Source organism: Flavobacterium erciyesense (assembly GCF_018069925.1).
Classification (GTDB): Bacteria; Bacteroidota; Bacteroidia; order Flavobacteriales; family Flavobacteriaceae; genus Flavobacterium; species Flavobacterium erciyesense.
Map to the genome: position 1 here is coordinate 1 of NZ_JAGPXB010000010.1, position 115,343 is coordinate 115,343.

The 115,343-nt window shown below is 36.6% G+C and carries 97 protein-coding genes and 1 tRNA gene; 58 read left to right on the forward strand and 40 right to left on the reverse strand.

Translation table 11 applies throughout. The features are described 5' to 3' along the window. Positions 1–376 precede the first annotated feature (376 nt). From KBJ98_RS10745 to KBJ98_RS10760, 4 genes are all read right to left on the reverse strand, one after another. On the reverse strand, positions 377–2,605 hold the full coding sequence (locus KBJ98_RS10745) for a TonB-dependent receptor family protein (RefSeq protein WP_210790581.1): 2,229 nt from the start codon (positions 2,603–2,605) through the stop codon (positions 377–379). 117 nt (positions 2,606–2,722) lie between these two features. After that, positions 2,723–4,825 (reverse strand): ferrous iron transport protein B, encoded by a 2,103-nt coding sequence (gene feoB, locus KBJ98_RS10750; RefSeq protein WP_210790583.1) that lies wholly within the window; start codon positions 4,823–4,825, stop codon positions 2,723–2,725. After that, the gene (locus KBJ98_RS10755) at positions 4,819–5,061 is read right to left on the reverse strand and encodes a FeoA family protein (protein WP_166132545.1); all 243 of its coding nucleotides are present in this window, start codon (positions 5,059–5,061) and stop codon (positions 4,819–4,821) included. Before KBJ98_RS10755 ends, feoB begins: the two co-directional genes overlap by 7 nt. Positions 5,062–5,202: 141 nt before the next feature. Beyond that, complete coding sequence (locus KBJ98_RS10760) at positions 5,203–5,880, reverse strand: SCO family protein (RefSeq protein WP_210790585.1); 678 nt, start codon at positions 5,878–5,880, stop codon at positions 5,203–5,205. 228 nt (positions 5,881–6,108) lie between these two features. Between KBJ98_RS10760 and KBJ98_RS10765 the strand changes: the two genes are divergently transcribed. Next, complete coding sequence (locus KBJ98_RS10765; protein WP_210790587.1) at positions 6,109–8,172, forward strand: M13 family metallopeptidase; 2,064 nt, start codon at positions 6,109–6,111, stop codon at positions 8,170–8,172. 741 nt (positions 8,173–8,913) lie between these two features. After that, entirely contained in the window at positions 8,914–9,834 is a 921-nt protein-coding gene (locus tag KBJ98_RS10770) for a M23 family metallopeptidase (RefSeq protein ID WP_210790589.1), read from the forward strand. Between the two features lie 75 nt (positions 9,835–9,909). Here the strand turns inward: KBJ98_RS10770 and KBJ98_RS10775 are convergent, their stop codons facing one another. Genes KBJ98_RS10775 through KBJ98_RS10800 form a run of 6 tightly spaced genes read right to left on the reverse strand, consistent with a single transcriptional unit; the run spans position 9,910 to position 16,345 of the window. Then, positions 9,910–10,275 carry a hypothetical protein gene (locus KBJ98_RS10775; RefSeq protein ID WP_210790591.1) on the reverse strand — a complete coding sequence of 122 codons (366 nt, stop codon included), beginning with the start codon at positions 10,273–10,275 and terminating at the stop codon, positions 9,910–9,912. A gap of 27 nt (positions 10,276–10,302) precedes the next feature. Then, the gene (locus KBJ98_RS10780) at positions 10,303–11,232 is read right to left on the reverse strand and encodes a DMT family transporter (RefSeq protein WP_317192494.1); all 930 of its coding nucleotides are present in this window, start codon (positions 11,230–11,232) and stop codon (positions 10,303–10,305) included. Position 11,233: 1 nt separating this feature from the next. Further along, entirely contained in the window at positions 11,234–12,037 is an 804-nt protein-coding gene (locus KBJ98_RS10785; protein ID WP_210790592.1) for an SDR family oxidoreductase, read from the reverse strand. After that, positions 12,024–14,438: a M28 family peptidase gene (locus tag KBJ98_RS10790; protein ID WP_210790594.1), complete on the reverse strand. Its 2,415-nt coding sequence runs from the start codon at positions 14,436–14,438 to the stop codon at positions 12,024–12,026. The genes KBJ98_RS10785 and KBJ98_RS10790 overlap by 14 nt, the downstream gene beginning before the upstream one ends. Before the next feature lie 30 nt (positions 14,439–14,468). Next, entirely contained in the window at positions 14,469–14,819 is a 351-nt protein-coding gene (locus KBJ98_RS10795) for a hypothetical protein (protein WP_210790595.1), read from the reverse strand. Continuing rightward, positions 14,816–16,345 carry a bifunctional GNAT family N-acetyltransferase/carbon-nitrogen hydrolase family protein gene (locus KBJ98_RS10800; RefSeq protein ID WP_166132527.1) on the reverse strand — a complete coding sequence of 510 codons (1,530 nt, stop codon included), beginning with the start codon at positions 16,343–16,345 and terminating at the stop codon, positions 14,816–14,818. Before KBJ98_RS10800 ends, KBJ98_RS10795 begins: the two co-directional genes overlap by 4 nt. Before the next feature lie 186 nt (positions 16,346–16,531). Here KBJ98_RS10800 and KBJ98_RS10805 point away from each other — a divergent pair, with 186 nt between their 5' ends. After that, positions 16,532–16,855: a single-stranded DNA-binding protein gene (locus KBJ98_RS10805; RefSeq protein WP_210790597.1), complete on the forward strand. Its 324-nt coding sequence runs from the start codon at positions 16,532–16,534 to the stop codon at positions 16,853–16,855. Positions 16,856–16,913: 58 nt separating this feature from the next. On the opposite strand, the gene KBJ98_RS10810 is transcribed toward KBJ98_RS10805, so the two are convergent. The 4 genes from KBJ98_RS10810 to metG form a co-directional block, all read right to left on the reverse strand. Beyond that, entirely contained in the window at positions 16,914–17,813 is a 900-nt protein-coding gene (locus KBJ98_RS10810; RefSeq protein WP_210790599.1) for a histone deacetylase family protein, read from the reverse strand. Positions 17,814–17,838: 25 nt separating this feature from the next. Continuing rightward, entirely contained in the window at positions 17,839–18,468 is a 630-nt protein-coding gene (locus KBJ98_RS10815; RefSeq protein ID WP_210790601.1) for a chloramphenicol acetyltransferase, read from the reverse strand. A 17-nt stretch (positions 18,469–18,485) separates the two neighbouring features. Continuing rightward, positions 18,486–19,175 carry an HAD family hydrolase gene (locus tag KBJ98_RS10820; protein WP_210790603.1) on the reverse strand — a complete coding sequence of 230 codons (690 nt, stop codon included), beginning with the start codon at positions 19,173–19,175 and terminating at the stop codon, positions 18,486–18,488. 68 nt (positions 19,176–19,243) lie between these two features. Next, positions 19,244–21,304, reverse strand: coding sequence for a methionine--tRNA ligase (metG, locus tag KBJ98_RS10825; RefSeq protein ID WP_210790605.1), 2,061 nt, complete (start codon positions 21,302–21,304; stop codon positions 19,244–19,246). A gap of 423 nt (positions 21,305–21,727) precedes the next feature. Here metG and KBJ98_RS10830 point away from each other — a divergent pair, with 423 nt between their 5' ends. The 9 genes from KBJ98_RS10830 (at position 21,728) to KBJ98_RS10870 (ending at position 30,729) form a co-directional block, all read left to right on the forward strand. Then, positions 21,728–21,898, forward strand: coding sequence for a hypothetical protein (locus KBJ98_RS10830; RefSeq protein ID WP_210790608.1), 171 nt, complete (start codon positions 21,728–21,730; stop codon positions 21,896–21,898). A 328-nt stretch (positions 21,899–22,226) separates the two neighbouring features. After that, a complete protein-coding gene (locus KBJ98_RS10835) occupies positions 22,227–22,766 on the forward strand; it encodes a DMP19 family protein (protein WP_210790611.1) in 540 nt (179 codons plus the stop codon). A 452-nt stretch (positions 22,767–23,218) separates the two neighbouring features. After that, complete coding sequence (gene serS / locus KBJ98_RS10840; RefSeq protein WP_210790614.1) at positions 23,219–24,490, forward strand: serine--tRNA ligase; 1,272 nt, start codon at positions 23,219–23,221, stop codon at positions 24,488–24,490. 78 nt (positions 24,491–24,568) lie between these two features. Further along, positions 24,569–26,347, forward strand: coding sequence for a tetratricopeptide repeat protein (locus KBJ98_RS10845; RefSeq protein WP_210790618.1), 1,779 nt, complete (start codon positions 24,569–24,571; stop codon positions 26,345–26,347). Positions 26,348–26,466: 119 nt separating this feature from the next. After that, positions 26,467–26,778 carry a DUF4286 family protein gene (locus KBJ98_RS10850; protein ID WP_210790621.1) on the forward strand — a complete coding sequence of 104 codons (312 nt, stop codon included), beginning with the start codon at positions 26,467–26,469 and terminating at the stop codon, positions 26,776–26,778. 139 nt (positions 26,779–26,917) lie between these two features. Beyond that, on the forward strand, positions 26,918–27,697 hold the full coding sequence (rsmA, locus tag KBJ98_RS10855; protein ID WP_166132517.1) for a 16S rRNA (adenine(1518)-N(6)/adenine(1519)-N(6))-dimethyltransferase RsmA: 780 nt from the start codon (positions 26,918–26,920) through the stop codon (positions 27,695–27,697). After that, a complete protein-coding gene (gene mgtE / locus KBJ98_RS10860; protein WP_210790623.1) occupies positions 27,687–29,039 on the forward strand; it encodes a magnesium transporter in 1,353 nt (450 codons plus the stop codon). Before rsmA ends, mgtE begins: the two co-directional genes overlap by 11 nt. Before the next feature lie 221 nt (positions 29,040–29,260). Next, positions 29,261–30,037 carry a pyrroline-5-carboxylate reductase gene (gene proC / locus KBJ98_RS10865; RefSeq protein WP_210790626.1) on the forward strand — a complete coding sequence of 259 codons (777 nt, stop codon included), beginning with the start codon at positions 29,261–29,263 and terminating at the stop codon, positions 30,035–30,037. A gap of 95 nt (positions 30,038–30,132) precedes the next feature. Beyond that, positions 30,133–30,729 (forward strand): hypothetical protein, encoded by a 597-nt coding sequence (locus tag KBJ98_RS10870; protein ID WP_210790628.1) that lies wholly within the window; start codon positions 30,133–30,135, stop codon positions 30,727–30,729. Between the two features lie 367 nt (positions 30,730–31,096). Here the strand turns inward: KBJ98_RS10870 and nhaA are convergent, their stop codons facing one another. After that, positions 31,097–32,260 (reverse strand): Na+/H+ antiporter NhaA, encoded by a 1,164-nt coding sequence (gene nhaA, locus KBJ98_RS10875; protein WP_210790631.1) that lies wholly within the window; start codon positions 32,258–32,260, stop codon positions 31,097–31,099. Between the two features lie 142 nt (positions 32,261–32,402). On the opposite strand from nhaA, the gene KBJ98_RS10880 reads away from it, so the two are divergent. The 3 genes from KBJ98_RS10880 to KBJ98_RS10890 are packed head-to-tail and all read left to right on the forward strand — an operon-like array spanning position 32,403 to position 34,606. After that, complete coding sequence (locus KBJ98_RS10880) at positions 32,403–33,761, forward strand: NAD(P)-dependent oxidoreductase (protein ID WP_210790634.1); 1,359 nt, start codon at positions 32,403–32,405, stop codon at positions 33,759–33,761. A gap of 22 nt (positions 33,762–33,783) precedes the next feature. Beyond that, complete coding sequence (locus KBJ98_RS10885; protein WP_166132512.1) at positions 33,784–34,167, forward strand: DUF4234 domain-containing protein; 384 nt, start codon at positions 33,784–33,786, stop codon at positions 34,165–34,167. Next, positions 34,142–34,606 (forward strand): DUF2752 domain-containing protein, encoded by a 465-nt coding sequence (locus KBJ98_RS10890; protein ID WP_210790636.1) that lies wholly within the window; start codon positions 34,142–34,144, stop codon positions 34,604–34,606. The genes KBJ98_RS10885 and KBJ98_RS10890 overlap by 26 nt, the downstream gene beginning before the upstream one ends. 56 nt (positions 34,607–34,662) lie before the next feature. Here KBJ98_RS10890 and KBJ98_RS10895 read toward each other — a convergent pair whose 3' ends face one another. Further along, positions 34,663–36,465, reverse strand: a complete 1,803-nt coding sequence (locus KBJ98_RS10895; RefSeq protein ID WP_210790638.1) for a GNAT family N-acyltransferase — start codon at positions 36,463–36,465, stop codon at positions 34,663–34,665. A 112-nt stretch (positions 36,466–36,577) separates the two neighbouring features. On the opposite strand from KBJ98_RS10895, the gene KBJ98_RS10900 reads away from it, so the two are divergent. The 4 genes from KBJ98_RS10900 to KBJ98_RS10915 all read left to right on the forward strand — a co-directional run bounded on the left by KBJ98_RS10900 (position 36,578) and on the right by KBJ98_RS10915 (position 40,731). Continuing rightward, positions 36,578–37,339, forward strand: a complete 762-nt coding sequence (locus KBJ98_RS10900; RefSeq protein ID WP_210790640.1) for an exodeoxyribonuclease III — start codon at positions 36,578–36,580, stop codon at positions 37,337–37,339. Positions 37,340–37,495: 156 nt separating this feature from the next. Continuing rightward, positions 37,496–38,437, forward strand: coding sequence for an OmpA/MotB family protein (locus KBJ98_RS10905; protein WP_210790641.1), 942 nt, complete (start codon positions 37,496–37,498; stop codon positions 38,435–38,437). Between the two features lie 149 nt (positions 38,438–38,586). Beyond that, complete coding sequence (locus KBJ98_RS10910) at positions 38,587–39,624, forward strand: aldo/keto reductase (RefSeq protein ID WP_210790642.1); 1,038 nt, start codon at positions 38,587–38,589, stop codon at positions 39,622–39,624. A gap of 210 nt (positions 39,625–39,834) precedes the next feature. After that, on the forward strand, positions 39,835–40,731 hold the full coding sequence (locus KBJ98_RS10915) for a leucine-rich repeat domain-containing protein (protein ID WP_210790644.1): 897 nt from the start codon (positions 39,835–39,837) through the stop codon (positions 40,729–40,731). 97 nt (positions 40,732–40,828) lie between these two features. Here KBJ98_RS10915 and KBJ98_RS10920 read toward each other — a convergent pair whose 3' ends face one another. The 10 genes from KBJ98_RS10920 to panC form a co-directional block, all read right to left on the reverse strand. Next, the gene (locus KBJ98_RS10920) at positions 40,829–42,796 is read right to left on the reverse strand and encodes a transglycosylase domain-containing protein (RefSeq protein ID WP_210790646.1); all 1,968 of its coding nucleotides are present in this window, start codon (positions 42,794–42,796) and stop codon (positions 40,829–40,831) included. A gap of 140 nt (positions 42,797–42,936) precedes the next feature. Further along, positions 42,937–43,449 (reverse strand): hypothetical protein, encoded by a 513-nt coding sequence (locus KBJ98_RS10925; RefSeq protein ID WP_210790648.1) that lies wholly within the window; start codon positions 43,447–43,449, stop codon positions 42,937–42,939. Between the two features lie 173 nt (positions 43,450–43,622). After that, positions 43,623–44,024, reverse strand: a complete 402-nt coding sequence (locus KBJ98_RS10930) for a GlcG/HbpS family heme-binding protein (protein WP_166132503.1) — start codon at positions 44,022–44,024, stop codon at positions 43,623–43,625. Between the two features lie 10 nt (positions 44,025–44,034). Then, positions 44,035–44,481, reverse strand: a complete 447-nt coding sequence (locus KBJ98_RS10935) for an OsmC family protein (RefSeq protein ID WP_210790650.1) — start codon at positions 44,479–44,481, stop codon at positions 44,035–44,037. Between the two features lie 4 nt (positions 44,482–44,485). Further along, complete coding sequence (locus tag KBJ98_RS10940) at positions 44,486–45,034, reverse strand: YbhB/YbcL family Raf kinase inhibitor-like protein (RefSeq protein WP_210790652.1); 549 nt, start codon at positions 45,032–45,034, stop codon at positions 44,486–44,488. A gap of 88 nt (positions 45,035–45,122) precedes the next feature. Then, positions 45,123–45,962: a helix-turn-helix domain-containing protein gene (locus KBJ98_RS10945; protein ID WP_210790655.1), complete on the reverse strand. Its 840-nt coding sequence runs from the start codon at positions 45,960–45,962 to the stop codon at positions 45,123–45,125. 33 nt (positions 45,963–45,995) lie between these two features. Beyond that, positions 45,996–47,357 carry a DNA repair protein RadA gene (radA, locus tag KBJ98_RS10950; protein WP_210790658.1) on the reverse strand — a complete coding sequence of 454 codons (1,362 nt, stop codon included), beginning with the start codon at positions 47,355–47,357 and terminating at the stop codon, positions 45,996–45,998. Then, positions 47,357–48,505, reverse strand: a complete 1,149-nt coding sequence (locus KBJ98_RS10955; protein WP_210790660.1) for an alpha/beta hydrolase — start codon at positions 48,503–48,505, stop codon at positions 47,357–47,359. The genes radA and KBJ98_RS10955 overlap by 1 nt, the downstream gene beginning before the upstream one ends. 233 nt (positions 48,506–48,738) lie before the next feature. Beyond that, positions 48,739–49,089, reverse strand: a complete 351-nt coding sequence (gene panD, locus KBJ98_RS10960) for an aspartate 1-decarboxylase (protein ID WP_210790661.1) — start codon at positions 49,087–49,089, stop codon at positions 48,739–48,741. Between the two features lie 14 nt (positions 49,090–49,103). Then, entirely contained in the window at positions 49,104–49,952 is an 849-nt protein-coding gene (gene panC / locus KBJ98_RS10965; RefSeq protein ID WP_210790663.1) for a pantoate--beta-alanine ligase, read from the reverse strand. A 108-nt stretch (positions 49,953–50,060) separates the two neighbouring features. Between panC and KBJ98_RS10970 the strand changes: the two genes are divergently transcribed. The 7 genes from KBJ98_RS10970 to KBJ98_RS11000 all read left to right on the forward strand — a co-directional run bounded on the left by KBJ98_RS10970 (position 50,061) and on the right by KBJ98_RS11000 (position 61,184). Next, entirely contained in the window at positions 50,061–50,867 is an 807-nt protein-coding gene (locus tag KBJ98_RS10970) for a glycogen/starch synthase (protein ID WP_210790665.1), read from the forward strand. Between the two features lie 20 nt (positions 50,868–50,887). Then, complete coding sequence (locus tag KBJ98_RS10975) at positions 50,888–52,552, forward strand: DUF4270 domain-containing protein (RefSeq protein WP_210790667.1); 1,665 nt, start codon at positions 50,888–50,890, stop codon at positions 52,550–52,552. A gap of 7 nt (positions 52,553–52,559) precedes the next feature. Beyond that, positions 52,560–54,407 (forward strand): glutamine--fructose-6-phosphate transaminase (isomerizing), encoded by a 1,848-nt coding sequence (gene glmS, locus KBJ98_RS10980; RefSeq protein ID WP_210790668.1) that lies wholly within the window; start codon positions 52,560–52,562, stop codon positions 54,405–54,407. A 338-nt stretch (positions 54,408–54,745) separates the two neighbouring features. Next, positions 54,746–57,556 (forward strand): TonB-dependent receptor domain-containing protein, encoded by a 2,811-nt coding sequence (locus tag KBJ98_RS10985; RefSeq protein WP_210790670.1) that lies wholly within the window; start codon positions 54,746–54,748, stop codon positions 57,554–57,556. 28 nt (positions 57,557–57,584) lie between these two features. After that, positions 57,585–59,063 (forward strand): SGNH/GDSL hydrolase family protein, encoded by a 1,479-nt coding sequence (locus KBJ98_RS10990; protein WP_166132491.1) that lies wholly within the window; start codon positions 57,585–57,587, stop codon positions 59,061–59,063. A 256-nt stretch (positions 59,064–59,319) separates the two neighbouring features. Next, positions 59,320–60,831, forward strand: a complete 1,512-nt coding sequence (atpD, locus tag KBJ98_RS10995; protein WP_166132490.1) for a F0F1 ATP synthase subunit beta — start codon at positions 59,320–59,322, stop codon at positions 60,829–60,831. A gap of 71 nt (positions 60,832–60,902) precedes the next feature. Further along, positions 60,903–61,184 (forward strand): FoF1 ATP synthase subunit delta/epsilon, encoded by a 282-nt coding sequence (locus KBJ98_RS11000; RefSeq protein WP_166132489.1) that lies wholly within the window; start codon positions 60,903–60,905, stop codon positions 61,182–61,184. A 49-nt stretch (positions 61,185–61,233) separates the two neighbouring features. On the opposite strand, the gene KBJ98_RS11005 is transcribed toward KBJ98_RS11000, so the two are convergent. The 4 genes from KBJ98_RS11005 to KBJ98_RS11020 all read right to left on the reverse strand — a co-directional run bounded on the left by KBJ98_RS11005 (position 61,234) and on the right by KBJ98_RS11020 (position 65,363). Then, entirely contained in the window at positions 61,234–61,776 is a 543-nt protein-coding gene (locus KBJ98_RS11005) for a GNAT family N-acetyltransferase (RefSeq protein WP_210790672.1), read from the reverse strand. A 42-nt stretch (positions 61,777–61,818) separates the two neighbouring features. Beyond that, the gene (locus KBJ98_RS11010; protein WP_210790674.1) at positions 61,819–63,375 is read right to left on the reverse strand and encodes a phosphatase PAP2 family protein; all 1,557 of its coding nucleotides are present in this window, start codon (positions 63,373–63,375) and stop codon (positions 61,819–61,821) included. Further along, the gene (locus KBJ98_RS11015; RefSeq protein WP_210790676.1) at positions 63,372–64,283 is read right to left on the reverse strand and encodes a hypothetical protein; all 912 of its coding nucleotides are present in this window, start codon (positions 64,281–64,283) and stop codon (positions 63,372–63,374) included. The genes KBJ98_RS11010 and KBJ98_RS11015 overlap by 4 nt, the downstream gene beginning before the upstream one ends. A gap of 540 nt (positions 64,284–64,823) precedes the next feature. Continuing rightward, the gene (locus KBJ98_RS11020; protein WP_210790679.1) at positions 64,824–65,363 is read right to left on the reverse strand and encodes a hypothetical protein; all 540 of its coding nucleotides are present in this window, start codon (positions 65,361–65,363) and stop codon (positions 64,824–64,826) included. A 290-nt stretch (positions 65,364–65,653) separates the two neighbouring features. Between KBJ98_RS11020 and KBJ98_RS11025 the strand changes: the two genes are divergently transcribed. The 4 genes from KBJ98_RS11025 (at position 65,654) to KBJ98_RS11040 (ending at position 70,066) form a co-directional block, all read left to right on the forward strand. Continuing rightward, the gene (locus tag KBJ98_RS11025; protein WP_210790682.1) at positions 65,654–66,823 is read left to right on the forward strand and encodes an aminotransferase class I/II-fold pyridoxal phosphate-dependent enzyme; all 1,170 of its coding nucleotides are present in this window, start codon (positions 65,654–65,656) and stop codon (positions 66,821–66,823) included. Positions 66,824–66,870: 47 nt separating this feature from the next. Further along, positions 66,871–67,488: a dethiobiotin synthase gene (bioD, locus tag KBJ98_RS11030; protein ID WP_210790684.1), complete on the forward strand. Its 618-nt coding sequence runs from the start codon at positions 66,871–66,873 to the stop codon at positions 67,486–67,488. Positions 67,489–67,491: 3 nt separating this feature from the next. Then, positions 67,492–68,796: an adenosylmethionine--8-amino-7-oxononanoate transaminase gene (gene bioA / locus KBJ98_RS11035; RefSeq protein WP_210790687.1), complete on the forward strand. Its 1,305-nt coding sequence runs from the start codon at positions 67,492–67,494 to the stop codon at positions 68,794–68,796. Between the two features lie 106 nt (positions 68,797–68,902). Beyond that, a complete protein-coding gene (locus tag KBJ98_RS11040; RefSeq protein WP_210790688.1) occupies positions 68,903–70,066 on the forward strand; it encodes a beta-ketoacyl synthase N-terminal-like domain-containing protein in 1,164 nt (387 codons plus the stop codon). Here the strand turns inward: KBJ98_RS11040 and KBJ98_RS11045 are convergent. Beyond that, the gene (locus tag KBJ98_RS11045) at positions 70,052–70,522 is read right to left on the reverse strand and encodes a regulatory protein RecX (protein WP_225899117.1); all 471 of its coding nucleotides are present in this window, start codon (positions 70,520–70,522) and stop codon (positions 70,052–70,054) included. The genes KBJ98_RS11040 and KBJ98_RS11045 overlap by 15 nt on opposite strands. A 295-nt stretch (positions 70,523–70,817) precedes the next feature. Between KBJ98_RS11045 and KBJ98_RS11050 the strand changes: the two genes are divergently transcribed. After that, complete coding sequence (locus KBJ98_RS11050; RefSeq protein WP_210790690.1) at positions 70,818–74,237, forward strand: GEVED domain-containing protein; 3,420 nt, start codon at positions 70,818–70,820, stop codon at positions 74,235–74,237. Between the two features lie 196 nt (positions 74,238–74,433). Further along, on the forward strand, positions 74,434–78,291 hold the full coding sequence (locus KBJ98_RS11055) for a delta-60 repeat domain-containing protein (RefSeq protein ID WP_210790693.1): 3,858 nt from the start codon (positions 74,434–74,436) through the stop codon (positions 78,289–78,291). 54 nt (positions 78,292–78,345) lie between these two features. Here the strand turns inward: KBJ98_RS11055 and bioB are convergent, their stop codons facing one another. The 7 genes from bioB to KBJ98_RS11090 form a co-directional block, all read right to left on the reverse strand. Next, complete coding sequence (bioB, locus tag KBJ98_RS11060) at positions 78,346–79,431, reverse strand: biotin synthase BioB (protein ID WP_210790695.1); 1,086 nt, start codon at positions 79,429–79,431, stop codon at positions 78,346–78,348. A gap of 223 nt (positions 79,432–79,654) precedes the next feature. Continuing rightward, positions 79,655–80,110, reverse strand: coding sequence for a hypothetical protein (locus KBJ98_RS11065; protein WP_210790696.1), 456 nt, complete (start codon positions 80,108–80,110; stop codon positions 79,655–79,657). 95 nt (positions 80,111–80,205) lie between these two features. Continuing rightward, entirely contained in the window at positions 80,206–81,135 is a 930-nt protein-coding gene (locus KBJ98_RS11070) for a bifunctional riboflavin kinase/FAD synthetase (RefSeq protein ID WP_210790698.1), read from the reverse strand. 101 nt (positions 81,136–81,236) lie between these two features. Further along, positions 81,237–83,282 (reverse strand): M43 family zinc metalloprotease, encoded by a 2,046-nt coding sequence (locus KBJ98_RS11075; protein ID WP_210790700.1) that lies wholly within the window; start codon positions 83,280–83,282, stop codon positions 81,237–81,239. A 155-nt stretch (positions 83,283–83,437) separates the two neighbouring features. Then, a complete protein-coding gene (pth, locus tag KBJ98_RS11080) occupies positions 83,438–84,064 on the reverse strand; it encodes an aminoacyl-tRNA hydrolase (protein ID WP_210790702.1) in 627 nt (208 codons plus the stop codon). Between the two features lie 284 nt (positions 84,065–84,348). After that, positions 84,349–84,960, reverse strand: coding sequence for a 50S ribosomal protein L25/general stress protein Ctc (locus KBJ98_RS11085; protein WP_166132472.1), 612 nt, complete (start codon positions 84,958–84,960; stop codon positions 84,349–84,351). A 126-nt stretch (positions 84,961–85,086) separates the two neighbouring features. Further along, positions 85,087–86,028 (reverse strand): ribose-phosphate pyrophosphokinase, encoded by a 942-nt coding sequence (locus tag KBJ98_RS11090; RefSeq protein WP_086453166.1) that lies wholly within the window; start codon positions 86,026–86,028, stop codon positions 85,087–85,089. A gap of 285 nt (positions 86,029–86,313) precedes the next feature. Between KBJ98_RS11090 and KBJ98_RS11095 the strand changes: the two genes are divergently transcribed. Further along, positions 86,314–86,393: transfer RNA gene (locus tag KBJ98_RS11095), tRNA-Leu, on the forward strand. Positions 86,394–86,426: 33 nt separating this feature from the next. Here the strand turns inward: KBJ98_RS11095 and KBJ98_RS11100 are convergent. Beyond that, entirely contained in the window at positions 86,427–87,425 is a 999-nt protein-coding gene (locus KBJ98_RS11100; protein WP_210790704.1) for a GntR family transcriptional regulator, read from the reverse strand. A 102-nt stretch (positions 87,426–87,527) separates the two neighbouring features. Between KBJ98_RS11100 and KBJ98_RS11105 the strand changes: the two genes are divergently transcribed. The 7 genes from KBJ98_RS11105 (at position 87,528) to KBJ98_RS11135 (ending at position 97,348) form a co-directional block, all read left to right on the forward strand. Beyond that, positions 87,528–88,580: an aldose epimerase family protein gene (locus KBJ98_RS11105; protein ID WP_210790706.1), complete on the forward strand. Its 1,053-nt coding sequence runs from the start codon at positions 87,528–87,530 to the stop codon at positions 88,578–88,580. Between the two features lie 2 nt (positions 88,581–88,582). After that, positions 88,583–89,677 carry a glycoside hydrolase family 53 protein gene (locus KBJ98_RS11110; RefSeq protein ID WP_210790708.1) on the forward strand — a complete coding sequence of 365 codons (1,095 nt, stop codon included), beginning with the start codon at positions 88,583–88,585 and terminating at the stop codon, positions 89,675–89,677. 8 nt (positions 89,678–89,685) lie between these two features. Beyond that, complete coding sequence (locus tag KBJ98_RS11115; protein WP_225899118.1) at positions 89,686–90,732, forward strand: glycoside hydrolase family 53 protein; 1,047 nt, start codon at positions 89,686–89,688, stop codon at positions 90,730–90,732. 123 nt (positions 90,733–90,855) lie between these two features. Beyond that, positions 90,856–93,279, forward strand: coding sequence for a DUF4982 domain-containing protein (locus KBJ98_RS11120; RefSeq protein WP_210790710.1), 2,424 nt, complete (start codon positions 90,856–90,858; stop codon positions 93,277–93,279). A 53-nt stretch (positions 93,280–93,332) separates the two neighbouring features. Continuing rightward, positions 93,333–94,508 carry a galactokinase gene (galK, locus tag KBJ98_RS11125; RefSeq protein WP_210790712.1) on the forward strand — a complete coding sequence of 392 codons (1,176 nt, stop codon included), beginning with the start codon at positions 93,333–93,335 and terminating at the stop codon, positions 94,506–94,508. Positions 94,509–94,606: 98 nt separating this feature from the next. Then, on the forward strand, positions 94,607–95,674 hold the full coding sequence (locus KBJ98_RS11130) for a UDP-glucose--hexose-1-phosphate uridylyltransferase (protein ID WP_210790714.1): 1,068 nt from the start codon (positions 94,607–94,609) through the stop codon (positions 95,672–95,674). 3 nt (positions 95,675–95,677) lie between these two features. Continuing rightward, positions 95,678–97,348: a sodium/sugar symporter gene (locus KBJ98_RS11135; protein ID WP_210790716.1), complete on the forward strand. Its 1,671-nt coding sequence runs from the start codon at positions 95,678–95,680 to the stop codon at positions 97,346–97,348. 147 nt (positions 97,349–97,495) lie between these two features. Here the strand turns inward: KBJ98_RS11135 and KBJ98_RS11140 are convergent, their stop codons facing one another. Beyond that, positions 97,496–97,840 carry a toxin-antitoxin system YwqK family antitoxin gene (locus KBJ98_RS11140; RefSeq protein WP_210790718.1) on the reverse strand — a complete coding sequence of 115 codons (345 nt, stop codon included), beginning with the start codon at positions 97,838–97,840 and terminating at the stop codon, positions 97,496–97,498. Between the two features lie 225 nt (positions 97,841–98,065). On the opposite strand from KBJ98_RS11140, the gene aspS reads away from it, so the two are divergent. The 18 genes from aspS (at position 98,066) to KBJ98_RS11230 (ending at position 115,117) form a co-directional block, all read left to right on the forward strand. Next, positions 98,066–99,811: an aspartate--tRNA ligase gene (gene aspS, locus KBJ98_RS11145; RefSeq protein WP_210790720.1), complete on the forward strand. Its 1,746-nt coding sequence runs from the start codon at positions 98,066–98,068 to the stop codon at positions 99,809–99,811. A 132-nt stretch (positions 99,812–99,943) separates the two neighbouring features. Further along, on the forward strand, positions 99,944–100,138 hold the full coding sequence (locus KBJ98_RS11150) for a cold-shock protein (protein WP_007137066.1): 195 nt from the start codon (positions 99,944–99,946) through the stop codon (positions 100,136–100,138). 290 nt (positions 100,139–100,428) lie between these two features. Next, on the forward strand, positions 100,429–100,794 hold the full coding sequence (locus KBJ98_RS11155; RefSeq protein ID WP_166138995.1) for an NADH-quinone oxidoreductase subunit A: 366 nt from the start codon (positions 100,429–100,431) through the stop codon (positions 100,792–100,794). A 118-nt stretch (positions 100,795–100,912) separates the two neighbouring features. After that, positions 100,913–101,461: an NADH-quinone oxidoreductase subunit B gene (locus KBJ98_RS11160; protein WP_166138998.1), complete on the forward strand. Its 549-nt coding sequence runs from the start codon at positions 100,913–100,915 to the stop codon at positions 101,459–101,461. Positions 101,462–101,464: 3 nt separating this feature from the next. Next, positions 101,465–101,986: an NADH-quinone oxidoreductase subunit C gene (locus KBJ98_RS11165; protein ID WP_210790723.1), complete on the forward strand. Its 522-nt coding sequence runs from the start codon at positions 101,465–101,467 to the stop codon at positions 101,984–101,986. 31 nt (positions 101,987–102,017) lie between these two features. Then, positions 102,018–103,256: an NADH-quinone oxidoreductase subunit D gene (locus KBJ98_RS11170; protein ID WP_166139003.1), complete on the forward strand. Its 1,239-nt coding sequence runs from the start codon at positions 102,018–102,020 to the stop codon at positions 103,254–103,256. An 81-nt stretch (positions 103,257–103,337) separates the two neighbouring features. Next, the gene (locus KBJ98_RS11175) at positions 103,338–103,868 is read left to right on the forward strand and encodes a complex I 24 kDa subunit family protein (protein ID WP_210790725.1); all 531 of its coding nucleotides are present in this window, start codon (positions 103,338–103,340) and stop codon (positions 103,866–103,868) included. Between the two features lies 1 nt (position 103,869). Next, on the forward strand, positions 103,870–105,237 hold the full coding sequence (nuoF, locus tag KBJ98_RS11180; protein WP_210790727.1) for an NADH-quinone oxidoreductase subunit NuoF: 1,368 nt from the start codon (positions 103,870–103,872) through the stop codon (positions 105,235–105,237). Between the two features lies 1 nt (position 105,238). Next, positions 105,239–105,790 (forward strand): hypothetical protein, encoded by a 552-nt coding sequence (locus KBJ98_RS11185; RefSeq protein WP_210790729.1) that lies wholly within the window; start codon positions 105,239–105,241, stop codon positions 105,788–105,790. A 94-nt stretch (positions 105,791–105,884) separates the two neighbouring features. Next, positions 105,885–106,934 carry a 2Fe-2S iron-sulfur cluster-binding protein gene (locus tag KBJ98_RS11190; protein ID WP_210790731.1) on the forward strand — a complete coding sequence of 350 codons (1,050 nt, stop codon included), beginning with the start codon at positions 105,885–105,887 and terminating at the stop codon, positions 106,932–106,934. Then, positions 106,927–107,979: an NADH-quinone oxidoreductase subunit NuoH gene (nuoH, locus tag KBJ98_RS11195; protein ID WP_210790733.1), complete on the forward strand. Its 1,053-nt coding sequence runs from the start codon at positions 106,927–106,929 to the stop codon at positions 107,977–107,979. Before KBJ98_RS11190 ends, nuoH begins: the two co-directional genes overlap by 8 nt. Before the next feature lie 151 nt (positions 107,980–108,130). Further along, positions 108,131–108,676, forward strand: coding sequence for a NuoI/complex I 23 kDa subunit family protein (locus KBJ98_RS11200; protein WP_210790735.1), 546 nt, complete (start codon positions 108,131–108,133; stop codon positions 108,674–108,676). Beyond that, positions 108,676–109,188: an NADH-quinone oxidoreductase subunit J family protein gene (locus tag KBJ98_RS11205; protein WP_166139020.1), complete on the forward strand. Its 513-nt coding sequence runs from the start codon at positions 108,676–108,678 to the stop codon at positions 109,186–109,188. Before KBJ98_RS11200 ends, KBJ98_RS11205 begins: the two co-directional genes overlap by 1 nt. Before the next feature lies 1 nt (position 109,189). Next, on the forward strand, positions 109,190–109,510 hold the full coding sequence (nuoK, locus tag KBJ98_RS11210; RefSeq protein WP_166139024.1) for an NADH-quinone oxidoreductase subunit NuoK: 321 nt from the start codon (positions 109,190–109,192) through the stop codon (positions 109,508–109,510). Positions 109,511–109,516: 6 nt separating this feature from the next. Continuing rightward, positions 109,517–111,400 carry an NADH-quinone oxidoreductase subunit L gene (nuoL, locus tag KBJ98_RS11215; protein WP_210790737.1) on the forward strand — a complete coding sequence of 628 codons (1,884 nt, stop codon included), beginning with the start codon at positions 109,517–109,519 and terminating at the stop codon, positions 111,398–111,400. 9 nt (positions 111,401–111,409) lie between these two features. Further along, the gene (locus KBJ98_RS11220) at positions 111,410–112,852 is read left to right on the forward strand and encodes a complex I subunit 4 family protein (protein WP_210790739.1); all 1,443 of its coding nucleotides are present in this window, start codon (positions 111,410–111,412) and stop codon (positions 112,850–112,852) included. 12 nt (positions 112,853–112,864) lie between these two features. After that, complete coding sequence (locus KBJ98_RS11225; protein WP_210790741.1) at positions 112,865–114,235, forward strand: NADH-quinone oxidoreductase subunit N; 1,371 nt, start codon at positions 112,865–112,867, stop codon at positions 114,233–114,235. A gap of 168 nt (positions 114,236–114,403) precedes the next feature. Then, positions 114,404–115,117 carry a DsbA family oxidoreductase gene (locus KBJ98_RS11230; protein WP_210790742.1) on the forward strand — a complete coding sequence of 238 codons (714 nt, stop codon included), beginning with the start codon at positions 114,404–114,406 and terminating at the stop codon, positions 115,115–115,117. Positions 115,118–115,343 lie beyond the last annotated feature (226 nt).

Here is a 115,343-nt window from a genome sequence, read left to right on the forward strand (position 1 = left end):
ACGAAAAAAATAAGGAAGCTAATAAAAAATGGTTCGCTAAATATTTACCTGTTGAAAAACAAAAAATAGAAAGCTTACGAGTTACGCCATATCCCGTTGAAGGTTCGTCAATAAAACCTTTGGATTATGCCATACAAATTAGCTATATTAAATAGTTTAATTGCAGCCACAGTCAGAATTTCCACAATTTTTATCATTTGATTTCTTTTTGAAAAAGAATTTTTTGATTAAAAAAGCAACTGCAACGATTAAGGTAGTAAAGGCTAGTATTTCTTGAATGTCCATATTGTAAAGATAAGGAAAAGCAACCCGTTGAGGTTGCTTTCTTGTTTGTAATCACTTTCTAATTAAAGAGTGTGTTTATTGTTGTTTGTTGTTAAAAACGAGCTCCTAAAGATACAAAGAATGTTCTTCCTTCACCTGGTAAAATACCTGGTCCAGGATATCCACCTGCTCTACGGGTAGCGTAATCTTTGTTCAATAAGTTGTTAATTCCAGAACGAACATTGTAGCGTTTTAAGAACTTGTATTCAGCTGATAAATCCAATACTTCATAACCGTTTAGTAATCCTGTTACACCGTTTGCTGAAGGCGCTACTGTGTTGTTAGCATCTGTAAATACTTTACCTGAAGTTTTGTATTGTAAAGTAGAAGAAAAGTGGTCAGTACTATAGCTTAAACCTACATTGTGAATGTAACGTGGCGCGTTTTCAACACGATTACCTTTCAAGTTAGTGGTTGTAATCACTGATCCTGATGCAGTAAATATTTCAAAATCAGTATAACGGGAATCGATAAAACTAGTCGTTACAAATAAATCAACGTTTCCGAATTCTTTTTCAACCCCAAAATATTTAGTGATGTTTACGTTTACAAAGCCTTCAATTCCTTTGTTTACGGTTTCTCCTAAGTTGGTTCTGAATAAGAACGTACCTTGAGTTGGGTTATCATTATTTATAAATTGTCTTACGCCGCCAATACGGTTGTTGTAGCTCAAGTAGAACACACTAAAATCGAAGTTCAAAAATCCTTTCACAACACCGCGGTATCCCAAATCAGCATTGTATCCTGAGGCATCTTTTAAGTTTGGGTCAATCACATCAGTTACAGCAGGAGGAGTAATATCTGAGAATAAAACAGGTCTAAAAGCTTGTGTGATGTTTCCGTAGAAATTTGTTGCTCCCAATTTATACTCCATTCCTAATCCAAACAAAGGTTTGTTTCTAACCATTTGTTTGCTTTCAAACGGAACATCATTTCCAGAATTGATTCCAAAACGACCTTCTCCATCAGCGGTGATGTGCTCAAAACGAACTCCAGGAACAACACTCCATTTATCGGTCACCTTAAATTGATTTTCGGCAAAAAAAGCAATGTTTTGGGTTTTGAATTGCAAGTCTCTTGGATATTTTGCTGAAGTACTTAAGTCGAAATCAGATCCTGCGGTACCTGCTCCTTCTTGTTGTCTTTGTGTTTGTGCCTGGTAAGCACGAACTCCAAATGCCAAAGTGTTTTTATTTTGCCCTAGGGTGTACGTATAAGTGTTTCTGTTTTCGATTCCGAAATTCTTATAAAAATCGCGGTCAACTCTTCTATTGCCGTTAGTGTCAGAAATGTTTGGTGTTGCTGTATTTCCAACACTATTTCTTTCTCCAATTAATCCAAAAAGTTTAGTATTCGATTTAATAGAAGGAGACAATTGCGTGTCTAGTGTCAAAGCAAACAAATTCCAAGGAGTTCCAAACCAGTTTCTCTCTCTAAAAGATTGTCTTGAGTTTTCAGCAAATTGCGCATCTGTCAAACCACCTGCTTGTTGCATTTGGTAATCCATATTAGTGTATTCTGCTGCTAATTTTGTTTTTTCTGTAAAAGCATATTCTAAAAATACGTGTGAGTTACGTACTTTATATTGGCTGTTTTCTCTCCATCCATCTGCACTACGAGAGTGGTTGTAGGCGTAATAAGAAAACTTATTTATTTTACCACCAATCGCGTTGTAACTGCTCATTAAGTTATAGCTTCCGGCTGTGTTTTGCGTTTCAAAGCTGAATTTTTTGTTTTGCTCGCGTTTTAAAACGTAGTTCACCATTCCGCCAAACTGAGGGCCAAATTGCAACGAAGCACCACCACGAACTAGTTCAATGTTTTCTACTGCTTCTAAAGGTGGGTTGTAATACGCTTCTGGGTAACCAAAAACATCTGATGAGATATCGTAACCATTTTGTCTAGTGTTTAATTCCCAGCTGCGGTTAGGACTTAAACCACGAACTCCGATGTTAATTTGAATTCCAGATCCTTCATTTTCCCAAACCGTAACACCTGGAACACGTGAAAACACTTCGCGCGCATTGTTGGTAGTCAGGTTAGAGGTAAAGGCAGATAATTTTAAAACTTCGTTCTTTTTTCCTGAAAAAAGTACCGTTCCTTTTACTTCTGGTTGTCTTTCTGGGCTTTGTTTAAAAGGGGTAACGGTTACTTCTTGCAAATCAACTATCAAAGAGTTAGCTCTTACAATACTGTCTTTTTGGGCTTGCGTTAGTTCTTTTTCTTGAGCAAAAGCAAATACCGAGGTAAGTATTGCAGCTGTTACTAAACTGTTTCTCATTTTTATTTAGATTAATTCTATGCAGCAAAGATAAAACGAGAAACTTATTTAGACAAATTAAAAATAATGATTTTTTAATTTTTAACTGTTGTTGAGGTAGAATATGGTCTTTGGCTCTTATTGTAGGATTTGAAAAGCAATCAAGGCAACGGCATAAGCAAAGGCCGACATGAATAAAAGCTGACCAGCAGGCCATTTCCAAGAGTTGGTTTCCTTTTTTGTTACAGCCAAAGTACTAGCACATTGCATGGCAAAAGCATAAAACAAAAGCAACGAAATTCCAGAGGCAAAATTAAATACTTTTTCGCCTGTAGCAGGATTGATTTCGGCTGCCATTTTGTTTTTGATAGTGACTTCGTTTTCGCTACCGCCTACGCTGTAAATGGTTGCCAGCGTTCCTACAAACACTTCGCGTGCAGCAAACGAACTGATGATAGCAATACCAATTTTCCAGTCGTAACCCAATGGAGAGATAACAGGTTCAATGGTTTTACCCATAATACCAATATAGGAGTTCTCTAGTTTTTGTGAGGCAACTGCATTTTCAAAATCAGCAGGCGATAATGGCTTGTTGATGGTGTTTTGAGTAACAATTTCTTCCGCTTTATTGAATTTTTCTCCAGGTCCATAAGAGGCCAAAAACCAAAGCACTATGGAAATGGCAAGTATAATTTTACCCGCGCCAAATATGAATGCTTTTGTTTTTTCGATTACGTTGATGCCTACATTTTTAAACAAAGGCAATTTGTAATTCGGCATTTCAACCACAAAATACGTTTTACTTTGAATTTTCAGGATTTTATTCAAGATATAAGCCGAGAAAATGGCCATCCCAAATCCCAACAAATACAGCAACATCAAGGTCATCCCTTGCATGTTTAAAAATCCGAACAAGCGTTCGTCAGGAATGACAAGTGCAATAATAATCGCGTAAACAGGTAGTCTAGCTGAACAAGTGGTGAACGGTGTTACCAAAATAGTAATTAATCGTTCTTTCCAGTTTTCGATATTACGCGTAGCCATAATTGCAGGAATAGCGCAGGCAGTTCCTGAAATAAGCGGTACCACACTTTTACCTGAAAGTCCAAATTTGCGCATGATTTTATCCATCAAAAACACTACACGACTCATGTAGCCGCTTTCTTCAAGGATGGAAATAAACATAAACAAGAAGGCAATTTGAGGTATAAAAATTAAAATTCCTCCAATACCAGGAATAATTCCTTGCGAAATTAAGTCAGTTAAAACACCGGCTGGCAACTGCTCTGCGGCTAGCGAACTCAAAGATGCAAAAGAGGCGTCAATGAAATCCATCGGAATTTTTGACCATTCAAAAATCGATTGAAAGATTACGAACAAAATCAAAAAGAAAATCGCATAACCCCAAACTTTGTGCGTAAGTACGCGATCAAGCTGGCTGCGGTAATCTTTGGCTACGCTGCTATCTACTTTTAAACCTACCTTCAAAACATCGTTTATAAATTGGTAACGTTTGATGGTTTCCTTTTGCTGCAAGCGCTTTAAATCAGAGTGTGATTTGGTAAATGAGCTGCGAATTTCATTTCTATCCAAGTTCAAAAAGTTCACATCTTGCGTAATTACCAACCATAATTTGTACAATAGTTGGTTTGGGAATGCTTTGCGTAAACTATTGAAATAATCCGGATCAATAACTGAAGCATTCAAGCAAGGTTCGCTCGAAATGGTTTTGAAACTTACAATTAACTGCTTCAATTCTTCAATTCCGTAGCCTTTGCGTGAACTGATCAAGGCGATTTTGGTGTTTAAATGTTCCTCTAGATAAGGAATGTCAAGTGAAATTCCTTTGAACTTCATTCTATCAGCCATGTTGATGACAAGAATCGTCGGAATTTCAAGATCTTTTATCTGAGTAAAAAGTAATAAGTTTCGTTTTAAATTCTCCACATCGGTAACTACAAGCGCCACGTCAGGGTATAACTTATCGTTTTTATTGAGGAGTAATTCAATAACCACATTTTCATCAATAGAACTGGCGTTCAAGCTATACGTTCCTGGTAAATCCAGAATGTTGGCTTTGATGTTGTTGGATAATTTGCAGAAACCAATCTTTTTTTCAACGGTAATTCCGGGATAATTACCCACTTGTTGATTCAATCCAGTAAGCTGATTAAAAACCGAAGTTTTACCCACATTTGGGTTGCCAATTAAGGCTACATTGATGTTTTGTTTGCTTACCATAGGTTGGTTTTTAATAGGTCAACTGCAATCTCTTTGGCGGTTTCGACTCTAATTGCTACATGCGAACCATTGATGTTTAAAAACAAAGGATCACCAAATGGGGCAACCTGTAACAGCTCGACCATATTGCCAGGCAAGCACCCCATTTCCAGTAATTTTAACGGAACGGTATCAATATCAAAGTCTTTGATTATGGCTTTTTCGCCTTTTTTGAGAGAATGTATCGTTGTTTGCAAACCTTATTTAGATTGAATTAAGATTGCAAAAATACACATTTTAAAGGAAAGACAAATGTTAATTATTTCAATAATTAGTTGGCAGATTTAGAGGTATGTTGGTGTTTTATCTGCGGCCTAGTAAATCGTTGAAAATTGGGCTTAGTTTGCGGACTCTTGTTCACATAAAAAGTTAATGTCTTCAATCAATTTTTTGATGTCTTCTTTGTTGGTGCCGTCATAAAAACCGCGAACTCTTCTTTTAGTATCTACCAGAACAAAGTTTTCGGTGTGAACCATATCATACAATTCACTTGGTTTGCCCAGTTTTACAGCCAAGTACGATTTTCTAGCCATGGCATAAATTTCTTTTTTGTCGCCGGTAACTAAATTCCATTTGGCATCGATTACATTGTGTTTTTTGGCGTAAGCCTTAAGCACAGGAACGCTATCCGTTTCAGGAAATACGGTATGTGAGAGTAATTTAACTTTAGGATTATTGGCGAAAGCTTTTTGAACTTCTTCTAGATTCACCGACATTTTTGGACAAATAGAACCACAAGTAGTAAAAAAGAAATCGGCTACATAAATTTTACCTTCGTAATCTTTTTGAGTAATCGTGACGCCGTTTTGGTTCACAAACGAAAAATCAGCAATGGTGTGGTACTTACTTTTGTATTGTACCGTACTGTCTACCAATTCTGGATTTACATCGGCTGGATTAAAAATTGGTAACGATTTTTTTGGCTTCAATGCGTTGTAAAATAACGTAAGTATAACGGCCGAAAGCACGAAGAACACTCCTAAAAAAAGACGGTATTTTTTAAATAGCTGTAACATAATCCAATTTTGCCACAAAAGTACAAAATTGAAGCCTGTTTTTTGGTCTTATTAACACAATCTTAGTGCTAGTGGAATGCGCTTAAAAAACAAAATTGTTATCCGATTCGATTAAACCTTTTTGATTTTTTAATGTCCAATCACAATGTTTTGTGATTGTTTATAGAATCGTAAGCAATCACAAAATTTATTAATAGCTTTGTTTACTTAACTAAAAAACTAATTAAAATGAAAAAAACCAACAATAAGCAATTGCTTTTTGTGATTCCTGCAATGATGGCTTTTGCAGTGGGTCAAGCCCAAAGTAATCCTGCGGTTAAGGAGCCAGGGATTAATGTAAATTACATGGACAAAAAAGTGAAGCCAAGTAACGATTTCTTTCGTTATGTAAACGGAACTTGGTTAGACAACACTGCCATTCCAGCGGATAGAACGCGTTGGGGAAGTTTTGATGAGTTGCGTCAAAGAACAGATGCTGATGCACTAGCTATTTTAAAAGAAGCAGCAACCAACCCAAAGTACAAATCAAATACCGATCAAGGTAAAGCGATTAATTTGTACAAGTCTATTTTGGACACAGTTGGTCGTAACAAAATGGGAATTGCGCCATTGAAACCTTTCCTTAAAAAAATTGATGCGGTTAAAAATGCTAAAGATCTTGAAGCATTACTAATCGAAATGGAGCCAATCGGTGGTATTGGATTCGTGGGTGCGGGCGTTGGTACTGATGCTAAAAACAGTAGCCGAAATGTAATCAATGTAGGTCCAGGTGGAGTAGGTTTGCCAGACAGAGATTATTACGTTTCTGAAGATGCCGATTCTAAAGAAAAACGTGCGAAATACGTGCTTCACGTTGCTAAAATGTTGCAATTTCTTGGCGATAAGCCAGCCGTAGCTCAGGCAAATGCAGAGAAAATTTTAGCGCTTGAAATCGCTATGTCTAAACCAAGATTAGACAGAGTAGAGCGCAGAGACCGTCGTAAGTCATACAACCCAATGACTTTGGCCGAGTTGAGTAAATTAACACCATCAATCAACTGGAATAATTATTTTACTAAAATTGGTTTGGCAAAAGTGGATACCGTAATTGTATCCCAACCTAAATACATGGTGGCACTTGAAACGATGTTGAAAGAAAACAAAGTTGACCAGTGGAAAGCCTACATGCGTTGGAGTTTATTAAACAGAGCTTCAAGCCAATTGTCTACCGATATTGAAAACGCCAACTTTGAGTTTTACGGGAAAACCTTGACGGGTGCGGTAAGCCAAAGACCACGTGACGAAAGAGCGTTGCAAACCATCAATGGTGCTGTTGGTGAGGCTTTAGGAAAATTATACGTTGAGAAAAAATTCCCAGCTGAGGCTAAAGCCAAAGCAGAAAAAATGATCAAAAACATTTTCCGTGCTTTCGAAAACAGAATTAATAATTTGTCTTGGATGTCGGCTGAAACTAAAGTTAGCGCCTTGGCTAAATTGAACAAATCCAGAATCAAAATTGGATATCCTGACAAGTGGAAAGATTATTCTGCTTTGACTATCAAGAGTCCAGAAGAAGGCGGAAGTTACTTTGAAAATGCGTTGAGCATGGCCAAATGGCGTTTTCAAGAAAACATCGCTGAGTTGAACAAACCAGTTGATAAAGAGCGTTGGGGTATGTCACCACAAACGGTAAATGCCTATTACAACCCATCAAATAATGAGATTGTTTTCCCAGCAGCTATCTTACAACCACCGTTTTACAACTACCAAGCTGATGAAGCTGTGAATTATGGCGGAATTGGTGGCGTTATTGGTCACGAAATTTCACATGGTTTTGACGATTCAGGATCGCGTTACAACGCTGACGGAAACTTAGTTGACTGGTGGACTGCTGACGATTTAAAACAATTCACAGCTTTAACAGGAGCTTTAGCTGCACAGTATAGCGCATTGGAGCCATTACCAGGAACTTTTGTAGATGGTAAATTTACTTTGGGTGAAAACATTGGTGATTTAGGTGGTGTAAATGCAGCTTATGACGGTTTACAATTGTACTTGAAAGAAAACGGAAATCCAGGCTTGATTGATGGTTACACACCGGAGCAGCGTTTCTTCATTTCTTGGTCAACTATCTGGCGTTCAAAAATGCGTGATGAGGCTTTGAAAAACCAAGTAAAAACTGATCCGCACTCTCCAGGAATGTACCGTGCGTATGTACCTTTGCAAAACATCGATACTTTTTATCAAGCTTTTGATATCAAAGAAAATGACGGGATGTACATTGCACCTGAAAAACGTGTGAGAATCTGGTAAGACCGTATCTTATAAATGCAAAACCCATTCGTTAAGTCGAATGGGTTTTTTTATGGCCTCAATTCAAATTTTAAAGAGAGGAAAGCTGTTGTTTTTTAGGAGCAGCACTTTTTTGCTCCGTATACTACTCGTCCCGCTGTACGCTGTATTTTGCTGTGCAATCCCGAAGTTTCGGGACTTCCCCAGCAAGGATGCCGCTTCCATCGGGGCTACGAGAGTTCGTTTTATTTTCATTACAAAATCAGCAAATAGTACGTTGACATTTCGAGCGCAGTCGAGAACCTACATTTTATCTCGATTGTATTTGTTTTAAAAAAATCATCTCGATTGCACTCGATGTGACAAAATGTAAACTAGAAATATGCTGTCAGTTCGAGCGCAGTCGAGAACCTAAATTGTCTATTGATTGCATTTGTTTTAAAAAAAGCATCTCGACTGCGCTCGATGTAACAAAAAATAATAATTTACTCATTTGAGCTTCTAGGTCCGATTTAAAAAGATAGAAAATGAAAGCACGAGCAGGCTGCGAATACTTTGAAAATGTTTTGACAATTTTTCTACATTAGTTGGTTACTTTCCAAAGGCTTCGATTTTTTTTAAAGTATTTGGCTAGTCATTGCTAATAAGTGGCAATTGAAATAAATAACAGAAAAATTATACTCATGAATCCATTTTTATAGGAATTATACATAACTTTGGTTAGAAAGATAAAACCTAATAAAGTTAAAAAATTATTCATCTATGTTTTCTAAAAAAATCCTGCCTTTGTTTTTATTGTTTTGGATTTCCTTTACTGTTGCACAAACACAAGAAAGACCAATTACTGTTAATGCAGTAAAAAATCAAAACAATTCAGTTGACATTTCTTATGAAAAATCAAAACCGGGTACTTATACTGTTCAGTTAAAATTTAAAAATTTAGATAATACGTCGATTAATGATTTTGTAAAAATTATAAAAGACAAATCGGGCATATTATGTACTTTACGACCAAAGGATCCAAATCAAGGGATTGGATACACATATTCGGTCACTTATGCTCCGGGGAACTTCAAAGCTAAAGTTGACAGTACTTACCGCTATCTCCTGCCATTTAAAAATGGTAAAAACTACCTGGTTTATGAGAGCAAGAATGTCAATGAAGTGTATTTTAACAAAAAAAGAGAAATTGTATTCAAGTCGTATGCTATTCGAGCCAAAAATCCGGATAGCATTTATGCCATGCGAAAAGGAATTGTTATTGAGGTTGCCAATAAACAATCTAATAAAATTCAAGAAGATGATTTAGTTTTTACTACTCAAAGAAATTGCATACGAGTGGAACACGAAGATGGTACCTATGCAACCTACAATGGTTTTAAATCTGGTTCTATCAGTGTTAAAGAGGGCGATACTGTTTATCCATCAAGTTTTTTAGGAGTCATTGATGAATTTAAAAAAGAAAACTTTCTTTTTAATTTTGATATTTATTACCCTGTTAAAGAAATAAACAACAATGATTTCAAATCAATGCTGTCGCACCATTATTTAACTCCTTATTTTCATACCACCGTTGGTGATGTACAATTAGTTGATGGTAAAGAATATACGGCAGTTGTAAAAGACGAATTCATTTCAACCGAGATGTCCAAAAAAGAAATCAAAGCTTTTTTAAAGAGATAAATACAACTCGACAGCGCGAAATTACTACGTCAGTTCGGCTAAAGCCTCGGGTGCATTCCGGGTGTACAATCAAACTCAAAACAAATCTAACAAAACAACATACAGTTCGTTTGCTAAATCTCGACTGCGCTGGATGTGACGGCTGTTCTTATTCTTGATTAATTGCAAATACCTAACAGGTTTCAAACACCTAACAGGTTTCAAAAACCTGTTAGGTGTCTCCGTTTTAGAACCAATTAATTTCCTTCCTTTGGTTTTGTATCGTCTGATGGCAAGATGCTCGGGTTTGGTTACCAACTGAATACTAACACGATTTTTATAGCCCTGATGGCAGCGAAAATCCTGCTGTGCTAGTCCCGAAACTTCGGGATGGCACAGGAGATTGTAGCGTACAGCAGGACAAAACGACTTGGTAAGATAGATGCCTGCTCCTAAAATCAAGAATTAGTGTTTTGAATTATTGGTATTTTATTCTTTTGCGCGTGCTTTTCGCAAGGAGTAATTTATTAAATACAAGCCGAATAAAGTAACACTGCCGCCTATAGCGATAGCTGCATTTAGGGTTTCGCCAAAAATTAAAGCGCCCAACAACACAGCGATAATTGGGTTAATGTACGAGTAAACACTACTGATGGCTGCCGGTAAGTTTTGTAACGCATAAATAAAGGCGATAAAAGTAAGTACGGAACCAAAAACAACCAAGTATGCAATAGACCACCAAGATATTGCCGGTATTTCGGCTAGGTTTACAGCGGTTCCGGTGGCTCCGTTGTAGGCAAAAAGTAGAATGCTTGACAAAAACATTTGAATTCCCAAGCTAAAATAAGGGTTAAAACTTGCGGCTTTTTGTTTGGTGTACAAAGTGCCAAAGGCCCAAGTGATGGTTGAAATAACCGAAATTATGATTCCAAAGCGGAAATCAGGAATTAAAAAATCAGCTAAATGATCGTAAAAAATAACACATACGCCACTAAAACTGATCAACAAACCCAGAATAGAGAACTTAGATAAACGTTCTCCTTGAAAAAAGGAAATAATGACAATCCACAACGGGACACACGCACCAATAATAGCGCCCAAACCACTGCTGATGTATTTGACACCCCAAGTGCTTAGTGCGTTGCTCAACACGAAGTTTAAAATACTGAGTATGGCAATAGTTTTCCATTGTTTTCCTTTTGGCCAAGGCGTTTTTTTGAACAAGAAAAAGGAAATGTAAATGATTCCGCCCAAAAATTGCCTGATAGCTACTAATTGTAAAGCAGGCATGTGTTTTACGCCTTCTTTGGAAGCAATCCAGGTGGTTCCCCAAAAAAAACTTATCCAGCACAAAGCCAGAATTGGCAAGCCAATTTTACTTAATTTTGACGAAACGGCATTCTTAATTTTGGTTTTCACTTCACAAATTTGGTTGTGCAAAAGTATACTTTAATATGTTTTGTAGCTCCTCGGTTCCTATTATTTTTTGGTCGGAGCCGCCTTCGTTTACAAATTGTGGTGGAGCCAAATCAAATTCTAATGCTTTTTGCGTGTAATAGTCTTTTCGGCTAGGATGCGCAGGTGCGGCGGCATTCCATGTTTGACCCCACAAGTCGTTTTTTAGGATGGTTTTAATGATTCCGATACAATCTTCTAAATGAATTAAATTAACCGGCGCATCTGGATTGGGCACTTGTTGGCGACCGGATAAAAAATGAATCGGATGTCGGTTGCCACCAATCAATCCGCCAAAACGAAGTACGGTGGTTTTGAAACGCGTGTTGCTTTGCAAAAGTTGTTCGGTTTCCCAAAGTTGTTTGCCACTTTCGGTATCAGGATCAGGAATAGTATCTGGAGTAACGAGGCCTTGAAGGTCGTTAAATACTGATGTTGAGCTAATGAAAAGGATATTTTCTATTGTTGATTGCTCGATAAAAGGAATCAATTGGTTGATTTTGGCAACAAAGTTCTCGCTTTCTGTGCTGCGTAATTTCGGTGGGATATCAATGAGTAAAGTAGTTGACCCGTCGAGAAAATTGGAGATAGGTCCCGTTATTCCGCTCTCAGAAAGTTGTATCGAGTAGGGTTTGATCTGCGCTTCGGCTAAAATGACTTCTTTTTCGGTAGTTGTGGTAGAGCCTTTTACAGCGTGACCGTCTGCAATCAGGGCTTTCGCCAAAGGCAGTCCGAGCCATCCACAACCTAATATGCTAATTTGTTTCATTGATGTTTTTTTCAATAATTTCAGTAATTAGTGTTGCTTGCGGTTTAGGCATGATTATATTTGGGCGTTTGGGAGGCATCACAATTGGCGATGCAGCTACAGGAGTAACTTTAATTTTTTGTTTAATCACCACTGCATCTGTCAATACAAACGGAGTAGGCATCATCCAATTTTCTCTTTTCGGAATTTCAAATAGCGGATTGCTCATCAAATCAAAGGAACTTTCAAGCAACTCCATGTCGAAAGGGATATTGGCATTAAAATTAAATTTCAGCACCAAAGGCGCATTGTTTACCACATAATAGCGTAACAAATTAGATCCTTTTCTGCGGTATTCACCTGTTGAATTATTACTTTCAGTGGTACGATTGGCTTTGAAATTATAGATTTTCATCTTTTCATTAGCAAAAATATCGTAGCGGTTCACTTTTCTATTTGGTGTAATCTGTAGTGCTACGTATCTTTTCGAGCCAACTATTCGGTCTTCTAAAAATACGATCGATGGTTCTTTCAACGCTACTTTGGGTGCTGGAGCAGTATAACTAAAACCAGAATTGTATTTGCTTGTGAGTGAATTAATCGTGTTGGTACTAGCAGCTGTGGGTTGGTTGCCAAGAATGCTTTTTGTCCAACTGTCTAAATTGGTGTCGTATGTGGTCCAATTGGTTTGTTTGGTGTCAGCATCATAAATGTAAACCAAACTGTTTGATTTGGCTTTGCCTAATTCGTAGCTAGAGTTGAAATCTGCTTTCGCAAAAAAGCCTATTGCAACGGCATAAAACAAAATTGCCCACCAACCTTTTTTGGTATACGAACCAAAAACAGGTAGTAGCAAAACAAAAGTTAGAACGGTGAGGATGGCACTACCAAAAAGTAATTTTAAACCAAGGCCAACTGGAAACATTTGTATGAACGGAACCAAAAGCAAAAGCGCAGGAATACTTAGTAAAACGTTTAAAGTTATTCTTGATTTTTGTGTGACCACAAAAGCTGTTAATGCAAGTAAAGCAAAGTATACGGGAATGATTAAAAATCCGGCTCCGGGAAGGAAAAAAACAACAGCAAAATTAATGATGAGCCATAAAAAAAGTGGCGCAACCAAATGATTCATGGTTATTTTTCGCTCGGAGAAAAAATGGTAAAAAGTAAAACTTATGGCAAGAGTAAGTGCCATAAAAGCGGCTATGTAATCATGACCGTTGTAGGTAAAGCCATTGAGGAGATCATTGTACTGCGGATATAATAACAGTAGGCTTTTCCACCCTAAAAAAGTTAGTAAACCAGCCGTAAGTAAGCTTCCGAATAACGGAATACAACCTTTTGCAATTTCTCGAAACGAAAACAATCTTTTTGCTTTTCCTATAAAAAGTAAAAAAGCAAGCCATATTGCTGCAAATACAACCAAAGGTATATTCCAGCTAAAAGGGTAGTGGATGAAAGTGTACGGAATGCTAAAATAAACTTGGTCGTTTGTACTTTTGGTGGCTTCAAGATTTGCGTTTGAAAAATAATTGAGTAACGGCATCAAATACGTTCCTTGGTGCGCTAGTGTATTTTGGTTCAAATGCGCCACATCGTCTTGAGCGGTGTGGTAGTTAAAATGATCGTCAATAAAAGCAAAGTTGAAGCCTTGAATTTTGCCTTGCTCTCTAAATACTGTGAGATCGGTATCGTTTGGCAACATTTTGTAAATGCTGTACATTAACGAGTTGGATACTGGAGATTTAGTTTTTGCTTCCGCAAAAGCCTTGACCATGCCTTCATTGCCTGCGGTAGTTTCCATCAACATATAGCTTGGTCCTGAGGAGCCGCGCGCTTCAAAATTTAAAACAAGGCCTACTTCCTTAGCCCATTGATGTTGGGTTACAAAAAGAGCTGCGCCATTTAAGCCGAGTTCTTCGGCATCGGTAAACAAGATAATAATGTCGTTTTTATGTGGTGTTTTGGCATATAGAAACGCGCGTACACTTTCTAAAATGGTAGCTACGCCTGAACCTGCATCACTCGCACCGGGAGAGTAGGAGTGTGGCGCACTATCGTAATGGGATAACAAAACCAATGCTTTATCAGAGTTGCTGCCTTTGATTCGTGCTAAAATGTTTTTGGATTGAACTAAGAGTCCATTATCGTTCAAGGTGTAGCCTTGTTGCGTGCTTGTGGTGAGTCCGAGGTTGCGTAATTCTTGTACAAGAAAATTGGCTACGTTATCGTGATTGTTCGAGCCAACATAATGTGGTTTTTGAGCAATAGCTTTGATGTGTTGTAGAGCTCTTTTGGTAGAGAATTCGGCAAATGGTTCTTCTTCTTCAGCGGTCCACCGGGGCATTAGGCTAAAAAATAGAAAGCCGATAATGCCTGTAATAAATAAGGCACTAAAAAAGGATGCGTAATTTTTTTTCATGGTTGGTTATAGCATTTGGGGTAGTGGTATTTATAGGTCTTTTTTAACTAGCATGTAATAATCATTGTCTAAAACCATGTATCCCTGATCGTACAAAAAGTAGTAGGTGTTTCCGGTTTTGGTATTAAGAATCGAGGTAAAAAAATCGAAATCAAATCCTTTGCTAAGAAGTTTGGCTCGAGTGGTTTTTGATTTACCATCGGTATTGAGTTCAGATAGAATGCGGTAATTTTTGCGCAACTTGTTGTTGATGTTGCGCATGTAATTGGTACTGTCCTTGTTGATTTTGTTATTATAGGCATTTCTGCAGCCGTCGCTACAAAACTTTTTGTCTTCGCGACCCACAATTTTTTCGCCACATTCTAAACAGGTTTTTGTCATGGATTTATTTTTTTGATGTCGTATAAATCAGTTCTTCTGTCTTTCAGGATGCGTACGCTTCCGTGTTCGTGTAATTCTTTTAGTAGGTCTAAATCGACGTCCACAATCAAGGTCATTTCAGTATTTGGAGTAGCCTCTGCTTTGATTCCGTTACTCGGAAAGGCAAAGTCAGATGGTGTAAACACAGCTGATTGCGCGTACTGAATGTCCATGTTGTTTACTTTTGGTAAATTACCCACGCAACCAGCAATGGCCACATAACACTCGTTTTCAATAGCACGTGCTTGCGCACAATGTTTTACGCGCGTGTAGGCGTTTTGAGTGTCAGTTAGAAAAGGTACAAACAAAATATTCATTCCCTCATCGGCAAGTAATCGCGACAATTCTGGAAACTCGACATCATAACAAATTACAATTCCTATTTTTCCGCAATCAGTATCAAAAGTTTTAATTTGTGATCCGCCCGTCATGCCCCAATGTTGCACTTCGTTTGGTGTTACGTGAATTTTGGCATACATCTCTGAGGTTCCGTCTCGTTTGCAAAGGAAACCTACGTTGTAAAGTGTGCCATTTTCAAGGTAAGGCATGCTTCCCGTAATAATGTTGATATTGTACGAAATAGCCAATTCTTTGAATCGCTTGTGAATGGGCTCGGTGTGTTTGGCCAATTCGCGAATTGCTTCCGCCTCTGATAAGTGGTTGTAATCAGCCATCAACGGCGCTGTAAACAGTTCTGGAAAAAGTGCAAAATCACTCCCGTAACCAGAAACTACGTCTACAAAAAACTCGCATTGTTCAAATAAAGCTTCTAAGTTATTTAATTGACGCATCTGCCATTGTACCAGTCCAAGTCGAATAACCGTTTTTTCTAAGTTGATCAGTTTTGGACTTTTGTCAAAATAAATGTTGTTCCACTCCAGTAAAACAGCAAATTCTTTCGAGTCGGTATCGCCCTCTAAATAATTTTTCATGACTTTCAGCACGTGAAAATCGTTGCTCAATTGAAATGAAAGTACGGAGTCATGCAATTCTTTTCGTTTTACTTTTTCGATATAATCTTTAGGCGATAAGGTTTGGGCATGTTGCCCGTAATTAGGGATGCGTCCGGCAAAAACAATAGCTTTTAGGTTCAGCTGTTCGCACAATTCCTTACGCGCATCGTATAGGCGACGACCCAAACGTAAGCCTCTATAATTGGGGTGAATAAAAACATCAATACCATACAAAACTTCTCCTTTTGGATTGTGCGTGGAAAAAGTATACTTGCCAGTGATGTCAGAGTAATTATGATTTTTATCGACTAAGTTTTCATCAACAATCAACGAAAGTGCAGAGCCAACGACCTTGCCATCTACCAAAATAACCAACTGTCCTTCGGGAAAAAGATTCAATAATTTTTCGATGTGATGCTCTCTCCAGTAGGATCCGGTCATTTCTGGATACGATTCGACCATTGAATTTTTGAGTTCTTTATAGTCCTCAAATTTCAAATTTCGGAGTTCTACTTTGTTGATTGCTGCTTGCATAATAAATTGATTTTCAACAAATATAATTAAAAAATTTGCCATTTACAAACGCTTACAAATAGTTACAACCGCTAGTAAGTAGTTAGCAACCGAATAATTTTTGATAGTCGTCACATCTTTGCACTGTCGATTTGAAACAAGATCGAGATACAAACAAATAAACACTAATATTTAAATTTACACGCCATGAAAAACAGAGTACAATTAATCGGAAGAGTAGGTCAAGATCCAGAAGTTAAAACTTTAGAAGGAGGAAAAAAACTAGCCAACGTTAGTATCGCCACGAATGATGTTTATTACAAAGAAAACGGGGATAAGGTAGAGCAAACAGAGTGGCACCGCGTAACAGCTTGGGGCAAAACTGCTGATTTAATAGAGAAATACGTAACCAAAGGAAAAGAAATTGGTATCGAAGGGAAGCTGGTACACAGAAGCTACGAAGATAAAAACGGCGAAAAACGATACATCACTGAAATTGTAGCTAATGAATTGCTTTTGCTAAGTAAATAGTTCTAGCAAGAAGTTAAAAAGAACGGGATATCTCATGGAGATGCCCCGTTTTTTGTTTTTAAAAAATAGATTTCGCTACTCGGTACGTATTAGCGTGCGCCTCAATAATGGTTTTAATTTCTGGCGAGTATCCGCCGCCCATTGATACTTGAACAGGAATTTGATGTTTGGCACAGAGTTCTAAAACAATTTCGTCTCGCGTTTTGCAACCCTCGAGCGTGCAACCTAATTTTCCTAATTTGTCTGTGGCCAAAATATCAACGCCTGCCAGATAAAAAATAAAATCGGGTTTATGTTCCTTTATTAATTGCGGTATTACTTCAGCAATTGTTTTCAGGAAAACAGCATCGCTAGTATGATCCTCAAAAGCGATATCCAGATCTGAGGTTTCTTTTTTAAATGGATAATTGGTTTTGCCATGCGTAGAAAAAGTAAAAACCTGCGTATTATTCTGGAAGATAGCTGCAGTTCCGTTGCCTTGATGCACATCTAAATCAATGATTAGGATTTTTTTTGCAAGCTTTTTATTCAGTAAATAGTGTGCGGCAATAGCTTGGTCGTTGAGTAAACAAAAAGCTTCGCCGTGCCCGGGAAAAGCGTGATGTGTTCCGCCAGCAATATTAAATGCAATTTTGTGCTCAAATGCTTTAACAGCGCCTATGACCGTCCCTTGTGCAATAATGAGTTCACGTTTGACTAATTCTTTTGAAAGTGGAAAACCAATTTTGCGAGCAGCTCGAGGGTCAATTTGTAGCGCTATTAAATTTTGAACATATTCTTGTTCATGTGCCGCAAGAACAAGTTCGATGTCGCAAGCAGTTGGTTCAAAAAAATCAGCAGCTACAGCGGTGCCTTCATGCAATAATTGTTGCGGTAGTAATTCGTATTTCAGCATCGGAAAACGGTGTCCGTCGGGCAAAGGATGCTGGTATATTGGGTGAAAAGCTATAGGAAGCATTGTGATTTTGTTTAAAGTTCAATGCTTACTTATTCATTAAATCCTGAAAATAATCTACAAATTGGCCAAGGTGCAAACCGTCAATCAAACCGTGATGTACGTGTATGCTCATAGGCATGGTTCGTTTACCATCAGGGTGGACAGTCATTTTTCCGAATGAAATTTTAGGACAACTATCAGGAAATTGAAAGCTACGGGCATGAGATAAAGAGGTGAAATCCAACCATGGAATGGCTGAAAAATGAATCACATTATTATCAGAAAAAGTACGTGTAAACAAACCAGTAGTGTGCTGAATGCGTTCCACTTCAGCTAACGCATCTCGATTAAAAACTGTATAGTCTTCATTATACGGCATTAATGAAAATCCAAAAGTACCATCTTCACGTCCTACGGTTGCTGAGGCATCAATGCGGTCCCAAATGTAAATTTTATTATCAGCAATTCGGTATCTAAAACAATCAAAATGATTGACCGCTGCTAATGTTTTGTGTAAATAATAAGTAAAAAAAGACGTCTTTTTTTCTTTTGCCACGGCATAAGCTTTACTGCAGTCTATCGTAACTGTTGCCCCGTAAAAGGGTTCGTCAAACTCTTTAAAAAATAAAAAATGTTCTTTTCTGTTCCAGTTTTCTATATCTAAAAGCTGTTTCATTGGTATTTATGCGTCTCTCAATTTGTAATTAGGGCAACAACTTCTGTAATATTTGTAAAACTGTGAAAGTTCTCGTGCTTCATTTCATGATCAATCTTTTCATGAGCCCAAGTGGTGTGAAACGGAATATGAACCGCATAACCACCCAATTCTAAAACAGGCAATACGTCTGATTTCAAGGAGTTACCAACCATCAAAAATTCATTTGGTTGCACATCCAAACGTTTCAATAAATCGTCATAATCTTGTTCTTTTTTATCCGACATGACTTCAATGTGATGAAAATACTTTCCTAAACCAGAATTATGCAACTTGCGTCTTTGGTCTAAAAGATCGCCTTTGGTTGCTACTACAAGTTTGTATTTACCGTGTAAGGCTTGTAAAGTTTCTTCAACGCCTTCTAAAAGTTCGATAGGTTTTTCTAAAAGCTCTTTTCCGTATTGTATTATCTTTTCAATAACCTCGATCGGAATGGTGTTGTTCGAAATTGTCATAGCCGCTTCAATCATGGATAAAATGTACCCTTTGATTCCGTAACCGTATAATTTTAAATTAGCGATTTCTACCTTAAACAATTCTTGTGACAGTCCTTGATGCGACAAATAATCACTCATTAGGGCACAAAATTTCTCTTCGGTTTCTAAAAAATAGGTTTCGTTGATAAACAAAGTGTCATCAGCATCGAAAGCAATTACTTTTAGGTTCATATTTCTTTATTTTACCGCTGATTCACAGATTGATAAAAGATATATCTGCGAATCTGCGGTTAATTTTTTTAATTGATTGTCTCCCCATTCGCAACACCATCCGTGTCCGGATTTACAAAAACCAATTTTCCTTCGGTGTTGGTAGTCATCAAAATCATACCTTGACTTTCTACGCCGCGTAAGTTTCTTGGTGCCAAGTTCACTAAAACAGTTACGCGTTTCCCAATGATATCTTCGGGTTTAAAACTTTCGGCAATACCAGAAACGATGGTGCGAACATCAATTCCTGTGTCCACTTTCAATATCAAAAGTTTATTCGCTTTTGGCATTTTTTCGGCTTCTAAAATAGTTCCGGTACGAATGTCCATTTTTGCAAAATCTTCAAATTGAATCAGCTCTTTTTGTGGCTCGGCTACTTTATTTTCAGCTTCGTTTGCCGTTTTGGTAGCTTGCAATTTTTCAATTTGCTGTTGGATGGCCTCGTCTTCAATTTTTGAAAACAGTAATTCTGCCTCTCCAATTTGGTGTCCTGAAGCTAACAACTCCGATGTTTCAGAGATGGTATTCCAAGCCAATGGTTGTTCTATTTTTAAAATATGAGATAATTTTTGTGCTGTAAATGGTAAAAATGGTTCACAAAGTGTACTCAATGCTGCGGCAATTTGCAATGCCACATACATTTGTGTTTTGGTGCGTTCTTCGTCTGTTTTAATCATTTTCCATGGCTCTTCGTCGGCTAAGTATTTATTACCAAGTCGCGCAGCATTCATCATTTCGCCAAGTGCTTCGCGGAATCTGAAACGCTCTAACGAACTAGAAATCACCGCTGGATACGCTTTCAATTCAGCCAAAGTTTGTTCGTCTACCTCAGAAAGTTCATTCGGTGCAGGAACTACTCCGTTGTAATACTTATTAGTTAAAACCACCACACGGTTAATGAAATTACCAAAAATAGCAACCAACTCATTGTTGTTTCTTGCTTGAAAATCTTTCCAAGTAAAATCGTTGTCTTTCGTTTCTGGCGCATTCGAGGTCAAAGCATATCGCAAAACATCTTGCTGATTTGGGAAATCCTCCAAATATTCGTGTAGCCAAACTGCCCAGTTTTTAGAGGTTGATAATTTATTGCCTTCTAAATTTAAAAATTCATTAGCAGGAACGTTATCTGGTAAAATATAACTTCCTTCCGCTTTTAACATCGCCGGGAATATCACACAATGAAAAACAATATTGTCTTTTCCTATAAAGTGAACCAATTTGGTGTCTTGATCTTTCCAGTAAGGCTCCCAGTCTTTTCCTTCGCGAGCAGCCCATTCTTTGGTAGCTGATATGTAGCCAATAGGTGCATCAAACCAAACGTATAATTTTTTCCCTTCGGCGCCAGCCACTGGAACGTCAATTCCCCAATCAAGATCACGCGTTACGGCACGAGGCTCTAAACCGCCGTCAATCCATGATTTTACTTGGCCGTAAACATTCGGTTTCCAGTCGCTTTTATGTCCTACCAAAATCCATTCTTTCAAGAAATCTTCGTAACGATCCAAAGGTAAAAACCAATGTTTAGTCGATTTTAAAATAGGAGTTTCTCCTGTGATAGTTGATTTTGGATTAATTAAATCCGTAGCGTTCAATGTAGAACCACATTTTTCGCATTGATCACCATACGCCTCTTCGTTGCCACACTTTGGGCAAGTTCCAGTAACAAAACGGTCAGCCAAAAACTGATCGGCTTTTGCATCGTACAATTGCTCCGTTGTTTCTTCAATAAAATCGCCTTGCTCGTATAATTTTTTAAAAAATTCCGATGCCGTATCGTGATGAATTTTAGCCGAAGTCCTGGAATAATTATCAAATGAAATTCCGAAATCTGAGAATGATTTGCGAATAATACCATCATATTTATCAATTACTTGCTGCGGCGTAATACCTTCTTTTTTAGCTTTCATCGAAATAGCTACACCGTGTTCGTCGCTTCCGCAAACAAATAAAACGTCGCGATTTTGCAAACGCAAATAGCGAGAGTAAATATCCGATGGCACATAAACACCAGCCAAATGGCCAATATGAATGGGTCCGTTAGTGTAAGGCAATGCCGCGGTAATGGTATATCTTTTTGGATTCTGTATCATCTGTAACTCGTGTTTTTTTAGTTTTCGCATGTAATTCGCTTAAAAAAGTGACACAATGCCCTTTTTTCGTTGACTCTTTGCATGATTTTAAATAATTGCTCGCAAAAATAAGCAATAGAATTTTATTTGAAGCTATTTAGCTTTGCTGAATCTGCGATGTCTCACCATCCGTTGCAATCTTTCCATTTTTAAAGAAAAAATAGAAAGGATATTCACTACTATTGAAACTAGGTAATGAGGATTTCGTAAGCTATTTGTCATTTAGAGTGAAAAGAAATCTTTAATTTGGGAGTAACTCAAAGTACGATTCCTACTTTATAAGAGGAACAGAATCAGGAAAAATAGTTTCCTTTGCAAAGTTTTAAATCTTGTTCGTGTCATTTTGCATTAAAATGGTGCATCCACTATAAACATTTTCTCATTATGCCTAAAGGTCCCGAAAAAAACACCAAAAACAAAGCCTTGCACACCAAATTACTAAATCGTAAAAAGGCCAAATTACAAGAGGAAAAAAGAGAAAAAGCCTCGCGTCTGAAAGCTTTGGTTGCCAAAATCAATCAGCAAAAGAATAAGGGTACATCTGATGATATTTAACTTCTTGCAGAAATAAATCTGTGCAATCTGTGGCGAAAAAACGCTTGCTTCGTTATTCGTGTTGAAATTATGCTCAAAAATAATTTGCGCTAATTTGCGCAATCTGCGGTAAATTATAGCGGAAATAGTTCTGTGTTAATCTGTGCAATCTGTGGCAAAAAAACACTTGCTTCGTTCCTCGGAATGACATTATGCTCAAAATAATTTGCGCAATCTGCGGTCAAAAAATATTCTTGATAAATCACCATTTAAAATAAATCTATGTTAATCTGTGCAATCTGTGGCAAAAAAACGAAATTTGTATCCTAAAATATAAAACGCAACCCAAATGGAATTCGGAAAAATCATCATCTCAGAAAACGCCGCTCAAAGTGACAAGCCACAAGACATTATTAACTCTAATATTTCGGTAATTAACTTAATGCGCGAAGAAAAAATTGATGACGATTTAATTCACGAAGATGCATTGATGAGTTATTATTTAGATTTTTACGTAGCCCAACATGTTGAGGGTAACTTTGCACAATTCGTACACCGCTCCGGATGGAACAAAGAGTTAAATGAACTTATCGAAGAGGGATTAGCCTTAATTGGTGCTCCAAAACACCTAGAGCTTTTTCAGCAACAGTCTAAAAAAGTGCGTTTAATGAGCAGCGTAAAACTCAATAAATTTTTACAAGGAAAATTAGACAGTGTAAACCCAACTCGTGATGCACTAAACAACGATACTTTTTTTGAAATCGAAGAAAATTTAGTCACGCTTAATGCCGCTTTTTTGATGGAACATCCTGACTTAGAAGTACTGTCGATTGACGCTATGTTTGCTACTTTAGAAGAGTTTGTGGGTCACGAGATTAAAAGAGAATAGCGTTATTTCGCAAAGGCACACCAAGAAAAACAGTGAGCAGCGCAAAGATTTCTATAAAAAACTTAGTGAATCTTTGCGTTTGTTTTGCGAATCTTCGTGAAATACATTTTTTTTATCAATAAATAATAGCGTTATCTCGCAAAGTCACACCAAGAAAAACGCCGAGCCACGCAAAGATTTTTATCAAAAACTTCGTGAATCTTTGTGGCTCTTTTGTGAGTCTTCGTGAAATAACCTTTCCTGTCAATAATTAATAGCGTTATATCGCAAAGACACACCAAGAAAAACCTCGAGCAATACAAGTATTTTTATAAAAAACTTCGTGAATCTTTGTGGTTGTTTTGTGAATCTTCGTGAAATACATTTTCCCAAAAAACTTTGTCCCAATCTTACCAAACATTTCCTTAAATTTGCTACCATTATTATACCATTTAGCGCAAAAAAATTAAGCTATGTTACAAATCGCATTTATTAGAGAGAATCAAGAAAAGGTAATCCAAGCTTTGGCAAAAAGAAATATGGATGCCAAAAGTGTAGTAGAAGAGGTGATACAATTGGACGAAAACCGTCGTGCAACTCAGGTAGAACTGGATACCATTTTGTCCGAATCTAATAAATTAGCTAAAGATATTGGTGAACTCATGAAAGCTGGTGATAAGGCCAAAGCTTCGATCTTGAAAGAAAAAACAGTAGCCAACAAAGAAAAAAGTAAAAAATTAGCCGAAACTGCCGATGCTTTAGCAGCCGAATTACTTGAAAAACTATATACCCTACCAAACCTTCCTGCAGCGATTGTTCCAGAAGGTAAAACACCAGAAGAAAACTTAAATGTATTTGAAGAAGGTACTGTGCCCGTATTACACGAAGGCGCGCTACCTCACTGGGAATTGGTGAAAAAATATGACATCATCGATTTTGAATTGGGTGTTAAAATCACAGGTGCGGGTTTCCCAGTTTACAAAGGTAAAGGAGCTCGTTTGCAACGCGCCTTGATTAATTATTTTCTAGATAAAAATACAGCAGCAGGTTACAATGAAGTGCAGGTGCCACACATGGTAAATGAAGCTTCGGCCTACGGAACAGGACAGTTGCCAGACAAAGAAGGGCAAATGTACCACGACAAAGCAGATGATTTGTACTTGATTCCAACAGCTGAGGTTCCGGTAACCAATTTGTTTCGCGATGTAATCCTGAACGAAAATGAATTACCTGTTTTAACAACAGCTTACACACCTTGTTTCCGTCGTGAAGCAGGTTCATACGGTGCACACGTGCGCGGGTTGAACCGTTTGCATCAATTTGATAAAGTAGAAATTGTACGCGTTGAGCATCCTGATAAGTCATACGAAGCGCTTGACGGAATGGTAGAACATGTAAAGGATATTTTGAGAGACTTAAAATTACCATACCGCGTGTTGCGTCTTTGCGGAGGCGACATGGGCTTTACATCGGCATTAACGTATGATTTTGAAGTTTTCTCTACCGCACAAGACCGTTGGTTAGAAATTAGTTCAGTTTCTAATTTTGAAACCTTTCAAGCCAATCGTTTGAAATTGCGTTTCAAAGACAAAGACGGAAAAAACCAATTGGCTCATACTTTGAACGGAAGTGCATTGGCTTTGCCACGAGTACTAGCCGGGATTTTAGAAAATTACCAAACTCCAGAAGGAATTGTAATTCCAGAAGTATTGCGTCCGTATTGTGGGTTTGATATTATAGATTAAGCAATTTGCAGTTTTCAGTCATAGTAATTTTACGCTGTGGCTGAAAACAGTAACTGCAACTAATACCGAATATTGAAAATGAAGAAGCTTTTTCTATATCTTTTTTTGTCATGCTCGCTAGTGGCGTTTTCTCAAAACGACCAACTGGCTCAGTATTATTTTGACAAAGGCGATTTTGAAAAGGCAAAAATAAGTTTCGAGGAACTCCTTAAAGAAGCACCCCAAAACAGTCAATATTTTTTGCGTTCGGTAGAATGTATGCAGCAGTTACAGCAATATGATGCAGCAGAGAAGGCCATTCAACAACGATTGAGTAAATATCCACAAGGTTATTTGGTGGTAGAATTAGGGTATAATTTTCAGCTTCAAAAAAATGACGCTAAAGCAAAAGAATACTACAATCAAGCGGTAGAAAAAGTCAAAAAAAACCCGAATGAAGTATACGGTATTGCCAATGCTTTTGAGAAAAAAGTACTGCTCGATTATGCCTTGCAATGCTATCAATCGGCTACAAAATCAGATCAAAATTTCAATTTTAGCTATCAAATTGGGTTACTGTACGGGCAAATGGCAAATTTAGAGATGATGGTAACCACGCTTTTAGATGAAGCTTTTGCTAATCCACAAAATTCCATTCGAATTCAAAATCAATTTGTACGTTTTATGGCTGATGAAGGGGATGATTCTTTTAATCAGCTTTTGCGAAAAGCACTAATCTTAAGAACTCAAAAGAATCAAGATTTGTTTTGGAACCATTATTTGAGTTGGTTTTACGTGCAACAAAAGGAATTTGACAAAGCTTTCATTCAAGAAAAAGCCATTTATAAACGAAATCCGGAGTCTTTGAATGCTATTGTCAATTTAGGACAGTTGGCCATTCAAGAAGAGCGCGACGAAACAGCACAAGAAATTTTGACCTTTGTGCTCGAGAATACACAAGACAAGGATTTAGTGTTACAAGTTGAAACCTATTTGATTCAGTTAAAAATAGAAAAGGCCACTGCAGCAGACTTGCCCGCAATAAAACTGAAATTGGAAACACTTGTGCAGCAATTTGGTATTGTACCACAAACTTTAGAATTGCAACTCGCTCAGGCACATTTTACAGCATTTAATTTAAAAAATCCCGAAGAAGGGAAAACAATAGTTAAGCGAGCTTTAGAAATGCCATTGAATGAATTTGATAAGGCTAAAGCCAAAATGGAGCTGGCCGATATCTTTTTGTACGAAGAGAAATTCAATCAAGCCTTAATTTATTATTCGCAAATTGAATTGGATATAAAAAATGATGTTTTGGCACACGAAGCTAGCTTAAAAGCTGCTAAAACTAGTTATTTTAAAACTGATTTTTCATGGGCATTAAAGCAGTTCAAAGAGTTAAAAGCTGCCAATACGCAATTAATAGCAAATGATGCGCTAGAGTATTTTTTGTTAATTAATGACAATACGGTGGCTGATTCTACCCAAACCGCTTTGAAAGATTTTGCCAAAGGCGATTATTTGCTGTATCAAAATAGAGATGAGGAAGCCATAACTCATTTTTTAGAAATATTAAAAAAGCACAAAGGGGCTGAAATAGAAGCGGTAACCTTGCTACGATTGGGCAAATTGTATGAAAAGAAAGCCAATTACGAACAAGCTTTAAACCAATATCAAACCATAATTACACAGCATAAGGATGGAATTTACGTTGATGAAGCACTGTTTTTTTCGGCAGAGATTTACAACAAGCAAACGGTTCCTGAAAAGGCAAAACCACTTTATGAAAAAATACTATTTGAACACGAAGACAGTATTTATTTTGTAGAGGCGCGAAACAAATTTAGGCAGTTGCGAGGCGATACTTTGAATCCTTAAATCACAATGACCTCCTTTCAGAATGCGTAAATCAAAGCGCATTTATAACAGATTTATTAAACACTTTTAACCCTACTTACCCCTAGTAGGATTCCCCCTTCGGGGGTTAGGGGGCTGATATGATACTATACAACGTTACCACAAACATACACGAAAGCGTACACGACCAATGGATGATCTGGATGCAGCACAAACACATACCTGAAATGCTAGCTACGGGCAAATTCACCGCAGCACGCATGGTACGTGTATTGGTCGAAGAAGAAATGGGCGGTGTAACCTATTCTGTGCAATATACCACAGATAGTAAAGCTACACTCGAAAGTTATTATCAAGAAGATGCTCCTACAATGAGAGCCGAAGGAGTTAAGCTTTTTGGAGACAAAATGCTCGCTTTTAGAACCGAATTGCAACTAATAGCAGATTATTAGTACCTCAAAAGAAGATAAGTAGTACTGCTTAAAAAGGCTAAAGAAAGCATTTCTTTTACAGCAGTATGTAGTTCTCTTCAATTTTAAAATAATAGAAGTAGGCTTTGTGCCTATGTGCCATTGAGGCAAAATAAGAATTATGGAAAAAGTTACCGCCAAAAAGCACTTAGGACAACACTTTTTAAAAGACGAAAGTATTGCAAAAGATATAGCCGATACCTTGAATTTACAAGGATATGATGATGTTTTAGAGATTGGACCTGGAATGGGTGTGTTAACGAAATACCTACTGGACAAGCCCATTACAACTTACGTGATCGAAATTGATGCAGAATCTGTGACGTATTTGGATGCAAAATATCCAAAATTGAAAGATAAAATCATTTCGCAAGACTTTTTAAAATACAATATCAACGAGATATTTGAAGGAAAACAGTTTGCAATTATTGGCAATTTCCCGTACAATATTTCGACTCAAATTGTGTTTAGAACGCTTGAGTTTCGAGATCAAATTCCCGAGTTTGCAGGTATGTTTCAAAAAGAAGTAGCCGAGCGAATTTGCGAAAAAGAAGGTTCTAAGGCTTACGGAATTTTATCAGTATTGGTACAAGCTTTTTATGACGCCGAATACCTTTTTACAGTAGATGAAAATGTGTTTAATCCGCCGCCAAAAGTAAAATCGGGTGTGTTGCGCTTGCGCCGAAAAGAAGATTATAGTTTGCCTTGCAGCGAAAAATTATTTTTTACCGTAGTAAAAACTGCTTTTCAACAGCGACGTAAAACCTTAAGAAATAGTTTGAAAACGTTGAATTTGACTGATGCTTTGCGCGAAGATGAAATATTCAATAAACGACCTGAACAGCTTAATGTAGCTCAATTTATTGCCCTCACCCAAAAAATAGAAGCCGATGGAATTTAAAATCAGCAAAGTATTAATTCATGAATTAGAGCAACTCATTCAAAACAAAAACGACCAGCAATTGGAAGTCTTGTTGAATGACATGCACCATGCTGATATTGCTGAAATTCTGGATGAATTAGACTTTAATGAAGCTACCTATATCTTTAAAGTTCTAGATAGCGAGAAAACGGCCGAGATCCTTTTGGAACTCGAGGATGACCTACGTGAAAATATCTTAAGCAGGCTTTCGCCAAAGGAAATCGCTGAGGAGCTCGATGAACTTGAAACAAATGATGCGGCAGATATTATAGCCGAGCTTTCGCAAGATTTGAAAGCCGAGGTAATATCAGAACTTCAAGACGTAGAACACGCGAAAGATATTGTTGACTTGTTGCGTTATGACGAGGATACTGCGGGTGGAATCATGCACAAGGAGTTGGTTAAGGTCAATGAAAATTGGAACGTACTCACTTGTGTAAAAGAAATGCGCATTCAAGCTGAAAATATTTCCAGAGTACACTCCATTTACGTGGTAGATGATGAGGACAGACTAAAAGGACGCTTGTCACTCAAAGATTTATTGACTACTTCGTCAAGAACGCCAATTAATGATGTGTACATCCGAAAATTAAACTCGGTGAAAGTAGATACTGAGGATGTTGAGGTGGCGCGTATCATGCAAAAGTACGATTTAGAAGCTATTCCGGTGGTAGATGAACTAGGCCGCCTCGTTGGGCGAATCACCATTGATGATATCGTTGACGTAATCAAGGATGAAGCCGATGAGGATTACCAATTAGCAGCTGGTATCTCGCAAGATGTTGAAGCCGATGATAGTATTTATGAACATACCAAAGCACGTTTGCCTTGGTTGGTCCTGGCATTATTAGGAGGTTTTGTTTCGGTTAAAGTTCTAGGACTTTTTGAAGGTGCAATGTTGCAACACGGTAATTTGTTCTTTTTTACGCCGCTTATCGCTGCAATGGCAGGAAATGTTGGTGTACAATCATCAGCTATTATTGTGCAAGGATTGGCTAACAATACGTTAAGTGGATCCGTTTTTAATCGTCTAATCAAAGAGGTCTCGTTAAGTTTATTAAATGGAGTTATTTTAGCTACCATTTTATTTGTAGGAAGTCATTTTTTACTGAATGTAGAAATGATTATCGGGATTATTGTCACTACCGCTTTGATTGCAGTAATTATAATTGCTTCATTAATAGGTACTGCCATACCATTGTTGTTGGATAAATTCGGAATTGACCCTGCCTTAGCCACTGGGCCTTTCATAACAACGAGTAACGACATTTGTGGTATTTTAATTTACTTTTCAATAGCACGATTGATTTTAGGGTTTTAATCCTTTAAATTAGATTTGAATATTATCATTCAGCCAAAAATGAAATTTTTTTATGCCACTAGTTTGGTTCAAAATGATTTCATTTTTGGCTTTTTCATTTATGGACTTTGTGATTTGTGTTGCTGATTTAGCTATTTTTGAGAAAACTAAACTAAAACTAACTACTTGCCTCATTGATTTTGTTCTAGATACAAAAGCGAAAGGGCAAAAAACTACAACGAATGAAAGTACACATTATTGGCGGAGGAAACCTAGGCGTTTCTATCGCACTCGGTTTGGCTAAATTTGCCACACAGCATCAGGTGACCATTACACGACGCAACATTTCGAGTATTCTTTATCTCGAAAAATTAGGCGCAACAGTAACAACGAATAATATTCTCGAAATTCAAGAGGCTGACGTAATTATACTCACCATTAAACCCTATCAGGTAGATACCGTCTTGGCCGAAATTCTACCACAAATTTCCAATAAAATCATAGCATCGGCAGTGAGCGGATTGTCTATTGAAAATTTGCAATCTAAAATTGGCGCCAATAACTATGCGGTTCGCATCATGCCTAATATTGCCGCACAATTTGGTGCATCGGCAACATGTATTGCATTTCATGAAGCCCATAAAGAATTGGCTCAAGAGGTAGTTGCTCTATTCGAAAGTTTGGGTACCGCACCGATTATTGACGAGAAATTGATGGATGCAGCCACCGTTCTAGCAGCGAGCGGAACAGCTTTTGCCCTGCGCTACATTCGCGCCTCAATGCAAGCCGGAATCGAAATTGGTTTCGATTGGCAAACGGCATTAGCCATTTCTGCTCAAACGGTAAAGGGAGCTGCCGAAATGCTTCTTGAAGAAAAAATCCATCCAGAACAACTAATTGATCGGGTAACTACGCCGCAAGGCTGCACCATTGCAGGTTTAAACGAAATGGAAATGCACGGTTTTAGTTCGTCCTTGATTCGAGGAATAAAAACTTCCTTGAAACAGATTAAGGGATAGTAGTTGTTAAGTGCTATTTTTCTTTATTTTTCTTATAAAAATCAAAATTTAGAGATAGTTTTGTGTTTTTTTATAAATAATAAATAAACTAAAAAATGAAGAAAGTATTCTTAGCATTAATCCTAGTGAGCACCGCTAGTGTATTTGCTCAAAATGTGAGTGTTGAAAAATCGTTAACTTCTGTTCAAATAGGAGGTGGAACAAAATTTGGGCTGTGGATTAATAATGAAACAAGATTATCTAACACTATTGCGTTACGCAGTGAAATCGGATTAGAAAATGATATTACTGTGGGAAGTCATTATGATAACGAAGGTTTTATTTTACAACCCGTTTTGACATTAGAGCCAAAGTACTATTATAATTTGTTCAGCAGGAGTTCAAACTCAAAAAAGATTAAAGGTAATAGTGGTAATTTTATATCTGTAAAAACTAGTTACCATCCGGATTGGTTCGTGCTTAATATTGATGAAAAAACTACTAGATTGGCTGATTTATCAATTATTCCGACCTGGGGATTGCGTAGACAACTGGCAGAAAATTTTAATTTTGAAACAGCCATTGGTATAGGGTACCGCGTAGTGTATTTTAAAGAGAATTCTTTTAATGGCAATGCACTTAATGTAGATGGAGCTTACAACAGGAATCAATATGTTCCGTATTTACATGTTGGTGTTTCTTATTCATTATAAAAAAAACCGAAGAGAGTTTGCGGTAGCTCCAAGTTAACACAGCATCGAAATTGGGAATGCATTTTCATTGCAAAAAGAAAAAGTTCAACTGTATCCTGGCCAAACCAAGGTTTTGACAATCAACCCCAGTGCTACATATGAGCTTGGCCTTGGTATAATGATTGGACTTGTGTTGTCAGTGATAGTGGTGCAGTTTATTGTACTTCAAAAACTATCGTTTTTAATGCTGCTGCCATGTGTTGTTTTTTTCTTCTTGAATAAACGCGATTTCATAGAAAGTTTTGCCACAAACCAAAAGCTACTAAATACTAAAAAGCCTCGTTCAAAATTTGTAAACGAGGCTTTTTTTATTGTTTTATTAACCCAATTAGGATGTGGTAGTTTTGGTTTTTCTTGTTTTCAAATTAAACTTAAGCCAAACAAAACCAATTGTTCCCGCCATAAACGAAGCTAATAAAATGGCAATTTTAGAGTACGTGATTACTTCTTCGCCATCATTTTTAAATGCTAAAAGGGTAATGAAAATTGACATCGTAAAACCAATTCCACCAAGCATTCCGGCGCCCAAAATAGTAGACCATTTTAAGTCTCGTGGTAAAGTACAAATTCCTAAACTCACCGCAAGGAACGAAAATAACCAGATTCCTAATGGCTTACCAATCACTAATCCTGCAATGATTCCGATTGTGTTTGATTGCGTTAAGCCCTCATGCCAATTTGGATTTATAGCGATGCAAGTGTTAGCAATAGCAAACAAAGGTAAAATGAAAAAGGCAACCGGATTGTGCAGGAAATGCTGTAATTTATACGAGATGGTCTTTTTTCCGCCATCTCCAAACGGAATCACAAATGCCAACAAAACGCCAGTTATAGTAGCGTGAACGCCAGAATTAAGCATAAAATACCACATTCCTGCACCGCCAAGAAGGTACGGCCAAAGACTATGTACGTTTCGTCTATTCAAAATAAATAAGCCTCCCATAATTCCAAAAGCGATGGCTAGATTTAAAAATGAGATGCTTTCGGTATAAAAAATAGCAATAACCATGATTGCACCTAAGTCGTCAATTACAGCAAGTGCAGTCAAAAACACTTTTAAGGAAGTAGGCACTCTGTTGCCTAAAAGCGATAAAATACCGATTGCAAAGGCAATATCAGTAGCCATTGGTATTCCTGCACCATTTTGGGTAATTGTTCCAAAATTCAAGGCCAAAAAGATTCCTGCTGGAACAATCATTCCGCCAAGTGCACCAAAAATAGGTAAGGCAGCATTTTTTAGGTCAGATAGCTCTCCTTGATATATTTCGCGTTCTAATTCTAAACCTATTAGTAAAAAGAAGATTGTCATCAATCCGTCATTAATCCAATGGGTGATGGAATGATGCCCAATTTGAGTGTCCCAAAAAGCAATGTAATCGGTTTGTATGGCAGAATTCGCCAAAAACAACGATCCTAAAGTGACAAATAGTAATAAGATTCCGCCTGATTTTTCGCTTTCAAAAAAAGCTTTGAAGGTTTTTGTTAATTTCATGGGTAATTTATTGTGTAGCAGCAGTCGGATTGCTACGAATTTGTAGTTTGCAAATTTACGATTTTAAAAGTGAAATTCCATTCGGGAGCTAATAAACCGTATTTTTTTTGTTAATTTGAATGGTTAAATCTCCATCATCATTATGGCTATAAAAGTCCTTCATCTCGATAGCAATCATCCCATCTTGTGGGAGCAATTAGAAAATGCTGGTTTCATCAATCACAACGATTACAAATCCTCTAAACAAGAAATAGAGGCAGTAATTGATCAATATCACGGAATCGTAATTCGGAGTCGTTTTAAAATTGATCAAACTTTTTTAGACAAAGCAACGCAATTGCAGTTCATTGCTCGCGTAGGCGCTGGACTAGAAAGTATTGATTGCGAGTATGCCGAATCAAAAAATATCTCGCTAATTGCTGCGCCAGAAGGCAACCGTAATGCGGTCGCTGAACATACGTTGGGTATGATTTTGTCACTTTTTAATAAATTGAATCAAGCCGATCGTGAAATTCGTTCGGGTCAATGGAACCGGGAATCAAACCGTGGGTATGAGCTAGAGGGGCAAACCGTGGGCATCATCGGTTATGGCAATATGGGGAAATCATTCGCCAAAAAACTACGCGGTTTTGATGTTACTGTTTTGTGTTACGATATTGTAGATGGGGTTGGCGATGCCAATGCTAAGCAAGTAAGTTGGGCGGAATTTCAACAAAAAGTCACCGTATTGAGTTTACACTTGCCTTGGACACCTGATACCGATAAAATGGTGAATGAAGCTTTTGTTAATGGCTTTAAAAATCCGTTTTGGATTATGAATACCTCACGAGGCAAGAATATTGTAACTGATGATTTAGTCGCTGCACTGCAATCAGGAAAAATCTTGGGAGCTGGTTTGGATGTTTTAGAATATGAAAAATTGTCTTTCGAAACACTTTTTACGGATGCCAATCCGCCGGCGGCTTTCCATTATTTATTGCAAGCGCCTAATGTAATTTTAACACCCCATGTAGCGGGTTGGACTTTTGAAAGTCACGAGCGATTGGCGCAAGTTATTGTTGATAAAATAAAAGCGAAATATGCTCCTCAACCAGAAAAGACAGAGCCTAAACCACGAGTAACCGGTGTCGGCGGTTTCTTTTTTAAGACGCAAAATCCAGCCGAATTGAAACAATGGTACCACAAACATTTAAGTCTGCCGACAGATGATTACGGTGCTACTTTTTGGTGGAAAGACAAACAAGGTAATGATTGTAGTACGCAATGGTCGCCTTTTGAAGCAGACACCAATTATTTTGAACCCAGTCAAAAAAACTTCATGCAAAACTTTAGAGTAGCTGATTTAGAATCGCTTTTAAAAAAATTAACAGCAGAAGGTGTAACAATTGTAGGGGAGATGCAGACTTATGAGTACGGAAAATTTGGCTGGATCATGGATCCCGAAGGAAATAAAATTGAACTCTGGGAACCAATTGATGCTGCTTTTGAACCAAAAAACTAATCTAACCAAAAAACTATAAACTATGGAAAATCAAAAACACGAAGCTTGGAACACGCCAAGAAAACCAATCCCTGTATTTAAGGTAGACCCTTTGTTGGTTTTAGTATTGGGTTTTTTAACATGCGGATTGTATTTAATTTATTGGAATATTAAAGTAGCAGAAGTTTTTAATGCTGTTTCAGAAAGACAAGTTATTTCACAGCCAGTTGCGATTTTTGCGGGCTGTTGCTACCCGGTAAATATATACTTCTTTTATTTGGCAGGAAGAGATGCTTTGCCAGATGTGTATGCCCATGCAGGTGTTCCACAGAAGGATGATACTGTACTTTTACTTGTTCTAGGATTCTTTTTTCCAATGATTGCTGCAATGAAAGTTCAAAATGACATCAATAAATTATATAACTAATATCAGAGTAAAAAGAAAGATTTACGGAATTACTGGTGCGATTTTAACGCTGATAATTCCGTTTTTATTAATGCTCTCTAATGAAGATAATCATCTTCAAACAGATCAATCTTTGTGCCCGTTTAAAATGATCTCTGGTTTTCCGTGTCCAGGCTGTGGAATCACCAAATCATTAGTTTACTTTTTTCAAGGTGATTTACTTAAGAGTTTAAGTTATCATATCTTGGGTCCTTTTGTAGTGATATTTAGTCTTTTTTCAATCGTTTTGTTGACTTGTGAAATAGCTACTAGAAAAGAATATCTAAACAAATATTTTTACAATAAAAAGCTTGCATACGGATTAGGAGTTTTTTTGGCAATTTACCATGTATGTAGATTAATTTATTTTGTTCAAAATAATTCATTAGATAGTATTTTAAAAGAGTCCATTTGGAAGTGATATAAAAAACAAAATCCCGATTCAATCGGGATTTTGTTTTTTATAAATAATATGTTTTACTCTTCTTTTTCAACTAGTTTGCGCTCTAGTTCGGCTTGAAATTCTTCCATAACAGGTTTCATCGTGCTTTCTGGAATATCTGCAATCCTTATGTACATCAAACCATCAACCGCATTATTAAACAAAGGATCAACGTTAAACGCCACTACTTTTGCATTCTGTTTGATATATTTTTTAATTAAAACCGGTAAGCGTAAACTGCCAGGTTCTAATTCGTCAATAATCTTATCGAATTTATTCAAATCCGACTCAGCTTCGTCAAAAATAAAGTCTTTATCAGCATCTTTCAATTTAACTTTGTAAGCCTTTTTCGGATGAATGTATTGCGCAATGTACGGATCGTAATAGTTTGATTTCATGAACTCAATCATTAACGATTTCGAAAAATCTGAAAATTGATTACTAATACTCACGCCGCCCAATAAAAATTTATGTTCCGGATAACGCAAAGTGGTATGCATAATTCCTTTCCATAACAAGAATAAAGGCATTGGTTTTTGCTGGTATTCTTTTATGATAAAGGCACGGCCCATTTCGATAGATTTGTGCATCATATCGTGCAACTCCGGCTCAAATCGGAACAAATCATTCAAATAAAAACCATTGATTCCGTATTTCGGATAAATTTCTGATCCCAATCCCATACGGTAAGCGCCTGCTATTTTATTCGCTTCGTTGTCCCACAAAAATAAATGGTGGTAGTATTGATCGTGCTTATCCAAGTCGATCGATTCATTGGTGCCTTCGCCTACTTCACGAAACGTAATTTCGCGCAAGCGGCCTATTTCATGTAAAATACTCGGAATTTTAGTCGCTCTCGCAAAAAACACCTCGTAGTTTTTACTTTGCAGCAAACGACAATCTGTGATGCGTAAACTTTCAACTTCTTGCACCATCGTTTCTGGACTGGCAGCGGTAACAATTGTTTTTGGGCTTTTTGGAATTTTAAGTGTAGGCGTTGGTAAAAAGGGAATTTCTTTCTCGAAAGGATTCGCCAACATGTACGTTTTCTTTCTTAAAAATTCAGAGTATTCCTCTAGCGTAGTATGTTCGTTTTGTTCGCTTACCGAAATCGGTTTACCAATACGCACTTTAATCACGCGGCGTTTTTGACTAAACACTTCCGAGGGCAGTTTAGCAGTACGCAACGTGCCACTTATTTTAGATAAAAAATAAAATAATTTGCTGTTTTTAGCATGGAAATAAATTGGTACAACGGGCACTTGTGCTTTTCGAATCACTTTGATAGCGCCTTCTTCCCAAGGTTTATCTACCATTAACTTACCATCTTTGTATGTCGAAACTTCACCTGCAGGAAACATTCCCAAAGGTTTTCCATCGCTTAAATGGCGTAGAGTTTCTTTAATACCTACCACGCTTGACTTTACATCCTTATGATTTTCAAAAGGATTTACTGGCATGATGTACTTTTTGAGTGGTTCAATGCGGTGCAGTAAAAAGTTGGCTATAATTTTAAAATTGGGCTCTCTTTCTAGCATTAATTTTAAAAGTAAAACCCCGTCAATTCCGCCTAGCGGGTGGTTTGATATGGTGATATAAGCGCCTTCTTTTGGTAATCGTTTTAAATCTTCCTCCGGAATTTCAAATTTAATTTTTAGGTCATCCAATACTCCATTCAAAAATGCTACATCTTGCAGATGCTTGTTTCTGTTATATACTGTGTTTAAGGTAGATATTTTTAGCACCTTCATTAACATCCATCCTGAAAAAGTTCCAAGAAATCCGTATTTGTCTACATTTATTGCTTTTGCAACTTCTTTGGCGGTTACTAAACCCATTTATTATTGTTTTTAAGGCAAGAAACAAAGATAGCAAAAAACTCCATTTTCTCTATTTTTCTGGGCCAAACTTCTTCTTTTTTGTTACATTTGGGTTTCAAAAATCTACTTCATGAGAATTATTTCATACAATGTCAACGGGATACGAGCCGCTATTACAAAAGGATTTTTAGACTGGTTGCAAGCCGCTCAACCGGATGTTATTTGCCTTCAGGAAATTAAGGCTACCGAGGATCAAATTCCGGTCGAAGCCATTACTCAAGCAGGTTATCCCTACCAATATTACCATTCTGCTACTAAAAAGGGATACAGCGGAGTAGCAATTTTATCCAAAATAAAACCCAATGCAGTAGTACACGGAACCGGAATTGACCACATGGATTTTGAAGGGCGAAACATTCGTGCTGATTTTGATGATTTTTCAGTCATGAGTTTGTACTTGCCATCAGGTACCAACATGGATCGATTGGATCACAAGTTCATGTTCATGGACGATTTTCAAAACTATGTTAACGCACTCAAAACTGAAATCCCAAATCTAGTAATTTGCGGAGACTACAACATTTGTCACCAACCTATTGATATTCATGATCCGGTGCGCAACAAAAATGTTTCTGGATTTTTGCCCGAAGAGCGCGCTTGGTTAGATGGATTTATCAAATCCGGTTTTGTAGATAGTTTTCGTCATTTCAACAGCGAGCCGCATCAATATTCGTGGTGGAGTTACCGTGCGGGAGCCCGAAAAAATAACAAAGGCTGGCGTATTGATTACAATTTAGTGAGCGATTCTCTAAAACATAAATTAAAAAGAGCCGTTATCCTTTCTGATGCCGTGCACTCAGATCACTGCCCAATTCTAGTCGAACTCGATTAGGAGTATTAGGAGCTTTATCCTGCTATTCGCTGTAATCTTTTATTTTTTAAAGAAAAAAATAAAAGGATTTCCGCTGCTATCAGGGCTAAAAGAGTTCGGTTTTCATCACATTTTCGAGTTCTAAAACAAAATGAATCAACATCAAAAATTAACGTTATGATAAAAAAAGTTTCCATCGGATTGCTAGTTTTAGCCTTGTCGACATCCTGTGTTTCAAAAAAAATATACAACGATCTAGAGAATAAATTTGCCGACCTAAAAAAAGAAAACAGAAGTTTGGCTGATGAAAATTCGAATTTGCAACAAGGTAAAAACAAAGCTGAACTAGAGCGTGACGGTCTAAAAACGGATCTAGATAAAAATAAAGCCGACTTAGCTAAATTCAAAGCCGAATATGCTGCAGCACAAGAGCAATTTAAAGCCTTGCAAGATTCGTACGCAGCCCTTGAAAAAAACAGCAGCGATGCCTTGCAAAGCAACCTCAAAAAAAATCGTGATTTGTTAGGTCAACTTGACGAAAAAGGAAAAGCTTTAGCATTAGAACAAGAGCGTTTAAGTAAGAGTGCGCAACGTTTGCAAGAATTAGAAGATTTGATTGCTGCCAAAGAGGCTAGCATGAAGAAACTAAAAGAAACCTTGTCTAAAGCTTTGAATAGTTTTGAAGGCAAAGGCTTAACTGTAGAGCAAAAAAACGGTAAAGTTTACGTGTCTATGGAGAACAAGCTGCTTTTTAATTCCGGAAGTTGGGCGGTAGGCTCCGAAGGTAAAAAAGCGGTTGTAGAGCTAGGAAAAGTGTTGGGTGATAACCCTGATATTGCCGTGCTTATCGAAGGACACACAGATGATGATGCTTTTAGCGCATCAGGACCAATAGCTGATAACTGGGATTTATCAACCAAAAGAGCAACTGCAATCGTAGCTATTTTGAGCGAAAACAAAAAAATCAACAAACAAAATCTAACTGCTGCAGGTCGTGGTGAATTCTCGCCTTTAGCTAGTAACGCTACTGCCGATGGTAAAGCAAAAAACCGTCGTATTGAGATCATCCTAACTCCTCGTTTGGATGCCATTGCAGAAATGCTTAATGAAATAAATTAAAAAAGAAGCAAATATTCAAAGAGGCAAAGGTTCAGAGTTTTTACTCGATACTTTTGCCTTTTTTCCCTTTGCCACTTTGCCACTTTGCACCTTTGTCACTCTGTGCCATAGTGCCTTTGTCCCTTTTTACCACTGACTTAAAAAAAAAAATGAAATACACTACTTTACCGAATACCGATATAAAAATTAGTAAAATCTGCCTTGGAACCATGACTTTTGGGCAACAAAATACAGAGGCCGAAGGGCATGCTCAAATGGATTACGCGCTTGAAAACGGTGTTAATTTTTTTGATACTGCCGAGATGTACTCCATTCCTGCCAAGAAAGAAACTTACGGCAGCACCGAACGCATTATTGGAACGTGGTTTAAAAAATCAGGCAAAAGAGATGAGGTAGTTTTAGCTACCAAAATAGCAGGACCCAATCCTAATTTTGGGTACATGAGACCCGAGTTAGACTTTTCTCCTGCCAGCATCACACACGCATTAAATGCTAGTTTAGAACGTTTGCAAACTGATTATGTTGATTTGTATCAACTGCATTGGCCAGAGAGAAAAACGAATTATTTTGGGCAACGCGGTTTTAAAGTACAAGAGGATGAATGGCAAGACAACATTCACGGAGTATTGGAAACTCTAGATGGTTTTGTCAAAGCAGGTAAAATAAAACACATCGGACTATCAAACGAGAATCCGTGGGGAATAATGCGTTTTCTAGAAGGAAGCAAACACCACAATTTGCCTCGAGTAAAAACAGTTCAAAACCCGTATTCGTTATTGAATCGTTTGTTCGAAGTGGGTTCGGCAGAAGTTTGTATGCGCGAAAATGTTGGTTTACTGGCATATTCACCAATGGCTTTTGGAGTTTTATCAGGTAAATTTTTATCGGGTGAGGCACAGCCTAATGCGCGCATTTCGTTGTTTCCGCAATACACCAGATACAGCAGTGAGCAATCTACCGAGGCTACAAAAATGTACCAAGATATTGCGCAACGTTATGGTTTAACTTTGACTGAATTGGCTTTGGCCTTTATCGAGCGGCAAGCATTTGTGAGCAGTACCATAATTGGAGCCACTTCAATAGAGCAACTCCAACAAAATATCAATACAATTCAAGTGTCACTTTCTGATGAAATTTTGCAAGCCATTGATGCCGTTCAAGCGAGTATTCCTAATCCAGCTCCGTAAAAAATGATAGAAATAGAAAGATTATAAAAGACGGAATGCCGTAAAAAATGATAGAAATAGAAAGATTATAAAAGACGGAATGCCGAAAAAAGATTAAAATAGTTTATCCAAAATTTGATTTGGACTTACTTTTTGGAATTTAGTTTTTATGTAATTGTAATTCTAGAGTCTGATGCATCATTGTTTAAGTGTAAAGTTTAAAAATCAATTATGAAAAATATAATTTTCTTGTTCTTTATGATTTTTTCTGTTTCAGGTATTACTGCACAAGAAAAGAAATGGGGTATTGAATATGGAGCATATGAAAGAGTAAAAGATGGTTCTATGAAAATAGAAGATGCTACTTATTTAACTTTTTTCAGAGTAAAAAAAATACCAAATGATTTAAAAGACTTTTATAATGTAAAAGAAATGCGTCTAGCAAGTTGTAAAGAACTAAAGAATGTAGATAACCTATGTTGTTTAGATAACTTGGAGCGATTACAAATTGATAATTGTCGCTTTGGAAGCATTAAAATTGATTCAAAATTATTTGAAAAATTACCTCGATTGAAAACATTAGAAATAAATTCTTCTACAATTAATACTATTTCGAACAAAATAAGCAATTTAAAAGCCTTGACTAACCTTACTATTTCAAATAATGGCGAAGGTGAAAATGTGTTTATAGATTATACGTTTTTGGAAGATTTGCCATCTTTAGAAGAATTAGATTTGGGTACCAATTTAAATATATGTTTTAGAAATTTAAAGAATTTAAAAAACCTTAAACGAATAGCATTAAGCGATTCAAATGAAAATAGTCACATTTTATTTGAGATTTTCGGTAGCTTAACCGGTCTAGAAGAAATAAGTTTGACAGGGGCTCAAATTGCTCGAATTCCATTTAGGAAAATGTCCAAATTGAAAAAGTTAAAAATAACCACTAATAAATCTATTGAAAACTTCGGAAGTTTAATTGGTATTGAAACATTGGAAGAATTGCATATCGGTAACTATATAGCTAATGCTGATAGCGAGTTGATATTAAAAAAGTTGTCAAGTGTTAATCCGAAATTAAAAATTTTTAAAACATATAATCAACTATCAGAAGATACGGATTACTAGCAAAAAATCGCCAAATAATCCATTTCAATAGTTTGAAGTTTCGACTATTTTAACCACCAACTTTTTTCAGCTACAAAATTTTAGTGTAATTTTTTATTTAAAGATCAAACTCATTATCAAGCGTAATCGAATCAGTTTGTACTTGCGTAGAATCGATTGTTTTTACTTTGATAAATGATTGTGCTGGACCAGAAATAAAGAGCGGTAAAGCTTTATAAATAGTGTCTTCGGGGATTAATAGTCCACGACGGAACATTAATCTAGTTAAAAAAGCTTCTTGCTTCACTGCAAAATCTTTCAACTGTCCTTGATCGTTAAATTGGTACATGAATTTCTTCGGGCTAGGGATAATTCTAGCCAAGTACAAACATTCATTTAGCGATAACTCGGCAGGAGTTTTCTGGAAATAAAACTGACTCGCTTCGCCAATTCCGTAAACATTTGGCCCCCATTCAATGATGTTAAAATACACTTCAAGCATGCGTTCTTTACTCACAATGCGGTTGTTTTCTAGAATATAAACGAGTAAAATTTCTTCGAGCTTTCGCGAAAGCGTTTTTTCTCGGCTTAAAAATGCATTTTTAACCAATTGCATACTGATGGTACTTGCGCCACGAGCAAATTTTTTGGTTCGGATGTTTTTTACAATAGATTGTTTAAAGGCTTCGTTGATGAATCCACGGTGTGAAAAGAACGACGGGTCTTCAGTGGTCAATACACATTTTTGCAGGTAAGGTGAAATTTGATCCAAAGGTGTGTAATTTGGGTTGCCCGTTCCTACCAAAATACCACGCTGAAAAACATTGTTAATCAAAGCGCGGTACACAAATTCGCCGTTGAGTTTTGTTAAATTCGCCTCTCCGTATTTGATGATTTTTAGATTTTCTTTTTGCAATTTACTGTCAAAAACAAGCTGATTGGGTTTGTTTTGGTTAAACGCAAAATCCAGTTTGTAACTAAAGTTTCCACTGGCCTCCATGCCTTGAAAATGGGTAAACAATCCCGTAGGTAATGAGGTGATGAAATCTTGCGCTTTCATTTTTGGCAAATCAATCTTCATCTTATAAATGGTGTCTTCCTCGGTTTCGTACGCCAAATAAGGATGCATTTTTATATTGTTAATTTGTACCGTTGAACTACTGTCGACTGCAATAAAATCAGATCCTAAAACAAATCTATAGTCGAATTTTGCCTTTTCAAAAAGCACATCTTTACTTGCTATTTTTGGATGATTGAGTTTTAAATTGGCGATTGACATGGCGCCATTAATACGTACTTCATCGCCGTCTTTGTCAATGTTATCAAGTACAACGCGTATCGAATTAAAGCTGGTTTTTAGGTTAAAACGTTCTTGTAAATACGGCATTCTGATAGCTCCCGTATCTATATTAATCAATTGAATGTCGGCTTTTTTATTTCTAGGGTCAGCAAAACCTTTGATGCGCCAGCGCTGGGTGAAGGTTTTGTTTTGAACTTGTATGTTGGTTTCAAGTTGTTTATCGGCTAGACCTAATTTTTGAATTTGAATATTGGTTTGATTGCCGTTGTCGTTGAATTTAAAAGCCACATTGTTCAGCTCCATATCGGTTGGAACCAAATTCAAGGTTTTCGAAATTAATCGGTAAGCAAGTTCGGCATAATCGCGTTTTTCATTGTCGGCGCTCGCTTGTTTGTCTTTTTTTAAGAAGGCATCAAAATTGCTTTTTTTGCCATTTTTTACCAATTGAATGTAACCATTATCGATGTGTAAAGTGCCTACTTGTACATTTCCAGCAAGTAATTGCCATAAATTGACACTGGTTTCTAGCTTTTGAATTTTAAATAAAGTGTCGGCATTATTAGGAGCCAAAACCAAATCGCTAAACTGTAAACCAGAAAGTCCATCGAATGAAGCCGACTTAACGCTAAAATTAGCATTGTAATCTACCTCCATTTCATGCGAAATCTTAGCAATGGTTTGTTGCAGGACGGCATCTCTAAAAATATAAAATCCTGTAATTAATACAATTACAGTTGTGACACTTATTTTTAGCGCTAAAATTACTTTTTGCTTTTTGGTTTTCATTATCTATTGACTGGGAACCGCTAAAATAGTTAGTTTTTTGATTATTAGTCCTCAGGTGTTTTAAAGTTTAATAAATTCTTAGCAATTAAGATCTAGTGAAGAACTATGTTTTGGGATTAAAATCAACCTAATTAAAAGATTTATTTTAAATCATGTAGTAGGTGGTCTATTTCTCGTTTTTGAATAGCATATTTTTCTTGAAGTAAGGAACCTTCGCCCATACGAGTGTAATATTCTAACGCTTTGTTAGCAAAAAAGCGTTTGTGTGTATCGCCCAATATTGGAACATTAGGAAATTGATAATGAAAAATCATTTCATAGTACGCTTGCCATTCTCTCTCGTTTTTGTCAGCAACAGAATTTTGAGGTGTTTTTTGACTCACATGAATCATCTCGTGCAGCAACAAGTTGAGCATTAAGGGCAAATGAAATTCGAAAGTATTTTCCGGAATCCGAATAATTTGAGGTCCAGCAAGTGGTCCTTCGGTAGTCATTAAAATAAAGTCGGGTTTTGCTTTTTCTCTGAGTTCAAAACCCTTGAAATTAGGGTGTGTCAATCCGTATTCTTCAATCAAGAACTGCGCTGCAGCAATCGTTTCTCCCATTTCATGAAAGGAGTGTACAATTTGTAGTTGGTCTTGGTAAGTTTTCATTGTAGTAAATTAGTGCAGTTTATTTCAGTTTCTTGATGAGCAAAAGCATGGTAAATATATACTTTATTCAGTCTTATTCATAATCGAGTGAACTCTTCTAGCTTGCAGACTTAAAACAAAAAAGCCTAACAAAGTAAATGTTTGTTAGGCTTTTAAATATTAGGTTTTGTAAGTTACAGGATCGCTTTGGCTGCAAATTCTGCTACAGTATGATCGTCTTCTACGGTGCTTCCACTTACTCCAATAGCCCCAATCACTTCACCAGCATTGTTTTTGATAACAACACCTCCAGGAAAAGTAATCAATCCGCCATTACTGTGCTCTATGTTGTACAACGGAGCATCAGGTTTTACCAAAGGAGTTAAAGTGGCAGTGTCCATCGTGAACCATGCTGATGTTTTTGCTTTTTTGAATGAAATGTCAATAGAACCTATCCATGCGCCATCCATTCTTGCGAATGCTACTAAATTAGCACCTGCATCTACTACGCAAATGTCCATTTTAGTTCCAATTTCTTCTGATTTGATTTTTGCTGCAGCGATTACTGCTTCTGCTTGTTGTAATGTAATGTTCATCTTTTTAAACTTATTTGGTTGTAAATTGGGTAATTAATTCAATTGGAGTTGCACCTAGAGCTTTACTGATTGGGCATCCAAGTTTTACTTCTTCAGCTAATTCGTTAAATTGTGCTTCGGTCATTCCGCTAACTTCACCAGTTAAATGAAGTTTGATTACTGATATTTCAAATCCATCGCCAACAGCGTCGAGTGCTACTTTGGCCTCAACTTGTAAAACTTCTGGAGTAAAACCAGCTTGAGTGACAGCAAAACTCAATGCCATTGCAAAACATCCTGCGTGAGCTGCTGCTAATAGCTCCTCCGGATTGGTGCCTTGTGTGCCATCTGCATTTTCAAAACGAGAACTAAAGCTGTAAGGAGTATTGTTAAAAAATTGATTTTTAGAGTTTAGAGTTCCTTTACCATCTAATCCAGTACCGTTCCAAGTGGCGGTCGCTTTACGTAATGTTCCCATAGTTTTATCTTTTATAGTGTGCTACAATAGTTGCTTTTGCAATGGTGTTGGCCCATAGATTGTAACCAACTAATTCTGGATTAGCAGTTGCATCTAGTCCTAAATTATCTGTTTTTAATGCGTAAACTGTAAAAATGTAAGTGTGAATTCCGTGGCCTACGGGCGGACATGGACCTCCAAAACCAGTTGCGCCAAAGCTTGTAGTACTTTGAATTGTTCCTGCGGGCATTAAATTTAAGGCTGGATTTCCTGCTTTTGAAGCAATTTCATTACTATTTGATGGAATGTTAAAAGCTACCCAATGCCACCAGCCTGCTCCTGTAGGCGCATCTGGATCGTAGCACGTAATAGCAAAACTTTTGGTTCCTTCTGGAGCATTTGCCCAGCTTAATTGAGGTGAAGCATTGTTTCCGTTACAGCCAAATCCATTGAACTCATTCTGAATGGTAAACGATCCGCCCATATCTTTACTGCTCAGAGTAAACGTTTTTTGAGCAAAAAGAGTACCTGTAAAAAGTAATACAGCTGATAAAAATAAAATTGATTTCTGCATGATTAATGTTTTAAAAATTACATTACAAAAGTCAGTATTATGGCAGGAAACTCTAAAACTAAAAAGTTCAAAAAATGTTGCTAAAAGGTCAAATATTAATTTGTGATTGTTTGGGAGTTGTTCCAAATTTATTTTTGTACGCTTGAACAAAACTCGATAAATTTTCAAAACCTATTTCTTCGTAAACATCAGAGGCGCGCATTTTTTTGGTTTGCAACAAGTAAGCAGCATGTTCAAGTCTCTTTTCTTGAAACCATCGAATTGGGCTTGTTTGAAATTCTTTATCAAAGTTGCGTTTAAAAGTAGAAACGCTCATGTTACACAAAAACGAAAGTTCTTGTATGCTTAAATTGTTCAAAGCATTCTTGTGCATCGTATCTACAAAAGATTTTGCCGATGAGTTTTGATGATGAACAAAATTCAATAAAAAATCGATTCCCTTCATTTGCACAAGATACAGTAGAATTTCCTCAAATTTTAACGGTAGCATTTTGTTAATAAAATCAACAGGTTGCGTTTGAAGGTGAACCAAACTTTTAACAATATTTTGAATTACGCGATCGTATTCTGTGATAATAAAAGGATCGTTATTTTGTTTGTGATTGTTCTTGTAATCGTATTTTTTCAGAAAGTCTTCAACGGCTTTGTCCGAAAAAAATAGCAACATGCTGCGGTAATTTTGGCTCAAAGAAATGCTTTCGCTCATTAAGCAATTGCCCGCTTTGATAATGACAAATTTATCGTTTTCGATTCGCGTTGTGTGGTTTTGAGTGATGAGTTCTTTAGTACCATTGAGCAGAAAACTAAAAACATTTTTAGATAGTTGCACCTTGTTTTTGTTGATGCTTTTCGAAATAAAATACTCATACAGTTGTAGTTCACTATCGCTGTTGGTTTCTATCTGCTCAGGTAAATATTGAATTTCCATCTTATGATTTAAAATTTTCTACAATAAATATAGTTATCCAAAGAGCTCACTCGCTACATCTTCTATTTTGGCGACCATTCTAATTTGTATACCTGTGCTTTTCAAAGTGATTTTATTGTATTTGGATACAAAAATGGTAGAAAATCCTAATTTTTCAGCTTCTTGAATTCGCTGATCTACTCGGTTTACCGGACGTATTTCGCCCGAAAGTCCAACTTCGCCTGCAAAACAAAAATCTTTATTGACCGCAATATCTTCATTAGAAGATAGAATCGCAGCAACAACAGCCAAGTCAATAGCGGGATCGTCTACCGAAATTCCTCCCGTGATGTTCAAGAAAACGTCTTTGGCGCCAAGCCTAAAACCCGCTCTTTTTTCGAGTACTGCCAAAATCATGTTGAGTCTTTTAGCATTGTAGCCTGTAGTGCTTCGTTGCGGCGTTCCGTAAACTGCAGTGCTTACGAGTGCTTGAATTTCTATCATCAAAGGTCGCATGCCTTCTAGAGTCGAGGCAATTGCAGTTCCTGATAACTCCTCGTTTTTGTGCGAAATTAATATTTCTGATGGGTTGGCTACCTCGCGCAGTCCGCTACCAAGCATTTCATAAATGCCTATTTCGGCTGTAGAACCAAAACGGTTTTTTAGAGAGCGTAAAATTCGATAAACGTGGTTTCGGTCGCCTTCAAACTGCAAAACCGTATCTACCATGTGTTCCAGAATTTTAGGACCAGCAATGTTTCCGTCTTTGGTAATATGTCCAATTAGAATGACGGGAATATTGGTTTCTTTGGCAAATTTGATCAATTCGGCGGTCGTTTCTCGAATTTGAGAAATACTCCCGGGAGTTGATTCAATATAATCCGTATGTAAAGTTTGAATTGAATCGATAATCACAATCTCTGGCTGAATCGCTTCAATTTGTTTGAAGATGTTTTGTGTTTTAGTTTCGGTCAGGATGTAGCAGTTGTCTCCGCTTGGTGTAATCCTTTCGGCACGCATTTTTATTTGTTTCTGACTTTCTTCTCCTGAAACATACAGCGTTTTGTAGGGTAGCTTTAAGGAAATTTGCAACAAAAGCGTACTTTTCCCGATACCTGGTTCACCTCCTAAAAGAATTAAAGAACCAGGTACAATACCTCCACCTAAAACGCGGTTCAATTCGCCATCAGTAGTGTCCATACGAATCTCCTGCGCCGAATCAATCTGGTCAATTCGCAGTGGTCTTGGTGCTTTGCTAGTAGGAGTGGGCTCGCTTTTCCAAGCTACTTTTTCTTGTTTTTGGATAATTTCCTCAGCAATCGTGTTCCATTCTTTGCAGGAGTTGCATTGCCCTTGCCATTTTGCATATTGTGCGCCACAGTTTTGGCAAAAAAAGGTAGTTTTAACTTTTGACATTATTTTTTTGGTGTTTGGCTAACCATATCTTCATATTTTTCGATCATCATGTCTTTGGTGAGATCTCCAATTTCATCTAATTGGGAAGCGTTTTGATATTTTTTGGCCGCTCTTTTTGTGTCTCCTGTTTTTTCATACATCAAACCCAATTGATACTCTGCGAGCATTGATTTAGGGTAATCTTTATTTGACATTTGAGCCAATTGTTCAAGTTCAGGATACGCTTTGTTTTTTAAAATTGCGGCTTCTATTGCCTTAAAATCATTCAATCGGACAGGAGTTTTTATACCGAGTGTTTTTTGTAGCACATCGTATTTGTTTTGGAGATAGTCTGCGTAACCTGATGTAAGTACAGCAATTTTTTCGCTGTATTCAGTTGATGAGATCGGTTTGTAGGTGTCAAAAAAATGATACAATGCACTTGGAATGGAGAAGAGCACTAACGAGTAATGAGAAGCGCCACTAAAATTATCAAACTTGTAATGTAGGTTTGGATTGCTGATTTGTTTGAGTTGTGAGTCGAGTTCTTTTATTGGTGTTTGAATTTTTTTAGTATCGCCTTCACCATTCGAATGGTAATAAAATAAAGGTTTTTTAACCTTGCTCAAGGCGGTTGCTATTTTGGTTTCCATCTCTGGTGCAAATTCGGTTCCAAGTGCCACATATCCATCAAACATAGATTGGTCTTGGTACAAATAATAATTGATGAAACCTGCCGTAAGATCATGTCCTGCAAGGATTCGAAAAGGCGCAACGGGGTATTTTTTTTCTAAAAATGGAACTAATTCAGTTGCGATAAAATTATAAAATTTGGCACTTTGATTACTCGGAAGTCCTGTTTCAGCGTCAAATTCACAGTCAGCGTAGCGCTCTTCATCAGTATTTTGATTGATTCCAACAACGATGCATTCTGGTATATCGTCCCAATACGCACCATAGCTAATTGATCCGTAAAAAGGATCAAACAAATAATCTCCATCTAATAGTATGAGTAAAGGATATTTTTTATTTGGGTTTTTTTCTAGTGATGCCGGAAGCCCAATAGAAAGTGTTCTGGTACTACCTAATTGCTTAGACTCAAACTCAAAGCTTGTTTTTTGTGCCATTACACTCAATGAAAAAAGGAATAAAAGTAGGGTTTGTTTCATAAGGGGTTCTTTTTTTGTTACGCTGTAGCAAATGAAAGGTACTAAGATAGCACAAATATTGGTTTACGAGTTGCAAAAAGTGATAGGTTAAAACGCAGTCAGTTTTTATGTTTTCGAAATATAATGGATTAAAAAAACCATTAAAACGAATTCCTATACAATATCGGAATACGTTTTAATGGTGATATTAGAAAGTGCAATCCTAATTTGTGATTGCATTTTGTGCCTGATTTTTAAGTCAATGAATTGTCATTCTCATTCGGGAAAATAACCCATGGTTTAAAAGTTTTTGCTTCTTCAAAATCCATTCCTGCGTAAGAAATGATAATGATAATGTCATCCTTTTGAACTTTTCTGGCAGCCGGTCCGTTTAAAGTAATAGTACCAGAATTTTTCTCGCCTTTGATGGCATAAGTATCAAAGCGTTCTCCATTATTGATGTTAACAATAGAAACTTTTTCGCCTTCAATAATATTAGAGGCTTCTAAAAGTGCCTCGTCAATTGTAATAGATCCGATATAATTTAAATCAGCCCCTGTAACTTTTACACGGTGGATTTTCGATTTTAAAACTTGAATTTGCATGCTACAAAAGTAATTTAATTTAATGAAATGGTGTCAATTAAGCGAATATTGTTAACTAAAACAGCTATGAACGCGCGGTATTTTTTGTTTTTATTTTTTCTAACGCAAGAAACTAAAGTAGCTTCGTCAGCAATTGTAAAATATTCGAGTGTAAATCGAGGGTTTTTATCAAAATATTTGGTAACCCATTTGCCAATATCGGCAGTGCTTTTTGTCGCAAATTGAGACCGAGCACCAAGTAATGCTTGGTAAATCAAGGCGGCTTCAGCACGTTCTTCAACAGATAAGCGCTCGTTTCTTGAACTCATGGCCAACTCATTCGATTCTCTATAAATGGGGCAACCAATAACATTAACCGGTAAGTTATTTTTGGCTACCATTTTTTTAACAATTTGAAGTTGCTGAAAATCTTTTTCGCCAAAATAAGCATTTTGTGGGGTAACAATTTCAAATAATCGTTTTACGATAGTACCTACTCCGTTAAAATGACCGGGTCTAAAACGTCCTTCCATCTGATTTTCCAATCCGTCAAAATCAAAATGTTCTGATGAAGGAGTGCCCTCGTATAAATCTTCAACAGCAGGTGCATACAAGACAATAGTAGGATCTAGCGCATTAAGTTTAGCTACATCTTGATCTAATGTACGTGGGTATTTTGCCAAATCTTCAGGGTTGTTAAACTGTGTTGGATTCACAAAAATACTCACCACCGTTGTGGTGTTTTCTTGAAGTGATCTTTGCATTAAAGCCAGGTGACCTTCGTGTAAAGCGCCCATTGTTGGGACAAACCCAATCGTTGAATGGAGTGTTTGTATCGATTTCAAATAGTCCATCAAAGATGCTTTTCCGTAGAAAATAGGCATGGCTGTATTATTAAAATTAAATGCAAACTTACTATTTTAGTTAATAACTGCATAAAATTTTGTAATTTTGCGTGGTTTTTATTGCCAATAAACAAAGTAAATTACAATATGAAAGATAAGAGGATATTATATGTATCATCTGAAGTGGTGCCGTATCTCGCTGAAAACGAGGTCTCTTTAATGTCTTATGACGTGCCTAAAATGATCAATGATCAAGGTGGACAGATAAGAATTTTTATGCCAAGGTATGGAAATATTAACGAGAGAAGACATCAATTACACGAGGTAATTAGACTTTCGGGGATGAATTTGGTAGTGAATGATCTCGATATGCCTTTGATTATTAAGGTGGCTTCGATACCAAAAGAGCGTATTCAAGTTTATTTTATTGATAACGATGAATATTTTAAAAGGAAAGCCACATTTGCTGATGAAGAAGGTGTTATGTATCCTGATAATGACGAACGAGCTATCTTTTTTGCAAAAGGTGTTGTAGAGACAGTAAAAAAACTAAATTGGGTTCCAGATATTATTCACGTACACGGTTGGATGGCCGCTATGCTACCAGTGTATATGAAACATTTCTATAAAAACGAAGCTTTATTTTCGGACACAAAAATCGTTACATCTGTTTATAGTCAATCTTTTGATGGTACTCTAGATGCAGAAATGATTAACAAAGTAAAATTCGACGGTGTTCCTGATGATGCTATTGCAGACTTAGAAGTGCCTAATTTCGAAAATATTATGAAGGCAACCGTACTGCATTCGGACGCGGTGATTATTGCGGCCGATAACCTCTCATCAAGTTTAACAAAATTTATAGAGTCTTCAGGAAAACCTTTTTTACCTTTCACCGCGAAAGGTGCTTTTGCAGAAGCGTATACAAACTTCTATAAAAATGAAGTGCTATAAAATTAAACTTTTTTGATCCTATGATTAACAATTCTTTTTTTAAGAACATTTTCCTCTTGTTTAGTGTTATTTTTTTAACTTCTTGTGATAAAGAATTTAATGAAATTGGTGGTGACTTGATAGGTGAAAATAACTTTGACCTTAGTAAACAGTCTTACAGTGTTTTGGGATATACCCAAAAAACAAATGCTGTCCAATCAAATAATCTGGAGGTAAACCCTTTAGGTATTTACAATGACTCTAATTTTGGTCAAACGAGTGCAAACTTTAATACGCAACTCACATTAGAGTCTGTGGTTACTTCTGTCGGTGCGAATCCATTTGTGGAAAGTGTTGTTTTAACAATTCCGTACTTTGTGGATAATACACAGACTAAATTAAATACTGATGGCACGAGAACCTATGTTTTAGATTCTATTTATGGTCCTGAAAAAGCCAAAATGAAGTTAGGTGTTTATGAATCAGGTTTCTTCATGAGAGACCTAGATCCAGCTACAGCATTTAAATCTCCACAAAAATATTATAGCAATCAAAATGCTGATTTTGACGGCTTAAAATTGCCTACATTGCTAAACGACAACGCTGATAAATCGCAAAACGAAGAGTTTTTCTTTGATTCAAAAGAGCTTTCTGTGGTTACCACAGATACGGTTACTAGTGCAAAAACTACTACTTATTCGCCACCTGCTATGCAGTTAACGCTTAATAAAAGTTACTTTAAAACCAAAATTATTGATGCCATAAACTCTGGTAAATTAGCTTCAAATGAAGTGTTTAAAAACTATTTTAGAGGCTTGTATTTTAAAATTGAAAAAATACCTGGAAGCGCTGGAAACATGGCGATGTTAGATTTTTCAAAAGGTAAAATTACCATTAAATACAATGAAGATGGTACGCCAGCTGCTGGTGCTACAAAAGTGCCGAGGGTTAAGAAAACTATCGAATTGAATCTTAGAGGTAATTCTGTTAGTTTATTAACTAATGATTTTTCATCTTCAGGTGCAGCATACAATGCGCTTCCTAATACGGGAAATACGACAGAAGGTGATGATAAATTATTTTTGAGAGGTGGAGAAGGTGCTGTTTCAATCTTAGAATTGTTCAATAAAACTGACTTGAAAGGATACGATGCAAATGGTGTTTTGGGTGGGCCAAATGGAATATCAGATGAATTGGATGATTTAAGAAATCCTGCAGATGGTAAAAAGTTGTTGGTTAATGAGGCTAACCTTGTTTTTCATATAGATGCTGCAAGTATGGCTGCCAGTAAAGAGCCCCAGCGTATTTATGTTTACGATTACACCAACAATCGCCCAATAGTTGATTTTACTTTAGATCCATCAACCAATGCTGCTGATCCTAAAAAATCGAAATCTATTCTTGATGGTTTAATTCGTAAAGATGCTACTTCAAAAAGGGGAACAACGTACAAAGTGCGAATTACAAATCAAATTCGTAACTTGATTAATAATAAAGACTCCACTAATGTGAAATTAGGTGTCGTAGTGACTGAATCAATTGCTGTTTCAAATTCTTATTCCGTAAGAAATGCAAATAGTTTTATAAAACAAGTGCCGAAGGCATCAGTGATGAATCCGCTTGGAACCATTATTTTTGGTGGAAAATCGAGCGTGCCAGCTGATAAAAGGCTAAAACTTGAAATTTATTTTACAAAACCTAATTAAGTAGATTATGTGTGGAATCGTTGGATATATTGGATACAGAGAAGCGTATCCTATTGTAATTAAAGGATTAAAAAGGCTGGAATATAGAGGTTATGATAGTGCAGGAGTAATGCTGTACGACGGATCTAGTATACAAGTAACTAAAACCAAAGGTAAGGTTGTCGATCTTGAGGCTAAGGCATCTTCTGATATGGCAATTTCGGGATCTATTGGAGTTGGTCACACCCGTTGGGCTACTCACGGTGTTCCTAATGATGTCAATTCACATCCTCATTTATCAAATTCTGGAGATTTAGCTATTGTTCACAATGGTATCATTGAGAATTATGCGCCCCTAAAAGAAGAGCTTATAAAGAGAGGGTATATATTTCATTCAGATACTGATACTGAAGTGTTAGTAAATTTGATTGAAGAAGTACAGAAAAAAGATAAATTAAAACTAGGAAAAGCGGTTCAAGTAGCATTAAATCAAGTTGTTGGTGCTTATGCTATTGCGGTATTTGATAAAAAAAATCCTAATGAAATAGTTGCGGCACGTTTAGGTAGTCCTTTAGCTATTGGTGTAGGTGAAGGTGAGTTTTTTATTGCATCTGATGCATCGCCATTCATCGAGTATACATCTAATGCTATTTACTTAGAAGACGGAGAAATGGCTAACATTAGGTTGCATAAACCAATGAAGGTTCGTAAAATTAAAGATGACTCTTTGGTAAATCCAACTATTCAAGAGCTACAAATGAATTTGGAGCAAATTGAAAAAGGAGGTTACGATCACTTCATGATGAAAGAAATTTATGAACAACCTAGTGTAATTAAGGATACTTATCGTGGTAGACTTCATGCACATGAAGGTTTGATTCAAATGGCTGGAATTGAAGATAATTTAGAGAAATTTTTAAATGCTGATCGTATTCTAATCGTTGCGTGTGGAACTTCTTGGCATGCTGGTTTGGTGGCTGAATATATTTTTGAAGAATTTGCCAGAATTCCTGTAGAGGTAGAATATGCTTCTGAATTCAGATATAGAAATCCAATCATTAGTAGTAAAGATATTGTTATAGCAATTTCACAATCAGGGGAAACTGCAGATACTATGGCTGCTATTAAGTTGGCTAAAGAACATGGTGCTTTCGTTTTTGGAGTTTGTAATGTGGTAGGCTCTTCTATTTCTAGAGAAAGTCACGCAGGTGCCTATACGCATGCTGGTCCAGAAATTGGAGTAGCGTCTACAAAGGCATTTACAACGCAAATTACAGTTTTAACGATGATTGCCTTGCGTTTGGCTAAAGCAAAAGGAACTTTGTCAAATTCTGTATTTCATGCTTACCTTGAGGAATTAGAAATTATTCCAGAGAAAGTTAAAGAGGCTCTGGAGACAAATCAAGTAGCACAAGAAATCGCAGCTGTATTTAAAGATGCTTCAAATTGCTTGTACTTAGGTCGTGGATATAATTTCCCAGTTGCCTTAGAGGGTGCGTTAAAGTTAAAGGAGATATCATACATTCACGCTGAAGGTTATCCTGCTGCCGAAATGAAGCATGGTCCAATTGCGTTAATTGATGAGCATATGCCTGTTGTTGTAATTGCTCCTAAGCAAGGTCACTATGATAAGATTGTTAGTAATATTCAAGAAATTAAATCTCGTAGCGGAAAAATTATTGCTGTAGTAACTAAAGGAGATACGCAAGTTCGCGAGTTGGCTGATTACGTGATTGAGATTCCAGAAACCTCAGATGCGCTTTCGCCACTAATTACTACAATTCCCTTACAGTTATTGTCTTACCATATAGCGGTAATGCGTGGTTGTAATGTTGATCAACCTCGTAACCTAGCAAAATCAGTTACAGTAGAATAAGTTAAAATATTTTTTTATAATAGCCCTGAAAGTTCAACTTTCGGGGCTTTTTTTTTGCTTTAGAAATGTGAAAAATAGTATAAATTTTAGTGTTTTTTGCACTTTTGTCAAATATCTAAAATTTAATAAAAATTTTGAGATTAATGTATTTTTTGTATGCATGCATAATGAAATTATATTTATTTGTCTTAAAAATTAACATTAAATAATCTTTTGCAAATAGCAATTAAGCGTAAGTGGTGTATTATAAATGCTGATTCCGAATTTTTTCTACTACTTTTTTATTAATATCAAAAATATTTGTACTTTGGCCTCATAAACCAACAAATTATAGCCCAATGAGAGTGTATTTACTTTTTTTGACATTGTTTTTTTGTAGCCTTACGTTTGCGCAAAATTCAATTTCAGGTGTTGTTACAGACAGTAACAACCAGCCTATTCCTGGAGCCAATATCAAACTTCTAGGAGATGCTGCCAGCACAACGACAGACGTTGACGGTGCTTTTACTTTAAAATCAAATAAAAAACCACCGTTTGTAATTGAAATTACAAGTATTGGTTTTGCATCTCAAAAGGTTTCTGTTGCTTCATCAACTCAAAAAATTGTTGTTAAATTATTAGATGAAGAGAATAAACTAGATGAAATCGTGGTATCTGCGTCAAGAACTCCAGAGCGTGTGCTTGAGTCGCCAGTAACCATTGAAAGAATGGGTACTGCTGAAATTAAAAAAACAGCTTCACCATCTTTTTATGACGGATTAGAAAACATGAAAGAAGTTCAAATGAATACTTCTAGTATGTCATTCAAGTCGATCAATACTCGTGGATTTGCTTCTGTAGCCAATACTCGTTTTATGCAATTAGTAGACGGTATGGATAACTCCTCTCCGTTATTAAACTTTGTGTTAGGAAACCTAATAGGGGTTTCGGAAATTGATGTTCAGTCAGTTGAATTATTACCAGGAGCTTCTTCGGCTTTGTATGGTGCGAATGCATTTAACGGAATTTTGTTCATGACTAGTAAAAGTCCATTTACAAGCGAAGGTATTAGAGCATATGCTAAATTTGGTCAAACTACTCAAAAAGCAGCCGGTACAAATGACTACGTAGATTATGGAGTGCGTATGGCAAAAGCTTTCAATAAATATGTAGCAGGTAAAGCAAACTTTGCTTACATGAAAGGTACGGAATGGCATGCAGTAAATTATGATGATAAAACTAGAATGGGAGTTGATAGAAATTCAATTGACTATGATGGTATCAATGTTTACGGTGACGAAGTTGCTACTAACATTAAAAATGTTGGACAAGCTCTTGCGGCTCAAAACATAATTCCAGCATCTGCGGTAAATTTATTACCAAACAGAAATGTAAGTAGAACTGGTTATAATGAAGTTGATTTGACAGATAATAAAGTGTCAAATACAAAAATTGATTTATCGTTACATGTACGTCCTTTTGGTGACGAAAGACTAGAGGTTATTGTTCAAAGTAAATTTGGTTTTGGTAACACGGTGTACCAAGGTGCTAACAGATATTACTTGAATAACTTTTTTATGCAGCAACATAAAATTGAATTCAAGGGTAAAAACTTTTTCTTAAGAGGTTATACTACTACTGAGGATGGTGGTAATTCATATGATATGTTGTTTACAGGTATCAACGTAAACAGAAAGTGGAAAAGTGATGCAACATGGTTTGGTCAATATGCCGGTGCTTACGTACAGTCAACTTTAGGAGGTTTCACTCCAGAGCAAGCGCATGCAAGAGCAAGAGCTTCAGCTGATTCAGGAAGATTTTTACCAGGAACTCCAGAGTTTAAAAATGCTTTTGCTCAAGTTACCAACGAAGCAAGTGTTTTATCTGGTTCAAAATTGGTTGATAATTCTAAAATTTATCACTCAGATGTAAATTACAATTTCAAAGACATTATTAAAGTAGCAGAGATTCAAGTTGGAGGTTCTTTTAGACAATATGAATTGAATTCTTTTGGTCGTATTTACACAGATGCTAATGGACCAATTCGTTATGACGAGTACGGAATGTATACTCAAGTGATGAAAAAATTTATTGACGATCGATTGAAATTTACTGGGTCGCTTCGTTATGATAAAGCACAAAATTTTGATGGGAATTATTCTCCAAGAGTGTCTTTGGTTTATTCTGCTGGGGAAAACAAAAATCATAATTTCAGAGGTTCATTCCAAACAGGTTTTAGAAATCCATCTACTCAAGATCAATACATTGGTTTCAATGTTGGTAGTGCTATCTTGCTTGGGTCAGCTCCAGATAACTTAACTCGTTTTACAGAGACTTTACCAGTTAATGGTACTGTTGGTCAGGCTAACAATAATGGAAACGCTACAGTTACTATTGATGGAAGAAGAGCTTATGAGAATTCATATCTTGCTTCGTCTGTATTAGCATTTTCTGCTGCTGGAAACCCAGCTTTACTTAAAAAAACAAATGCTGGTCTTGTTAAACCAGAAGAAGTGAAAGCTTTTGAATTAGGATATCGTTCTTTTATCAATAAAACTTCTATTGATATTAATGGGTATTACAATATATACAACAACTTCATTGGAAACTTAAATGTGATTACTCCATTGTATGGTTTAGCACTAGATGGTGGTGGATTAACTAATCCTGAAGGTCCAAAAGCGATACAAGCTTTACAAAGTGGTAATACAAGAACTTTTCAGTTATACACTAATACTCCAATTGAAATCGAGTCAATTGGTTTCGGAATTGGATTGTCTAGAAAAGTATACAAAGAATTTGAGATTGGAGCCAATTATAACTATGCTGAATTCAGTTTTGATCAATCAAAAGATCCAAGTTTTGAAGCTGGTTTCAATACTCCAAAACATAGAGTAAAGGCATCTATTGGAAATGAGAAATTATTTAAAAATTTTGGATTTAACGTAAGCGGAAGATGGAATAGTGAGTACTTATGGCAATCTTCTTTTGCTGATGGAGTTATCGCTTCAGCAACAGTTATCGATGCGCAATTGAATTATAATTTCCCATCTTTAAAATCAACATTCAAACTTGGAGCTTCAAATATTGGTGGTAAAGAATATGGTCAGGTTTTAGGAGCTGGTTTAATTGGTCAGCAGTATTTTGCATCTTGGACAATCAACCCATAAGCAATCATTCATAATAAAATAAATTACAATGATAAAAAATTTCAAATGGCTATTATTTGCTTCGTTAGCATTTGTAGCGTGTAATAACGAAGAGGAAGTAGTGGTAGATGCTAACTCATCTGATGGAAAACCTTTAACAGCAGGTTCTGCGGTGGTGACTAAGTATGTTGCACTAGGGGATTCTTATGCGGCTGGTTTTAGTGATAATGCTCTTTTTAAAACAGCGCAAGAAGGTTCTTATGCAAACATTATTGCACAACAGTTTGCTTTAGCAGGAGGAGGTGAGTTCAAAACTCCCTTTATGAACGATAATACAGGAGGACTTTTGTTAAATGGTAATGTGATTCTTGGAACCAGATTGTTTTTTAATGGTGCGGCACCAGTTTCGGTTCCTGGAAGGCCTACAACAGAAGTAACGACTAAATTGACTGGGCCTTTCAATAATATGGGTGTTCCAGGTGCAAAGAGTTATCATTTGGTAGCTCCAAATTATGGTAATGTAGCCGGTGTGGCTACTGGAGCTGCTAATCCGTATTTTGCACGATTTGCTTCAACAGCTGCAACAACTGTTGTTGCTGACGCTGTAGCTCAAGCGCCAACCTTCTTCTCTTTATGGATTGGTGGTAATGATGTTTTGGGTTATGCAACTTCTGGAGGTTCAGGAAGAAACCAAACAGGTAATTTAAATCCTGCTACCTATGCTAGTAATGATATTACAGATCCAAATGTTTTTGCAAGTGCGTTTAATGGAATTGTAAATGCTATGACTGCTAATGGAGCTAAAGGTGTTGTGGCTAATTTGCCTTATGTAACGGCTTTGCCATATTTTACAACAGTACCTTTTAATCCAGTAAATTTAACAGCAACTGCAGCTGCACAGTTAAATACTGGATATGCAGCTTACAATGCAGGTTTACAATCAATGGTAAATGCTAATTTATTGACTGCTGCTGAAGCTACAAGAAGAACAATCAATTTTAAAGCTGGTGCCAATGCAGTAGTTATTGTAGATAGTTATTTAACTGACAGAACTTCTTTCAGTATTCCATCTTTCAGACATGCAACAGCTGATGATTTGATTGTTTTGCCAGCAAGTAGTTTTATTGGTACATTGGTAGGAGGGAATGCTGCTGCTGTTAACGGAGTTTCTGTACCTCTTGCTGATAACTGGGTTTTGTCAAAAGAAGAAATTGCTGAAGTAAAAGTAGCTACTGATGCCTACAATGCAACAATTCAATCAGTTGCAACTGCAAAAGGTTTAGCTTTCGTAGAATTGAAAGGTGTTACAGATAAATTAGCTAGTGGTGGTATTGTGTATAATGGTTTTAATACAACTTCTGCTTTTATTTTTGGAGGAATGTTCTCATTAGATGGAGTACACCCAAGTCCAAGAGGATATGCAATTATTGCTAATTTATTTACTGATGCTATAAATGTAAAATTTGGAGCTAACTTTAAAAACAAAAACGTAGGTACGTACCGCATTTTGTACCCTGCTTCGTTATAGCTTAAAAATAAAATTTAGTTAATTAGGAAGGCCATCTGCAGTTTTGCAGGTGGTTTTTTTTTGAGGATTATGCGATGCTTTGATGGTTTTTGACTCATTTCTAGCATATCTATTAAAATACTCCAATTTTTATAAAAAATAATTGATTTTATATTTTAAAAAATTATCTTTGCACACTGAAAAAAGTATTTAATCAATGTGTATTGGTTAGACTTCTTTCACAAACCTAAATAGCTATTTAATAAATACATAAGTAATGTCGAAAGTAATAGGAAAAGTTGCCCAGATCATTGGACCAGTAGTTGACGTAGTTTTCAACGGTAAGGATGTTGAACTTCCAAAAATTTATGATTCGTTAGAAATCACAAAAAAAGATGGTACTTTATTAGTGCTAGAAGTACAATCTCACATTGGTGAAAACACAGTTCGTACCATTTCGATGGACTCAACAGACGGTTTGTCTAGAGGTTACGAAGTTGTGGGTACAGGAAATCCTATTCAAATGCCAATTGGTGCAGATGTTTACGGTCGTTTATTTAACGTTGTTGGAGACGCTATTGATGGTTTACCAGAATTGCCTAAAACAGGTGAGAACGGAATGTCTATTCACCGTCAGGCTCCAAAATTCGAAGATTTATCTACATCTTCTGAAGTTTTATTCACAGGTATCAAAGTAATCGATTTGATTGAGCCTTATGCAAAAGGAGGTAAAATTGGATTGTTTGGTGGTGCTGGAGTTGGTAAAACAGTATTGATTCAGGAGTTAATTAACAATATTGCAAAAGGTCACGGTGGACTTTCAGTATTCGCAGGAGTAGGTGAAAGAACACGTGAAGGAAATGACTTGCTTCGTGAGATGTTAGAGTCAGGTATTATTAAATATGGTGAGGAATTCATGCACTCTATGGAAAATGGTGGATGGGACTTATCAAAAGTTGATTTACCAGGAATGAGAGAGTCTAAAGCTACTTTCGTTTTCGGTCAAATGAATGAGCCACCAGGAGCTCGTGCACGTGTGGCACTTTCTGGATTATCTATTGCTGAGTATTTCCGTGATGGAGCTGGATCTGATCAAGGTAAAGATGTATTGTTCTTCGTTGACAATATCTTCCGTTTTACACAAGCAGGTTCTGAAGTATCGGCACTTTTGGGTCGTATGCCATCTGCAGTAGGTTACCAACCAACATTGGCAACTGAGATGGGAGCTATGCAAGAGCGCATTACTTCTACAAACAAAGGTTCTATTACTTCTGTACAAGCGGTTTACGTACCTGCAGATGACTTAACTGACCCGGCGCCAGCTACTACATTTGCTCACTTAGATGCAACTACGGTATTGTCTCGTAAAATTGCTGAGCTAGGTATTTATCCTGCGGTTGACCCGTTAGATTCTACTTCTCGTATATTGACTCCACATATCTTAGGAAATGAGCACTACGACTGTGCACAAAGAGTAAAAGAAATTCTTCAAAAATACAAGCAATTGCAAGATATTATCGCGATTCTTGGTATGGAAGAATTATCAGAAGATGATAAATTGGCAGTATCAAGAGCGCGTCGTGTACAACGTTTCTTGTCTCAGCCTTTCCACGTAGCGGAGCAATTTACAGGTTTAAAAGGAGTTTTAGTAGATATTAAGGATACTATCAAAGGATTTAATATGATTATTGATGGTGAGTTAGATCACTTACCAGAATCAGCTTTTAACCTTAAAGGTACTATCGAAGAAGCTATCGAAGCTGGAGAAAAAATGTTAGCCGAAGCGTAAAACGAGTTTACAGTTGATAGTAACAGTTAGTAGTAACTGAAACTGAAAACTGAGACTGAAAACTTAAAAATATGATTTTAGAAATAGTATCACCAGAGGCTAAATTGTTTTCAGGAGAAGTAACTTCGGTTACTTTGCCAGGAGTAGATGGAAGTTTTCAAATCTTAAATAATCACGCTCCAATTGTTTCAATTCTTGAGAAAGGTGTGATTAAAATTGCAGCGGCAAACCTTACTTTAACAAAGGATGTTGCTAATAAGTTTACAAAACTGGATGCTCAAAACTATACTTTAGAGATTCATTCTGGGACTGTTGAAATGAAAGACAATAAAGTAATTGTTTTAGTTGATTAAGTTCCTATTATAAATATCAAAAAAAGCCTAACTCATCGTTAGGCTTTTTTTATTTCCAGTTCCATTGTATGATGTTCCATTCGAGGTCGTGTTCAAGGTAAGTAGCAATAATTTTGAAACCTATTGCTTGATGTGCTTGCAGCGAACGTTGGTTTAGTGTTGCTACTTCGGTAATCAGTACATCAAATTCACCATGAAGTTGTTCTCTATAAAAGAGGTACAATGCTCTAAACACACCTTGCTTCCGATAGTCTTTTGAAATGCAAATTTGCCCCATTACAACGTATTTCGCTTCGCGAGCCACAAGTTGTTCTATTCTGGTAAATAGTGGCTGTAAAGCAGGTATTTCGGCTTTAAAACTAGGTAGCATGACTAATGCAAATCCAATTACTTTTGTATGATCTTTGGCAATGATGTGCTTACAAGCATTATTCATTTTTTCAAGGAGACATACAGTATGTTGTACAGTCACAAAACCTTCCTTAGTTTTTTCTTCAGTAGAGAATTGTGAGCTACTATTTTGCAATTGTAATTCCCGTATTTGTTCTAGTTCCTCGAGTAAATTGGCCCTGCAATAAAGTATCGTATTCATAGTGTATTCGATAATGATGGTTTTATTCTAGAGGAGTTTTAATTATTCTGCTCCATCAGTTTTGGCGCGTTGCACGGTTAGATTTCCAACTTTTTGTCCTAACTCCATTCCTTTTTCGCAATCGCTGCGGTAATGTATACAACCTAACATCCTTGATTCAGATGCTTCTTTGGCCATAGCTTCAAAACTGGTTTTTTTACTCGGAATTAAATGAGATAATACGGTGCTTGCCGCTGCGCTAAATGTGGAATGGCCAGAAACGTAAGCTGGAAAATTGGGAACTCCAGTATTTGTTTTAATAGAAGGATCTATTTGTGTTGGCCTCGGGTTATAATAGGCATACTTGGCATCCCAACAGCTTATTGCTGCGTCCATCATGGCGATATTTAGTAAGGCCATGTTTCTAGCCCAACGAACTTCGCTATAATTCAATTTAACAAAAGATTCTGCTGCAATTGCGTTCCAATGTCCTGGCGGAGTATAAGTGCCAATTCCATCTGCCCAAAATGTAACAATTTCCATATTTCTTCTGGTTTGATTTTGACTTATTGATTTGATTTCTGCTAATTCTTTTTTGAAAAGATCTGATTTAGTTGATGGTGGTGGCACTGGTCTATTTGCAATCACCATTTCGGGTGTCATAATAAATGATTTAACTTTCCCAAAAAAGGGTAGCATTGGCGGACGAGCTGGCAATTCAAGAGATTTCCAAGGTGTTTCGCCTTTTGCAATTGTTTCATTTTCTAGTTGTGCCCATTGCGCTGGAGTTCCTATCGCGGCTCCTGCGCCATCAGAACTGGCTCTTGCAATAAACTTCGCTGCTATTTTTTTTCCTAAAGTTATTCCTGCATCAACATCACTTCGCACGTTTGCGCCTGCAATAATGCGATATAATTGGTGTTCAGCTGCTTTTTCTTGAATAAATGCAATTTCTGTTGGGAATAATAATTTGAGTAATTCTACTGTTACACCGCAGATTGCACCGTCTTCAGAGGGATAGGAGGGTAATGTACTTTTAGGAACTAATACTTGCAATGCGTTGTCTTGCGTAAAGGGAGCAATTCTGCTAAACTGCTTTTTATAAAACCATGTTGCAACCAAAGCATCATGTTGTGCAGCGCTTACATATGCATAGGCCCTCGCTGCATACGGTGGGCTCGAAAAAGGAAACTCAGGATTAGCAAAAGGATTTGCTGCTGATGGAGTTGGGTAGGTTCCGTCAGGATTTTGGTAGGGCGGTCGGTTGTGTTTGGCCACGAGTGCGCGCATAATTTCATTCCAGCGTAATACGCCACCTACGCTCCAATAGCGAATGATTCTTTGTTGCTCAGCAGTAATATTAGCTTGGAAACTTTTTATTTCATTTATTTCTCTTGTAAATGCTGGGCTGTTACTGGCTATTGGAGCATCTAGCGAATATTCATTAGGGCTAGTTAATAAAAATGTTTTCCAAGCTCCTGCTTCTTCATCTTGTGATATCGGATTTAAAGCTTGAAATTCATTATTTCTCTCTTCTAGATCCTCATTGCATGAAGTGAAAATTATCGAAGAAATTACTGCTAAAAGATATATTGAGGTTTTTTTGAATGTACTTTTCATGATTGTTTTTTGTTAAAATTCAAGATGTAAAATAGGCCGCCATAAATAGAGGTTGTTTGCCCTACATTTCGACCATTTAAAGTGTAATTACAACCTGCTAAGAAGGATAATCTAGGATTTTGTTTTGGGCTGTATTTTGTAAAAACACCTGTTCGAAGTGCATTCATGGTATTGCTCGGGAAAGGCATATTATTGCTGGTAATGTCAAAACCTCCACTTTGAGTTACCATATTTTCCAAAGAGGCTTCGGCAATAAGGGTATTGGTTCGATATCCTATTTTGTAGTTTACATTTATTACATCTGGCATATCTACTCTATTTGTGTAATATGGTTTTGTAGTAAAGTAGGAATTGCGATCAATCTCAATGGAAGCTCTTTTTACGTATGCGGCTGAAAAAGTAGTAAAAAAGCGTTTGTTTTGATAATCAGCTATCAAGCGTAGGGTGGCGGTTTTACTCTTTGCACCAATGCTTAATGGTAAAAAGTCTGCTGCATAATCTGATAAGGGTGTAGATAGCCCCAAAACTGTGTAGACTGTGTAGGCTGTTCTGTTTATTTTTCTTTTAAATGTAAGGTGTTTGAGAGACAACGTAAGATCTTGTACGCCCTCTTGTCCCGCTAAAGTACCTGCACTAGCTTTGGTTTTTACATAAGGTAGGCTGATTAGTACATTTAATTTTTTCGTTAATCCGTAATTACCCATTACTGCCAAGGATGAACTATAAACGGTTCCTAAATTAAGATTTTCACGTTTAAAGTCACCTTCCCAATACTCATTCCAGCTGTTGTGCTGATATACTGTTCCAAAACAGAAATAATTTTTACTCATAAATAATCCATCGGTTTCTGTTTGAGAAAACAAAAAAAGTGGAGCGAGTAGTAGTCCAAGTAAATATTTATTTTTCATTTTTAATTGCTGGGCTGGTTAATTTTTTGATCTTTTAAATGCAGAGATATATTTTTATGCTCAATTATCCTTTGTCTGCAGGACCTGATTTTGATTTTTATAGTGATCAAAATAAGAAGCATAAAATACGCATCACTTCTATACAAAAGAAGTTTTTTGTGTTTGATTTAAGTTACTAAAGAGTTGGTTTTTTAAAAAAAATAGTTCCCGAAAATCAATAGAACTCCATTAGATATTGGGTTGTTAAAAGCCTGATTTACTTGAATAGCTCTTTTGGTAAACACAAAATGGTATGTTTATTATCTGCTCAGTCAAATTTTTGTGTGTTGACTGTGCAGGATAGCTAAAGTTGCTGTTGCTTTTTTGTAAAATGATATTTGCTAAAAACGGCTATAATGAAATAGTTGCCATACTTTAGATCAATAACAAGCTTAAAGCTAATGTTGTTGATTGCGCAAGCATTTAAGTTTAGCACATTTTTAAACAGCTAAAATTTATATTGTACAAAAAGTTAAGGTAAAATAGGTTTTAACAAAGAGCTTAAACCAAATCCGGAGGTGAGAAGGGCACAGACAGATAACCTGCAATTAAAAGCGGAGTGGGTGATACTGCAATTTCAGTAGTAGTTGCCTTGTTTTCTGGTGAAAATACTATGGCAGCTGTTGCTTGAGGAATATAATCTTTTAAGAAAGATTTCATCAGTTTTTTTAAAGGCGATTCTTTTGTGGCACCGCCATTAAACAATTGTTGATCAACAATATTTTGTAAGTCAGGATTTATTGATTCTTGATGTGAATTTGGGAGGTAATACAAGCTCAGAATATTGTTTTGAATTCTTTTTTTGAATATGTGATACGTTTTTTGGTCGATAATTACATTTTCATTTACATATTCAAATTCAGTATCCTCTACAAACGAATATAAAGAAGCATTTAATTGAATAACTTGGTAATTGATATTGTCTTTTTTTTCAATCGCTGAAACCCATGCTTGTTCTTCCTGATAAGCAAACATCAGATAATAGCCCAGTACATTATAGAATAACGTAACTATCAGAAAAAGAGTAGCAATCCGTTTCATATGCTTCGAAAGTAGCAAACAATTGTGCAGACTGTTTTTTTTAAGATTGTTTTTAAGATTAAATTAACATAAATTTATGATTTTAATCAATCGAAACCGTTTTCGTAAAAATATCCAGCTAACATTACGACTCTTCTTTTTTATCTGTTAAATTGCAATGAATTTTGTTTCATATAGCTCAAAACTCTTTCAGTGTTTTCTCAGCTAGAAGTAATGTGATAGAGTACCCTTTTGGATGAATTGACGCTTAAAATTCAATTCATATAAAACTTGCTTATTTTTGTATCACCATGAAAAAATTTCCTAAAAATCTTTTGGATAAACTGCAAACCAGAATGGAGCAGAATGCTTTGCGAATACTACCTTCTCCTTCAATGGCTATCGATTTTTCATCTAATGATTACTTAGGTTTTGCAGCATCTGAAACTCTTTTTCATCAAACTCATGATTATTTAGTTTCCAAGAATTTGCTTCAAAATGGCGCAACGGGTTCCCGTTTGTTATCAGGTAATCATGCGGTATATGCTACAACCGAAAATTATATTGCGCAATTTCATCAATCAGAAACCGCTTTGTTGTTCAATTCTGGTTACGATGCCAATGTTGGTTTTTTTGGTGCTGTACCGCAACGCAATGATGTAATCATATTTGATTCTTTATGTCATGCCTCTATTCGTGACGGAATTCAAATGAGTGCTGCAAAATCGTATAAATTTGAACATAATAATCTCGAAAATTTAGAAGAACTCATCGCTAAAGCAAAAGCTACTCAACTATCTTCCTCCAGTATTTATATTGTCACAGAATCTGTTTTTTCAATGGATGGAGATTGCCCTAATCTAGCTGAATTAGTGCAAATTGCCATTGATAATGACTGTTATTTGATCGTAGATGAGGCGCATGCATTGGGAGTGGTTGGCGAAAAAGGAGAAGGTTTGGTGCAAATGTTAGGTTTACAAGACCAAGTTTTTGCCCGTATCATGACTTTTGGTAAGGGTTTGGGCTGTCATGGAGCAGCCATTTTAGGTAGTGAATCTTTGAAAAATTATTTGGTTAATTTCGCCCGCAGTTTTATTTATACTACTGGTCTGTCGCCCCATTCAGTTGCCACAATTTTCATGGGATACAAGCAATTGGCCTCTGATGATGCAGTGCTTTTTAAACTCAGGAAAAACATTGATCATTTCAATCAAATAAAAAATATGCTGGGCGTTAAGCCCTTGTTTGTTTACAGTAAATCAGCCATTCAATCGGCAATTATACCGGGTAATGATAAGGTAAAAATGATTGCTAAACAATTGCAAAATGAAGGTTTTGATGTAAAAGCCATCCTTTCGCCTACGGTACCAGAAGGGCAAGAACGCCTCCGTTTTTGTTTACACAGTTACAACACAAAGGAACAAATTGAAAAAGTACTTACTTTACTAAGTGTGTACGTTTTTGAACAAAAAAAGATATAATATTAAATACTGCTAGCATTTGCTTGTTGGATAATTTTTTAAAAAGTATGAAACTATTTATAACAGGAATTGGAACCGATGTTGGTAAAACTGTTGCATCGGCTATTATTACAGAGGCTCTCGAAGCTGATTACTGGAAACCGATACAGGCGGGTGATTTAAAACATTCTGACAGTCACAAAATCAAATTACTTTTATCAAACAGTACAACGGTAATTCATCCTAATGCCTATGCATTGCATACGCCTGCAAGTCCGCATTATGCTGCCGAGTTAGATAAAATTATAATTGACTTAAATAAAATAACTGAACCAGAAACCAAAAATCATTTGGTAGTTGAAGGTGCTGGCGGGATTTTGGTTCCATTAAATGATACGGATTGCGTCGTAGATTTGATTCAACCCGATTATAAAGTGATAGTAGTTTCACGCCATTATTTAGGCAGTATCAATCATACTTTGATGACTATCGAATGTTTGAAAAATAGAAATCTATCGGTTGCTGGTATTGTTTTTAGTGGCAACGAAAACAAAGCTACCGAATCGATAATTTTAAACAAGACAGGAATTAAATTTATTGGCCGCATTGATCAAGAACCTTATTTTGATGCCAATGCCATAAAAGAATACGCTGATTTATTTCGTGACAAACTTTTGAGTTTATAAATTATGAGTACTATAAAAAATGTTGCTTTGGAAACGGCCACTCTTGTAGAAAGAGATCAAAAGTATTTGTGGCATCCGTACACCCAACATAAAACAGCTGCTTTGCCCATTGCTATTGCAAAAGGTGAAGGTGCTTTACTTTGGGATGAGAATGGTAAAGAGTATATTGATGCCATTGCATCGTGGTGGGTAAATCCTTACGGGCACTCCAATCGGTTTATAGCTGATGCGATTTACAAACAATTAACCACGTTAGAACATGTACTTTTTGGAGGTTTTACACACGAGCCCGCGGTTCTTGTTGCTGAAAAGTTAATGGAGATTTTACCAAAAAATCAACAAAAAATATTTTTTTCAGATAACGGTTCAACTGCCGTTGAAGTAGCAATCAAGGTTGCGTTACAGTATTTTTTCAACAAAGGCGAAAAACGAACGACTATTATTGCTTTTGAAAATGCTTTTCATGGTGATACTTTTGGCGCTATGGCAGCCAGCGGAATCTCGTTTTTTGTCGAAGCCTTTGAAGGAATGTTTATTGATGTCGTGCGTATTCCTGTTCCTGTAAAAGGGCACGAGCAAGAGAGTTATGATGCTTTACAAAATGTCATTAATACTAAAAATTGTGCAGCTTTTATATTTGAACCTTTGGTTTTAGGAGCCGCAGGTATGGTGATGTATGAGCCTAAATCACTTGAAGTACTGATGCAAATTTGCAAGGAAAATCAAGTCTTCAACATTGCTGATGAAGTAATGACGGGTTTTGGTAAAACGGGACGCAATTTTGCTACTGATTACGTGACTAATAAACCTGATATGATGTGCTTGTCGAAAGCATTAACAGGAGGCACGATTCCGATGGCGATTACCACTTTTACGCAAGATTTGTACGATGCCTTTTATGATGATGATATCAATAAAGCTTTATTCCACGGTCATACTTTTACAGCTAACCCTACAGGATGCGCTGCGGCCTTGGCGAGTTTGACTTTGTTGCAAACGGATGAAATGCAAAGTAATATTGTTAGGATTCATGACAATCATAAGGTTTTTGAGAAGCGTATCAAAAACCATCCAAAAATAGTTACCACCCGTATCTTGGGAACTATTATTGCACTCGAAGTTGTTACCGATGGTGCGGCAAGTTACTACGGAAGTTTGCGCAACAAGTTGTACGATTTTTTTATTGCCAATGGCGTTGTTTTACGACCTGTAGGAAACATTGTTTATGTATTGCCGCCGTACGTAATTAGCGATGAGCAGTTACAAAAAGTATATCAAGTGATCGAAAATGCTTTAGAAATAGTTTAAATTTGCAGAAAATTTGCAAAGTACTTGAAGGTGCTCTGAAGTAGTTTTAAAAGCGAATTACTAGAGCATTTTCAGTTTTTTAGCATTCCTTAAATCAAAAATAATCTTGTCGAAAATTATCTCCATCACTTCAATAGCCTCAATTTCGCCTCTAGGCAGCAACGCTCAGTCGGTGTGGGAAATGTACTTGCAAGACAAACACTGTTTTACACAGCAATCGTATGATCAGGCGCCAACATTTGTAGCTTCTTTAAAGGATGAAGAAGTGTCTTTGGTTGAAGCATTGCGTAAAGAAGATTCGAAATACAAATTTCTCGACAAGTCTGTTTTGTATGCGATGATTGCTGCTCGTAACGCTGTTGCAAAAGCGGGTTGGGATAAGTCAGAAGTGTTCGGGATCAATTTAGGTTCTTCACGCGGAGCGACAGAATTATTCGAAAAACATCATTTGGATTATATTCAATCTGGTAAAGCGCAAACTTTGGCTTCGCCGACTACTACTTTAGGAAATATTGCCTCTTGGGTAGCGCATGATTTACAAAGTTCGGGTCCTGAAATTTCACATTCTATAACTTGTTCGACAGCGCTGCATGCAGTTTTAAATGGCTACGTATGGCTACAATCTGGAATGATTGATAAGTTTTTGGTGGGTGGTAGCGAGGCGCCTTTAACTGATTTTACGATTGCTCAAATGCGCGCTTTAAAAATTTATTCTCAAACAGAAGCTGATGTTCAATTATGGCCCAATCGTGCTTTGGATTTCGAGAAGAAGAAAAACACTATGGTGCTTGGCGAAGGGGCCGCAGTTTGTTGTCTTGAAGCGGGAAAAGCACCAAATGCATTGGCCTACATTGAAGGAATTGGTTATGCTACTGAGTTACTTGAACATAATATTTCAATATCAGCAGAGGCAATTTGTTTTCAAAAATCAATGAAAATGGCTTTGCAAAATACGGAACTGACTGATGTAGATGTAATCGTAATGCATGCTCCCGGAACCATAAAAGGCGATTTGACAGAATACAAAGCCATTCAGAAACTTTTTGGTACTAATTTACCGCTGTTAACTACCAATAAATGGAAGATAGGCCACACTTTCGGTGCTTCTGGAATTTTGAGTATGGAATTGGCCATCCTGATGATGCAGCACAATACGTTTATCGGCGTACCTTTTGCGGAAGCGCAGCAGTCCAATAAACCAATTCGAAAAGTGTTGGTAAACGCAGTTGGTTTTGGTGGTAATGCGGTGAGCGTATTATTGAGCCTCTAAATCTTTTACTTTTTCGTAAACCAATTGGCTCTCAAATCCTTTACGGAGTAAATAGTCACAAAACTTTTTTCTTTTTTTGAGGGTGTTTCTTTCGGTACTGTTTTCCCAAACTCGGTCAGCAGTTTTATGGAAAGTCTCTAAATATTCATCAGTTGTAATTTCTTGTAGTGCTTTTGTAATCAGTCGTTGATTGATATTTCGGAACTTGAGTTCATTTGTAATTCGGATTTTTCCCCAAGATTTAATTCTGTGTTTTCCTCGTGCAAAACTACAAGCAAAACGCTCTTCGTTTAAAAATTTTTCTTGAATTAAGTGGGCGATAATTTTGTCTATCTCATCATTTGACATTTTCATACTGCGCAGTTTACTCATCATTTCGTCGTGGCAACGGTCTTGGTAAGCGCAGTAATGCTCTGCTTTTTTGATGGCTTCTTTTATCGAATAGATTTCTTTCAAAGGAATTAGACGTTGGATTAGTTAGAGACAAAAATAATTTATTTTTTCGTTATCGCTTTAGTTTACGCAAGAACCAATATTTAAATAATTACGTATATAAAGTAGTTTATTATTCGAATAATAAAAATCTTATAAAAAAACATAACTCTCTACATGTTAAACGTGTATTTTATCGATTAATTTTGCGCTTTATCGATTTTTTTAGGATTGATTTTAATAGGAGACTTAACTTGTGGCATATTTAAAGCAGTTTTATTTCGCTGAAAACCAATTAAATATTTAAATAAGAAATGATATGATTAAGAAATACTTTAACACAACTACATGCTATTTTTTAGCCCTTTTTCTTTTCTTCTCATTATTTTCTTTTGGACAAACTACGCAAACATATACCAATTCAGGAACTTTTACAGTTCCTTGTGGTGTAACTTCTATTACGGTACAAGTATGGGGAGCTGGGGGAGGAGGAGATAGAAATTTTCGTCAAGCAGGAGGAGGTGGAGCTTTTGCCCAAAGTACTCTGAATGTTAGCGAAGGAAATTCGTTTGCTGTTACAATTGGTCAAGGCGGTGCAGCAGGCGCTAACGGTGGTGACTCAAGCTTTGGTACATTGGTTATTGCCAGAGGAGGTAATAGTGGAAACGGCGGTACCAACGCAGGCCGAGGAGGACAAGGATCTTTGAGTGTGGGTGATATCACTTTTAGTGGTGGTAATGGAGGCTCGAGTGCTAATAATGGAGGCGCTGGTGGAGGCGCTTCAGCAGGAAGTACGAATAATGGAGCTAATGGAAATAATAATAGTACTGGTACAGGCGTCGGCGGCGGTGTAGGAACAAATGGAGGTGGTAGTGGCGGTAATGGTGGCGGTACAGGTGACAACGGCGGAACAGGAACTGCTCCAGGTGGTGGTGGTGGAGAGCGAGGTAGAGATGGTGGCTCTAGTGGAGGAGGAGGTAATGGTCGAGTTATAATTATTTATACCTCTGCTAGTTCAGCCTATTGTACTCCAAGTTTTAATAATGGTGTTGAGCCTATTACAAATGTAACTTTTGCAGGAATAAATAATACTACTTCAAACGCATTAGGAGGCCCTAGTCTAGAAGTATTTTGTAATACAGGTTCTGTTGTTCAGGGCTCAGCAATCAATGCTATTTCTGTGAAAGGAAATACAGCTGGAAATTATACAGATTTTTATAAAGTTTATATCGACTGGGATCAAAATGGTGTTTTTGGAAACAATACCAATGAAATAACAAACTTAGGTACCATCACAAACTCTACAGGAATAGATGCTACAATACTAACAGGAAACATAACTGTTCCTGCAACAGCTGTTATCGGCACGACAAGGATGCGGGTCATAAAAGTTTTCAATAACAATGCCAGTGATCCTTGTTTCTCAGGTCTTTTCTATGGTCAGGCTGAAGATTATAACGTAACAGTAATTGCGCCTTGTCCTGTTTACGCTCTAACCAGCGTTGCAGCCGTCTCCACAGCATGTACAACAAATAAAACTTCGTTGGTAACACTGAGTGGCACAGCAGCAAGTTTACCTATTGGTTCTTATACGGTTACATATAGTTTAAGTATTAATGGAAATTCTCCTAGCTATACCGCTCCAATGACTGTAACTACAGCAGGCAATGGACAATTTACAGCTGATCTTGGGATAATGGTAGCTAATAACGCTACAACCATAAGGATAAATAGTTTAGCCTCAGGTTCTTGTAATGGGACTCTAATTGCTAATAACATTTCAAATACTGTAGAAATGTATGAGCCAATAACGCTGACTTTAGGTACAGTTACCCCACCTACTTGTGCAGTTCCAACAGGAAGTGTGGTTTTGGCTGGGTTGCCTTCTTCTGGACCATTGACAATAACTCCAAATCCCGTAACTCCGGGCATAACAGTAACACGATCAGGTGCTACAGCAACTATCTCTGGATTAGCGCAGGGAAACAGTTATACCTTCACTGTTTCTGGTGGTCCATGCTCTCCTGTGATAAGTGCAAGTGTGCCTATAACAAGTTTAGAAACTACTACTTACAACGGCACAACTTGGTCTTCGGGTTTTGGTATCAATAAAATAGGTACAATTACTGCGGGTAATGCGTCACCTATTTCACTAAATACAGATACAGAACTTTGTTCATGTACCATAAGTCCTAATACTAATGTGATCGTTAATCCGGGGGTTACCTTAAAACTACAAAATGAATTAAATGTAAGTACCTCAGGATCGGTAACATTTAGTAACAATGCTAGTTTGGTGCAAGTTAATGATGCTGCTGTTAATAGTGGTGTTATCAACTATAAAAGACAAACTACGGTTGTTCGTAGAGCATCGGATTATACCTACTGGTCAAGTCCAGTAGCGGCACAAAATTTATTGGCTCTGTCACCAAATACAAATTTGGCTAGGTTTTGGTCTTTTATACCAGGAGCTACATGGTATGTAGAACCATCGCCATCAACAACAACAATGGACATTGGTAAAGGGTATATCATTAGAGCTCCAGAAACAAACTACCCTGCTTATCCAATTTTTTCTTCCGTTTTTGAAGCTACATTTACAGGGGCACCCAATAATGGAGAAAAAACGATAGCAGTTGGAGGACCAAATACCTTCAATTTGATCGGAAATCCTTATCCATCTGCAATTGATGCTGTTAAATTTTTAAATGTAAATTCAAGCGTATTGGGAGGCACCATTTATTTTTGGACACATAATACTGCCATTCGTAATAAAGTTGGAGCTGCAAATGAAGGCTCCGGTGATTTAGTGTTTATTCAAGATGATTACGCCAGTTTTAATCGTACTGGAGGAGTGGGTACTGCTCCTGCAATTTCTGAACCGGCACCTAAAAGAATTCCAAATGGGTTCATTGCTGCGGGACAATCGTTTTTTACTACTAGCACCGCCACTGCTGGAACTCTAATTACTTTTAATAATGATATGCGTATTGGGGCTAGTTACTTAAATAACTCTCAGTTTTTTAGAACGAAAGCTTCCGAAAAAAATAACGTAGCAACGGACAGAAGTAGAATTTGGTTGAACTTAACCAACAAACAAAATGCTTTTAAGCAAACTTTAGTCGGGTACATAGATGGCGCTACCAACGATTTTGATACAGCATTTGATGGACTTAGTTTTAATGCTAATGCAATAATTAATTTTTATAGTGTAAATAATGCTGCAAACTATGTGATTCAAGGTCGTGCACTGCCATTTGAACAAAATGATCTCGTGCCATTGGGCTATAGCTCTACGGTTGAGGGGGAGTTTGCAATCAGTATTGATAATTTGGATGGATTATTTACCACTCAAAATGTATTTTTAGAAGATAAAAACACCAATACAATCCATAATCTAAAAACGTCTCCTTATAGTTTTCAAACGACAATAGGAACTTTTAATGATCGTTTTGTTTTACGTTACACGGATAAAACTCTTGGTGTAGAAGATGTAATTGCTGATGGCAATAAGGTGTTAGTTACTCTGAAAAATAAGCAATTAAAAGTAACTGCTGGCAAAGAAGACATCAAGTCGGTTACTATTTATTCCATTTTAGGGAAGCAAATTTACTTCAAAAAAGATATAACTAGTAAGGAGTTAGTTATCGATAACCTTCCTTCGAGCGATCAAGTTTTAATTGTAAAAACTGTTCTTGAAGACGGCACATTACATACTACAAAAACAATTTTTAAGTAAATAAAATACATTTTGATTTTTATAAAAGCCCATTCTATTTTGAATGGGCTTTTTCAGTTTACAAAAGCAAGTAATTTTTTGTAAATATCACTAAATGTGGGTATTGTGTAAAAATTTCAATGTGATTAATTTTATATTGTATTGATTTGTATAGCAGATTAATACATGTTTTTTGTAAAATTAGAATGCTAATACTTTGAAAAAAATTCTACTTTTCTGTTTTATTTTAATTGCTTCACTATTTTTTAATGTGAGTTTTGCGCAGCAAGGAATTTCTGACCCTACATTTAATACCTATGATGATGGTTTGCTAGGTGATGGGTTCGATGGTACAGTTAGAACAACCGTTTTGCAGCCGGATGGTATGATGTTAGTTGGCGGAGATTTTTTAAATTTCAACGGTACATCTACACCGCAAATTTGTCGCTTATTACCTGATGGCTCTAAGGACCCAACATTCAATACGGGTTTGGGTTTAAATGGAAAAGTCTACAGCATTTTGCTACTGGCTAGTGGAAAAATTATATTAGGTGGATCATTTACTTCATTCAACGGTTTGCCAGCTAATAGATTAATTCGCCTCAATAGCGATGGAAGTTTAGATGTAACTTTTAATACCACCGTAGCAGCTAGTAGTGGTATTATCTACAATATGGTAGAGCAATCGGATGGCCGAATTATAATTGTAGGGAGTTTTACTAAATACGATGGTGTTACAGCCAATAGAGTAGCAAGAATTTTACCCACTGGTGGTTTAGATCTTACTTTTGTTACTGCAGTTGGAGCTAGCTCTTTGGTGGAAGAGGTGCAATTACAAACGGATGGAAAAATAATACTTGGAGGCTCTTTTATCTCTTATAATGGAACTCCTTGTGGTAGAATTATTCGCTTGAATTCTACAGGAATTGTAGATCCTTCGTTCGTACAAGGTTCCGGTTTTGATAATTCCATTTCGGCCTTAGCACTTCAAGCAGATGGTAAAATTATTGTTGGCGGCAGTTTTTTAACCTACAATGCTGGTGCAGCACAAAAAATTATCCGACTTAATGCAGATGGCTCTAATGATTTAAGTTTTCTATCAGGTACAGGCTTTGCCAATGGGGTAGTTGAATCTGTTCGAGTAAATGCCTCAGGATCTATTTTTGTGGGCGGATCCTTTTCTACCACATACAACGCTGTTGATGTCAATCGGATTGTAATGTTGATGGCAAATGGGTCTGTAATAAGCGGTTTTGATATCGGTGCAGGTCCCGCTTCAGGATCTATTTACAGCTTCGCTGAGGATAGTTTTGGGAATTTTTATGCTTCTGGTTCTTTTTCAGTTTTCGATTCGCAAAATCAAGGACGATTGGCTCGATTTGATACTAATGGCGTATTAGACATTGCTTACCTAACGGCAGGTGTAGGATTTGATAATTCGGTTTTAGGGCTTATACCGTTAGCAGATGATACTACTATAGTTTTTGGAAGTTTTTCAAAATTCAATGGTTTTCTATGTTCGAAAATCACAAGTTTATTGCCTTCAGGCGCCGTAGATCCTTTGTTTAATGTTTTGGGGTCTGGTGCGAATAATACCATTAAAACAGCCGTTGTACAAACTGATCAAAAAATAGTGTTTGCGGGTGCTTTTACCAGTTACAATGGAGCAGCTTGTGGTAGAATTGTTCGAATACTTGCTGACGGAGCTGTCGATGTAAGTTTTGCTACGGGGTCTGGATTTAACAATCAAGTGTATGACGTAGCCTTGCAAGCTGATGGTAAGATTATCGTAGTTGGGAATTTTACTTCATACAATGGCATACCCATAAATAGGGTAGTTAGGTTATTGAATGATGGCTCTTTAGATCCTACCTTCAATGTTGGTATTGGAGCTGATGCCATTGTGGAAACTGTTGTGCTTCAGTCAGATGGCAAGCTATTATTGGGTGGTCAGTTTTCTAATTTTAATGGTACTCCACAAGCACGTATTACACGTCTTTTGCCTGATGGCAGCCTAGATTCAAGTTTTGTATCTGGTTTGGGATTGGATAAAACGGTTTATGCTATCGCTTTTCAATCTGATGGGAAGATAGTCTTAGGAGGTAGCTTTTCTAATTACAATGGGAATGCATCAAAAAGGATAGTTCGACTACAATCTAACGGTAGTTTTGATAGTAGTTTTAATATGGGATCTGGTTTTAGTACAGGCGATGTGAGGGCAATTGTAGTCCAGCCAGACGACAGATTGCTGATAGGTGGTACATTTGCTGGTACCTACAATGGTTTAAGTGTTAAACGTCTCATTAGAACTTTAAGTAACGGCCAGATTGATCCTACTTTTTCGGCTGTACTAAATAACACATTGTTTGCAATGGCAATTACCATCAATAATAAATTGATAATTGGAGGTAATTTTAATTCAATTTCGGGAATTACTAAGCATCGAGTTGCACGTTTAAAGTTATGCACTAATAGCTCAACATGGGATGGCATTTCATGGTCAAATGGCTCGCCATCTTCAGAAAAAACGTTATTAATTAATGCTAATTATACAATTGCAAATACAATTAATGCTTGCTCTTGCAACATCAATTCTTTTTCGCAAGTGACTGTAGCTTCATCAGCAGCCCTAAATTTGATGTTTGACTATTCTGGTGCAGGTACTTTAATTTTAGAAAATTCGGGTGTGCTTTTTCAAGAGGAAAATCATGTGGTGAATTCTGGGCAAATGAAAATGCACAGAAAGACCACTCCACTTGTAAAATCAGATTACACGTATTGGTCGTCGCCCGTAGCTAGTCATGTATTGGCTGATGTATCGCCAAATGCTCCGCAAGACCGACTTTTTTCATACAATTCCGTGCTAAATAAGTGGGTTGGCGAACTACCTACTGCAGTCATGACGGTAGGGAAAGGGTATATCATTCGGAGTCCATCAAATTTTTCAGAAACTGTTCCAGCAGTTTACGAAGCAGTTTTTACAGGTGTACCCAATAATGGGCAATATAATGTTGCAATTGTTGGTGCTAGTACCTTCAACCTGATTGGTAATCCTTATCCATCAACTTTAAATGCCGACTTATTTTTAGATCGAAACAAAACTATTATTGGAGGTACAATGTATTTTTGGACACACAACACAGCCATTACAAATTACAACTATAATTCAGGCGATTATGCTGCCTACAACTTGTTTGGTGGTGTGGGTACAGCAGCGTTAAATTTGGGAGTTAATACATTAGTGCCAAAAGGTAAAATAGCAGCTGGACAATCTTTCTTTGTACTAGGAATTAACAGTGGAGGTAATGCTATTTTTGATAATTCAATGCGCGAAAGTTCGGGTAACGAAGATTTTTTTAAAATCCAGGATGGAAAAGATAAAAAAGTAGGTGATACAGATAAACATCGGCTGTGGTTAAACTTGACCAATGAACAAGGTGCATTCAAACAAATTTTAGTAGGGTATAGCGAGGCTGCAACAAATCAATTTGATTTGGCTTATGATGGAATTTCCTTTAACGGGAATACCGCTTTAGATTTTTATAGTATCAATGAAGATAAAAACTTAACTATTCAGGCTAATGGGCTGCCATTTAATGACAATGATGTTTTTAAACTAGGTTTTAGCACTGCTGCGGCAAGTACATTTGTGCTGAAAGTAAATCATGCAGATGGCTTTTTGCAGGATAAAAGTTTTTTTGTTGAAGATAAAGTGAGCCAAACTATTGTACCGCTTGCAACCGAGGGTTATAAATTCACTTCAGAAAAAGGCTTTTTTAATGATCGTTTTCTGCTGCGATTTACAGATAAAAACTTAAGCAATTCAGAGTTTGAGAAGGAAAAAGAGGAACTAACTGTTGTCAAAAACAGCCAAGTAACTACTGTTGGTTTACGCAATCAAATTCTAGATGAGCTATGGTTGTATGGCATTGATGGCAAAGAAATATATCATAAAAAAGATATTCAAAAAGCTCATTATAGTATTCAGCCATTGCCAATTTCGCAGCAAGTTGCCATTTTAAAGGTAAAAGGTTGGGATGGGAAAGTATTTTCTACAAAAGTCATACTTCCTTAAAAAAATAGCCACCTTGTGTAATACAAGATGGCTAATTATTCTGGTTTTTAACTATTATTTTTCTTTAGCAGATGCTTCTAGATTACGTTCAATAGTGTGACCTGGTCTTGACCATTTTGGTTTTTCGCCAAGTGGTGCAAATTGTGAATCCTCTGCCTCCACAGTTTGCGGTTGCGATACTTTTGTAAAAGGTTTTTGGGGATTTAATCCAAGCATTTCAAACATTTTCATGTCTTCGTTTACATCTGGATTTGGCGTGGTTAACAATTTATCACCAGCAAAAATCGAATTTGCGCCTGCAAAGAAGCACATAGCCTGTCCTTCACGACTCATGTTCATTCTACCTGCTGATAAACGAACTTGAGTTTCAGGCATAATAATTCTGGTAGTAGCTACCATTCGGATCATTTCCCAAATTTCAACTGGTTTTTCTTCCTCCATCGGTGTTCCTTCTACAGCAACTAGTGCGTTAATTGGCACTGATTCTGGTTGTGGATTTAAAGTAGATAAAGCAACTAGCATTCCTGCTCTATCTTCAATACTTTCACCCATTCCGATAATTCCTCCGCTACAAACAGTTACATTGGTTTTGCGAACGTTTTCGATAGTTTGAATACGGTCTTCAAAACCACGTGTTGAGATTACTTCTTTGTAATATTCTTCACTTGTGTCAAGATTGTGATTGTACGCATACAAACCAGCTTCTGCAAGTCGCTGTGCTTGATTTTCGGTAATCATACCAAGTGTGCAACAAACCTCCATGTCAAGTTTGTTAATCGTACGTACCATTTCAAGGACTTGGTCAAATTCTGGCCCGTCTTTTACGTTACGCCATGCCGCTCCCATACATACACGTGACGATCCTCCAGATTTTGCGCGCAAAGCTTGTGCTTTTACCTGTGAAACTGACATTAAATCGTTGCCCTCAATATCGGTATGGTATCGAGCTGCTTGTGGGCAGTAGCCACAATCTTCAGGGCAACCACCTGTTTTTATTGATAGCAAAGTTGAAACTTGTACTACATTAGGGTCGTGGTGTTCTCTATGTATAGATGCTGCTTCGTAAAGCAAATCCATTAAAGGTTTGTTATATATGGCGATTATTTCGTCTTTAGTCCAATTGTGTTTTGTAATGCTCATTGATACGAATTTTTGATGCCTCAAAAGTAGTTAAATTGTTCTAAAGTACCAATCTTAAACAGCTGAAATGAAATTAGTGCTGTGAAGGCTTTTTTTAATTCATCCCACCGCTCGAAAGACTATTTTTAATTTTGTTGCCAAGAAATATTTTGCTTAGAAATAGACATAAAAAAACCTCGCTAGGCTTGCGCTGTGGCGAGGTAACTAAGTTTTTTGATGTGATTTACGTCTTTGCTATTTTTTTATTCGAACTAAAGCGGGCATCCCAATACAATAACAGCATAAAAGTTACTATAACAGCAGAACTAACTCCTTCGAATAAAAGGGAAATAGAATAGGTCATTACCGATGGCTCACCACCAAATAAAAATGTTTTAGATAATGAACCAATATACTCTTCTCCTCCTTTAGCATAGCTGTAGCCAATAAGCGCTACAATACTTAATAGAACCCCTATTAAGGCGGTTAGTAATGCGGAAACAGCATTAGCAGCTAAGGTAGTTTTGCCTTCGGAATAGTTAGATAGAAGGGTTCGATTAGTGCCATAAAAGATAAACAGCACATTAAATACACGTAAAATGTGACTATCGGCTAAGCCCAATAGTTCCATCGCTAAGAAATAAAGCCCAATACCTACAATGATCAGTACTCCATTTGTTAATTCTTTTGGAAGTTTCATACCGCTAAATTTTTTAGTTTGACAATAGTATCTCTTTGATAAAGAGAGGTTAATACCAAATTTAAATAAAAAAAGCCGAATTACGCTATTAAATCTTAGATTTTATTAATGTGCTCTAATACAGTTTGTTCGTCTTTGCGCAACTGATTTTTTAAATCTTCGATTGAGTCGAATTTTTTCTCTGAGCGAATTCGCTGTACTATTGCTACTTGAATCTCTTGTTGGTACAAATCGCCTTCGAAGTCTATAAAGTTAACTTCAATAGATTGCTGCTGCCCTCCAACAGTAGGATTAGTACCTATATTCATCATACCATACACGAGTTTGTTTTGTATTTGGCTTTGTACAATATAAACCCCGTTTTGCGGAACGAGTTTAAAGTTTTCAGGTATTTGTAAGTTAGCTGTAGGATAACCAATAGTGCGCCCTAATTGTTTGCCTTTTACAACGGTGCCAGTTAAAAAGTAATCATAACCTAAATAACTGTTGGCTAGACTCATGTTTCCATCGAGTAGAGCTGTTCTAATTTTTGTTGAGCTAACAGAGATGTCATTAATTTCTTGTACCGAAATTTGTTCCACTTCAAACCCATATTCATGTCCAAAACCAATTAAATCATTGATGTCAGCCGTTCTATTTCGTCCAAATCGATGGTCGTAGCCGATTATTATTTTATGGATTTTGAATTTTTCAACCAAGACATCTCGAACGAATTCTTCGGCAGTAAGTCTTGAAAAGGCTTCATCAAAGGGATGAATGACAATGTTTTCTATTCCTAGTTCTTCAATCAATGCGACTTTTTCGGTAATGGTATTTAGAAGTTTTAGCGTTGATCCTCCTTGTAAAACCATTCGGGGGTGCGGAAAAAAAGTAAGTACCAAGCTTTCAAATTCTTTGTTTGCGGTATTTTGAGTGAGTTTTTGAAGGATTTTTTTATGGCCTAAGTGTACTCCATCAAAAGTTCCAAGGGTCAAAATCGTTTTTTTGGTAGTCGAAAAGTCGTTTATAGAATGAAAAATCTTCAAAGCAAGGGTTTTATAATGCTGCAAATTTACGCTATACAATTGATATAATTAAAAAAGGACTGAAAACTTCAGCCCTTTGGTGTAAAATAGTATGTAAGTTGTTATTTTTTGATGAAAGGAATAGTTTGTCTACTTGATCCGTCTGTGACAAGTTGTAAAAAGTACATACCTTGTGCTAAGTTGGCAACGTTAATTTGTAATTCTTGTTTAGATTCTATTGTTTTTGTACGGATTGTTTGGCCTAAAAGATTGATTATGCTGTACGAAGTTGGATAATCAATACTATTAGCATCAAGGCTAACGTTTAGGATATCTGCAGTTGGATTGGGGTATAGAAAAATATTTTGTAGTGTATCGATAGTATTTGTTCCAAGGGTTCCTATTCTAAAATTCGTTGATTCTGTATCTGTAAAGGCTCCACCAGTCACTATTGTTTCATTAGTTGGAGTGGCTAAGGTGTAAAATCCTTCGCCCCAATCGCAACAAACTCCGTCAGCGGCATCATCATTTATGGTAAAAGTATAGCAATCATTATTTGCTAAGACAAAAGTTTCTTTAACTGGAGCGGGTAAAGGTTGTGCTCTTGCTACATCAGTATAGGGCCCACCACTGTATAAAATGGTACCTGCTGAATTAGTAAGTTGCCAAGTAGTTTCAGATCCAAATCGGTCATTTTGAAGAGTAAAATTGATTATAGTACTTGAAACGTTTTTGTCTACTTTGAAAGTTTGGTCAGCGCTATTATTGGCACTATTTTGATCTGTTGTGTTATTAACATTAATAATTGTTGCGTTAAAATTATGTGTTCCACCACTTGTTGTTAGTGTGTTTAATGTTAAAGTTGTAGATGTATTTGTGTCTAAATTACCAGTCCAATTTAAGGTTTGTAAATTGGTATTGTCAATACTGTAACGAATTGTAGCAGCAGTTAGTGCTGCATTTCCTTTGTTTTCTAAAATAATAACGGGAGTAAAGCTGTTGCTGCACTTTTGAATATTTAAGTTAGAAATAGCAATTGCGCCATCATTGTTTAGTATCACGCCAGGCGTAAGTGCATCTGAAGTTTTTAGGCTTGCCCTACGAATGGAATTATTTATTACAGTTATCATTCTTGTTTTTTGATCTCCTGTAAATATATTCATGCAAATATCATCGGTGTAATCCATATAGTTTTCTACCATGTCTAATCCCGGAGAGTTGATACAAGAATCTACGTTTGTTGGACAGCCAGAATTGTCTATGGCAGTATTTGGTGTATCCTGACAAAAATCATCTACACTACATCCGTCCTCATCTTCATTGGCATCGCCCCAAATATGACGAAGTCCTAAAAAATGTCCTACTTCATGAGTTGCTGTTCTACCTTGGTCGTATGTGGGTCCATATGTTCCCGTAGGGAAATACGATTTTGACCCGAAAAACTGATATTGTATAACAACGCCATCTGTAGCTGCAGCGCCACCACTGCTGTTTAATCCTGGTAATCCCGCAGAACTTGGGAATTGAGCATAACCCAACAAATCAGTTCGGTCGAAATTTAAAACCCAAATATTTAAGTATTTATCCGGATTCCATTGGGTTTGTGGTTTTACAGTGTTTTCTATTTCATCAAGTGACCAACTATCTTTCCCTAAATTTACTCTGTGAATACCGTTTGATAGCACTCCTGCTGGATCTCTTTTGGCTAAGGCGAATTCAATTTCAATATCAGCTCCAACTGGATTAGTGTTGAATCCGGGTGTGCTTACTTTTCTTCTAAAATCTTCATTTAGTACGCGAATTTGGGAGTTAATTTGTTCAGCAAACAAATTCTCGTTAGTACCTACAGCGTCGCCATTATGAATTACATGTACCACAACAGGAATTGTAATAACTGCATTAGTTTGTGCTGTTTTACTTGAGTTTCGCTTTTTTGCTTGTTCAAGTTGTACTTGGGGTGCTAACCATCGTTCGAATTCTTGTGTTGAAAGCCGTTGTGGGTTTGATGTTTTTAAGTACTCTTCATATTCTGTCGAAGCACAACGAATTACTTTGCCAGCTTGTATGGCCTTTTTTTTGCCAAAGAGTGTTGCGTCTGCATTTGATTGTGCAAAACTCGAGTGATGTGCAATTATGATTAGTAACAAAAGAAAAGTAATTTTTTTCATAGGTGGTTTTTTTGGGACGTAAGTTGTACTTATTTACGAAATTGACATGGTTTTGGCTTGCGTGTCAACTTATTTTGCATTCTTATATTGGTACAAAACAAAATTAAATTTTAAAATTACTAATTTTTTTCATCCCAAAAGGGCTTGTCTGTCTTTTATTTTCCGTTATAGGTGGTCATAGTAATCTCAATGCCAGCTGTTCCAAATGATTTTATGATTTCGCTAGCTACTTCTAAACGTTCCGGTAATGCAGCTTGTTCAGCATCGTTCCAGTCGCCAAGCACATAATCTACTTGTTTTCCTTTTTTAAATTCGTCGCTAATTCCAAATCTAAAACGAGCGTATTGTTGTGTGTTTAGTACGAGATTGGTGTTTTTTAGACCGTTGTGTCCGCCATCGCTTCCTTTTTGACGAATACGAATGGTACCAAAGGAAAGGTTCAAATCGTCTGTAATTACTAAGATATTTTCCAGCGGAATGTTTTCTTGATCCATCCAATATTTGATCGCTTTACCGCTTAAATTCATGTAGGTGTTGGGTTTGAGCAAGAAAAAGGCTCTGCCTTTAAAACTATATTTTGCTAAGGCGCCAAGTTTTACGGTTTCGAATTGAAGGCCTTCTTTTTTGGCCAAAAAGTCAAGTACTTTAAAGCCTATGTTGTGTCTGGTGTTTACATATTCGGCACCGATGTTGCCAAGTCCTACTATTAAAAATTTCTTCATGCTATTGCTATTGGTCTCTGGTTTTGAGGTTGCGAAAAGATTTAAAATCCATTGTATCATGTTGCAAAAGTAAGCTTAATTCAATAAAATGGCTATGCTATTGCCGATATTAAAGCTTTGCTTTAGCAAATGTCTGAGATGCAAAATTAGTGCGTAGTAGCCCCGATTGCAGTGAAAATCCTTTTTGTGCGCTTTTTTTGCGAACAAAAAGATTGTAACGGAAAGCGGGACAAAATAGGTGCGAATGCGCGATTTAGCTGCTCCTTAAAATTGATATTAAAAAATAATAAGCAAAAAAAAGCGCCAGTTTTGCAACTGACGCTTTGATATATGATTGAAAAAAATTATTTTTTCTTTCCTTTTGCAGGAGCTTTTGCTGCTTTTGCTGCTTCTTGAGCTGCTTTCATAGCCGCACGAGAAATCTTCACTTGACAAATTACTGTGTTGTCTGGGTGCATGATTTTGAAGTTTGGTGTAGGTACTTTAGTAACGTACAATTTGTTACCCATATCAAGTGGAGTAATGTCAGCCTCAACAAAATCAGGAAGATCTTTAGGAAGTGCTCTTACTTTTAATTTACGGTTGTTCATTCGTAAATCACCACCTGCCATAACACCTTTAGATTTTCCTACGATTTTCACAGGAACTTCCATAGTGATTTCTTTGTCATCAAAGATTTGAAAGAAGTCAATGTGTAAAATTTTGTCAGATACTGGGTGTACTTGAATGTCTTGTAAAACAGCATTGAATGATTTTCCGTTTCCAAGGTCGATCACAACTGTGTGCGCGTTTGGAGTGTAAACCAAGTTTTTGAATGCCATTACTTCTGCTGAGAAATGAACTGCTTGACTTCCTCCGTATAATACGCAAGGAACCAATCCAGCATTACGTAAGGCTTTTGTAGCTACTTTGCCCACGCTTTCTCTTTCTGATCCTTTAATTGTAATCGATTTCATTTTAAATATTTATATAGTTATTAATTAAACTCTTTTTTTAAGTCCTTAGCTGTTGGTTCTAAGTTCTTAGTTTTTGACTCTAAATCATAGCTACTCTACTAAGTACTAATCACTAGGGACTAAAAATTACATGATAAACTTTCCGCTAATCGAATTGTTGTGATGTACCATGTGCATTACTTCGGCAAAAAGTGGAGCACAGCTCAACACTCTTATTTTGTTTGACTCTTTCTTTAACGGAATAGAATCAGTAACTATTAATTCGCTCAACTTAGAGTTTTCAATTTTCTCGTAAGCATCACCAGATAAAATGGCGTGTGTACAAATAGCACGTACGCTCAAAGCACCTTTTTCAATCATTAAATCGGCGGCTTTTGCCAAAGTGCCTCCGGTATCAATCATATCATCTACAAGAATGACGTTGCGACCTTTAACCTCTCCGATTAGTTCCATCGTGTCAATCACGTTGGCAGCTTTTCGCTGTTTGTAGCAAATTACCACATCCGATTCTAAAAATTTAGAATAGGCATAAGCTCTTTTTGAACCACCCATGTCAGGCGAAGCAATTGTCAAATTGTCAAGACCTAAGCTTTTTACGTATGGTAAAAAGATAGTAGATGCAAAAAGGTGATCTACTGGTTTTTCAAAAAATCCTTGAATTTGATCAGCGTGCAAATCCATGGTCATTACTCTAGTTGCGCCCGCAGCATCTAATAAATTAGCTACTAACTTAGCTCCAATCGGAACTCTAGGCTTGTCTTTTCTATCTTGTCTTGCCCATCCAAAATAAGGAATTACAGCTGTTATGTGTCTGGCTGAAGCTCTTTTTGCAGCATCAATCATTAGTAACAATTCCATTAAATTATCTGCTGTTGGAAAGGTGGAGCAAACAATGAATACGCGCAATCCTCTAATTGACTCTTCATACGAAGGTTGAAATTCACCGTCGCTGTATTTTGACATGGTGATTTTCCCTAAAGGAATTCCGTATTCTTTTGCTATTTTCTCAGCAAGATAAACACTTTGCGAACAAGCAAATATTTTAGCTTCTGGTTCTAGGTGTGACATTTAGTTGTTGTTTTATCCCGAAGTTAAAATATTTACAAAAAATCCAAACTGTATTTTGGCTTCTTTTAATGTATTTACCTCGGTTGTAGTTAGTTGTGTGTTGTGTTTTTACCGAGGTGCAAATTTATGAAATTTATTCAACTCTGAAAGGAAAAAATTAAGTATTTTTTGTTGGACTATTAAATATATTTTTTACATTTGCACCGTGTTAAAGATAAAGGCACTTGGCTACCACCACTTGTCTCTTTATTGCGTGAAACGGCTGTTGTCGTTTCGGTCTGCTAAGCCCGGATGGCGGAATTGGTAGACGCGCTGGTCTCAAACACCTGTGGGAAACCGTGCCGGTTCGACTCCGGCTCCGGGTACAAAATCCGCTTCGAAAGAAGCGGATTTTTTTGTTACAGAGAATTCCGAAGTATCAATGCGCTTTTGTTCTCAATTTGTCCTTTTTTTCCTTTCAAAATCATATCGGCAAGTAAGCTTCCCATTAGTTTAAAGTCAGTTGAAATGGTGGTGATTCCGTTTTCAACTACTTTTTTTAAAGGAGTTTCATTGTAGGAGATAATGCCATAATCAATACCTAGTTGTAATTGTTGTGTTTTGGCTTGTTCGATTACTTCAACTAAATCTCGATCACTCGGAATAATGTATACTTCGCCTTTTTGAATGATGCGGTTTTGCATTTTGGTGATAATTTCGTGGGTTAAACCAAGGTCTGAACAAAATTTTTCAAAACCTGTTTTCATTCCCAAAGGTTCACGAAATCCGGGAAAAATCATAATTAATTTTTGGTAGGAACTCAATTGGCTTTGGCCTTTGAGTAATCCATTGTAAATATCTTTTACAAAATTTTGGTACACCGCCGGGTAGTCTGATAATTCGGTATTGGTTTGGTCTAGGATAAATACATCATTAACTGGTAGGGTTTTTATACAAGCCGCCGCATTTGCTAAACTGGTTGGCATAATGATATACTTAGTGTAATTTCCATTGCTATCATTAATTAGTTTCTGAAAAACAGTTGGGTTAAAATGATGGAAAAAAATATCTACTTGTACATCATCTCCAATACTTTCTAAAAACGAATTGTATAAGTCTTCTTTAAAGATGTTTAACTCATCAAATAGTAAAAAAATCCTTTGTTTGATAGTAGTTTCAATGCTTTTGATGTAGTATCCTTTTCCAGGAATGGCATAAATTATTCCTCTCTTTTTTAATTCTTCGTAAGCTTGTAGAACGGTATCTCGAGATAATGAAAACTCCATACAGACTTTGTTTACAGATGGAAGAGCATCTCCTTTTTTAATTTTTTTGTCGGCAATTACTTGTTCAATTGAGGAGATAATTTGCTTGTATTTTGGAATTCCAATGTTGTTTTGAATCGAAATTAATTTCATTTGGATGCTAATTTTGGCGCAAGATACAAAAACTGGTAGGTACTGGTATGTATAATTTGACAATTCCTTTATTTTTGATTTTTCATATTTCATAATTTTAACATGAAAATAAAACATAAATCACATTTTAATTCTAATTCTGCTGTCAAATCGTTTGGTATTCTCGCCGATGGTTCAGCTGTTTTTGAATGTGAACTAAAAAATGGAAATGGTCTTGTAGCCAAAATTATCACTTACGGTGCTACGCTAACTAGTTTGAAAGTGCCATTAAAGGATGAGGGTATTGTAGATGTGGTTTTAGGTTTCGAAACTTTAGAACAATACCTGCAATCGTTTGATTTGCCAAGTGCGCCTTATTTTGGAGCTACTGTAGGTCGGTTTGCAGGTCGTATCAACAAGGGTTCTTTTCCGCTGGACGGAGCAACAATTAATTTGGATACCAATTCGAACGGAAATACCTTGCATGGCGGATCAAATAGTTTCAGTCAAAAAAATTGGGTGATCAAAAAACGAACAGAAGGTAAAAACCCTTCGGTTACTTTAAGTCACACAAGTCCTGATGGCGATAACGGTTTTCCCGGAGAGCTGCAAATTGATTTAACTTATACTTTAACTGAAACGAATGAATTGGCATTAGAGTATATTGCCCATACAACTGCGAAAACGATTGTAAACTTGACGCATCACAGTTATTTTAATTTAGATGGGCAAGCAGCAACAGTTGTGAATCATGAACTAAAAATTAAGTCGCAACGCATTTTAGACACGATTTCGTCCGGAATTCCAACGGGTAAATTCTTAAATGTAGCCAATTGCCCTTTTGATTTTTCAGAGGGTAGACTTTGCCCAAGCAAGATAGACAATACTTTCGTCTTAAATCAAGTTAAAGAATATGCTGCCAGCTTGTACAACAGTACCAAAACCTTAAAGATGTCGGTTTTCACAAATCAACCAGCTGTTCATGTGTACGTGGGCGGAAATTGTTTTTCGCAATTAAAAGGAAAAGAAGGTGCTGATTATACAGCTTTGAGCGGTGTTTGTTTTGAAACTCAAAATTTTCCAGATGCGCCCAATCATTCCCATTTTCCTTCTTGTGAATTAGATAAGGGCGAACTGTACTATCATAAAATTATTTACAAATTTAAAGCATTATAAAAATGAAACTACAAAAAGCTTTTTTAATCAAAATCATTGCAATTGCTTCGCTTTTCTCTTGTTCTAATAGTAATGAAACAGAGGCTGAGGTAGCGCCTCCTGGGGTTGTTGATGCATTTATACGAGCAGCAGATATTTCGTATTTACCTGAACTAGAAGCGTCAGGAAAAGTGTTGTACAACGCCAACAACCAGCCCGAAAATATGCTAACTACCTTAAAAAATTCAGGATGCAATACTGTTCGAATTCGTTTGTGGAATAATCCAAGCAACGGACGTTCTGGTTTAGCTGAAGTGAAGACACTAGCACAAAAAGCAAAACAAGCGGGTTTCAAAGTTTGGTTGACCGTTCATTATTCGGATACTTGGGCTGATCCTGGCGCGCAAGAAACGCCAGCTGAGTGGAAATCACTCTCATTCACTGCTCTTAAAACAGCTGTAACAACCTACACTACAACGGTAATGAATGAGATTAAGCCTGATATTATTCAAATAGGAAACGAAATAAATAGCGGTTTGCTTTGGCCTCAAGGTAATTTGATTAGCCAAGAAACGCAAAGTTTATCCTTGTTGGCTACGGCAAGTGCAGCAGTTCGGGCTGCGCAACCTTCTACCAAAATCATGATTCATTATGCAGGAGTTTCTTCCTCGGATACGAATTGGTTCTTCAATAAAGTAAAAAGTGTCGATTATGACTACATTGGTTTGTCCTACTATCCAATATGGCACGGAAAAGAAATTAACAACGTAAAAACAACGATTGATGCTTTGGGAAAAACATTTGCTAAAAAAGTACTTATTGCCGAGACAGCCTACCCATTTACACTAACTTGGAATGATTACACGAACAATATTGTGGGGCTTGAATCGCAGTTGGTAACTGGTTATCCTGCAACTCCTGATGGTCAAAAAAGTTTTGTGCTAGCTATTAAAAATCTAGTAAAAGCATCAGAATACGGTCAGGGATTTGCCTATTGGGGTGGCGAGTGGGTGTCTTTTAAAGGGAATCAAGCTACCAATGGATCTACCTTTGAGAACCAAGCTTTTTACGATTTCAACAATAAAGCTTTACCTGTTTTACAAGCTTTTGCACAATAAAAGGTAACATGATAAAAATAATAAAGAACAAACATTTTTTCCTGTTACTGTTGTTGCCATTCCTATTTTTTTCTTGTAGCTCAACAAAACAAACTGCCACTATTGTTCCGGCTTTCGCCAAAGGTGCCGATGTAGGCTGGTTGCCGCAAATGGAAGCTACGGGTTACAAATTTTACGATACGGATGGAAAACCCAAAGACGCTCTGCAACTTTTGAAAGATCGCGGAATGAATTCTGTTCGCTTGCGCGTTTGGGTAAATCCAAATGACGATAAGGCAAGCGGCCATTGTAGCCCAGCCGAAACGGTTGCTATGGCAGTTCGCGCTCAAAAAATGGGAATGCGCATCATGATTAATTTTCATTATAGTGATTCTTGGGCTGATCCGGCCAAACAATTCAAACCTAAAGCCTGGGAAAATCATTCGTTTAAACAACTTTTAGCGGATGTGTACAGTCATACTTTTGAAGTGCTGCGTTTGCTAAAAGCAGCAAATGTTACTCCAGAATGGGTCCAAGTTGGAAACGAAATTCCTGGCGGTATGCTTTGGCCTGAAGGTAAAACTTCAAATTTTGAGCAACTAGCGAAATTGTTAAATGAAGGATATGAAGCTACAAAAGCAATCGACCCAAAAATTAAAGTAATTGTGCATCTTGATGAGGGAAATAATAACGAAAAATTCCGTTGGTTTTTTGACCAAGCTACGCTTTTCAAGGTCAAGTATGATGTGATTGGTTTTTCGTATTATCCGTTTTGGATTAAAAAAGACTACTCAGAAACCATTTCAGATTTAGCTTTTAATTTAAATGATATGGTTTCTCGCTACGGTAAGGAAGTTATGGTGGTTGAAGTAGGCGGCGAGGATGAAAGACCTCAAAACACCTTTGAATTATTAACAGAAACTATCAAAGCTGTAAAAGCCGTTCCGAACCAAAAAGGATTAGGCGTAATGTATTGGGAACCGCAGGGAGCCAAATCATGGAGCGGTTACAGTTTGAGCGCATGGCAATCAGACGGAAAACCCTCAATGGCTTTGGATGCTTTTAAAGAGCAATGAATCAGTATTAAAATGCAAAATAAATTAACCATATCTGATAAAGGTAACACAGAAAAAATCTACAATTAGTAGCAAACTTATCTGATTTTACATAACTTATATGGTTCAAAAAATGTTTCACAAATGAATAAATTGTTCTGTTTTCTGGTTGTAATTTTAGCTTTTACACAAGCTGCATTTTCTCAATTAAGAGAAGTTAAGGTGTTAAATGCCAATTGGAAATTTCAAAAAGGCGATCACGCTGATGCAGAAAAAGTCGTTTTTAACGATGCCAAATGGCAAAAAGTGAGCGTTCCGCACGACTGGGCAATCTACGGTCCTTTTGACAAAAATGTTGATATCCAAAAGGTAGCTATCGTACAAAACGGAGAAACTGTAGCTACTGAAAAAACAGGTAGAACAGGAGCTTTGCCGCACATTGGTAGTGCTTGGTACCGTAATACTGTGACTTTGCCAAAAGATGTACAAGGCAAAAAAATCATTTTGCTTTTTGAAGGAGCCATGAGTGAGCCTGAAATTTACTGGAACGGAAAAAAAGTAGGCGAGTGGAAATACGGTTACAGTTATTTTTATTTCGATATTTCGCAATGGGCACAAGAAGGTAATAATACTTTAGCGGTAAAACTTTCCAATAAAGAATTTGCTTCACGTTGGTATCCGGGTGCAGGATTGTATCGAAATGTAAGCGTGATCATCAAGAATCAAGAAAGTATCGATCAATGGGGACAGTTTGTAACCACACCACTCGTTACCGATGCTGTTGCAAAAGTGAACATCAAAACGAAAGTATCAGGAGAAAACACGCGTTTACTCACTACCATTTTTGATGCCGATGGTAAAAAAATTGGTTCTGACGAAGCTACAGTGCCGTTTGGTCAAGAGTTCGATCAAAATTTAAAAGTAGAAAATCCGAAATTGTGGAGTCCCGAAAGTCCGTATTTATACAAAGCAGTGTCGCAATTGTTCGTTGGTGATCAGTTAAAAGATGAAAATACTACCGTTTTCGGAATCAGGTCTATCAAATATGAAGCAGCCAAAGGCTTTAGCTTAAATGGAAAAGTGACTAAGTTCAAAGGTGTTTGTTTGCACCACGATTTGGGACCGCTTGGAGTTGCTGTAAACAAAGCGGCGCTTCGTAGACAAATGCAAATTTTAAAGGATATGGGTTGCAATGCCATCCGAAGTTCACACAATATGCCGTCATTCGAACAATTAGAGTTGGCCGATGAAATGGGTTTCTTATTCCTGGCAGAAAGTTTTGATGAATGGGCTAAGCCAAAGGTAGATAATGGCTACCATCGTTTTTTTGAAGAATATGCAGAGAAAGATATCGTAAATTTAGTTCGAGCTACCGGAAATCATCCTTCGATTGTGATGTGGAGTTCGGGTAACGAAGTTCCTGACCAGTGGGGCGAAGAAGGCGTGAAAAGAGCGAAATGGTTGCAAGAAATATTTCATAGAGAAGATCCAACTCGTCCCGTAACCGTTGGAATGGATCAGGTAAAAGCTACCATCGAATCGGGTTTTGGAGCCTTACTAGATATTCCTGGACTCAATTACCGAGTTCATTTATACGATGAAGCTCAAAAAAAATTCCCTCAAGGTTTTATTTTGGGTTCAGAAACCGCTTCAACAGTAAGTTCACGAGGAATTTATAAATTTCCCGTTGTTCAAGAAAAAATGAAGCAATATCCCGATTTTCAATCTTCATCATATGATTTAGAAGCCTGCAGTTGGTCAAATGTTCCGGATGAAGATTTTGTGCTGCAAGATGATAAACCTTGGGTAATTGGAGAATTCGTTTGGACTGGTTTTGATTATTTGGGTGAACCGACACCTTATGACGAAAGTTGGCCGTCACGAAGTTCGTATTTCGGAATTAATGATTTAGCGGGTTTACCCAAAGATCGATATTATTTGTATCGCAGTCGCTGGAATACTAAGGATACAACGCTGCACATTTTACCGCATTGGAATTGGGAAGGCCGCGAGGGGAAAACAACACCTGTTTTTGTCTACACCAATTACAACAGTGCTGAGCTTTTTATCAATGGCAAAAGTATGGGCGTGCAGAAAAAAAATAACAGCACACCACAAAATCGCTACCGCCTGATGTGGATGGATGTAAAGTACGAGCCGGGAACAGTAAAAGTAGTTGCCCTAGATGATAGCGGTAAAGCAGTGGCCGAGGAGAAAATTCAAACCGCAGGAAAACCCCATCATATTGTACTTGAGGCGGATCGAAAAACAATCTCGGCTGATGGTGAAGATATTTCGTTCGTTACGGTTTCAGTAGTTGATAAAAATGGAATTCCGTGCCCTACGGCTACAAATCAATTAAAATTTAAAGTTTCAGGTGCGGCATCGTACAGAGCGGCTTGTAATGGTGATGCGACCTCGCTCGAAATGTTTCATAATGATACAATGAAACTTTTTAGCGGAAAATTAGTGGTTTTAGTACAATCAAAAGTAAGTGCTGGAACAGCAAAATTAGAGGTAAGTGGAGCAGGTTTAAAAAGTGGTTTTATCGATTTGATTGTCAAATAATCAACCCAAGCAAAAGGCGTAGCAGGCCAATAATACAATAAAATAAGAAGTTTATGAATGATGTAGTAATACAAAAAACGAGTGCTTTTTTTCAGGAAAAATTTGGTTCAACTCCCGAAAAGGTAGTGCTTTCTCCAGGTCGAATTAATATCATCGGAGAACATATTGATTATAATGATGGTTATGTTTTGCCCGCTGCCATTGATAAGATTATTTGCTTTGCTTTTGCCAAAAACAATTCAAACGAATCTAAAATTATAGCCTTGGATTTGAATGAAGAATTGATAATTGATCTTTCGGTAGAAGTAAGTCATAGCAAAGTAGAATGGACAAATTATCTTCTGGGAGTGATCAAACAATTACAAGATAATGGATTTAATTTTGAAGGTTTTAATTGTGTGTTTAGCAGTAATATTCCAGTTGGTTCCGGCTTGTCATCTTCGGCAGCGCTTGAATGTGGTTTTTTATACGGAATTAATACGCTTTTTAATTTGCAAATAAAACCAATCAATATGGCGCTTATGGGTCAAAAAGCAGAACATTGGGTAGGTATTAATTGTGGCATCATGGACCAGTTTTCGAGTGTAATGGGACTCGAAAATAAAGTGATTAAAATTGATTGTAAAACTTTAGAATACGAATACCACACGGCCGACTTTAATGATTATGCCTTAATTTTATTCGATTCGAACGTGAAACACTCGTTGATGACTTCCGCGTACAATCAAAGAAGAGAACAATGCGAAGAAGGTTTGTCTATCTTAAAAAATAAATTCCCAGAGATTAATAGTTTTAGAGATTGCCGTTTGGAGCATGTACAACAATTGCAAGACGTGATGAGTGCCGATGTTTTTAAAAGATGCTCGTTTGTGGTGAAAGAAATCGAACGAGTAACTTTAGCTTGTACTGCGCTAGATAATGGTGCAATAGAAACTTTAGGGCAGTTGATGTTCGAAACGCACGAAGGATTATCTCAAGAATACGAGGTGAGTTGCAACGAACTGGATTTTTTAGTTGATTTTGTTAAAAACGAAAAGGCAGTTGTAGGTTCGCGTTTAATGGGTGGCGGTTTTGGCGGTTGCACCATAAATTTGATTAAAAAGGGAGAAGAAGATGCAATAAAAACGAAATTAGTTGAAGGTTATAAAGCTACTTTTGGTATCGATTTAAAGATTTATGATGTTAAAATCGGAAATGGCACCTCTTTGTATGAACTTGGGAAACTTTAAATAACGTAACATTAACTATACCCATTTTTAAACACAAAATTAGTTTGTGTTAAATAGACCTTCCGGTTAATGGATGGTAAAAACAATAAATGATTAGAATGAAAAATTTTGATATTAACGAAGATCCACATAGGCGTTTCAATCCCTTGATTAATGAATGGGTTTTGGTTTCGCCCCACCGTTCTAAACGACCTTGGCAAGGCCAAAATGAATCTGTAGCAACAGAAAAACTACCAGAATACGACGAAACTTGTTATTTATGTCCGGGTAACGTTCGTGCCAACGGAGAAGTAAACCCCGAGTATGAAAATGCCTTTGTTTTTGAGAATGATTTTGCTGCTTTAAAACAAGAAGAAATCCATTTTGAGGAAGATCAAAATGAACGTTTTTTTAAGGCTAAACCAGAAAGAGGAATTTCAAGAGTCGTTTGTTTTTCACCCAAACATCATCTGACTTTACCAGAAATGGAGGCGTATGAAATTGAAGATATCATTGCCACTTGGCAGCGTGAGTACACAGATTTAGGCGCTGTACCATACATCAATCATGTGCAAATTTTTGAAAACAAAGGCAGTGTGATGGGTTGCAGTAATCCGCATCCGCACGGGCAAATTTGGGCACAATCGTCTTTACCAACTCAGGTTGAAAAAACACAAGTTAGTCTGAAAAAATATTGGGATCAATACCACCGCACACTTTTACAGGATTATGTGCAAGAGGAGTTGCGTTCCCAAGAAAGAATTGTGATTGAAAACGAACATTTTGTAGCTTTAGTTCCGTTCTGGGCCATTTGGCCATATGAAACGATGATTATTAGTAAGCGAAATGTCAATAAAATAACTAATTTTACCAGAGCCGAAGTTGCTGATTTCGCGCTGATATTGAAACAGTTGACAAATAAGTATGATAACCTTTTCGAAACTTCTTTTCCGTATTCGTCAGGTATTCATCAGTCACCAACTGATGGTGATGCGCATCCTGAGTGGCATTTTCACATGCATTTTTACCCGCCCTTATTACGTTCGGCAACGGTTAAAAAATTCATGGTAGGATATGAAATGATGGGCGAATCGCAACGGGATATAACACCAGAAAAAAGTGCAGCCATATTAAGAGCATTGCCAACCATTCACTATAAAACCAACCAAAAACCAAAAACCATTTAACAAATGCAAACATTAGCTATTCAAGATTACATTGTCTTTTTCTTCTACTTCATCTTAATTGTGAGTTATGGAGTATGGATTTATCGCAAGAAGAAAAAAGAAGAAACTAGTAGTAAGGATTATTTTTTAGCCGAGGGATCACTCACATGGTGGGCTATTGGCGCATCATTAATTGCGAGTAATATTAGTGCGGAGCAGTTTATCGGAATGAGCGGAAGTGGTTTCAAGATGGGATTAGCCATTGCTACTTATGAGTGGATGGCGGCTTTTACCTTAATTATTGTTGCTATTTTCTTTATTCCAGTATATCTAAAAAATAAAATTTTTACCATGCCGCAGTATCTTAATCAAAGGTATAATAGCAATGTGGCCATGATTATGGCAGTGTTTTGGCTGTTGTTATATGTTTTAGTGAATTTGACCTCCATCTTGTATTTAGGCGCATTGGCAATCAGTAGTATTTCTGGATTGAATTTGACTTTATGTATGATTTTCTTGGCGTTTTTCGCGGTTATGATTACGCTTGGCGGTATGAAGGTAATTGGTTATACGGATGTTATTCAAGTTTTCTTTTTGATATTAGGAGGATTGGTTACTACTTATTTAGCCTTGAATTTGGTTGCCGAAGAGTTTGGAGCAACGGGCGTTATTAATGGTTTTAACTTGATGACCACCGAGGCAAACGATCACTTTCATATGATTTTTGAAAAAACGAATCCGAGTTATATGGATTTGCCTGGACTTTCTGTTTTGATTGGTGGTATGTTAATTATCAATCTCAATTATTGGGGTTGTAACCAATACATCACGCAGCGAGCATTAGGAGCTGATATTAAAACTGCCAGAAACGGAATTTTGTTTGCTGCTTTCTTGAAGTTGTTAATGCCTATTATTGTTGTATTACCGGGAATCGCCGCTTTTGTATTGTATCAAAAAGGGTACTTTGGTTCCGAGATGCTACAAGACGGTACTTTAAATCCAGATCGTGCTTATCCCGTTTTGTTGAATTTACTTCCAGTAGGTTTAAAAGGTTTGTCGTTTGCAGCATTAACAGCAGCAATTGTAGCTTCCCTTGCTGGAAAAGCGAACAGTATTGCGACTATTTTTACATTAGACATCTACAAAACAAAACTAAATGTTGATGCTGATGAAAAAAAATTAGTCAACGTTGGTAAAAAGGCAATTGTAGTTGCGATGCTGATTGCTGTAGTTGTGGCTCCATTTTTAGGAATTGATAAAAAGGGAGGATTTCAATACATTCAAGAGTATACAGGTTTTGTAAGTCCTGGAGTTTTTGCCATGTTTATTCTTGGTTTCTTCTGGAAGAAAACAACTTCAAATGCGGCTTTGTTTGCAACCATTGGCGGTTTCTTGCTTTCGCTTGCTTTCAAATTTATGCCAGCTGTCGTTGATTTATCATTTTTGTATTCAACAGGGTTTGCAGTGCCAAATACAGATGGATTGTATGAAATTCCGTTTATTGATCGTATGGGGTTTGTGTTCTTGATTTGTGTAATCGGGATGGTGAGTATCAGTTTGTACGAGACGTCAAGAGGTGTTAAAACCAATGGTCTTGAAATTGATCGTGGAATGTTTAAAATGAGCCCTGCCTTTACAGTAGGAATGTTGATTGTTTTGTCATTAATTGCTGCATTTTATACTATTTTTTGGTAGAAGAGAAATTCTTTACCTTGGATTCAAAAGTAATGTGAAGCATTACAAATGGTAAAACCAAATTAAATTATTAATGGTAATGCTGGTGCAAAAAAAAAGCTTTCGAATATCTCGAAAGCTTTTTTTTAACCTTTATATTTTTTGATGTTAATTGTTAACTATCGCATCTTGTTTCCAAGTTTTTACAGTAGCAACTCTATTGTTTGAGTAGTCAACTTCATTTAGATTGATTCCATTCCAGAATAACCATTTTCCAGTTTTCTCACCATTACTGTAGGTAGCAACACTTAGTTTGTTACCATTTTCAGCATACGATGTCCAGATTCCTTCTAGTTTTCCGTTCTTGAAAAATCCTTCTTGTTGTACATTTCCATTTTCATAATAGTAAGTTGTTTTTACTAATTCTCCAATAGCTTCTAGTTTTGGGTTGTTTTCTTGAGCAGATACGATTCCAGTGAATAGTAATACGGCAATGATGATATATTTTTTCATGATGTAGGTTTTTAAAAGTTTCATTTATAGTCACAAATATAAAAACTATTTTACAATAAAAAAACTTTAAGTTAACAATTTGGTAACATTGGAGTAAAACTTAACATTGGCTTTCAAGTTTGCCATCGCTTTGATGGTAAAATTTAAGCTTTGGCAATCCATTATTGAATATTAGTCCTAAATTTGCACCCGCGTTGTTGCGCTTAAATAATAAATTTGTAGAACATGTATAGAAGTCATAATTGTGGTGAGTTGAATGCCACGCATATCAATAATGAAGTTACATTGGCAGGTTGGGTTCAAAAATCTCGTGATAAAGGATTTGTGAATTGGGTTGACTTGCGTGATCGTTACGGAATTACACAATTAATTTTTGACGAAAGTCGTACTGAAAAAACCGTTTTTGAGTTGGCGAAAACCTTAGGCCGTGAATTTGTTATTCAGGTTAAAGGTACCGTGATTGAGCGTGAGGCCAAAAATAAAAACATGAGTACGGGTGATATTGAGATCTTGGTTTCAGAATTACAAATTCTAAATGCAGCCTTAACACCACCTTTTACAATAGAGGATGAAACTGATGGTGGCGAAGATATTCGTATGAAATATCGTTACCTTGATATTCGTCGTAATCCGGTTAAAAACAGTTTGCTTTTTCGTCACAAAGTGGCGATGGAAGTTCGTAAATATTTATCTGATTTGGATTTCTGTGAAGTAGAAACGCCTTATCTTATTAAATCGACTCCAGAAGGAGCTAGAGATTTCGTTGTGCCTTCTCGTATGAATGAAGGGCAGTTTTATGCTTTGCCACAATCGCCACAAACCTTCAAACAGTTATTGATGGTGGGTGGAATGGATAAATATTTTCAAATTGTAAAATGTTTCCGTGACGAAGATTTACGTGCCGACAGACAACCGGAATTTACACAAATTGATTGTGAGATGGCTTTTGTTGAGCAAGAAGATATATTGAATGTTTTTGAAGGATTGACAAGACATTTACTAAAAGAAATTAAAGGCATTGAAGTTGATAAATTCCCAAGAATTACTTATGATTACGCCATGAAAACCTATGGAAATGACAAGCCAGACATTCGTTTTGGAATGGAGTTTGGAGAGTTAAATGCCGTTGCTCAACATAAAGAATTTCCTGTATTTAATGCAGCAGAATTAGTTGTAGGTATAGCAGTGCCAGGAGCTGGAAATTACACCCGTAAAGAAATTGATGGGTTAATTGACTGGGTAAAACGTCCTCAAGTGGGTGCGTCAGGAATGGTGTATGTAAAATGCAATGATGATGGGACCTACAAATCATCAGTAGATAAATTTTACGATCAAGATGATTTGCAACAATGGGCAAAAATTACTGGCGCGAAAGCAGGTGATATGATTTTTGTGCTTTCTGGACCAGCAGATAAAACACGTACGCAATTAAGTGCTTTGCGTATGGAGTTGGCTACTCGTTTGGGATTGAGAAATCCAGCGGAATTTGCACCGCTATGGGTAGTAGATTTTCCGTTATTAGAATTTGATGAAGAAAGTGGTCGTTACCACGCCATGCATCATCCATTTACTTCGCCAAAACCAGAAGATATGCACTTATTAGAAACCAATCCAGGTCAAGTTCGTGCTAATGCTTATGATATGGTTTTAAATGGTAACGAAATTGGTGGAGGTTCTATTCGTATTCATGACAAAGAAACACAGCAATTAATGTTTAAATATTTAGGCTTTACTCCAGAAGAAGCTAAAGCACAGTTTGGTTTCTTGATGGATGCTTTCCAGTTTGGTGCGCCACCCCACGGAGGTTTAGCATTTGGACTAGATAGACTTGTTGCGATTTTGGGTGGACAAGAAACAATTCGTGATTTTATTGCTTTCCCAAAGAACAATTCGGGTCGCGATGTGATGATTGATGCGCCATCTGCAATAGATGTTTCGCAGCTAAATGAGTTGCATATTCAATTAAAATAAGTGACCTAGGAAACGTAAGTGTGCTAGAAAACGTTGAATATCAATAATTTTACAAAATAAAAAGCCTCGAACGTTTTTCGTATTGTATTAAATATTACATTTGCTACATTATAAATTATTATTACTATTACAATGCGTACAGGTACAGTTAAATTTTTCAATGAGTCTAAAGGTTACGGATTCATTACAGACGAAGAAACAGGAAAAGACATTTTCGTTCACGCTTCAGGAATCAACGCGGAAGAATTACGCGAAGGTGACAGAGTTAGTTACGAAGAAGAAGAAGGAAGAAAAGGAAAAGTTGCTGCGAAAGTAGCAGTGATCTAAGCATAAAAAATACTTTTTTATTGCCTACGAATGTTTAAGGCGTCCCGAATATATCGGGACGCTTTTTTTATGAATATGCATCATCGGAAAGATTGATGGAATCGTAAATTTGCATTTTCGTAAAAAATCAAGCTTAAACAGCTCTTAATTATTTATTAAAGGCTTATTTATAATTGATAAAAATTGCAAATTTACATCGTTGTAGTAGTCATGTATTTCTAAGTTTTAATTGTTATTTAATTTTTTGAAAGTTATCTTTGTAGCTTATTGTTAGTCGTAAAAACCATTATATGCAATCAGATCAGTTAAATTACATTCCAATCCTTATGCAGTTCATTTTAGCTGTAGGTTTTGTTGTAGGTACTATTTTAGTTTCGGGTAAATTAGGTCCAAAGCGATCTTCGGAAGTGAAGGATAAAAATTTCGAATGTGGAATCGAATCCGTAGGTAATGCGCGTATTCCTTTCTCTGTTAAATATTTCTTGGTAGCTATTCTATTTGTTCTTTTTGATGTTGAGGTTATCTTTTTATACCCTTGGGCTGTAAATTTCAGAGAACTAGGAATGGATGGAATGATAAAGATGGTTGTTTTTATGTTGTTGCTTTTGGTGGGTTTCTTTTACATTATCAAAAAGAAGGCACTCGAGTGGGAATAAAGAATACTTAGAAATTACGAATTGTTGAAATTTCAATTTCTAATATATTAAAAGGATGTTTTAAAATTTAAATTATGAACTAACAATTCATAATTCATACTTCATAATTTTTCAAAAGATGAGTAATTCAAATGTAACTATGGTTGCCCCTCCAGAAGGTGTTGTTGGTGAAGGTTTTTTTGCTACAAAACTGAATGATGTTGTGGGTTTGGCTCGTGCCAATTCATTATGGCCTTTGCCATTTGCAACCTCTTGTTGTGGAATCGAATTTATGGCAACAATGGCTTCACATTATGATTTGGCCCGTTTCGGATCGGAGCGTGTGAGTTTTTCGCCTCGTCAAGCGGATATGTTGCTAGTAATGGGAACAATATCAAAAAAGATGGCGCCTATCTTACGTCAAGTATACGAGCAAATGTCTGAGCCTCGCTGGGTAATTGCTGTTGGTGCTTGTGCTTCATCTGGTGGTATTTTCGATACGTATTCTGTTTTACAAGGAATCGATAAAGTAATTCCTGTAGATGTTTATGTGCCAGGATGCCCACCTAGACCAGAGCAAATTGTTGACGGTGTAATGAAATTACAAGAATTGGTAAAAACAGAATCGGTGAGACGCAGAAGTTCACCTGAATACCAAGAATTATTAGCTTCTTATAATATCAAATAAAGAATGGCGCTAGAAACTACACAAATTCAAGAAAAACTAGTTGAAACTTTTGATTCAGCAGTTTTTGACTTCAAACAAGAACAAGATATATTTTCATTTGAAGCGAGTTCAGATAAAATTACTGCTATCATCCTTTTTTTGAAAAATGATCCCACATTACGTTTTCATTTCTTAACTGATTTATGCGGTATTCATTATCCTGATAATGATGAAGATCATCAGTTTGCAGTGGTATATCACCTGCACAATTGGTATGAGAACAAAAGAATCCGAATCAAAGCGTATTTAAATGGCGCTAATCCTGAAATTAAAACCATTTCCAATATCTTTTTGAGTTCTAATTGGATGGAACGTGAAGCATACGATTTTTACGGTATTAACTTCATCGGTCATCCACAGTTGAAACGTATTTTGAATATGGATGAAATGATATCTTTCCCGATGCGTAAAGAGTTTCCGATGGAAGACAGCGGAAGAACGGATAAAGACGATCGTTTCTTCGGTCGTACTGTCAAAAATTGCTAAAAAAAATATTATAATTTTTCACATTAACTAAATGTCAGAACTATTATTACCACCAGAGCATCGCTATGCTAAACGAATTGCAGAGCAACTAAACGAAGACGGAAGCGAGCTTTCGATTCTAAATTTAGGGCCTACACACCCAGCTACACACGGTATTTTTCAAAATATCTTGTTGATGGATGGAGAGCGTATATTAGAGGCAGAGCCTACAATTGGATATATTCATAGAGCATTCGAAAAAATCGCCGAAAACCGACCTTTTTACCAAATAACACCGCTTACGGATAGGATGAATTATTGTTCATCACCTATCAATAATATGGGTTGGTGGATGACTTTAGAAAAATTGTTAGGTATCGAGGTTCCAAAACGTGCACAATATTTACGTGTTATTGTGATGGAATTAGCGCGTATTACCGATCATATTATTTGTAACTCTATTTTAGGAGTTGATACTGGAGCTTACACCGGTTTCTTGTATGTTTTTCAGTTTAGAGAAAAAGTATATGAGATTTACGAAGAAATTTGTGGTGCTCGTTTGACAACAAATATGGGTCGTATTGGTGGTTTCGAAAGAGATTGGTCTCCAGAAGCTTTTAGAAAATTAGATGTTTTTTTAGAAGAATTTCCAGTTGCTTGGAAAGAGTTCGAAAACCTTTTTGAAAGAAATAGAATCTTTATTGACCGTACCGTTAATGTTGGCGCCATCACTGCAGAACAAGCTATGGCTTATGGTTTTACAGGTCCTAACTTGCGTGCAGCTGGTGTAGATTATGATGTACGTGTTGCACAACCTTATTCTTCTTACGAAGACTTTGATTTCATCGTTCCAGTAGGGAAATCAGGTGATACTTACGATCGTTTTTGTGTTCGTAATGCTGAGGTTTGGGAGAGTTTAAGCATTATTCGTCAAGCGTTGGATAAAATGCCAGCAGGAAATGAATACCATGCTGATGTACCAGATTATTACTTGCCTCCAAAAGAAGATGTGTATAACAACATGGAATCTTTAATCTATCACTTTAAGATTGTTATGGGTGAAGTTCCGGTTCCAGTAGCCGAAATTTACCATCCTGTTGAAGGAGGAAATGGTGAAGTTGGTTTTTATTTGGTAACTGACGGAAGTAGAACTCCGTACCGCTTGCATTTCCGTAGACCTTGTTTTATATACTACCAAGCGTATCCAGAAATGATTAAAGGTTCGTTATTATCTGATGCGATTGTTATTTTGTCGAGTTTAAATGTAATTGCGGGAGAGTTAGACGCTTAGTGAAATTATAAATGATGAATTTTAAATTGTAAATTATTCAAAACATTTAAAGTTTATAATTCAAAATTTAAAATATTTAAAATGGAAAGAACACAGTACAAACAAGAAATAAATATGACTGAAGCCTTGATGACTCGCATCAACGAGCTAATAAGTCATTATCCAGAGGGCAAACAAAAATCAGCTTTACTTCCTGTTTTGCATGAAGTTCAAGATGCTCACAATGATTGGTTGAGTATTGAATTGCAAGACAAGGTTGCTGAAATTCTTTCGATAAAACCGGTTGAAGTGTACGAAGTAGTTTCGTTTTATACCATGTTCAATCGTCGACCAGTTGGTAAATACATGTTTGAATTTTGCCAAACATCACCATGTTGTTTGAATGGAGTAGAGGACTTAATGGATTATACTTGCGAAAAATTAGGTGTTAAGGTTGGAGAACCTACAGCAGACGGTTTATTCGAAGTTCGAGGAGTAGAGTGTTTAGGTGCTTGTGGATATGCTCCAATGATGCAGTTGGGTGATTTTTACAAGGAACATTTAACCAAAGAAAAAGTAGATCAGTTAATTGATGATTGCAAAAACAATACAATAATTCTACACGATAAATAATATGTCACAGAAAATATTATTAGATAAAGTAAATATTCCAGGAATTAAAACTTATGAGGTATACCGCGCTAATGGTGGTTATGCTTCTGTAGAAAAAGCTTTAAAAACCTTAACACCTGACGAAGTAGTAGAAGAAGTAAAGACTTCAGGACTACGTGGTCGTGGTGGTGCAGGATTTCCTGCAGGGATGAAGTGGAGTTTTATCGACAAAAAATCGGGAAAGCCAAGGCACTTGGTTTGTAATGCAGATGAGTCGGAGCCAGGTACTTTTAAGGATCGTTATTTGATGGAGTACATTCCGCACTTATTGATCGAAGGAATGATTACCTCAAGCTATGCTCTTGGTGCAAATTTATCGTACATCTACATTCGTGGAGAGTACATGTGGGTGTATAAAATTTTAGAACGTGCCATTGCTGAGGCGAAAGCTGCAGGTTGGTTAGGTAAAAATATATTAGGTACCGGATACGATTTGGATTTATACGTTCAAATTGGTGGTGGTGCCTATATTTGTGGAGAAGAGACTGCTCTTATTGAGTCATTAGAAGGAAAAAGAGGAAACCCAAGAATTAAGCCGCCATTTCCTGCGGTATCTGGTTTATGGGCTAATCCAACGGTAGTGAATAATGTTGAAACCATTGCAGCTGTGCCATGGATTGTAAACAATTCAGGTGCTGACTACGCTAAAATCGGTATTGGTAGATCTACGGGAACTAAATTAATTTCTGCTTCAGGAAATATTAAAAACCCTGGTGTTTACGAAATTGATTTAGGATTAAGTGTTTATGAATTCATGAACTCAGATGAATATTTGGGTGGTATGAGTTCTGACAGACCATTGAAAGCATTCGTGCCAGGAGGAAGTTCTGTACCAATTTTACCAGCAAATTTGATTTATAAAACTGCAAATGGCGAAGACCGTTTGATGACTTATGAGTCTTTGAGTGACGGTGGTTTTGCTACTGGATCGATGTTGGGTTCAGGAGGTTTTATCGTTTACGATGATACAGCTTGTATCGTTCGTAATACGTGGAATTTCTCTCGTTTTTATCACCATGAAAGTTGTGGGCAATGTTCACCATGTCGTGAAGGTACGGGTTGGTTAGAAAAAGTATTGCACCGTATTGAAAACGGACACGGACGCGAAGAGGATATCGAATTGTTGTTAAGTATTCAAAGTAAAATTGAAGGAAACACAATTTGTCCTTTAGGTGACGCTGCTTCATGGCCAGTAGCTGCTGCGATTCGTCATTTTAGAGATGAATTTGAGTACCACATTCGTTTTCCAGAAAAAATCAAAAATAGAAATCATTTTGTTGTGGAACCCTTTGAAAGTGTAAAGCATTTTATAGTAAAGGAAAATGTATAAAATGAGGTTATTTTTGTTCATATTATTGTTGCCAATATTTGTTCATTCTCAAAAGTTTGACGGATATGCTGTGACCAGTGCAAATGATACAATCCATTGTAAGTATTTTGTTGCAACTAATCCATTCAGTGAAAAACTTTTGTCAGTAGCCAGTATTTATGACAAAATTAAAATCCTAAATGACAAAGGCGAAAAAATAGAATACACAACCAAAAACTTAAAGTCTTTTTTAATTAAAGGAACAAAGTTTGGGGATTTGAAATTTGTGAGTCTTATATATGATAACAACAAGCGTTTTTATCATGAAGTACAAGCTGGAAGACTTATGTTCTATAGATTTTACAAAGAAGGTTCAGGAATGGTAATCGGAATTGGATTTGGATTAAAAGACGATAAATTTGTAGAATTACAGGGGCCGGAGTTTAGAGAGCGACTAGGAGAATTTATAATTGATTATCCGGAATTATACCAAAAATGGATGGATTCGAACAAATATTATAAACCAAAACAATTAGAGGAAGTTATAAAATTATATAACGAGCATTTCAAATAAGAACAAAATATAAGTATTACCTAAATTTTCAGATGTAATTTTTAAAGTGCAACAACTTGAAACTTTAAACCTGAAACTTTAAACTAAATAAGAAATGAAAGTAACAATAGACGGACAGTCAATAGAAGTAGAACCAGGAACAACTATCCTGCAAGCAGCACGTATGATAGGTGGTGAGGTAGTACCGCCAGCGATGTGTTATTATTCTAAACTAAAAGGAAGCGGTGGAAAATGCCGTTGTTGTTTAGTTGAAGTTGCCAAAGGTAGTGAGGCAGACCCTAGACCAATGCCAAAATTAATGGCATCATGTGTTACAGGCTGTATGGACGGAATGGAAGTGAATAGTAAATCATCACCACGAGTTCAAGAAGCTAGAAAGTCGGTAACGGAGTTTTTATTGATCAATCACCCTTTAGATTGCCCAGTTTGTGATCAGGCTGGTGAATGTGATTTGCAAAACTTAAGCTTTGAGCACGGAAAGTCAGAAACTCGTTTTATTGAAGAGAAAAGAACTTTTGAGCCAGAAGATATTGGTCCGAACATTCAGTTACACATGAACCGTTGCATTCTATGTTACCGTTGTGTAATGGTAGCTGATCAATTAACAGATGAGCGCGTACACGGAGTTATGGATAGAGGAGATCACTCTAATATTTCAACTTGTATTTCAAAAGCAATTGACAATGAGTTTTCAGGTAACATGATTGATGTGTGTCCTGTTGGAGCATTAACTGATAAAACATTTAGATTCAAATCAAGAGTTTGGTTTAGTAAACCGTATAATGCACACAGAGATTGTCCTACTTGTTCAGGTAAAACTACTGTTTGGATGTTTGGTGACGAGATTCAGCGTGTAACAGGTCGTAAAGATGAGTACCATGAAGTTGATGAGTTCATTTGTAACGGTTGTCGTTTTGACCATAAAGATATAGCTGATTGGACTATTGAAGGACCAAGAGCTTTTGAAAAAGATTCTGTAATCAACGTTAATAAATACAACAGAAAGTTAGAAAAAGTGCAAATTGCAACTGAAGAGAACATTTTGTTGGGTAGAGCAGTTGATCGTAAAAAAATCAGTATGGCTGAAATTCCATTGACAAACGAAGGAAGTACAACTTTTAATACTACCGAGAATAATGGATAGCGTTATTATAATTGAAAAAAGTGTCATCATTGTTGCTGTTTTTGCACTGACAATGTTAATGGCGATGTATTCTACTTGGGCAGAGCGTAAAGTGGCGGCATGGTTGCAAGATCGTGTAGGACCAAACAGAGCGGGACCGCTAGGTTTGTTTCAACCACTAGCTGATGGTTTAAAATTATTCTCAAAAGAAGAGTTTGAGCCAAATACGCCAAACCGTTTCTTATTTTTTGTAGGGCCAGCTATTGCGATGAGTACGGCTTTAATGACAAGTGCTGTGATTCCGTGGGGAGACAGATTGCATTTGTTTGGAAGAGATATTTTATTACAAGCAACCGATTTGAATATTGGTTTACTATACTTTTTTGGAGTGGTGTCTGTGGGTGTTTACGGAATCATGATTGGAGGATGGGCTTCGAATAATAAGTTCTCATTGATGGGAGCGGTTCGTGCTGCGTCGCAAATGGTTTCGTACGAAATTGCCATGGGACTTTCAATGATTGCTTTGTTGATGATGACTGGAACTTTGAGTTTAAGAGAAATCTCTGCACAGCAAGCTGGAATGAACTGGAATGTATTTTACCAACCACTTTCATTTGTAATCTTTTTAATTTGTGCTTTTGCAGAATCGAACAGAACTCCTTTTGATTTGGCAGAGTGCGAAAGTGAATTAATTGGGGGTTACCACACGGAATATTCATCTATGAAAATGGGCTTTTATTTATTTGCCGAATATGCAAATATGTTCATTTCTTCTACTATTTTAGCGGTCTTGTTTTTTGGAGGATATAATTATCCAGGAATGAGTTGGGTTGTTGAAAATTGGGGAGTAAATGCGGCGAATCTTTTAGGGTTTGGTGCTTTGTTTATCAAGTTGTGTGGATTTATCTTTTTCTACATGTGGGTACGTTGGACGATCCCGAGATTTAGATACGATCAATTGATGAACTTAGGATGGAGAATTTTGATTCCGCTTTCGATTATCAATATTATAATTACCGGAATTGTAATTTTAAGAGCTGATATTGCTGCTTATTTTGGATTGTAAATTAAGTTAGCTGTACTAAAACCAGGAAGAAATTAGAGTTGTTTACCGTAAGCCCTAGCCCTGATAGTAGTGGAAATCCTTTTAGCCTGATTTTTATCAGGGTAAAAGATTGAAACGAATAGCAGGAATAAGCTTCAAATAAAAATAAAAAATGTCAATAGAAAGTATATCCTTATCGGGAAGAAAAAAGTTAGTCTCCAACAAGGAGATGACTTTTTGGGAGCGCATGTACCTTGTTGCGATTATCAAGGGATTGTTTATCACCATTCAGCATTTGTTTACTAGAAAGGTTACCATTCAATACCCGGAGCAAGTACGTACCATGAGTCCGGTTTACCGCGGGCAACACATGTTAAAGCGCGACGAACAAGGTCGTGAAAACTGTACAGCTTGTGGTTTGTGTGCCTTATCATGCCCTGCTGAAGCTATTACTATGAAAGCCGAAGAGCGTAAAGCGGATGAAAAGCATTTGTATCGCGAGGAAAAATATGCTTCTATTTATGAAATCAATATGTTGCGTTGTATTTTTTGCGGTCTTTGTGAAGAGGCTTGTCCTAAAGATGCCATCTACCTTACAACAAGTAAAGTTCTTGTACCGTCAAATTATGAGAGAGAAGATTTTATCTTTGGTAAAGACAGATTAGTAATGCCTTTGGAAATGGCTATGAAAAATACTCAACTTAAAAACGCTAACTAATGTCTACAGTACTTATCATATTTTGTGTATTGGCTGCAATTACTTTAGCCACCGCATTTTTAACTATTTTTAGTCGAAACCCAATTCACAGTGCTATTTATTTAGTGATTTGTTTTTTCTCTATCGCAGGACATTACCTTTTATTGAATGCGCAATTTTTAGCGATAGTTCACGTCATTGTTTACTCAGGAGCTATTATGATTTTGTTCCTCTTTACGATCATGTTAATGAATTTGAATGAACAGAAAGAAGTACATCGCCCACGAATTACACGTTTAGGAGCTATTGTTTCGTTCTGTTTAATTTGTGCGGTTTTAATATTGATTTTCATTAATTCAAAACCAATTGTTGGAGAATATGTAACTACCGGTGAGGATTATCAATCAATCAAAGTGCTTGGTAAAGTGTTACTGAATGAATACATGGTTCCGTTTGAATTTGCTTCAATATTATTATTGGTTGCGATGATTGGAACAGTATTATTGTCTAAAAAAGAAAAATTGCAGAAATAAGATGAATAATATTTTAAACCACATTGGTATTGAAAATTACATATTCTTGAGTGTCATACTTTTTTGTATTGGTATTTTTGGAGTGTTGTACAGACGAAATGCCATTATCGTATTTATGTCTATTGAAATTATGTTGAATGCGGTGAATTTGCTTTTTGTAGCATTTTCAACTTACCATCAGGATGCACAAGGACAAGTTTTTGTGTTCTTTTCGATGGCAGTTGCAGCAGCAGAGGTTGCAGTAGGATTGGCTATCTTAGTTTCTATTTTCAGAAACCTTGGTTCAATTACTATTGATAATTTAAAAAACTTAAAAGGATAAATGGAGATGAATACCAATATAGCTTTAGTTTTAGTTCTTGCTCCTTTTTTAGGATTTTTATTGAATGTGTTTTTTGGCAAAAGCCTTGGAAAAACGTTATCAGGCGTCATAGGCACAGTGGCAGTTGTAGTTAGTTTTGTAGCTACGGTTTACTTTTTTGGAGGATTAGCAGCGCAACCGGAAGGCATTCGTATTGCTTTGTTTGATTGGATTCAGATTAGCAATTTTAAAGTTGATTTCGGTTTTCAGTTGGATCAACTTTCTTTATTGTGGTTGCTTTTTGTAACAGGAATCGGATCATTGATTCATTTGTATTCTATCAGTTACATGCATGATGACGAAAACATGCACAAGTTTTTTGCGTACTTGAATTTGTTCATCTTTTTCATGATCACTTTAGTAATAGGAAGTAACCTATTGGTAATGTTTATCGGTTGGGAAGGCGTTGGTCTTTGCTCGTACTTGTTAATTGGATTTTGGTACAAAAATCAAGAGTACAATGATGCTGCAAAGAAAGCTTTCATCATGAACCGTATTGGGGATTTAGGATTGTTGATTGGAATTTTCATCTTAGGAAGTTTATTCTCAACTGTTGATTATACGAGTTTAAAAGCGGCCATCACAACCGGAAGTAATGTGGATATGTATTGGCTTACTGTTGCAGGTTTCGCTTTGTTTATTGGAGCTTGTGGTAAATCGGCTCAAATTCCTTTGTATACTTGGTTGCCAGATGCAATGGCAGGACCAACTCCTGTTTCTGCGTTGATTCACGCCGCTACCATGGTAACAGCGGGTATCTTTATGATAACACGTTTGAACTTTTTATTTGATTTAACACCTGATGTTCAAAATGTAATTGCAATTGTGGGTGCTGTTACTGCATTGGTTGCTGCGACAATTGGATTGTTGCAAAACGACATTAAAAAAGTGTTGGCTTATTCTACAGTATCTCAATTGGGATTAATGTTCTTAGCTTTAGGTTTAGGAGCTTACGAAATAGCAGTATTTCATGTAATAACGCATGCGTTCTTCAAAGCTTGTTTGTTCTTAGGTTCAGGATCAGTTATTCATGCTTTGCACGGAGAACAAGACATGCGTAATATGGGTGGTTTACGTAAAGCGATGCCAATTACATTTATTACGATGTTGATTGCTTCATTAGCTATTTCTGGTGTTCCTTTGTTTTCAGGTTTCTTCTCTAAGGATGAAATATTGTTAGTTGCTTTCCACCATAATATTCCGTTATGGGTTGTTGCGTCTATCGCTTCTATAATGACTGCTTTTTATATGTTCCGTCTGATGTTCTTGACTTTCTTTCAAGAATTTAGAGGTACTGCTGAACAAAAACATCATTTGCATGAAAGTCCTGCTTTAATTACCATTCCGTTAATTATTTTAGCAATTTTAGCTACTGTAGGTGGTGTTATTAGTTTGCCAGGAAACAGCTGGTTAAATCACTATTTAATTCCGATTTTACCAAAGTTAGCTACCGCTGCACATCATTTAGGTACTACTGAATATATGTTGATGGGTGTTGCTGTAATTGGAGGTTTATTTGGTATTGGACTTGCTTATGTTAAATTTGTGAAGCAAAATAATGTTCCTGTTCAAGACGAAGCGCTTACTGGATTATCTAAAACGTTATACAACAAATATTATGTTGATGAAGTTTACGATGCACTATTTGTGAAACCAATCAATGCTCTTTCTAACTTTTTTAGAGATACCGTTGAGACAGGTTTATCAGCTTTGGTGTTCGGATTTGGAAAAGTGACTAATGAATTAAGCTATCAAGGTAAGAAAATACAAACTGGAAGTATCGGACTTTATCTTTTTGTATTTGTGCTGGGTCTTTGTGCCATCGTTTCTTATTTATTCTTAGCTCAATAAACGTATATTATGAATGTATCTCTTATTTCAATTATTCTTTTAGTAGGTGCTTTTGTCACTTTTCTTTCGGGTGATAAATTAGCTTCAAAAGTAGCTTTACTTTTCAGTATAGTGGCAGCTGCTGCTTCTATTGTTATACTAAATCAATATAATTTAGGTCAAAATGCCAACTTCATTCAGCAATGGATTGCGCAACCTAATATTTCTTTTGCACTTAAAGTAGATGGTTTATCAATAGCCATGTTGTTATTGACTACCGTTCTTACAGCAGTGATTATCCTTTCTTCATTAGGTTCTAAATTTGAAAATGCGAAAGCTTTTTATGCATTAGTTTTGTTCATGGCCTTTGCAATGGTCGGAACGTTTTTAGCTAGTGATGGATTGTTGTATTATGTATTTTGGGAATTGGCACTTGTTCCGATTTACTTTATAGCTTTATTATGGGGTAATGGCGATTCAGAGTCTCGCAAAAGGGCAGTGGTTAAATTCTTTATTTACACCCTTGCAGGTTCTTTATTTATGTTGGTTGCTTTTGTGTACATGTACCAAAAAGCAGGAAGTTTACTTTTAGAAGATTTGTATCAGTTGAATTTGTCAGCCGACGAGCAGTTTTGGATTTTCCTTGCTTTCTTTTTGGCTTATGCAATCAAAATTCCTTTGATTCCTTTTCATACTTGGCAGGCTGCTGTTTACCAAAAAGCGCCAACCGTTGGAACCATGTTACTTTCGGGTATCATGTTAAAAATGGGTTTATACAGTGTTATCCGTTGGCAATTGCCTCTTACGGCTTTAGCTGCTAAAGAGTATATGTTTGTTTTTATCGGTCTTGGTATTGCCGGTGTTATTTACGGATCAATAGTAGCACTTAGACAAAGAGATTTGAAGAAATTATTAGCTTATTCTTCGTTGGCACACGTAGGTTTAATTGCAGCTGGAACGTATACATTAACATTAGATGGATTGCGTGGTGCAGTTTTGCAAATGATCGCTCACGGATTTGTTGTTGTAGGATTGTTTTATGCAGCTGAAGTTTTGTTCCGAAGATATGAAACTAGATTAATCTCAGAAATGGGTGGTGTGCGAACTCAAGCTCCTAAGTTTAGTTCATTGTTTTTAATATTGGTTTTGGCCTCTGTAGCATTACCAACCACCTTTAACTTTATTGGAGAGTTTACGGTTCTTTACAGTTTATACGGAATCAATGTTTGGTTCGCAATATTAGGTGGAACAACTATTATTTTGGGAGCATACTACATGTTGAAAATGTATCAACATGTGATGTTGGGGGAAACCAATTCTAAAGTTTTCGCTGATGTTACTTTATCTGAAGCATTCACTTTTAGTATCATTATTGGAGTGTTGTTCTTTTTCGGAATGTATCCTAAACCAATAACTGACTTGATTACACCAAGTCTTGAAGAAATTTTAACACAAATCAACCGAATTAACTAAGTCAAATAAGAAATGAATACATTAATAGCTATAATAGGATTAGGTGTTTTATGCCTTTTATTTGAAATATTTAATTTACGCAAAGCGATTGTTCCATTTACGATTATTGGTCTTTTGGGCGTGCTTGGTTTGACAATTTCTGAAATGAATACACCTGCTAGTTTCTACAATAATATGATTGTTGTAAGTAAATTTTCAGGAGCATTTTCATCATTGTTTATTGTTTTGACAATTTTCTTGGTTGCTTTGGGTCATAATTTTTATGAACATAAGCAGTCTAAAATTTCTGATTTTATTGCCATCAAAATATTTTTGTTAGCTGGCGCAGTTGCTATGGTTTCCTTTGGAAATTTAGCCATGTTCTTCTTAGGAATCGAAGTATTATCTATTGCACTTTACATCTTAGCTGCAAGTGATCGTTTGAGTTTAAAAAGTAACGAAGCAGGGATGAAATATTTCTTGATGGGTTCATTTGCTTCAGGTATTATACTGTTCGGTATTTGTTTAATTTATGGAGCTATGGGTAGTTTTGATGTTACTGAAATTAGTGAACTATCTCAATCTGCTGAATTGCCTATTTGGTTCCCTATCGGAATTGTTTTGCTTACTATTGGTATGTTATTTAAAGTTGCTGCTGTACCGTTCCATTTTTGGGCTCCAGATGTTTACGAGGGTTCTCCTGCACTAACTACTGCTTTGATGAGTACTTTGGCTAAGGTGGTAGCGATTGCTACTTTGTTCAAGTTACTTTCGGTAATGAATGCAGATGTTTCTGAATCCTTCCAGTTGGTTGTTGTGATTATATCGATGGCATCGATGACAGTTGGAAATATTATGGCATTGCGTCAAGTTAATGTAAAGCGAATGTTGGCTTTTTCAGGTATTTCACACGCGGGCTTTATGTTGATGACTTTGTTAAGCCTATCTACTGCTGCAGGTAGTTTATTGTATTATACTTCTGCCTACGCACTTGCTGGAATTGCAGCTTTTAGTGTGGTGTTGTACGTATGTAAAAATAGAGATAATGAAGATATTGTTAACTTTCACGGTTTAGGAAAAACAAATCCTTTATTGGCTGTGATATTGACTGCTGCATTACTTTCTATGGCTGGTATTCCAATTTTCGCAGGTTTCTTTGCTAAGTTGGTTTTGTTCAGTGATACCATAAAAGCTGGATATCTTGCCCTAGTTATTGTTGCTGTGATCAATTCAATTATCAGTGTTGGTTATTATTTCAAACTTATACTAGCCATGTTCACTAAAGATGCGAATGAGACTAGAACTGGAACTCCGGTTATAATTTATGCTGTGGCTGTTCTTGCAATAGTACTAAATATCGCCTTAGGTTTGTTTCCTTCAGTAGTGTTAGACCTTATTTCTTAAAAGAAATAATATTTTCAATTATACCAAACCATCAAAAATAATTTTGGTGGTTTTTTTATGTTTTAAAATTAGCGTTATACTCTTAATTAAAGCATAATGACTGTCGTGTTTTGTATTTAGTTTGTACATTTGTATATACAAACAATAATTTTTTAAATTGTAGAACAGATGCAAAATACTTTAAAAATTCAAATATGGTCGGATATTATGTGTCCGTTTTGTTATATCGGAAAGAGAAGGCTAGAGGCCGCACTTGAACAGTTCCAATACAAAGATTCAGTGGAGATTGAATGGAAGAGTTTTCAGTTAGATGCTAATTTCGTTGCCTCCACCGATGATAACTTGGTTGATCATTTAGCTGAAAAATATCGAAAAGATACCGATTGGGCAAAGGAAATGTTGGCCAACATGACTCAAAATGCAGCTAATTCAGGATTGGATTTTCATTTTGAAAAGGCAATTATGGCCAATTCGTTGAAGGCGCATCAATTGTTGCATTTAGCTAAAAAGTATAAGCTAGGTGATCCTTTAAAAGAATTGCTGTTAAAAGCCTATTTAACGGATGGCAAGGATGTAAACGACAATAATACGCTATTGGATTTAGGGCTTATGGTAGGGCTTCCTTCTGTTGAAATTGAAGAGGTGCTTTCATCAGATAAATATGTTGCCGAAGTTCGTTCTGACATAGCTGAGGCTAATGCAATTGGTGTACAAGGTGTTCCTTTTTTTGTACTCGACAATAAATACGCTGTATCTGGAGCACAACATGTTGAGACTTTTGTTAAGACTTTAGATAAAGTTTGGGACGAAGGTGATTTTGTAATAAAACCGCAATTACTTAATGATTCTTCCGGAGATAGCTGTGGCATTGAAGGCTGTTAATAAGTATAAAAAAAGGCTGCAATTTTATAAGTGCAGCCTTTTCGCTTTTTTATAGTTCTTCAATTTTATTCGTATTTTGTCTAAATGCGATACTGTCGTTTTTATGTCCAAATTATATTTGCTTAATTGTAGTTCCTCAATTAAATATTTTTAATTAGGTATTGAGTAGGGGCAATCTCCCTAGTAAATAGTTTTGTTTGCTTTAGCTTCGCCTTGAATTGGAACA

Bases quoted from the DNA above. Each gene is read 5' to 3' on its own strand.
- nuoH (WP_210790733.1), top strand. From the start codon at position 106,927: ATGGATAGCGTTATTATAATTGAAAAAAGTGTCATCATTGTTGCTGTT.
- panC (WP_210790663.1), bottom strand. From the start codon at position 49,952: ATGCCTATTTTCTACGGAAAAGCATCTTTGATGGACTATTTGAAATCG.
- glmS (WP_210790668.1), top strand. From the start codon at position 52,560: ATGTGTGGAATCGTTGGATATATTGGATACAGAGAAGCGTATCCTATT.
- bioD (WP_210790684.1), top strand. From the start codon at position 66,871: ATGAAACTATTTATAACAGGAATTGGAACCGATGTTGGTAAAACTGTT.
- KBJ98_RS11205 (WP_166139020.1), top strand. From the start codon at position 108,676: ATGTCTACAGTACTTATCATATTTTGTGTATTGGCTGCAATTACTTTA.
- KBJ98_RS10895 (WP_210790638.1), bottom strand. From the start codon at position 36,465: ATGGGTTTAGTAACCGCCAAAGAAGTTGCAAAAGCAATAAATGTAGAC.
- KBJ98_RS11175 (WP_210790725.1), top strand. From the start codon at position 103,338: ATGGAAAGAACACAGTACAAACAAGAAATAAATATGACTGAAGCCTTG.
- KBJ98_RS11085 (WP_166132472.1), bottom strand. From the start codon at position 84,960: ATGAAATCGATTACAATTAAAGGATCAGAAAGAGAAAGCGTGGGCAAA.
- KBJ98_RS10905 (WP_210790641.1), top strand. From the start codon at position 37,496: ATGATAAAAAAAGTTTCCATCGGATTGCTAGTTTTAGCCTTGTCGACA.
- KBJ98_RS10845 (WP_210790618.1), top strand. From the start codon at position 24,569: ATGAAGAAGCTTTTTCTATATCTTTTTTTGTCATGCTCGCTAGTGGCG.
- KBJ98_RS10820 (WP_210790603.1), bottom strand. From the start codon at position 19,175: ATGAACCTAAAAGTAATTGCTTTCGATGCTGATGACACTTTGTTTATC.
- feoB (WP_210790583.1), bottom strand. From the start codon at position 4,825: ATGGTAAGCAAACAAAACATCAATGTAGCCTTAATTGGCAACCCAAAT.
- KBJ98_RS10770 (WP_210790589.1), top strand. From the start codon at position 8,914: ATGTTTTCTAAAAAAATCCTGCCTTTGTTTTTATTGTTTTGGATTTCC.
- KBJ98_RS10805 (WP_210790597.1), top strand. From the start codon at position 16,532: ATGAAAAACAGAGTACAATTAATCGGAAGAGTAGGTCAAGATCCAGAA.
- KBJ98_RS10990 (WP_166132491.1), top strand. From the start codon at position 57,585: ATGATAAAAAATTTCAAATGGCTATTATTTGCTTCGTTAGCATTTGTA.
- serS (WP_210790614.1), top strand. From the start codon at position 23,219: ATGTTACAAATCGCATTTATTAGAGAGAATCAAGAAAAGGTAATCCAA.
- pth (WP_210790702.1), bottom strand. From the start codon at position 84,064: ATGATACAATGGATTTTAAATCTTTTCGCAACCTCAAAACCAGAGACC.
- KBJ98_RS10930 (WP_166132503.1), bottom strand. From the start codon at position 44,024: ATGAACATTACATTACAACAAGCAGAAGCAGTAATCGCTGCAGCAAAA.
- KBJ98_RS11090 (WP_086453166.1), bottom strand. From the start codon at position 86,028: ATGTCACACCTAGAACCAGAAGCTAAAATATTTGCTTGTTCGCAAAGT.
- KBJ98_RS11000 (WP_166132489.1), top strand. From the start codon at position 60,903: ATGATTTTAGAAATAGTATCACCAGAGGCTAAATTGTTTTCAGGAGAA.
- bioB (WP_210790695.1), bottom strand. From the start codon at position 79,431: ATGAGCATTACAAAACACAATTGGACTAAAGACGAAATAATCGCCATA.
- KBJ98_RS11010 (WP_210790674.1), bottom strand. From the start codon at position 63,375: ATGAAAAGTACATTCAAAAAAACCTCAATATATCTTTTAGCAGTAATT.
- KBJ98_RS11225 (WP_210790741.1), top strand. From the start codon at position 112,865: ATGAATACATTAATAGCTATAATAGGATTAGGTGTTTTATGCCTTTTA.
- bioA (WP_210790687.1), top strand. From the start codon at position 67,492: ATGAGTACTATAAAAAATGTTGCTTTGGAAACGGCCACTCTTGTAGAA.
- KBJ98_RS11020 (WP_210790679.1), bottom strand. From the start codon at position 65,363: ATGAAACGGATTGCTACTCTTTTTCTGATAGTTACGTTATTCTATAAT.
- proC (WP_210790626.1), top strand. From the start codon at position 29,261: ATGAAAGTACACATTATTGGCGGAGGAAACCTAGGCGTTTCTATCGCA.
- KBJ98_RS11100 (WP_210790704.1), bottom strand. From the start codon at position 87,425: ATGAAATTAATTTCGATTCAAAACAACATTGGAATTCCAAAATACAAG.
- KBJ98_RS10955 (WP_210790660.1), bottom strand. From the start codon at position 48,505: ATGAAACAAACCCTACTTTTATTCCTTTTTTCATTGAGTGTAATGGCA.
- panD (WP_210790661.1), bottom strand. From the start codon at position 49,089: ATGCAAATTCAAGTTTTAAAATCGAAAATCCACCGTGTAAAAGTTACA.
- KBJ98_RS10935 (WP_210790650.1), bottom strand. From the start codon at position 44,481: ATGGGAACATTACGTAAAGCGACCGCCACTTGGAACGGTACTGGATTA.
- KBJ98_RS11135 (WP_210790716.1), top strand. From the start codon at position 95,678: ATGCAAACATTAGCTATTCAAGATTACATTGTCTTTTTCTTCTACTTC.
- KBJ98_RS11075 (WP_210790700.1), bottom strand. From the start codon at position 83,282: ATGAAAAAAATTACTTTTCTTTTGTTACTAATCATAATTGCACATCAC.
- KBJ98_RS11165 (WP_210790723.1), top strand. From the start codon at position 101,465: ATGGCGCTAGAAACTACACAAATTCAAGAAAAACTAGTTGAAACTTTT.
- KBJ98_RS10830 (WP_210790608.1), top strand. From the start codon at position 21,728: ATGCCTAAAGGTCCCGAAAAAAACACCAAAAACAAAGCCTTGCACACC.
- nuoL (WP_210790737.1), top strand. From the start codon at position 109,517: ATGAATACCAATATAGCTTTAGTTTTAGTTCTTGCTCCTTTTTTAGGA.
- KBJ98_RS10890 (WP_210790636.1), top strand. From the start codon at position 34,142: ATGACATCAATAAATTATATAACTAATATCAGAGTAAAAAGAAAGATT.
- KBJ98_RS11050 (WP_210790690.1), top strand. From the start codon at position 70,818: ATGATTAAGAAATACTTTAACACAACTACATGCTATTTTTTAGCCCTT.
- rsmA (WP_166132517.1), top strand. From the start codon at position 26,918: ATGGAAAAAGTTACCGCCAAAAAGCACTTAGGACAACACTTTTTAAAA.
- KBJ98_RS10970 (WP_210790665.1), top strand. From the start codon at position 50,061: ATGAAAGATAAGAGGATATTATATGTATCATCTGAAGTGGTGCCGTAT.
- KBJ98_RS11120 (WP_210790710.1), top strand. From the start codon at position 90,856: ATGAATAAATTGTTCTGTTTTCTGGTTGTAATTTTAGCTTTTACACAA.
- KBJ98_RS10790 (WP_210790594.1), bottom strand. From the start codon at position 14,438: ATGAAAAAAAATTACGCATCCTTTTTTAGTGCCTTATTTATTACAGGC.
- KBJ98_RS10925 (WP_210790648.1), bottom strand. From the start codon at position 43,449: ATGAAAACTTACCAAGACCAACTACAAATTGTACACTCCTTTCATGAA.
- KBJ98_RS11015 (WP_210790676.1), bottom strand. From the start codon at position 64,283: ATGAAAAATAAATATTTACTTGGACTACTACTCGCTCCACTTTTTTTG.
- KBJ98_RS10920 (WP_210790646.1), bottom strand. From the start codon at position 42,796: ATGAAAACCAAAAAGCAAAAAGTAATTTTAGCGCTAAAAATAAGTGTC.
- KBJ98_RS11130 (WP_210790714.1), top strand. From the start codon at position 94,607: ATGAAAAATTTTGATATTAACGAAGATCCACATAGGCGTTTCAATCCC.
- KBJ98_RS10810 (WP_210790599.1), bottom strand. From the start codon at position 17,813: ATGCTTCCTATAGCTTTTCACCCAATATACCAGCATCCTTTGCCCGAC.
- KBJ98_RS10885 (WP_166132512.1), top strand. From the start codon at position 33,784: ATGGAAAATCAAAAACACGAAGCTTGGAACACGCCAAGAAAACCAATC.
- KBJ98_RS10835 (WP_210790611.1), top strand. From the start codon at position 22,227: ATGGAATTCGGAAAAATCATCATCTCAGAAAACGCCGCTCAAAGTGAC.
- KBJ98_RS10850 (WP_210790621.1), top strand. From the start codon at position 26,467: ATGATACTATACAACGTTACCACAAACATACACGAAAGCGTACACGAC.
- KBJ98_RS10765 (WP_210790587.1), top strand. From the start codon at position 6,109: ATGAAAAAAACCAACAATAAGCAATTGCTTTTTGTGATTCCTGCAATG.
- KBJ98_RS10900 (WP_210790640.1), top strand. From the start codon at position 36,578: ATGAGAATTATTTCATACAATGTCAACGGGATACGAGCCGCTATTACA.
- KBJ98_RS11025 (WP_210790682.1), top strand. From the start codon at position 65,654: ATGAAAAAATTTCCTAAAAATCTTTTGGATAAACTGCAAACCAGAATG.
- KBJ98_RS10940 (WP_210790652.1), bottom strand. From the start codon at position 45,034: ATGCAGAAATCAATTTTATTTTTATCAGCTGTATTACTTTTTACAGGT.
- KBJ98_RS10800 (WP_166132527.1), bottom strand. From the start codon at position 16,345: ATGCAAGCAGCAATCAACAAAGTAGAACTCCGAAATTTGAAATTTGAG.
- KBJ98_RS11220 (WP_210790739.1), top strand. From the start codon at position 111,410: ATGAATGTATCTCTTATTTCAATTATTCTTTTAGTAGGTGCTTTTGTC.
- KBJ98_RS11155 (WP_166138995.1), top strand. From the start codon at position 100,429: ATGCAATCAGATCAGTTAAATTACATTCCAATCCTTATGCAGTTCATT.
- KBJ98_RS11230 (WP_210790742.1), top strand. From the start codon at position 114,404: ATGCAAAATACTTTAAAAATTCAAATATGGTCGGATATTATGTGTCCG.
- KBJ98_RS11185 (WP_210790729.1), top strand. From the start codon at position 105,239: ATGAGGTTATTTTTGTTCATATTATTGTTGCCAATATTTGTTCATTCT.
- nuoF (WP_210790727.1), top strand. From the start codon at position 103,870: ATGTCACAGAAAATATTATTAGATAAAGTAAATATTCCAGGAATTAAA.
- mgtE (WP_210790623.1), top strand. From the start codon at position 27,687: ATGGAATTTAAAATCAGCAAAGTATTAATTCATGAATTAGAGCAACTC.
- nhaA (WP_210790631.1), bottom strand. From the start codon at position 32,260: ATGAAATTAACAAAAACCTTCAAAGCTTTTTTTGAAAGCGAAAAATCA.
- KBJ98_RS11200 (WP_210790735.1), top strand. From the start codon at position 108,131: ATGTCAATAGAAAGTATATCCTTATCGGGAAGAAAAAAGTTAGTCTCC.
- KBJ98_RS10745 (WP_210790581.1), bottom strand. From the start codon at position 2,605: ATGAGAAACAGTTTAGTAACAGCTGCAATACTTACCTCGGTATTTGCT.
- KBJ98_RS10975 (WP_210790667.1), top strand. From the start codon at position 50,888: ATGATTAACAATTCTTTTTTTAAGAACATTTTCCTCTTGTTTAGTGTT.
- KBJ98_RS10915 (WP_210790644.1), top strand. From the start codon at position 39,835: ATGAAAAATATAATTTTCTTGTTCTTTATGATTTTTTCTGTTTCAGGT.
- KBJ98_RS11110 (WP_210790708.1), top strand. From the start codon at position 88,583: ATGAAACTACAAAAAGCTTTTTTAATCAAAATCATTGCAATTGCTTCG.
- KBJ98_RS11005 (WP_210790672.1), bottom strand. From the start codon at position 61,776: ATGAATACGATACTTTATTGCAGGGCCAATTTACTCGAGGAACTAGAA.
- KBJ98_RS10910 (WP_210790642.1), top strand. From the start codon at position 38,587: ATGAAATACACTACTTTACCGAATACCGATATAAAAATTAGTAAAATC.
- KBJ98_RS10760 (WP_210790585.1), bottom strand. From the start codon at position 5,880: ATGTTACAGCTATTTAAAAAATACCGTCTTTTTTTAGGAGTGTTCTTC.
- metG (WP_210790605.1), bottom strand. From the start codon at position 21,304: ATGATACAGAATCCAAAAAGATATACCATTACCGCGGCATTGCCTTAC.
- nuoK (WP_166139024.1), top strand. From the start codon at position 109,190: ATGAATAATATTTTAAACCACATTGGTATTGAAAATTACATATTCTTG.
- KBJ98_RS11190 (WP_210790731.1), top strand. From the start codon at position 105,885: ATGAAAGTAACAATAGACGGACAGTCAATAGAAGTAGAACCAGGAACA.
- KBJ98_RS11150 (WP_007137066.1), top strand. From the start codon at position 99,944: ATGCGTACAGGTACAGTTAAATTTTTCAATGAGTCTAAAGGTTACGGA.
- KBJ98_RS10880 (WP_210790634.1), top strand. From the start codon at position 32,403: ATGGCTATAAAAGTCCTTCATCTCGATAGCAATCATCCCATCTTGTGG.
- KBJ98_RS11115 (WP_225899118.1), top strand. From the start codon at position 89,686: ATGATAAAAATAATAAAGAACAAACATTTTTTCCTGTTACTGTTGTTG.
- KBJ98_RS10985 (WP_210790670.1), top strand. From the start codon at position 54,746: ATGAGAGTGTATTTACTTTTTTTGACATTGTTTTTTTGTAGCCTTACG.
- KBJ98_RS10785 (WP_210790592.1), bottom strand. From the start codon at position 12,037: ATGAAACAAATTAGCATATTAGGTTGTGGATGGCTCGGACTGCCTTTG.
- KBJ98_RS11170 (WP_166139003.1), top strand. From the start codon at position 102,018: ATGTCAGAACTATTATTACCACCAGAGCATCGCTATGCTAAACGAATT.
- KBJ98_RS10870 (WP_210790628.1), top strand. From the start codon at position 30,133: ATGAAGAAAGTATTCTTAGCATTAATCCTAGTGAGCACCGCTAGTGTA.
- KBJ98_RS11160 (WP_166138998.1), top strand. From the start codon at position 100,913: ATGAGTAATTCAAATGTAACTATGGTTGCCCCTCCAGAAGGTGTTGTT.
- KBJ98_RS11065 (WP_210790696.1), bottom strand. From the start codon at position 80,110: ATGAAACTTCCAAAAGAATTAACAAATGGAGTACTGATCATTGTAGGT.
- KBJ98_RS10815 (WP_210790601.1), bottom strand. From the start codon at position 18,468: ATGAAACAGCTTTTAGATATAGAAAACTGGAACAGAAAAGAACATTTT.
- radA (WP_210790658.1), bottom strand. From the start codon at position 47,357: ATGTCAAAAGTTAAAACTACCTTTTTTTGCCAAAACTGTGGCGCACAA.
- aspS (WP_210790720.1), top strand. From the start codon at position 98,066: ATGTATAGAAGTCATAATTGTGGTGAGTTGAATGCCACGCATATCAAT.
- KBJ98_RS10795 (WP_210790595.1), bottom strand. From the start codon at position 14,819: ATGACAAAAACCTGTTTAGAATGTGGCGAAAAAATTGTGGGTCGCGAA.
- KBJ98_RS11105 (WP_210790706.1), top strand. From the start codon at position 87,528: ATGAAAATAAAACATAAATCACATTTTAATTCTAATTCTGCTGTCAAA.
- atpD (WP_166132490.1), top strand. From the start codon at position 59,320: ATGTCGAAAGTAATAGGAAAAGTTGCCCAGATCATTGGACCAGTAGTT.
- KBJ98_RS11140 (WP_210790718.1), bottom strand. From the start codon at position 97,840: ATGAAAAAATATATCATCATTGCCGTATTACTATTCACTGGAATCGTA.
- galK (WP_210790712.1), top strand. From the start codon at position 93,333: ATGAATGATGTAGTAATACAAAAAACGAGTGCTTTTTTTCAGGAAAAA.
- KBJ98_RS10945 (WP_210790655.1), bottom strand. From the start codon at position 45,962: ATGGAAATTCAATATTTACCTGAGCAGATAGAAACCAACAGCGATAGT.